Raw genomic sequence first — 115,343 nt, 5'->3', positions numbered from 1 at the left:
GAGACCTGAGATTCGCCCGGGGCCGGTTCGCGCTCATGGGTACGGTCGTGGTGCTGATCACGCTGCTCGTGGGGCTGCTGTCCGGTCTGACGGCGGGGCTGGCCAGGGAGAACACCTCGGCAGTCACGGGGCTGGACACCGACCGTCTCGCCTTCGCGGCGCCGCCCGACGGTCGGGCGGTGTCGTTCACCGATTCCGTCGTCGAGGAGAGCGCCTGGCGGACCTGGGCAGCCCTGCCCGGGGTCACCGCCGCCGAACCCCTCGGGATCCGGACGCTGGACGCCGCCGCCGGCGACCGCACGGCGGCGGTCTCGGCGTTCGGTGTCCGCCCGGCCGGGGACCTCGCACCCGGGGCGGTGGCAGCGGGCCGGGTGGTGCTCTCCCGGCAGGCCGCCGACGACCTCGGCGCGGGCGCCGGTGACACCGTCCGGCTGGGCGGCGCCGACGTGACCGTGGACGCGGTCGCGGGCGACGCCTCGTACAGCCACACCCCGGTGGTGTGGACCTCGCTCCACGACTGGCAGCGCGTCAGCGGTGACGGGGAGCAGGCCACCGTGATCGCGCTGAGGACGCACGGTGCGGATCTCGCGGCCGGTGACGAGGCGGCCGGCACCCGCACCCTGACCCTGGACGAATCCCTCACCGCGATCGGCTCCTACCAGGCCGAGAACGGCTCGCTCCAGCTCATGCGGGGGTTCCTCTTCGCCATCTCCGCGCTGGTCGTCGGCGCCTTCTTCACCGTCTGGACCATCCAGCGCAGCGGCGACGTCGCCGTGCTCAAGGCACTCGGCGCCTCGACGCCGTACCTGCTGCGGGACGCCCTCGGACAGGCAGTCGTGATGCTCGCCGCCGGCACCGGGGCGGGCAGCGCGCTCGCCGCGGGCATCGGCGCGCTCGTCGGAGGAGGGGACGGGGCCGTGCCGTTCGTCCTGGACACCTCGACGGTCCTCGTGCCCGCCGCCGTCATGATCACCCTCGGCGCGCTCGGGGCCGCGCTGTCCATCCGGCGGATCACCGCCGTCGACCCCCTCACCGCACTCGGGAGCGTCCGATGACCCTCACCCTCACCGATGTCACCCTCACCTATCCGGACGGCGACACCCGGCTCACCGCCCTCGACCGGATCTCCCTGGACATTCCCGCGGGCACGCTCACCGCGGTCGTCGGACCATCGGGATCCGGCAAATCCAGCCTGCTCGCCGTCGCGGCCACGCTGGTCACCCCGGACGGCGGGCGGGTCGTCGTGGCGGGCACGGACACCGCCGGGCTCAGCCGCGCGGAGAGGGCCGCACTGCGCAGGGAGCGCGTCGGCATCGTCTTCCAGCAGCCGAACCTGCTGCCGTCGCTCACCGCGGTGGAGCAGTTGACGGTGATGACCCATCTGTCCGGCGGTTCGCCACGTGCCGGCCGGGTACGCGCGCGGGAACTCCTGGACGCCGTCGGTCTGGCCGACAAGGCCGACCGCAGGCCGCACCAGCTGTCGGGCGGTCAGCGTCAGCGGATCAACATCGCGCGGGCCCTGATGAACGAGCCCGCCGTGCTGCTCGTCGACGAACCGACCAGTGCGCTCGACCACGAGCGGGGCGCCGCGGTCCTGGACCTGCTGGCCGGCCTGACCCGCGCACGGTCGACGGCCACGGTCCTGGTCACCCACGACCGGGCGCATCTGGACCGGGTGGACGCGACGGTGACGATGGAGGACGGCCGGCTGACGGCACCGGCCCCGGTCTGACAGCTCAGCCCCTCAGGAAGCCGGACCGCTGCTCGCCAGCGCCACGGAGAGCTCCTTCGCGACCTCCTGGAGGATCGGCACGATCCGCTCGGTCGCCGTCTCCGTCACCCGGCCCGCGGGGCCGGAGATGGAGATGGCGGCCGAGGTGGGGGAGTCCGGCACCGGCACCGCGAGGCAGCGGACCCCGATCTCCTGCTCGTTGTCGTCCACCGCGTAGCCCGCCCTCCGCACCTGTTCCAGCGCGTCGAGGAAACCGTCCGGCGTGGTGATCGTCTTCTCGGTGGCCGCCGGCATGCCCGTACGGGCCAGCAGCGCGCGCACCTCGTCCGCCGGGGTGTGCGCGAGCAGCGCCTTGCCGACACCGGTGGAGTGGGGAAGCACCCGCCTGCCCACCTCGGTGAACATCCGCATCGAGTGCTTCGACGGCACCTGGGCGACATAGACGACCTCGTCGCCGTCGAGCAGTGCCATGTTCGCCGTCTCACCGGTCTCCTCGACCAGGCGCTGGAGGTACGGCCGCGCCCAGGTGCCCAGCAGCCGGGACGCGGACTCGCCGAGACGGATCAGCCGCGGGCCCAGCGCGTAACGCCGGTTGGGCTGCTGGCGGACGTAGCCGCACACCACCAGGGTGCGCATCAGCCGGTGGATGGTGGGGAGCGGGAGCCCGCTGCTCGCGGAGAGTTCGCTGAGCCCGACCTCGCCCCCGGCATCCGCCATGCGCTCCAACAGATCGAAGGCGCGCTCCAGGGACTGCACACCGCCGCTGGGACCGGCGGGCTTGGAGTCGGATGTGCTGGCGTGGGACGGCGGCACGTCAACGGTCCTTTCGAAGCGGAGGCAAGGCAGCAGCCTACCGGGCCGTTCCCGATCGGCCCACTGCTCCCGGTGCGGCGTCCTTGCCGGTCAGGACCTGTTTTGTCCAGGTGTCGGCGATCCGGCCCGTGTGCGGTCCGCAGCACGGTGACGCCGCTCCTGGCTCATTCTACGTTCCGTATGACGAAAATGAACTTTTACTTCGTGGAAACCTCCAGATGGCGCGGTCCATGGTCCACCGGTCGCCGCATGCGGGTGGGCGAGGTCTTGACGGGCCGCTTCCCCGAGTGAAGACTCCTTCAACAAATCGTTGAACTTGAGTGAGGAGCACAGGTGCCCGGTGTGGACGTGAAGCTGGTACTCCGCTCGACGCGCGTCGTCACCCCCGGGGGAACCCGCGCCGCGGCGGTGCTCGTCGCCGGCGAGGAGATCGAGGCGGTCCTGCCCTACGACGCCGAGGTGCCGGCAGGCGCCCGCGTCGAGGACCTCGGCGACGACGTCCTGATGCCTGGGCTCGTCGACACCCATGTCCACGTGAACGATCCGGGCCGCACCGAGTGGGAGGGCTTCTGGACCGCCACCCGGGCGGCCGCCGCCGGGGGCATCACCACGCTCCTCGACATGCCGCTCAACTCCCTGCCGCCGACCACCACCGTCGAGAACCTGCGCGTCAAGCAACAGGTGGCCGCCCCCAAGGCGCACATCGACACCGGCTTCTGGGGCGGTGCGATCCCGTCCAACACGAAGGACCTGCGCCCGCTGTACGAAGCCGGGGTCTTCGGCTTCAAGTGCTTCCTCTCGCCCTCCGGCGTCGAGGAGTTCCCCGAGCTCGACCAGGAGCGACTGGCCCGTTCCATGGCGGAGATCGCCGGCTTCGACGGCCTGCTGATCGTGCACGCCGAGGATCCGCACCACCTGGCCGAAGCTCCGCAGAGGAGCGGCGAGAAGTACGCCGACTTCCTGGCGTCCCGTCCCCGTGACGCCGAGAACGCCGCGATCGAAGGCCTCATCGCCCAGGCCAGGCGTCTGGACGCCCGCGTCCACGTCCTGCACCTCTCCTCCGGCGACGCGCTGCCGCGGATCGCCGCCGCGAAGCGCGAGGGCCTGCGCGTGACCGTCGAGTCGTGCCCGCACTTCCTCACCCTGACCGCCGAGGAGGTCCCGGACGGCGCGACGGAGTTCAAGTGCTGTCCGCCGATCCGCGAGGCCGTCAACCAGGACGTCCTGTGGGCGGGGCTCGCAGACGGCACGATCGACTGCGTCGTCTCCGACCACTCGCCCTGCACCACGGACCTCAAGACCCCCGACTTCGCCACCGCCTGGGGCGGCATCTCCTCGCTCCAGCTCGGCCTGCCCGCCATCTGGACCGAGGCACGCCGACGCGGCCACACCCTCGACGACGTGGCCCGCTGGATGTCCGCCGCCCCGGCCGGCCTCGCCGGACTCACCCGCAAGGGCGCCATCGAGGCCGGACGGGACGCGGACTTCGCGGTCCTCGCCCCCGACGAGACCTTCACCGTCGACCCGGCCGGGCTTTTCCACCGCAACCAGGTCACCGCCTACGCCGGGAAGACGCTGTACGGCGTCGTCAGGTCCACCTGGCTGCGCGGCACGCGGATCGCGGCGGACGGCGTACTCGCCGGACCCACCGGCCGTCTCCTCGAGAGGAACCACTGACCATGACGGCGACACCGCACTTCACCGGCGACGCGAGCCCGTACGGGGGCGGCGACCCGTACGCCGACTACCGCACCGCCGACTTCCCCTTCACCCACCTCGTCGACCTGGCCGACCGGCGCCTCGGCGCGGGGGTCGTCGCCGCCAACGACGAGTTCTTCGCCGAGCGCGAGAACCTGCTGAAGCCGGAGCCCGCGGAGTTCGACCCCGAGCGCTTCGGACACAAGGGCAAGATCATGGACGGCTGGGAGACCCGCCGCAGGCGCGGCACGAGCGCCGCCGAACCGCACCCCACCGACGAGGACCACGACTGGGCCCTCGTGCGCCTCGGCGCTCCCGGAGTGGTGCGCGGGCTGATCGTCGACACCGCGCACTTCCGCGGCAACTACCCGCAGTCGGTCTCCGTCGAGGCGACCTCCCTGCCCGGCTCCCCGTCCCCCGAGGAGCTCCTCGCGCCCGGCGTGGAGTGGACAACCCTCGTCCCCCGCACCGCCGTCGGCGGGCACGCGGCCAACGGCTTCGCCGTCGACGCGGGCAGGCGCTTCACCCATCTGCGGGTCAACCAGCACCCCGACGGCGGCATCGCCCGGCTGCGCGTCCACGGCGAGGTGGCACCCGACCCCGCGTGGCTGGCCGCCCTCGGTACGTTCGACCTGGCGGCCCTGGAGAACGGCGGCGAGGTCGAGGACGCCTCCGACCGCTTCTACTCGCCGGCCACCCACACCATCGCGCCCGGCAGGTCCCGCAAGATGGACGACGGCTGGGAGACCCGCCGCCGGCGCGACAAGGGCAACGACTGGATCCGCTACCGCCTGGCGGACCGGTCGGAGATCCGGGCCGTCGAGATCGACACCGCCTACCTCAAGGGCAACGCGGCGGGCTGGGCGGCGATTTCGGTCCGTGACGGGGAAGGCGGCGAGTGGGCGGACCTTCTGCCCCGGACCCGTCTCCAGCCCGACACGAACCACCGGTTCGTCCTGCCGGCACCCGTGCGGGGCACGCACGTCAGGATCGACATCTTCCCGGACGGCGGGATCTCCCGGCTGCGCCTCTTCGGCTCACTGACCGAGGAAGGGGCGGCGCGGCTGGCCGCCCGCCACGAGTCGCTCGGCGGGTAGGCCCCCCGCACCGACGGCCGGTACGCGGGCGGGTGTGCCGGTTCCGGTCCGGCCTGCGGTGATATGCGACCCTGGTCGGGACGTCGTCGCCCCGACCAGGAGTCGCCATGATCTTCATCGCCGTCAAGTTCACCGTGCGCAGCGCCGAGCGGGACAACTGGCTCCCCGCCGTCGAGGAGTTCACGCTCGCCACCCGTCAGGAGCCGGGCAACCTCTTCTTCGACTGGTCCTACAGCGTCGAGAACCCCGACCAGTTCGTCCTGCTGGAGGCGTTCGCCTCGCAGGAGGCGGGCGTGGCGCACGTGAACTCCGAGCACTTCAAGGCCGCGATCGACACCATGTCGGAACTCGTCAGCGAGGTTCCGGAGATCATCAACGTCGAGGTGCCCGGGGACGACTGGTCCCGGATGTCGGAGGTCACCCCGCGCAACCGGTGACGCCCGCGGCTCCGGCCGGTGACGGTCGCCGCCCGCGCGCCGGGTGACGGTCGCGGCCGGCCCGCGACCGGTGGCCCTCAGCCGTCAGAACTCCTCGTGCGTCTCGGGGTCCCCGCCGAAGCGGTGTGGCGGCCGGGCCCCGATCCGGTCCAGCTCCTGCTGCGTCAGTTCGAAGCCGAACAGGTCGAGGTTCTCCCGCTGCCGCCCGGGATCGGCGGACTTCGGGATCGGCACCGCTCCCAGCTGTGTGTGCCACCGCAGTACGACCTGGCCCGGCGTCACACCGTGTGCCTCGGCCGCCGCGATCACCTCGGGGGCCTCCAGGACCTGACGTCCCCTGGCCAGCGGACTCCAGCTCTCCGTGACGATGCCCTTGGCGGTGTGCACCGCCCGCAGGTCCTCCTGGGGGAGCAGCGGATGCATCTCGATCTGGTTCACCACGGGCAGCACCCCCGTCTCCCGCTCCAGCCGGTCCAGATGCTCCGCCGTGAAGTTGGAGACGCCGATGGCGCGTACGAGGCCGTCCTCGCGGAGCTTGATCATGGCCTTCCAGGTGTCGACGTACTTGTCCACCCGGGGCAGCGGCCAGTGGATGAGGTACAGGTCGACGTACTCCAGCCCCAGACTGCCCCGCGACACCTCGAAGGAGGCCAGCGTCTCCTCGTAGCCGTGGTGGCGGCCCGGCACCTTGGTCGTGACGAAGAGCTCCTGCCGCGGCACCCCGGACCGGGCGATCCCGCGGCCGGTGCCGGTCTCGTTCCCGTAGTTCAGCGCGGTGTCCACGAGCCGGTAGCCGAGCCGCAGCGCGCCCGCGACGGCCTCCTCCGCCGCGTCGTCGTCCAGCGGCCAGGTACCGAGGCCCACCGCGGGGATGGTGCTGCCGTCGTGCAGGTTGCGGACCGGGGGCGGTGTCTGGCTCATGGTCTCCCATTTCGTTCGCGTACGGTCCCCGCCAGCGTAGGACGGGCCGGCAGGCACGGCGGGGCGACGCGGCCCGGGCCCCCGGGCGGACGGCTCGGCCGTTCGCGCCGCCCGGCCCGGGACCGGCGGCGGATCCCGCCGGGCGAACCGATGAGTTCCGCCCGAAGCTGGGGTCTGGACAGGTGGAAGCGCACGGAATGCCGGGACCCGTCACCCACGGCGGCGCGGCGGAAGGAGCAGGACCATGGCGAAGCTGACCCTCACCACGTTCGTGTCGCTGGACGGGGTGATGCAGGCGCCCGGGGGCCCCGACGAGGACACCACCGGCGGCTTCGAGTACGGCGGCTGGATGGTGCCCTTCGCGGACGACGGCATGGGTGCCTTCATCAACGAGGTCTTCGACCGCTCGGGTGCCTACCTCCTCGGACGGCGTACGTATGACATCTTCGCGTCCTACTGGCCCCGGGTCACCGACCCGCAGGACCCGATCGCCGCCCGGCTCAACACCCTGCCCAAGCACGTCGTCTCCCGCACGCTGACCGATCCGGCGTGGGAGAACACCACGGTCGTCTCGGGTGACGTGCCGGCCGAGGTCGCACGGCTGAAGGAGCGGACGGCGGAGGGCGAACTGCAGATCCACGGCAGCGGCACGCTGGCGCAGTCCCTCCTGGCGCACGACCTGATCGACGAGGTCAACCTGGTCGTCCACCCCGTCTACCTGGGCAGGGGCAGGCGCCTCTTCGCGGACGGCGGGCAGCCGACGGCCTTCGAGCTGACCGGCGCCCGGACCACCGGGAGCGGCATCGCGATCCACACCTACCGGCCCGCGGGACGTGCGCGGTTCGGGACCTTCGAGCAGGACGTGTGAGACCTGGGCCGCGGCTCTCCCTCAGGGAGCCGCCGGTACCAGGGACGGATCGGTCGCGGCGGCGTGCAGCCGCCCCAGGATCGCCCGCGCCGCCTTGGTGTAGCCGGGGTTGTTGTTGTGCAGCACGGACTCCGCGTTGGCCAGCTCCATGAAGGCGATGAGCTCGAAGGCCAGCTGCGAGACGTCGGTGTCCGCGGCGAGTTGGCCCCGCACCCTGGCCTCCTCGACGGTCTCCTCCACGAAGGTGACCCAGCCCGTCTGCGTGGAGGCCAGCGCGTCGTGCACCTTGCCCTCCCTGGAGTCGAACTCGGCGATGGTCGCGTAGAAGAAGCAGCCTCCGCTGAACACCCGGCGCCGGGAGTAGGAGAGCCAGCTCTCGCACATCCGCCAGACGCGGCCCAGGCCGGGCGGGGCCGCCCTCGTCGGTGTCAGCACGTGCTCGACGAAGACGGTCACGGCGGCGCGCACGGTGGCGAGCTGCAGCTCCTCCTTCGAGCCGAACAGGGCGAACACGCCGCTCTTGCTCAACTTCAGCTCCGTGGCCAGCCGGCCGAGCGACAGCCCCTCCAGTCCTTCGGTCGAGGCGACGTGGACCGCGCGCCCCAGGACCAGTTGCCTGGTCTGGTTCCCCCGCTCGACCCGTCCGTCCAGCCGCGCTCCACCCATGTGCCAACTCCGTGTGTCCGAGCGTCCCAAGACCGACATTCTAGGAGGAGACGGCCCGGTCGCAGGACCGCTTCCACCCGGTACGACCCCTGCGAACACGTGGCCGAGTCGCCCTCCGGACGCGGGTTCCCGCAGGGCTCGGCCGTTCGGTACGGTGAGCGCTTCCCGTGTGAGCCGGCGAGGTCTCCACACCGTTCCCGCTGTGGAGAACCAGGAGCACCCAGGTGTCCTCTGCCGTCCTGCCCGCCCTCGCCCCGCCCCGCCGGGCGTGGGTCACCGACCTGCCCCTCCTGCTCGTCGCCGCCGTGTGGGGCGCCAGCTACCTCGCGGCCAAGGGCATCACCACCACGCACACCGTGATCGCCGTCCTCGTGCTCCGCTTCGCGATCGTGCTGCCCGCCCTGGCCGTCGCCGCGTGGCGCGGACTACGCGGACTGAGCGGCGCACAGTGGCGGGGCGCGGGCCTGCTGGGGCTCGTACTCAGCGGGATCTTCCTGCTCGAGACGTACGGTGTCGTGCACACGTCGGCGACCAACGCCGGGCTGATCATCAGCCTCACGATGATCTTCACCCCGCTGGCCGAGGCCGTGGTGACCCGGGTCCGGCCGCCCGCCGCGTTCGTCGCGGCGGCGGGACTCTCGGTCGCCGGTGTGGTGCTGCTGACCCAGGGCGGCGGCTTCACCAGCCCGTCGGCGGGCGATCTGCTGATGCTGCTCGCCGCCCTCGCCCGCACGCTCCACGTCCTGCTGATGGCGCGCGTCAAGGCGGTCCAGGACGCCGACTCGCTGTCCCTGACCACGGTGCAGCTCGGCAGCGCGGTCGCGGTCTTCGCCGTACTGGCGGCGGTCCCCGGTACCGGGGCGGCGCCCTGGACGGTGGCGGCGGACTTCGGCGCTGCCGAATGGGCGGGGCTGCTCTTCCTCGCCGTCTTCTGCACCCTGTTCGCGTTCTTCGTGCAGATGTGGTCGGTACGCCGCACCTCGCCGTCCCGGGTCAGCCTGCTGCTGGGCACGGAGCCTCTCTGGGCCGCGGCCGTCGGCATCACGATCGGCGGCGAACACCTCGGCGTCCCGGGGGTGCTGGGCGCGGTACTGGTGCTGGCGGGCACCGCGTGGGGACGCCGCCGGGCGGACGTCACGTCCTGATCGAGTCCCCCGCGATCATCACGGCCGCGCCCGTCACGACGACGTGGCCTCGGCCGTCGGACGGGCGGCTCCAACGCGGAGATCGCAGCGCGACTCCACCTGGGCGTGGGCACCGTGAAGACGCACGTCTCCCGGTTCCTCGCCAGGCTCGATCTCAACAACCGTGTGCAGATAACCCTGTTGGTGCACGACGCGGGTCTCCTCCATGAGGACGAGGACGGGACGGGAGACGGCCGCCTAGGCTGAACCGGTCAGGCCGGAGGAGGGGGCGGGACGATGTCAGTGGTCGATCTGCGCGGGGCACGGGACTTCAGCGCGAATCCGTATCCGTTCTACGCGAAGCTGCGCGCCGAAGGGCCGGTGCACCCGGTCCGTACCGACGGCTTCGAGCGGATCTGGATGATCGTCGGCTACGAGGAGGCCCGCGCGGCCCTCGCCGACCAGCGGTTCAGCAAGGACTGGCGGACGACGGACCTCTGGTCCGCGTCGGACAACCCCATCAACGCCAACATGCTGGAGATGGACGCCCCGCACCACACGCGGCTGCGCAAACTCGTCGCGCGTGAGTTCACCGCCCGGCGGATCTCGGCGCTCCGCCCGCGCGTCGAGCAGATCACCGAGAACCTGCTCGACGCGATGGTGCCCGCCGGGAGCGCCGACCTCGTCGACGCGTTCGCCTTCCCGCTGCCGATGACCGTGATCTGCGAACTCCTCGGCGTACCCGACATCGACCGGGACGCCTTCCGCCGGCTGTCCAACGCCGTCGTCACGCCGGTCTCCGCGGAGAAGGAGGGCGAGGCGGTCCAGGCGATGGGCGCCTACCTCGACGAGCTGGTCGAGGACAAACGCTGCTCCCCGGGCGACGACCTCATGAGCGCCCTGATCCAGGCACGCGACGAGGAGGGCGACCGCCTCTCGCCGGACGAACTCATCGGCATGGCCTTCCTGCTCCTGGTGGCGGGACACGAGACCACCGTGAACCTGATCTCCAACGGCGTACGCGCACTGCTCGACCATCCGGAGCAGCTGGCCCTGCTCCGTGCCCGGCCGGAGCTCATCGACGGCGCGGTCGAGGAGATGCTCCGCTACGACGGCCCCGTCGGGACGGCGACCTTCCGGTTCGCCCGTGAACCCGTGGCGATCGGCTCGGTCGTCATTCCGCAGGGCGAGACGGTGCTGGTCGCCCTGGGCTCCGGGGGCCGGGACGCCGACCGCTACCCGGACCCGGACACCTTCGACATCCGGCGCGAGGCCCAGGGGCACCTGGCCTTCGGGCACGGCATCCACTTCTGCCTGGGCGCTCCACTGGCCCGGATGGAGGGCCGCATCGCGATCCGCGCGCTGCTGGAGCGCTGCCCCGGACTCGTGCGGGACCCGGAAGGCGGGGAGCCGGACTGGCTGCCGGGGCTGCTGCTCCGGGGGGTCCGTCGTCTGCCGGTGCGCTGGTGATGTGTGATGACGTCCATGACTGAACTCTCCTTCGACACGGCACAGCAGGTCCTCGACAGTCAGCCGTTCAGCCGGCTCGTCGGCGCGAGGATCACCGAGTTCGTGGACGGCGCGGCCGTCCTCGAGGTCGACGTGCGCGAGGAACTCACCCAGCAGAACGGGTTCCTGCACGGCGGTGTGCTGTCCTACGCGGCCGACAACGCGCTCACCTTCGCCGCCGGGACGACGCTCGGATCCGCCGTCCTGACCGGCGGCTTCTCGATCCAGTACGTCCGCCCGGCGAGCGGCAGCACCCTGATCGCCCGCGCCGAGGTGGTCCACACCGGCCGCAGGCAGGCCGTCGTGCGCTGCGATCTGTTCACCGCGGACGACGAGGGGGCCGAGACGCTGTGCGCGGTGGCGCAGGGGACGGTGCTCTCCGCCCGCCCGGCCTGACCTGAAGGGAACTCCCTTGACCACTGAAGCCCTGCTCGACCTCGGCGCACTCGGCGACGACTTCATCCGCGACCCGTATCCGGTCTACGCGCGCTTACGGGCCCTCGGCCCGGTCCACCGGGTCCGCATCCCGGAGGGCGCGGATGCCTGGCTCGTCGTCGGGTACGAGGCGGGGCGTGCGCTCCTCGCCGACCAGCGGCTCTCCAAGGAGTGGCGCAGGGCGTCTCCGTCGCTGGGCGTCAGCAAGGTGTCCGCGGGGACGTCCATGCTGAGCTCCGACGCCCCGGCCCACACCCGGCTGCGCAGGCTCGTGGCCCGGGAGTTCACCCCACGCCGTATGGAACGGCTCGCCCCGCGCGTCCAGGAGATGACGGACGGGCTCCTCGACTCCATGACCGACGGGCCGGTCCGGAGCGCCGACCTGGTCAAGGCGCTGTCGTTCCCTCTGCCCATGGCCGTCATCTGCGAACTGCTGGGTGTGCCCTCCCTGGACCGGCAGGCATTCCGTGAATGGTCCAACACCGCCGTGTCGTCCCTGGACGCCGGAGCGCGCGGCCGGGCCACCGCCGCCATGACCGCGTACCTGGGCGGGCTGCTCGCGGAGAAGCGCGCGGCCCCCGGGGACGACCTGATGAGCGCGCTGATCCACACGTCGGACGACGACGGCGACCAGCTCTCGGCCGACGAACTCATGGGCATGGCCTGGCTGCTGCTCGTCGCAGGCCACGAGACCACGGTCAACCTCATCTCCAACGGAGTGCTGAGCCTGCTCACACACCAGGACCAACTGGCTGCCCTGCGGGCCGACTTCGGTCTCCTCGACAACGCGGTCGAGGAAATGCTCCGTTACGAGGGGCCCGTGGAGACACCGACGTACCGCTTCACCACGGAGCCTCTCGACGTCTCCGGCACGGTGATCCCGGGAGGTGGCGAACTCGTCCTGATCGCGATGGCCGACTGCGACCGCGACCCCGCCCGGTACCCGGACCCCGGGCGCTTCGACATCACCCGGGACGCCCGCGGACATGTGGCCTTCGGGCACGGCATCCACTACTGCCTCGGCGCGCCACTGGCCCGCATCGAGGCCCGGGTCGCCGTCCGCTCGCTGCTGGAGCGCTGCCCGGGGCTGCGGCTCGACACGGACCCGGCGCGGCTGACCTGGCGTACCGGCATGCTCATCCGGGGGCCGGTGAGCCTGCCGGTGGCCTGGTAGCGGGCTCAGGCCTCGGCGATCTCCGTCATCCGTACGGGACGGCGCCGCGCGCGCGACAGCTCGCACGCCTCGGCGACGCGCAACGCGTGCAGCGCCTCCCGGCCGTCGCACGGGTTCTCCGACTCGCCCCGCACGACGCCGAGGAACGCGTCGAGTTCGGCCGCGTAGGCCGGGGCGAACCGCTCGAGGAAGCCCGGCCAGGGCTTCGATGGCGCGGGCGGGCCCTGCGGTTCGGCGGACGTGAGCGGCGTACGGTCGTCGAGGCCGACGGCGATCTGGTCCCGCTCGCCCGCCAGTTCCATGCGTACGTCGTACCCGGCCCCGTTGCACCGGGTGGCGGTGGCCGTGGCGAGCGTGCCGTCGTCCAGGGTCAGCAGGGCCGCCGCCGTGTCCACGTCGCCGGCCTCCCGGAACATCGCGGGGCCCGCGTCCGATCCCGTGGCGTACACCTCCGTCACCTCACGGCCCGTCACCCAGCGCAGGATGTCGAAGTCGTGCACCAGGCAGTCCCGGAACAGACCGCCGGAGAGCGGCAGATACGCCGCGGGCGGGGGAGCGGGGTCGGACGTCGCCGCCCGCACGGTGTGCAGCCGGCCCAGGGCACCGCTGCGCACAGCGGTGCGCGCCGCGGCGTACCCCGCGTCGAAGCGGCGCATGAAACCGATCTGCAGCACACTGCCGGCCCGCTCGACGTCACGCAGCGCCCCCAGTGTCCCCGCCAGGTCCAGCGCGACCGGCTTCTCGCAGAAGGCGGGCAGACCGGCCCGTGCCGCGCGACCGATGAGGTCCGCGTGCGCCGAGGTGGCCGAGGCGATCACCACGGCGTCGACCCCCGCGCCGAACAGCTCCCCGGTGGAGCCGACGGCGGTGGCTCCGGTCCGCGCCGCGACCTGACCCGCGCGGACGGAGTCCGGATCCGTCACCACCAGGGAGGCGACGGCGGGATGGCGTGCGAGGACGCCCGCGTGGAAGGAACCGATCCGGCCCGTGCCGATGAGTCCGATGCGCATGGACCCAACGTGCCGCCCACCGGGCGCACTGTCAACTATATGTCCTGACAAATAGAAGGGTGCGCCCCGACGGCGCGGGGTACGCTCCCTGCCGTGCCCAAACCCGCCGCCGACTCCGCCGCCCTCGGGCTGGGCGTGGACCGCACCAGTCCCGTCCCGCTCTACCACCAGCTGGCCCAGCAGCTGGAGGCGGCCATCGACCAGGGGCGCCTCGCGCCGGGCAGCCTCCTCGGCAACGAACTGGAGCTCGCCGCGCGGCTCGGACTGTCCCGGCCCACCGTCCGCCAGGCCATCCAGTCGCTCGTCGACAAGGGCCTCATGGTGCGCCGGCGCGGCGTCGGCACCCAGGTGGTGCACAGCCGCATCAAGCGCCCGCTCGAACTGAGCAGCCTCTACGACGACCTGGAGACGGCCGGCCGGAGCCCGGCGACCCGGGTCCTGCGCAACACGGTCGAGCCCGCGACGCCCGAGGTCGCCGCCGCGCTCGGGGTCGAGGAGGGCGTCGACGTCCACCTCGTCGAGCGGGTGCGGTACGCGCACGGCGAGCCCGTGGCCCTCCTGCGCAACCACCTTCCGCCGCGACTGCTCGACCTCGGCACCGAGCGGCTGGAGTCGACCGGCCTGTACCGGATGATGCGCGCCTCGGGGATCACCCTGCACAGTGCCCGGCAGACCGTGGGGGCCCGCGCAGCCACCGCCGAGGAGGGCGAACTGCTCGCGGAGCCCGCCGGGGCGCCGCTGCTCACGATGGAACGCACCACCTTCGACGACGGCGGCCGGGCGGTCGAACTCGGCTCCCACGTCTACCGGGCCTCGCGGTACGCCTTCGAGTTCCAGCTGCTGGCCCGGCCCTGAAGTCCCGCCCCCGCACCCTCCGGTCGGTATGTTCGGACAAGAGCATTGACGCGGTCATGCTAGGTCGCTAGAACGGCGGGAGGGCGCCGCCCGCGCCCCTGCCGGGCCGTGCCGGTCCGGGCTCGGGGATACTTGGCCCGCCGGGCGGCGAGTCCTCTCCTCTCCCGGCACCACCAGGCAGCACAGCGAGCAGCACTAGAAGGGCACGGCGTCGTGGCAAGGGTTCGGACAGGGGTACGCGCGATGGGCGCCGTGCTGGCAGCGGTACTGGCGGCTTCCCTCGCGGGATGCAGCAGCACGGGCGGCAAGCGGGCGGAGGAACGCGCCGCCCAGCAGGCCGCCGAGGGCCGGTCCGCGGTGAACACGCCCCGCTGGACGTTCGCCATGGTCACCCACTCAGGTGATGGCGACACCTTCTGGGACATCGTCCAGAAGGGGGCCAAGCAGGCGGCCCGGAAGGACAACATCAACTTCCTGTACTCGCACAACGACGAGGGCCAGCAGCAGGCCGAACTCGTCCAGACCGCGATCGACAAGAAGGTCGACGGCCTGATCGTCTCGCTGGCCAAGCCCGACTCGATGAAGACCGTCGTGGCCAAGGCCGTCAAGGCGGGCATCCCCGTCATCACCGTGAACTCCGGCTCCGCCGAGTCCAAGGCCTTCGGCGCCCTCACCCACATCGGCCAGGACGAGTCCATCGCGGGCGAGGCCGTCGGCGACGAGCTGAACACGCGCAAGCGCGAGAAGGTGCTCTGCGTCCTGCACGAGCAGGGCAACGTCGGCCACGAGCAGCGCTGCGCCGGGGCGAAGAAGACCTTCGACGGAACCATGCAGAACCTCTACGTCGACGGCACCAACATGCCCGACGTCCAGGCGTCCATCGAGGCCAAGCTCGACTCGGACAAGAGCATCGACGCGGTCGTCACCCTCGGCGCGCCCTTCGCCGCCGCCGCCGTCAAGGCGAAGAAGACCGCGGGGAGCAAGGCCGAGATCGACACCTTCGACCTCAACGCGAGCGTCGCCACCGGACTGCAGGACAAGACCCTCGGCTTCGCGGTCGACCAGCAGCCCTACCTCCAGGGCTACGAGGCCGTCGACCTGCTCTGGCTCTACCGCTACAACCGGAACGTGCTCGGCGGCGGCCTGCCCGTCCTGACCGGACCCCAGGTCATCACCCGCGACGACGCCGACGCGCTGGCGGAGTACACCGACCGGGGGACCCGATGACCGCGACCGGGCAACCGGCGGCACCGCACACCGACGAACGCCTGCTGCGCACCTCCCCGCTGCGCAAGCTGCTCGGCCGGCCCGAGCTCGGCTCGGTCGTCGGTGCCGTGGCCGTCTTCCTCTTCTTCGCGATCGTCGCGGACAGCTTCCTCCAGGCCTCGAGCCTCGGCACGGTGCTCTACGCCGCCTCCACCATCGGGATCATGGCGGCCCCGGTGGCGCTCCTGATGATCGGCGGGGAGTTCGACCTCTCCGCCGGTGTGATGGTGACCAGCTCCGCGCTGATCTCCTCGATGTTCAGCTACCAGATGACCGCCAACGTCTGGGTGGGCGTCTTCGTGTCGCTGCTGGTCACCCTCGGCTTCGGCGCGTTCAACGGCTTCATGTTGACCCGCACCAAGCTCCCGAGCTTCATCATCACGCTCGGCACGTTCCTGATGCTGACCGGGCTGAACCTCGGCTTCACCAAGCTGATCAGCGGCACCGTGTCGACCAAGACCATCGGGAACATGGAGGGCTTCGAGTCCGCCCGCAAGGTCTTCGCGTCCCACCTCACCATCGGCGACGTCGAACTGAAGGTCACCATCCTGTGGTGGGCCGCGCTCGTCGCGATCGCCACCTGGATCCTGATCCGCACCCGTTTCGGCAACTGGATCTTCGCCGTCGGCGGGGAGGCGGACGCGGCGCGCGCCGTCGGCGTCCCGGTGATCCGCACACGGATCGGGCTCTACCTCGGTGTGGCCTTCGCCGCCTGGGTCTCCGGCCAGCACCTGCTGTTCTCCTACGACGTGGTGCAGTCCGGCGAGGGCGTCGGCAACGAGCTGATCTACATCATCGCGGCCGTCATCGGCGGCTGTCTGATCACCGGCGGCTACGGCTCCGCGATCGGGTCCGCCGTCGGCGCGATCATCTTCGGCATGACCAGCAAGGGCATCGTGTACGCGGAGTGGAACCCCGACTGGTTCAAGTTCTTCCTGGGAGCGATGCTGCTCCTGGCCACCCTGCTCAACGCATGGGTACGCAAGCGCGCGGAGGCGACGAAATGACGGCCACCCAGGCCCCGGCCACCCGGGAACCGGCCGGCGCGGCGCTCGTCGAGCTCGACGACGTCAGCAAGTACTACGGCAACATCAAGGCCCTGGAGAACGTCTCGCTGGAGGTCCACGCGGGGGAGATCTCCTGTGTCCTGGGCGACAACGGCGCGGGAAAGTCCACCCTGATCAAAATCATCGCGGGGCTGCACCGGCACGACGCCGGTACGTTCCGGATCGAGGGCGAGGAGACCACGCTCGCCAACCCCCGCGACGCCCTGGACCGTGGCATCGCGACCGTCTACCAGGACCTCGCGGTCGTCCCGCTCATGCCGGTCTGGCGCAACTTCTTCCTCGGCTCCGAGCCCACGAAGGGCGCGGGCCCGTTCAAGCGGCTCGACGTGCGGCGGATGCGTGAGACGACCCGCGCGGAGCTGCTGCGGATGGGCATCGACCTGCGTGACGTCGACCAGCCGATCGGCACCCTGTCGGGTGGTGAGCGCCAGTGCGTGGCCATCGCCCGGGCGGTGTACTTCGGTGCCAAGGTGCTCGTCCTCGACGAGCCGACCGCGGCGCTCGGCGTCAAGCAGTCCGGGGTCGTGCTGAAGTACGTCGCGGCGGCCAGGGACGCGGGACTCGGCGTGGTACTCATCACGCACAACCCCCACCACGCCTATCTCGTCGGTGACCGGTTCGTGCTGCTCAAGCGTGGCGCGATGTCCGGGAGCCACACGAAGGACGACGTCACACTGGACGAACTGACCCGGCAGATGGCCGGTGGGAGCGAGCTCGAAGAGCTCAGCCACGAGCTGGAGCGAGCCCCGTCACCCGACCACCTCGGCGGCCGTCCGGCCGGTGACGACACCCCGTAGACGACGTTCCGCACCCCCTCGCCCCCACCCGGAGACCGGTCCCGGGGGCGCGGGAATGGCAGAATCGTGGGCGGCGGACGCCGTCCGCCGCCGGACGGACCACCGACCGGCCCCCCGACCTGCGCAGGGACGATGAGCACGTACCGCGACTTCACACACCGCGGCTCCGCCCGCGCCACCGTCCTGCGGACCGTCGGCACCAGGGAGCGGCGCTCACACCTCACGGCGCCCAGGGTCCCCACCGTCGGCATCGACATCGGGGGCACCAAGGTGATGGCCGGCGTGGTGGACGCCGACGGCAACATCCTGGAGACCCTGCGCACCGAGACGCCGGACAAGTCGAAGAGCCCGAAGGTCGTCGAGGACACCATCGTCGAGCTGGTCCTGGACCTCTCCGACCGGCACGACGTGCACGCCGTCGGCATCGGCGCGGCGGGCTGGGTGGACGCGGACCGCTCCAAGGTGCTGTTCGCCCCGCACCTGGCCTGGCGCGACGAGCCCCTCCGCGACGCCATCGCGTCCCGGCTGGTGGTCCCGGTCATGGTCGACAACGACGCCAACACAGCCGCCTGGGCGGAGTGGCGCTTCGGAGCCGGCCGTGGCGAGGACCACCTGGTCATGATCACGCTGGGCACCGGCATCGGCGGCGCGATCCTGGAGGACGGGCACGTCAAGCGCGGCAAGTACGGCGTCGCGGGTGAGTTCGGCCACATGCAGGTGGTGCCCGGCGGACACCGCTGCCCGTGCGGCAACCGAGGCTGCTGGGAGCAGTACAGCTCGGGCAACGCCCTCGTGCGCGAGGCCAGGGAACTGGCCGCGGCGGACTCCCCGGTGGCCCACGGCATCATCGAGCGGGTCAAGGGCAACATCCCCGAGATCACCGGGCCGCTCATCACCGAGCTGGCCCGCGAGGGCGACGCCATGTGCGTCGAGCTCCTCCAGGACATCGGACAGTGGCTGGGCGTCGGCATCGCCAATCTCGCGGCGGCGCTGGACCCGTCCTGCTTCGTCATCGGCGGCGGTGTCAGCGCGGCCGACGACCTGCTGATCGGCCCCGCCAGGGACGCCTTCAAGCGGCACCTCACGGGCCGCGGCTACCGCCCCGAGGCCAGGATCGCGAAGGCGCAGCTCGGCCCCGAGGCGGGTATGGTCGGCGCCGCCGACCTCGCCCGTCTGGTCGCCCGGAGGTTCCGGCGGACCAACCGCCGCAGGGTCGAGCGCTACGAGCGGTACGCGCAGTTCTACGACCAGGCCGCCACCACCATCCGGAACACGCGCGGAACCCGTAGCGCCGACTGATCCGGGTGCCGCACGCCGCGACACCCGGCCACCCGCTCCGTACCGCAGCTCTCGAGGGATCACCGACCATGACCGCAGCCGAGCACCACATCGTGCCGCGCCAGCCTCCTTCGTCCGGCTCCGCCGGATCCTCCGGGTCTTCCGGCTCGTCCGGCTCTTCGGGTTCCCCGGCTCCCTCAGGCTCCGGGGACGGCGACGGGACGCCTCCGCAGGACCGGCGCAGGGTGGTGCGGCGCCGCCTCATCACGCTGACCATCATCGTCCTGCTGATCGGCATCCCGGCCGGCTACCTGGTCATCTCGGCCGGGCAGAGCCGCCGCTCGGGCAAGGACAAGGAGGCCGAGGCCTCCGCCCGGGGACTGCGCGAGGACTGGCCGTCCGGCATGCAGCGCCGCATCTTCGAGCTGCCCGTGCCGGGAAACGCGGTCGGGGTCCAGTACTACGAGACGAACAACTGGAAGGCCAGCCGGATGTACGTGAAGTTCCGTACGACATCCGCCGGGCTCGACCGTTTCCTGAGCGGTGTCGGCACCGGCCGCGCCGCGCTGGAGACGGGCAAGGTGACGATCGGCGAACGGGACGTCAAGATCACCGGATGGCTCTTCGGGCCGGGCGTCGACTGGTCGGGGACGGTCCACAAGAACAAGGATCCGCGCCCCACCCAGAGCATCACCGTCAACATGACCGATCCTGCCGCGCCGGTCGTCTACGTGGTCTCCGCGTCGACCCCCTGACCGGGAGCGGGCGGGTGGCTGATTACCCTGGAGCGAGTGAGTGAAGTGAGCGACACGACCCCGCAGCCCGTCCGGCCCCCGCACACGGCCAACCCCGAGCCCCTGCAGGGCGAGGTGATCCGGCAGCTGCCCCCGGAGCCCCAGCCCGTGCCGGGGCAGCCGTACGCGCAGGCACCCGGCCCGGCGGCCGGCCCGCCGCCGCAGGCGGTGCCCCGGCTCCCGCAGGAGGGGTCCGCCCAGCTCTCGCAGCCCTTCTCCGCGCCTCAGGCGCAGGCGCCGGGCCCGCGGTACGCGCAGCCGCAGGTCCCGCAGCCGGTGCCGCAGGCCGGGCAGCAGGTCCCAGGGCCGCAGTACTCCCAGCCGATGTCCCCGGCGCACGCGCGGCAGGCCCCGGGCCCGCAGTACACCCAGCCGCCGGTGTCGCAGGCCGAGCAGCCGGCACCCGGCCCCCGGTACACGCAGCCGCAGGTCCCGCACCAGCCCCAGGATTCCGGCGGACCGGCCCCGCAGGGGCCCGCGCAGGCGGGTCCCGGGCGGCAGGGTGCGCAGGCCCCGCAGCCCGGGCGGCTGCTCCAGTACCGCTTCGACGGGCCGGAGGACGCCCCGGTCCTGGTGATCGGCCCTTCCCTCGGCACCACCTGGCACATGTGGGACCGCCAGATACCCGAGCTGTCCCAGCACTGGCGCATCTTCCGCTACGACCTGCCCGGGCACGGCGGAGCCCCCGCGTACCCCGCGGCGGCGGTCACCGACCTCGCCGACCGCCTCCTCGCCACGCTGGACAGCGTCGGTGTCCAGCGCTTCGGTTACGCGGGCTGCTCCATCGGCGGTGCCGTCGGAGCGGACCTCGCGCTCCGCCACCCCCACCGGGTGGCCGCGCTGGCGCTCGTCGCCGCGTCGCCGCGCTTCGGGACCGCCGACGAATTCCGTCAGCGCGGGGTGATCGTCCGCAGCAACGGCCTCGAGCCGATCGCCCGGACCTCCCCGGAGCGCTGGTTCACCCCCGGATTCGCCGCCGCCCAGCCCGCCATCGTCGAGTGGGCCGTCCAGATGGTCCGCACCACCGACCCCGGCTGCTACATCGCCTCCTGCGAGGCCCTGGCCGCCTTCGACATCCGTACGGAACTCCCGCGCATCGGGGTCCCGACGCTCGTCCTGGTCGGCGCGGAGGACAAGGTCACCGGACCCGCCGAGGCCCGGACCCTGGTCGCGGGCATCCCGGACGCCCGGCTCGCTCTCGTCCCGAGCGCCTCCCACCTGGCGCCGGTCGAACAGCCGGCCGCCGTCACCGACCTGCTGCTCATGCACTTCTCGACCGCCTGGCAGGACACCCAGGCGTCGATCCCGGTTCCGCCGTCCCCCGGCTTCTCCGCCCCGTTCGCCCCGGTCGTCCCCGTCGCGGAGATCTCCGCCGCGGCCGACCTGCCGGACGTCTCCCCGACAGGACGCAACGACCGGTACGACCAGGGGATGAAGGTCCGCCGTGAGGTGCTGGGCGACGCCCATGTGGACGGCGCGACAGCCGCCTCCGACGGCTTCACCGACGACTTCCAGGAGCTCCTCACCCGCTACGCCTGGGGTGAGATCTGGAGCCGGGAGGGCCTCGACCGCAAGGCCCGCAGCTGCGTCGCGCTCACCGCGGTCGTCGCGTCCGGACACCTGGGCGGCCTCGCCCAGCACGTCAGGGCGGCCCTGCGCAACGGACTGACACCCGTCGAGATCAAGGAGGTGCTGCTCCAGACCGCCGTCTACTGCGGCATCCCGGCGGCAGGTGCGGCGTTCGAGATCGCGCAGTCCGTGATCCAGGAGGAAACCACCCCGCCGGCGTAGCAGGATGGTGGTATGAACGCCTCGTCTCTCACCCTCGTCAAGAAGACCCACTCCTGCGTCCGCCTGGAGCGGAACGGGCAGTCGCTCGTCATCGATCCCGGCGGATTCACCGAGGACGACGCCGCGGTCGGTGCCGACGCGATCCTGGTGACGCACGAACACCCCGACCACTTCAACGAGGCGCGCCTGCGCGCCGCGCTGGAGTCGAACCCCGCCGCGCAGGTGTGGACCCTGCGCAGCGTGGCCGAGCAGGTGTCCGCCGCCTTCCCGGGGCGGGTGCACACGGTCGGCCACGGTGACACGTTCACCGCCGCCGGACTCGACGTGCAGGTCCACGGCGAACTGCACGCGGTGATCCACCCGGACATCCCGCGGGTCACCAACATCGGGTTCCTCGTGGACGGTTCGGTCTTCCACCCGGGCGACGCCCTGACGGTGCCCGACCACCCGGTGGACACGCTGATGCTCCCGGTCATGGCCCCCTGGAACAAGATCTCCGAGGTCATCGACTACGTGCGCGAGGTGAAGCCGCGCCGTGCGATCGACATCCACGACGCCCTGCTCACCGACCTCGCACGACCGGTCTACGACATGCAGATCGGTGCCCTGGGCGGGGCGGACCACAGCCGGCTGACCCCGGGTGAGGCGACCCGCCTCTGACCCCGCTGTCAGTGGGAGCGGCTAGGTTTGCTGCATGCGCATCGCCACCTGGAACGTCAATTCGATCACCGCCCGGCTGCCGAGGCTCCTGGCCTGGCTGGAGAGCAGCGGCACCGACGTGCTGTGCATCCAGGAGACCAAGTGCACGCTGGAGCAGTTCCCCGCGGAAGCGCTGCGGGAGGCGGGTTACGAGTCCGCGGTCAACGCCACAGGCCGGTGGAACGGCGTCGCGGTGCTCTCCCGCGTCGGCCTCGCGGACGTCGTGACGGGCCTCCCCGGCGGCCCCGGGTACGAGGGGGTGCAGGAGCCGAGGGCGATCTCGGCGACCTGCGGCGGCGCCCGTGTCTGGTCCGTCTACGTCCCCAACGGCCGCGAGGTCGCCCACGAGCACTACGCCTACAAGCTGCGCTGGCTCGAGGCGCTGCGGGAGGCCGTCGCCGCGGACGCGGCGGGGGCGCTGCCGTTCGCCGTCCTCGGCGACTACAACATCGCGCCCACCGACGAGGACGTCTGGGACCCGGCCGTCTTCGAGGGGGCCACGCACGTCACCCCGGCCGAGCGGGACGCGCTCACGGCGCTGCGCGGGACGGGCCTCTCCGACGTGGTGCCGCGCCCGCTCAAGTACGACCGCCCCTACTCCTACTGGGACTACCGCCAGCTCGCCTTCCCGAAGAACAGGGGCATGCGGATCGACCTCGTCTACGGCAACGCCCCCTTCGCGGCGGCGGTCAAGGACAGTTACGTCGACCGCGAGGAGCGCAAGGGCAAGGGAGCCTCCGACCACGCCCCGGTGGTCGTGGACCTCGAGGTCTGAGGGCCGGACCGGCCCGGCGCGACGTCGACCCTGGGTCGGCGGGAACACATGGCTGAGGACAGCGGCGCATCGCCCGCCGGGCGTCCGACGACGGCGGCCGCGGCGGTGCGCAGCCGTCCCGGAACGCCCGGGCCCGCACGCCGCCGATCCCGCCCGCGCCGGAGCGGTGTCCGCGCTCAGTGCACGGAGAAGCCGCCGTCGACGAAGACCGACTGCCCCGTCACGTAACCGGAGGCCGCACTCGCGAGGAACACCGCCGCGCCCGCGAAGTCCTCGGCCAGGCCGTTGCGGCCCACCATGGTGCGGGCCGCCAGGGCCGCCACCCGCTCCGGGTCCGACGACAGCTGCTCGTTGAGAGGCGTCATCACGAAACCGGGGACCAGCGTGTTGCAGGTGACGCCGTGCGGCGACCACGCCTCGGCCTGTGAACGGGCCAGCGACTCCAGGGCTCCCTTGGAGACTCCGTACGCACCGCTCCGCACGAACGCCCGGTGTGCCTGCTGCGAGGTGATGTGGATGATCCGGCCGTAGCCGCGCTCCGCCATGCCAGGTCCGAACCGCCGGCCCAGCAGATAGGGCGCCTTGAGGTTCACCGTCATCGTGGTGTCCCAGACGTCCTCGTCGAGCTCGTCCATCGGCGGCCGCAGGTTGATCCCCGCGCAGTTGACGAGGATGTCGGGCTCGCCGAACGCCGCCGCGGACTCCTCGCCGGCCGCACGCACGCCCTCCGGGGTCGCCAGATCGGCGCTCACCCAGGCGGCACTGCAGCCTTCGGCGTCGAGTTCGCCGACGGTCCGCGCCAGTTCCGCCTCCCTGCGTGCCACGACCACCACGCTCGCACCCGCGTGTGCGAGCGCTCCGGTGACGGCCCGGCCGATACCGGAGCTGCCGCCGGTCACCACGGCGACCCGCCCCTCCAGGGAGAAGAGTTCGGAGAGATAGTTCTGCGGCGTCATGTCCTCACCCTACGTACATGGCCGGATCGTGTACGGGGTGGGTCCCGGATCCGGAACAGACGCGTGCCCTGCGATGCGCGACGCCTCCGGGATGGGATCCTGGTGGTATGAACATCCCTTTCCTGGACAACTGGCGTAAGCGCCAGGGCGGTACGCGGGAGGTGGCTCTCGCGGCCGCCGTCAGGACCGATCCGGACGGTGTGGCGGAACTGTTCGCGGAGTGTGAGCTGCTGCGCGCCCGGGCCGGGCAGTGCGGCCTCGAACTCGACGACACACCGGGCTCGTTGTCGGCGCTCGACCAACTGCCGCCCATCTGGCGCGACGACCCGGAGGAGCTGCCCTGGGTGGGCAACGACGCGGGTCTCTACCTCGGCACCGTCCTGGTGCGGACGGTCCCCGGCGCCGTCTGGGACATCCTGGCCGGCGGGAAGCCGGTGGTGCGGCTGGCGTCGGGGCGTGAGATCGACGTCGTGGCCGCCGGTCTGGACTGGGCGATGTCCGGCAGTCCCGAGCTCTCCGAGATGTACGCGGAGTCCGCCGAGAGCGGCCCCGAGGCCAAAACGCGATAAACAGCCTTATGCGGGGCCGGTGCGTGTCGGCCCCGAACCGGATGTCCGCCCCGGATAGTTTGCGCTGACCTCGACAAGCGATAAGTGGGTAGGGCAGCGTATGGCCGTCGATCCGTTGATCGAGCTGCGGGACGTCAACAAGTACTTCGGGAAGTTGCACGTACTGCAGGACATCAATCTCACCGTCGGCCGCGGGGAGGTGGTGGTGGTCATCGGCCCCTCCGGATCGGGTAAATCAACGCTCTGCCGGACCATCAACCGGCTCGAGACGATCGAATCCGGCCACATCGCCATCGACGGGAAGCCGCTCCCCGAAGAGGGGAAGGGGCTCGCGGAGCTCCGGGCCGAAGTGGGCATGGTCTTCCAGTCGTTCAACCTCTTCGCCCACAAGACCGTGCTGGCCAACGTCTCCCTCGCCCAGCTGAAGGTCCGCAAGCGCAAGAAGGACGAGGCCGACCAGCGCTCCCGGGAACTCCTGGAGCGGGTCGGGCTCGCCTCGCAGGCCGACAAGTTCCCCGCCCAGCTCTCCGGCGGCCAGCAGCAGCGCGTCGCCATCGCCCGCGCCCTCGCCATGGACCCCAAGGCCCTCCTCTTCGACGAGCCCACCTCGGCGCTCGACCCGGAGATGATCAACGAAGTCCTCGAGGTCATGCAGCAGCTCGCCCGTGAGGGCATGACCATGGTGGTCGTCACGCACGAGATGGGCTTCGCCCGGTCCGCCGCCAACCGCGTGGTCTTCATGTCCGACGGGCGCGTCATCGAGGACCGCACCCCGGAGGACTTCTTCACCAACCCGGAGAGCGACCGCGCCAAGGACTTCCTGTCCAAGATCCTCAAGCACTGACAGGGGGCACCGTGTTGCGTACGAGGAACATCGCGGCCGTACTGGTCTGCCTCCTGATCACCGCGCTGGCCGTCGGCTGCGGCAGGGAGGGCAGCCCTCCGGTCAAGGGGCCGAAAGCCGACGAACTGCCCCAGTACAAGGTCGACACCGGTTTCGAGCTGCCGCAGTCGAAGACGTGGAAGAAGGCCAGGAAGCGCGGCTATCTCGTCGTGGGTGCCAAGGAGGACCAGCCGTACCTCGGCGAGAAGGACCCGGCCACCGGTGTCTACTCCGGCTTCGACATCGAGATCGCCCGCATGATGGCGGCCTCGCTCGGCTTCGAGCCGGACACGATCCGCTTCCGGACCATCGCCTCCGCCAACCGTGAGACGGCGCTCCAGAACGGACAGATCGACTACTACGTCGGCACCTACACGATCAACGACATGCGCAAGAAGCTCGTCGGCTTCGCCGGCCCGTACTACCTGGCGGGCCAGGGACTGCTGGTGCGCACCGACGAGAACGACATCCACGGCCCGCAGGACCTGGCGGGCAGGACGGTCTGCTCGGCCGCCGGTTCCACGCCGTACCAGCGCATCGCCGCCGACTACCCCGAGGCGGACCTGGTCGCCTACGACACCTACTCGATCTGCGTCGACAACCTGCTGACCTTCCAGGTGGACGCCGTCACCACCGACGACGCCATCCTGCTCGGCTTCGCGGCCAAGGCCCCGGACGAGATGAAAGTGGTCGGCAAGCCCTTCTCCGAGGAGCCGTACGGCATCGGTGTCCCGCGCGGCGACAACGCGCTGCGCCTCGCGCTCGACGACGCACTGGAGGCGAACGAGAAGAACGGCAACTGGAAGAAGGCGTTCGAAGCGACCCTGGGCCTGTCCGGGGTGCCGGCGCCGACACCGCCGCCCATCGACCGCTACCCGGCGAACTGAGGGGCGGGCCACCACCATGGACGTACTGACAGAGAACTGGTCGCTCTACGGCAAGGGCTTCCTCGGCACCGTCGAACTCACCGTCTACGCCTCGATCCTGGCGCTCGTGCTCGGGTTCGTCATGGCGTCGTTCCGGGTCGCACCCGTCGGCGCGCTCCGGGTGATCGGCACCGCGTGGGTGACGGTGCTCCGCAACACCCCGCTGACGCTGCTGTTCTTCGCCGTGCTGCTCGGCCTGCCGCGCTTCGGTCTGGTCCTGCCCTTCCAGGTCTTCGCGGTCCTCGCCCTCGGCTGCTACACCTCGGCCTTCATCTGCGAGGCCCTGCGTTCCGGCATCAACACCGTGCCCACGGGGCAGGGCGAAGCCGCCCGCAGCCTCGGGATGTCCTTCGGGCAGACGCTGGGCAACGTGGTGCTGCCGCAGGCCTTCCGTTCGGTCATCCCGCCGGTGGGCTCGACGCTCATCGCGCTCGCCAAGAACTCGGCCATCGCCGGAGCCTTCAGCGTCACCGAGCTCCTCGGCACCTACAAGACCCTCAACGAACTCGGCTACAGCATCATCTGGACCTTCGTCTGGATCGCCGTCGGATATCTGATCATCACCCTCGCCATCAGTGCGCTCTTCAACGTGTTGGAGAAGCGCTGGGGAGTCGCCCGATGACCCACGCCACCGCCTCGGCGACCGCGCTCTACGACATCCCGGGGCCCGTCACCCGTAAGAGACACTTCCTCTACGGAATCATCTCGACCGCCGTGATCCTCGGCCTCTTCGCCTGGATCCTCTATCTGCTGTTCGACACCGACCAGTTCACCAGCGCGAAGTGGAATCCCTTCACGTACAAGGGCATCCAGGAACTGCTGCTCCGCGGCCTGGGCAACACGCTCAAGGCCTTCGCCTACGCGGCGGTGCTCTCGCTCGCGCTCGGGGCGGTACTCGCCGTCGGGCGGCTGTCCGCCCACAAGCCGGTGCGATGGATCTCGACCCTCCTGGTCGAGTTCTTCAGAGCGATGCCCGTCCTGGTGATGATCTTCTTCATCTTCGTCGCCCTCAAGGTCCAGCCGCTGCCCGCACTGGTGGCCGGACTGACCCTCTACAACGGTTCCGTGCTCGCGGAGGTGTTCCGTACCGGGATCAACTCCGTCGAGCGAGGACAGGGGGAGGCGGCGTACGCGCTCGGCATGCGCAAGACCCAGGTCACCACCCATGTCCTCGCCCCGCAGGCCGTCCGGGCGATGCTGCCCACCATCATCAGCCAGCTGGTCGTGGCGCTCAAGGACACCTCGCTGGGCTATCTGATCACCTACGAGGAGTTCCTCCACGCGGGCAAGCTGATCGCGTCGAACCTCGACTACGATCTGCCGTTCATCCCCGTGGTGATGGTGATCTCGCCCATCTACATCGGCATGTGTATGTTGCTCTCCTGGTTCGCCACCTGGGTGGCGAGGCGCGAGCGGCGCAATCCCAAGACGGAGGGGACGGGCGTCGCGGCGGCCGAACCGGGAACGCTCCTGCCGGGCCGCCCCCGCTAGCCGTCGGAGGACCCGCCCGGCAGCAGCCGGTGATCACTCCCCGCACCGCGGAACCGGGACATGCCCGGCCCCGCGTCCGGCGAGGAGAAGGTCAGCTGCGCGCCGGCCGGGTCGCCGCGGACGCGACGAGGACCGGCGAAGGGAACGGAGCGACGTCTGGAGGCCGCCACGCCGTGGGCGCGGAGCCAGGCTCCCCGCCCACGGGGGACGGTTGTCCCGCTTCCGGTCCGTGGAGAAGTGAGGGGGCGGTCGCGGAGCGGTCCGCCGGAGCCGAGCGGCCCCGTACCGTCCGAAGGGACGGTACGGGGCCGCTCTTCCTGTGCCACGGGACACGACGGCGGGCGGGCCCGTGTGCCGCAGTCGCCGGTCCGGGACGGCGACCGTAGGATTCCTCCCGCGGTAGCGGCGCCCGTCCGTTGCCGTCGGGGGAGTGTTGTTGACATGCGCTATGCCGACGGGCCCGGAACACGTCGTGAGGTCAGGATCTCCGCGAGCCCCGAGCGTGTCTGGAGGGTGCTGACCGACGTCGAGGCGATGACCGGGTGGAGTCCCGAGCTGATGGAGGTGGAATGGCGCGACGGTGCCACCGCACCGGCGACGGGAGCCCGTTACGTCGGGCACAACCAGCACCCCCTGAACGGCCGTTGGCGGACGGTCGCCCACTTCACCGAGTTCGATCCCGACCGGACCCTCACCTGGTGCGTCCTCGACGTCGACGGCCGCTACGGCGCACCGACCGAGGACCCTGAGCACCGGATGGCGACCTGGTCCTTCACTCTCGCCCCGGACGCCGACGGCGTCGTGCTGCGGCAGTCGGTCACGATCGGTCCCGGTCCCAGCGGAGTGACCGCCCACATCGAGCGCACGCCGGAGAGGGAGGAGGCGATCATCGCCTTCCGCGTCGGGGAGCTGGGCAAGGGCATGGACGAGACCCTCCAGGGCATCAAGGACTCGGCGGAGCAGCGGGACTGAGGGCGCCGCTCCCCGCACCGGGCCGCGGTGCCTCAGCCGGCGGCGCGGTGGGACGTGCGGGGCGCGGTGGGCAGCGGTGCCTGCGCCGCCCGTGTCACATCGCCGACCAACTCGACCACATCCGGGCCGTAGGCCTGGGAGTTGACCACCTTCAGGAGCAGTACGAACGAGCTGCCCCGGTGCTTGCGCCGCAGCTTCTCGTGGTTGCGGATCAGGTAACGCGAGGCGGCCTGGTTGGTGATGGCGCGCTGGCCGCAGAGCAGGAAGACCGGACGCGCGTCCGGGCCGCCCGTCAGCCGTGCCAGCAGTACGTGTTCGGACGTCCCCGGTTCCAGCCGGTAGCGCTCCGAGCCGACCTGGAAGGCCGCCCGGTCGGGGCCCGGCTCGGGCCCGGTGTCGATCTTCACCCCGGGCAGCAGCGACTGCAGGTGCGCGGCCATGCGGCGGTTGGACCCCGGCCCGCCGACGCAGAACTCCGTCCGTTCACCGAAGCCCTGGTGGGCCGTGTCGTGGGAGACGATCTGCGCGTGGGCGGAGCAGTCCTTGATGAGCGCCGAGAGTTCGAGCAGGGCGAAGACGTCGTGGCGGTGGACCGCGCCGTCGCCGCCGGCGTCGCGGTTGACGACGAGCAGGCACTCGGAGTTCCCCGGCATCCCGAAGAACGCCTGCTTGCGGCGGAGTCTGCGTCGCCAGAGGTACGTCCGGGCGAGCCACCCGAGGGCGGCGCTGATTCCGGCGGCTATGAGACCGAGCACGATGTTGCGTACGTCGTCATTCATGAGCGGGCATGGTAGCGGTCCGTTCGAACGGGCGGCCGAGGCGGTCCTGGCGGCGGGGGTGCGAATCAGAGACTCCCTAGGGGTTCGTAGGGGCTGCGGCCCGAGAAGGCGCGTTCGTAGGCTGCCGAGCGAATCCCGTCATCCGACGCCCCGAAAGCAGGCGAGACACCATGACGTCGGTCCTCATCACCGGCTGCAGCAGCGGTATCGGTCTGGAGACCGCGCTCGCGTTCGCCCGCAGGGGGGACCGCGTCCACGCCTGCGTACGCGATCCCGCCACCGCCGGTGAACTGCTCGGCCGCGCGCGGGCGGAGAACCTCACCCTGGACGTGCCCCGGCTCGATGTCACCGACGACGCCTCCGTCGCCGCCGCCGTCGCAGGGGTGCTCGAACGGCACGGTTCCATCGACGTGCTGGTCAACAACGCCGGTATCGACCGCACCGGGACCGTCGAGACCATGCCGCAGGACGAGGCGCGCGCGGTGCTGGAGACCAACCTCTGGGGGCCGCTGCGCACCGTGCGCGCGGTGCTGCCCACCATGCGCGCCCGCGGCAGCGGCGTCGTCGTCAACGTCTCCTCCCTGGCCGGCCGTACGTTCGCCGTGCCGCACGGCGGCTTCTACGCCGCCAGCAAGGCCGCCCTGGGCACGCTCAGCGAGGCACTGTCCGCGGAGGTGCGACCCTTCGGGATCCGCGTGGTATGCCTCGAACCCGGCAGCTTCGCCTCCCGCATCAACCGTGACAGCCCCGTGGACGCCGCCCCCTCGCAACTGTCCGCGGCCGACCCGTACACCGCGGACCGGGCGTGGACCGCGCGGTTCCTCGCCCGGGTCCAGGAGGGCGCCGGCGACTGCGGCGAGGTGGCCGAGGCGGTGCTCGCCGCCGTCGACGACCCCGGGACACCCCTGCACACGCCGGTCGGCAAGGACGCGGAGACGGCGCTGGAGTATCTGGGCACCGCCTCCTACGAGCAGTGGCTGCCGCTCTTCCTGCAGCAGGCCCAGTCCCTCGTCGGCCCCCGGCCCGGAGCGGGCACGGAGTGAGGCGTCCCGCGCCGGTGCGGTGAGAACCACCCGGCCCGGGGGCCCGGCCCGCCTGCGGGCGGTTCAGCAGGGTCCGCCGGGGGTGTGCGTGCCCCAGATCTCGCGCAAGGCGTCGCAGACCTCGCCCACGGTCGCCCCGGCGGACAGGGCGTCCTTCATCGGGTACAGCACGTTGTCGTCCCCGGCCGCAGCCTTCTGCACGCCGGCGAGGCGGCGGTCCACGCGGTCCTGGTCCCGCCAGGCGCGGAGTTTGGCGAGGCGTTCGGCCTGCCTGACCTCGACGGAGGGAGCGACGCGGGGAGGTTCGGGAGACTCCGCCGCGTCGGGCACGCCGGGCCGGAGGCGGTCCACTGCGACGGCGGTCCGCACGCCGGAGCCGGTCTCCCGGGCGACGCGGCGTGCGTGGGCGTCTATCTCGCCTGCCTGGTAGCCGTGTTCGATGGCCGCGACGGCCCCGCCGAGGTCCTCGACCCTCCGCATCAGTTCGACCGTCGCCGCCTCGATGTCGTCGGTCGTCCCCCCGGCGGCGCGGCACCCGGAGGAGGCCGCCGCGGTCCCGTCCGTCTCGTACGCCAGGGCCCGCGGCGCCAGGGACCCGGGGTTCCCCGCCCCGAACTCCTCCCGCATCACCCGGGCCCAGATCCGCCGTGCGGCACGGAGTCCGGCGGCCCCCCGGTGTGCCGTACGGGTCGTGAAGGAGAAGGAGAGCCGCGGGGCGAATTCGTCGACGTCCACGCCTGCCGCGACCGCCGCGCGCACGTACTGGATGCCGTCGGCCAGGGTGAACGCGATCTCCTGTGCGGGCGACGCGCCCGCCTCGGCCATGCGGTGGCCGGAGACCGCGAGCGTGTCCCACCGCGGGATCTCGGCCCTGCAGTAGGTGAAGACGTCCGCGGTCAGCCGCAGGGAAGGCTTCGGCGGGAAGATGCACGTCCCGCGCGCGATGTACTCCTGCAGCACGTCGTTCCGGCTCCCGCCCGTCAGCAGACCGGCGCCGACCCCCTGCTCCTCGGCGACCAGTTGGTAGAGCAGGAGCAGCAGGGAGGCGGGGGCGTCGACCGTCATCGACGTGGAGACCTCGGCCAGCGGGATACCGCCGAGGAGGACGCGCATGTCGTCGATGGAGTCGACGGCCACGCCGGTCCTGCCGACCTCGCCGGAGGCGACGGGGGCGTCCGAGTCGCGTCCCACCCGGGTGGGCAGGTCGAAGGCCACCGACAGGTCCGTCGTGCCGTTCGCGATCAGCTGCTTGTACCGGCTGTTGGCCTCCCGCGCGGTGCCGGAACCGGCGTACGGACGCGTCGGCCACGGCCGGCCCGGCCGGGCGCCGGGTGCGTGGACAGGCTCGACGGGCGGGCCCGATCCGGCGGAACGAGGTCGGTTCGTCACCACGGCTTCACGTCCTCGGTCGTCGTCGTCGTGCGCACCGTGGTGCCGGCCGTCGTCGCGCACGGCACCACGGCGTCGAGGCGGGCTGCGGATCAGCCGGTGACGCGGATGGACTGCGACGGGCACAGGTCCGCCGCACGGTGGACGTCCTCCAGCAGTTCCGCCCCCGGCTTCTCCTGGAGGACGACGACGAGACCGTCGTCGTCCTGGTCGAAGACCTCGGGGCTCTGCATCGCGCACTGGCCGGAGCCCACACACCGGTCGCGGTCCGTGGTGACACGCATGGCAGTCATTCCGATCGGATCGGCCGTCACCAGGTGACGGGCAGCTCGTAGACGCCGTAGACCATGGCGTCGTCCTTGTACCGCAGTTCCTCCGCGGGCACGGCCAGCCGGAGGCCCGGAACGCGGCGCAGCAGGGTGCTGTACACGATCTCCAGCTCCGCGCGGGCCAGGTTCGCGCCCATGCACTGGTGGATCCCGTACCCGAAGGCGAGATGACTGCGCGCCTCCTTGCGGTGGAAGTCGAGGGTGCCCGGGTCGGCGAAGACCGTCTCGTCGTGGTCGGCGGCGTTGTTGAGCGCGAGGATGCCCTCACCGGCGCGGATGGTGACGCCGCCCACCTCGATGTCCTCGACCGCGACGCGGGCGGTGCCCGAGTCCGAGATGGAGAAGACCCGGAGCAGTTCCTCGATCGCGTTCGGCAGCAACGTGTCGTCGGACCGGAGTTCGGCCATGTGCTCCGGGTGCTCCAGCAGCGCCAGCACCCCGAGCGCGATCATGTTGGCCGTCGTCTCGTGGCCGCCCACCAGCATCATCCGGGCCATGGTCACCACGTCGACGTGGTCGGCGGCCTGCTCGGTGCGGTTCTTCTCCAGGAACCGGCTGATCAGGTCGTCGCCCGGCTCGGTCTCCTTGAGGGTGACCAGTTTGTCGAGGTACATGTCCAGGGCCTGCACCGCCGCCCCGTACTCCTCGGGGGTCAGGTCGTGGTTCATGAGGGCCGCCGACCACTCCTCGAACTGGGCGTGGTCGCCGTAGGGGACCCCGAGCAGTTCACAGATGGTCAGCGACGGCACCGGCAGGGCGAGGGCCTGGACCAGGTCCACCGGGCCGCCCGCCGCCAGCATGGCGTCGATGCGCTCGTCGACGATCTCCTGGATGCGCGGGCGCATCTCCTTCGTCCGCCGCGCCGTGAACTCCGGTATGAGCATCCGGCGTTGAGCCGTGTGGTCCGGCGGGTCCATGGACAGCATCATCAGCCGGACATGGGCCAGCATCTCCTCGGAGATGTGGAACTGGTGCGGGTAGCCGGGACGCTTCAGATTGGAGCTCACACGCGGGTCGCCGAGCACCTGCTTGACGTGCTCGTGCCGGGTGACCAGCCAGGTCGGCTTGCCGTTGACCTTGAGCGAGGCGCGCGACACGGGCTCGTCCGCGCGCAGCCCGGCGTACTCGCCCGGCTCGCTGAACGGGCAGGTGCGTCGCATCGGGAACTGCGGATACGGCGACGCCGTCCCGTCGGCCGGTTCTGCGGACTGGGTCATGGCTGCCTCTCGAACGGAACGGTGGGGAAGGGGTTGCTCATCGAGGTGTCCGGCGTCACCAGGTGACGGGCAGCTCGTACAGGCCCCAGACGATGGCGTCGTCCTTGAAGCGCAGCTCGTCGGCCGGCGTGGCCAGGCGCAGCGTCGGCACCCGGCGCAGCAGCGTGGAGTAGACGACGTCGAGTTCCATCCGGGCCAGGTTCTGGCCGACGCACTGGTGGACGCCGTATCCGAAGGCCACGTGGCTGCGGGCCTCGCGTCGCACGTCGAGCCGGTCCGCGTCGGGGAAGACCTGCTCGTCGTGGTTGGCGGCGTTGTTCAGCGGCAGGATGCCGTCGCCGGCGCGGATGGTGACGTCCCCCAGCTCGATGTCCTCCATGGCCACGCGCGCCGTGCCGGCGTCCGAGATGGAGAACAGACGCAGCAGCTCCTCCACCGCGCGCGGCATCAGCCCGGGATCCTCGCGCACGGCGGCGAGCTGGTCCGGGTGCTCCAGCAGGGCCAGGACGCCCAGCGCGATCATGTTCGCGGTGGTCTCGTGGCCGGTGACCAGCATCAGCTTGGACATGCTGGCGATGTCCGAGTGCTCCACCGCGGGGGTCTCCCGGTTGAACGCGATCAGCCGGCTGATCATGTCGTCGCCGGGCTCGCTCTCCTTCGCGGTGACCAGCCCGTCGACGTACCGGTCGAGCTCGTAGTGGGCCATGCCCCGGTCCTCGTCGCTGACCTCGTGGTTCATGATGGCCCACGCCCACTGCTCGAACCGGGCGTGGTCCTCGTAGGGGACGCCGAGCAGTTCGCAGATCACCAGGGACGGCACCGGCAGCGCGAGGGCCGTGACGAGGTCCACCGGGCTGTCGCAGCCCTTGGCCAGCATGTCGTCGATCTGCTCGTCCACGAGCTGCTGCACCCGGGCGCGCAGCTCGCGCATGCGGCGCACGCTGAACTCCGGTGCGAGCATGCGGCGTTGCACCGTGTGGTCCGGCGGGTCCATGGACAGGAAGGTGAGAGGGACCGACTGGAGGATCTCGTCCGGCACCGGCACCTGGAGCGGGTAGCCCGGGAGCTTCAGGTTGGCGCTCACCCGCGCGTCGCCGAGCAGCTTCTTGTACAGGTCGTGGCGGGTGACCAGCCAGGTCGGCTTGCCGTTGACCTTCAGCTTCGCCCGGGAGACCGGTTCGTTCTCGCGCAGCTCGGTGTAGGCGGCCGGCGGACTGAAGGGGCAGGCCCGGCGCATCGGGAACTCCGGCAGGGTGCCCTCGTCGGCCGCTTCGGCAGGTGCAGTCATGGTGTCCTCTTCGCACGGGAGGGAGCGGGCCGCGCCGTCCGCCCGGGGGAGGGCGCCGGGCTCGGCGCCGGCGCGGGATCCGCCGGCCGTTTCCCGCACGCTAAGGAGCGGCGCCCGGGGCGGCCCACCCCTACGCGCCCCTAGTGACGGGGGCCCCTCAGGGGTGCGGCCGTGGCGCCCGTCACTCCCCGTACCACTAGGGGCGGTTAGGGGTCCGTCGAACGTCTGGGCGACGGTTAGCGTCGGCTGCGGACCACGGCGGAAGCACGGTTCGCCCCGCATCTCACGCTCCGCGGTCCCGGCCGGATCTCCTGACCGGACGGCCGTCGCACTCCGCAGCCGACTAGAGGTGATCAGCGTGTCCCCGAAACCCAGTGCGCAGGGTCTCGCACCCGGCGTCAAGGGCACCGTCCCCTTCGGGGAGTACCGGACCTGGTACCGGGTGACCGGGGAACTCGGGGCGGGACGCCCCGCGGTCGTCGTCGTGCACGGCGGCCCCGGCAGCACCCACGACTACCTGCTGTCGCTCGCCCGCCTCGCCGAGGACGGCTGGCCCGTCGTCCACTACGACCAGCTGGGCAACGGCGGCTCCACCCGTCTCCCCGACAGCGCACCGGACTTCTGGACGGTCGACCTGTTCCTCGACGAACTCGGCAACCTCGTACGGGAGCTGGGCATCGCCGACGACTACATCCTGTTCGGCCAGTCCTGGGGCGGTCCGCTGTGTGCGCGGCACGCCATGGGCCGGCCCCCCGGCCTGCGCGGTCTGGTCGTGGCCAACGCGCCCGCCTCCTACCCCATCTGGCTCCAGGAGATGGCGCGGCTGCGGGCCGCGCTGCCGCCGGACGTGCGGGAGACCCTGGTGCGCCACGAGGCGGCCGGCACGTACGAGTCCGAGGAGTACCTGGCCGCGATGCGCGTCTTCTACGACCGCCACGTGTGCCGCCTCACCCCGTGGCCCCGCGACTTCCTCTCCTCCTTCATGGAGATCTACAACGACCCGACGGTCTACTACGCGATGAACGGCCCGACCGAGTTCCACGTGATCGGCTCCCTGAAGGACTGGTCGATCGTCGACGAACTGGACACCATCCGGACGCCCACGCTGATCCTGAGCGGGCGCCACGACGAAGCCACCCCGGCTGTCGTCCAGCCCTACGTGGACCGTGTCCCCGGGGCCCGCCAGGAGATCTTCGAGGAGTCCAGCCACCTGCCGCACCTGGAGGAACCCGACCGGTTCTTCGAGGTGCTGACCGACTTCCTCGCCGGCCTGTGACACGCCGCGCCACGACGCCGGCCCCGGCGTCGCAGACCACTGTGAGAGGAGGCGGGGACACCGCCATGGCGTACGACACCGCTCTCGTGTTCCCCGGCATGGGGCCCGTCCCCTTCGCCGACGTGGGCCGCTTCATGGTGGCCGACCCCGTGGCCCGGGAGCTGGTCGCCGTCGCCGACGACGCCCTCGGCTACTCGCTGGTGGACGCCTTCCGCCGCTCCGAGGGCGACTACTCGGAGGCCGCCCAGGTCGCCTTCTTCGTGAACTGCCTGGCCAGCGCGTACTGGGCGGCCGAGCACCTGGACGTCACCCCTGACATCGTGGCCGGCCCCAGTTTCGGGGAGAAGGCGGCCCTCGCCTACACCGGCGCCCTCGAACTGCCCGACGCGGTCCGGCTCACCGCCGAGATCGCGCGGTGCCTCGAGTCGTACTTCGCCGAACACCACAAGGACATCGTCACCCTGTCCTTCGTCCGTGCCCCGAGCGAGGAACTGGACCCGATCCTCGCCGAACTGGACGAGGCGGGGGAGTGGCACGAGATCTCCTGCCACATCGACGACGGCTTCTGGATGGTCTCCCTGGCCGAACACCGCGTGGAGTGGATGCGGGAGCGGCTGCGCTCCATCGGCAGCCTGCCCCTCTACACCATGCGTCCACCCATGCACGCGTCGGTGTTCGCGCCGCTGCGCGCCAAGGCGGAACGCGAGGTCGTCTCGCGCTACACCTTCGCCGACCCCTCCCTGCCGGTCGTCGCCGACCAGGACGGCAGGGTGCTGCACACCGGCGCGGAACTGCGCACCATGCTGCTCGACGGCTTCGACCACCCCATGAACTGGCCGAGCGTCACCACGGCGCTGCGGGACGCCGGAGTCCGGCGCGTGTGCGTCGCCGGACCCGACAGCCTCTTCGGCCGGGTGCCCCGCACCACCCGCACCTTCGAGGTCGTGGCCGCGCACCCACGCCTGGCGATGACCCCCCGGCGCCGTACACACGCCGCCTGAACCGTCCGATCCGCCCTATCCGCAGGAGGCACGCCCATGTGGGACGACCAGTTCGAACAGATACTCCGCACCTTCCTGCCGTTCCTGCCCCCGCAGGAGCCGCTGACCACCGACGACGAGCTGAAGGACCTCGGCCTGGACTCGCTGGGCATGGTCCAGCTGCTCGGCACGCTGGAGGACGCGTACCAGGTGCGCTTCCGTGACAGCGCGCTGACGATGGGCACCTTCCGCAGCGCTGGCGCGCTGTGGGAGACCGTCGAGGGCATGCTCCAGCGCACCACGAGCTGACGGGACGGACCCCTTGGACGCCACCATGGACGGGGCCCTGTCCGGACGGTTCCTGCGCGGGCTGGCCCTGGCGCCCGACCGGCCCGCGCTGCGGGCCGACGGCGCCGCCCTCACCTACCGCGAGCTGCACGAGCGGGCCCTCCTGCTCGCCGGCTCCCTGCTGTCCGGTCTCCCCGACCAGCCGCCCGTTGTGGGCGTACTGGCCGGCAAGGGGCCGTCGGCGTACCCGAGTCTGCTGGCCGGCCTCTACAGCGGGGTCACCGTCGTCCCCCTGCAGCCGGCCTTCCCCGCCGCCCGCACCCGGCAGATGATCGAGGCCGCCGGGGTGGGCGCCCTGCTCGCCGACGACGACGCCCTGCCCGCGCTGACCGCGCTGCACGAGGCGGGCGTCACCCTGCCCACCCTGTTCGCCCCCGGCGGGCAGCCGATGCCGGCGCTCGCCGTCGACCCCGGCAGTGTGCTGAAGGCACCGATGCCCGCCCGCCCGGACGACACCGCCTACGTGCTGTTCACCTCCGGCTCCACCGGACGGCCCAAGGGGGTGCCGGTCACCCACGCCAACACCGCGCACTACTTCTCCCTGCTCGACGAGCGGTACGACTTCGGCCCCGACGACGTCTTCTCGCAGACCTTCGACCTCAACTTCGACTGCGCGATGTTCGACCTGTTCTGCGCCTGGGGGGCCGGAGCCACCGTCGTACCCGTCCCCGCGCGGGAGTACGCGCGCCTGCCCGAGTTCGTGGCCGAGCAGGGGCTGACCGTGTGGTTCTCCACCCCCAGCGCGATCTCCCTGGTGCGGCGCACCGGCGGCCTCGCCCCCGGTGCGCTGTCCTCCCTGCGCAGGAGCTTCTTCGCGGGGGAGGCGCTCAGCTGCCGGGACGCCGAGGACTGGGCCGCCGCGGCCTCCGGCACGGTGCTGGAGAACATCTACGGACCGACCGAACTGACCATCACCGTCACCGCGCACCGCTGGCGGCCGGGCCACCGGCACCTGCACGGGATGGTGCCGATCGGGGACGTGCACGCGGGCCACGCGGTACTGCTGCTGGACGCGGCCGGCTCGCCCAGCACCACCGGCGAGGGCGAACTGTGCATCGCCGGGCCCCAGCTGACCCCCGGCTACCTCGACCCGGCCGACGACACCGGACGCTTCCTGGAACACGACGGCCTGCGCTACTACCGCACCGGCGACCGGGTCCGCGGCACCGAGGGCGACGGCCTGCTCTACCTGGGCCGCCAGGACGCCCAGGTGCAGGTGCACGGCATCCGGACGGAACTCGCCGAGGTCGACGCCGCGGTACGCACCTGCCCGGGCGTCGAGGACGCGGTGACCGTGGCGGTGCCCGTGGACGGCACGGTCGAACTCGCCGTCTTCCACACCGGTGAACCGGTGACGCCCGCCCGGCTCGCCCGCCACCTGCGGGAACTGCTGCCGGCCGCGGTCGTTCCCCGGGCCTACCACCACCTGGACGCACTTCCGCTCAACCCCAACCGCAAGACCGACCGCAGGAAGCTCACCTCCCGCGCCGCCACCCTGCGACAGCAGCCCGCGGGAGCCGGAGCCGGGACCAGGACCGAAGGACGGCAGGAGTCGCAGTGAACGGTCAACCGACAGCGCAGGCCCGCACCGACGCCCGGATACACGACCTGCTCGACGAGGCCACCGCCGGGCACCCCGACGCGGCGGCGGTCACCGACGCCACCGGACGATGGACCTACCGGGAGCTCACCGCCTGGAGTCACGCCGTCGACGCGTGGCTCCAGGCCCAGGGCGTAGGCCACGGCGACCGCGTCCTGGTCCAACTGGCCAGCACCCGCGAGCTCGTCGCCCTGCTCTACGGCACCGCCCGCCGCGGCGCCGTCCTCGTCCCCGTCAACACCGGCATGAAGGACTACCACCTCGGAGCCGTCGTCGAGAACTCCGAGCCGTCCCTGGTGATCGTCGACGGCACCGCCGTGTCCCGCGTCTCCACGCTCGCCGGTCCGGTCACCGTCCTCGGCCTGGACGAGGTCTGGCAGGCGGTCACCGACCTGCGCGACAAGGAGGCCAGGGGCGACGGCGCCCCCGTCCACAGCGACGACCTCGCCGTCCTCGTCTACACCTCCGGCTCCACGGCGGCCCCCAAGGCCGTCGTCTGCCCGCACGGGCGGATGGTCTTCGCCACCGAGGCCATCAACCTCGAACTCGGCTACCGCCCCGACGACGTGGTCTTCTGCCGCTTCCCGATCTCCTGGGACTACGGCCTGTACAAGGTGCTGCTCACCGCCGCCGGCCGCAGTGAGATCGTGCTCGCCGACGGCGAGTCCGACCTGGTGCTGCTGCGCCGCATCCGGGAGACCGGGGCCACCGTCGTGCCCATCGTGCCCTCCCTGGCCACCATGATCTGCGCGCTGGCCGAACGTGAACCGCGGCAGGACTCCACCGTCCGCATGTTCACCAACACCGGGGCCGCGCTGCCGAAGCCCACGGCCGACGGGCTCCGCACGGCCTTCCCCGGATCCGAGGTGGTCGTCCAGTTCGGCCAGACCGAGTGCAAGCGCGTATCCGTCCTGCCGCCCGACCAGCAGGACGCCCGGCCCGAGTCCGTCGGCCGGCCGCTGCCCGGCACCCGTGCCTTCACCGTCGACGACGACGGCAACACGCTGCCGCCCTGGCAGACCGGGGAGATCGTCGTCGAGGGTCCCCACGTCATGCCCGGCTACTGGCGTGCCCCCGAGCAGACCGCCCGCGCCTTCCGGCCGGCGCCCGACGGCGGACTGCGGCTGCACACCGGCGACTTCGGACACGTCGACGAGGACGGCTACCTCTACTACGAGGGCCGCCGGGACGACATGTTCAAGCACAAGGGCGTCCGCATGAGCACCACCGAGATCGAGGCCGCGGCCACGGACGTGCCCGGTGTCCGCGCCGCCGCGGTCCTGCCGCCGGCCCCCGGCCGTGATCTCGCCGTCTTCGCCGAGGGCGGCATCGACCCGCACGTGCTCCTGCGTGAACTGTCCCTGCGACTGGAGCCCGCCAAGGTGCCCGGCGTCAGCCGTGTCGTCGACGAACTGCCGCTGACCGCGCACGGCAAGCACGACCGCAAGCAGCTCCTCAGCCTTCTGGAAGGAACCACGCCGTGACCGGCACCACCGACCTCGCCCGGCGCTTCGGCACCCCCTCCTACGTCTACGACCTGGACCGGGTCGCCGCCGCGCGGGACGACCTGTTCGCCGCGCTGCCCGACGAGGTCGCCGTGTACTACGCGGCCAAGGCGAACCCGCACCCCGAGATCCTGCGTGAGATGCGGGCCGGCGGTCCCCGCGTCTGCCGCGCGGAGATCAGCTCCGTCGGGGAACTCGACGCCGTCCTGCGGGCCGGCTTCGAGGGGACCGAGATCCTCTACACCGGGCCGGGCAAGACCACCGAGGAGCTCGCCGAAGCCATGACCCGGGGGGTGCGGACGTTCTCCGTGGAGTCGCCCGGCGACCTGCGTCACGTCGGCGACACGGCCGTGCGGCTCGGCATCACCGCCGACTGCCTGATCCGGGTCAACAACCCCACCGGTGCCGCCGCCACCAGCATCCGCATGACCGGGGTGCCCTCACAGTTCGGGTTCGACGGCGAGGACCTGCCCGGCCTCGCCGCGGAACTGCGCGACGTACCCGGCACCAGCCTGGCCGGACTGCACTTCTTCCCCCTGAGCAACGCCAAGGACGAGGCGAGCCTCATCGCCGAGTTCCGGCACACCATCGCCACCGCCGCCGCACTCCAGCGGGAGCTGGGAGTCGACTTCCGCATGGTCGACCTCGGTGGCGGCTTCGCCGCGCCGTACGCGGTCCAGGGGCGGCGGCCGGTCTACGACGGACTGCGCGAGGCCCTGGCCACGTCCCTCGACGAGCACTTCCCCGGCTGGCGCGAGGGTGCCCCGCGCATCGCCTGCGAGTCGGGACGCTATCTGGTCGCCGACAGCGGGAACCTGCTCACGAGCGTGGTCAACGTCAAGGACAGCCGGGGCACCCGCTACGTCGTCCTCGACGCCGGCATCAACACCTTCGGCGGGATGTCCGGCCTCGGCCGCATCCTGCCGGTCTCCATCGAGCCGCACGAGTCCGTCGGCGCCGACGGCGTCCCGGCCCAGCTCGCCGGACCGCTGTGCACCCCCGGCGATCTGCTCGGCCGCCAGGTCCCGCTGGCCGACCCGGCCCCCGGCGACCTGCTGACCGTGCCCAACGCCGGCTCCTACGGGCCCACCGCCAGCCTCCTGATGTTCCTCGGCAGGCCCGCCCCCACGGAGATCGTCGTCCGCGGCGACGACCTCGTCTCCGTGTCCCGCATCGAGCACACCCGAACCTACGAACACGGACAGGCCCTGTGATGAGCAATCCACTCACCCCCACCCCCGGCGACCAGCCCGTCCTCGTGGCGGGCGGCATCTCCGACTCGCACACCTGGAACCTGGTCTACCTCCAGCTCCTCGTCGAGGAGCACGGCCACCGCGTGGTCAACCTCGGCCCCTGCGTCCCCGAGGACCTGCTGATCGGCGAGGCCCTCGTGCACGATCCCGCGCTGATCGTGATCAGCAGCGTCAACGGGCACGGCTACCACGACGGCATGCGCACCGTCACCCGGCTGCGCGAGCACCCCGGCCTCGGCGGTGTGCCCGTCGTCATCGGCGGCAAGCTCGGCATCGCCGGGCCCTGCGGCGACGAGGAGGCGGCCGCACTGCGCGCGGCCGGCTACGACGCGGTGTTCGAGGAGTCGGCCGACGGCATCGCGGCCTTCCGCCGGATGCTCGACGCGCTGCCCCAGCGGGCCCTGGTGTGACCGGTGCCGGATTCGGCGCGTTCGTGCGCCGGGCCCACGACGCCGGCCGGCTGGTGGTGCAGCCCCGGATGGGAATGAGCAGCCCGCAGCGCATGCGCGCCGGGCTGCTCGCCACCCGGGACGCCGACGCGACGACCGTCGGCACCCTCACCCTGGACAGCTACACCCGGGTCGGCGACCTGGAGTCGGCACAACTCGCCGTACTCGAAGGGGTCGACCTCAACGGGTACCCGCTCGTGAGTCATGAGACGGCCACCACCCACCGGGTCCTGGACGGTATCCACGGACCGGGGTTCCCGGTACAGGTACGGCACGGCTCGGCGGCGCCCCAGCACATCTTCCGGGCACTGACGGCCGTGGGCCTCGACGCCTCGGAGGGCGGGCCGGTCTCCTACTGCCTCCCCTACGGCAGGGTCCCGTTGCGCGACTCCGTCGCCCACTGGACGGAGTCCTGCGAACACTTCGCCGCGCTCCGCCGGACCGGCGCCGAACCGCACCTGGAGACGTTCGGTGGATGCGTACTCGGCCAGCTCTGCCCGCCCGGCCTGCTCGTCGCGGTCAGCGTGCTCGAGGCGCTGTTCTTCCGCCGGCACGGAATCCGCAGCATTTCGGTCAGTTACGCGCAGCAGACGAATCGGCGTCAGGACTCCGAAGCGGTCGCGGCGTTGCGCAGCCTGTGCACACGGTTCCTCTCGGACACCGAATGGCACGTGGTCGTCTACGCCTACATGGGACTGTTCCCGGAAACCGAGCACGGTGCCCGTCGACTGCTCGCGCAGGCCGCCGAACTGGCCGTCGGGAGCGGCTCCGAGCGCCTCATCGTGAAGACCGTCGCGGAATCCCGGCGCATTCCGACGGTGGCGGAGAACGTGTCCGCGCTGGAGCACGCCGCCGCGGTCGCCGCACGCACCGCCAGGGACCCCTTGGAGGGAACCGGGACGGAGACGTACGCCGAGGCGTACGCCCTGGTCGAAGCGGTGCTGAACCTGGACGACGACCTCGGTGCCGCGCTGCTCAAGGCCTTCGCCGAGGGCCGGCTCGACGTGCCCTACTGCCTGCATCCCGACAATGCCGGACTGAGCCGGAGCTATATCGCCGAGGACGGCCGGCTCCGCTGGTCCGACGTGGGAAAGATGCCGCTGTCCGGTGTCGTCGACGCCCACCCGGCCCACACCGTCACCTCCGCGGAGCTGCTCGCCTCCCTGTCCTACGTCCGGCGCTCGTACGACGACCCCAACACCCGCCCATAAGCCGGGAATTGACCCGGTCACCCCCTAGGGGTGCCTAAGGGTGTGGGCCTCAAGGGGTCGTCATTACCGTGAGAAAAAAGGTGGAGAACGGTGTCGGTCGAAGGTGGAGATGCGTGGATGAACGGGCCCGGATCCGAATCAGCCCTGGCGCGACTGCTCGCCGGGGCGGCACCGACGCAGCACCGCAGACTGGTGACGGATCTGGTGCGCACCGCCGTGACCGAGGCCGTCGAGGCCGCCCGGCCGGGCACCTCGCCCGTCCTGGACCCGTCCCTGCCGCTGGCCGAACAGGGGCTCGACTCGCTCGCGGCGGTGGACCTGCACCGGAGGCTGACCGAGCGGACCGGCCTCGACCTGCCGGTCGGTCTCGCCTACGACTGCCCCACCGTGCGCGACCTGGCCGACCGGCTCCTGGCCGGGGACCGGGCAGCGGACGACGCCCCGCCGGAGCCGGCCGGTGACGGCCTCGCCGACGAACCCGTGGCGATCGTCGGCATCGGCTGCCGCTTCCCCGGGGGCATCGAGACCCCGGCCGACCTCTGGCGCCTGCTGACCGACGGCGGCGAGGTGCTCTCCGACTTCCCCCAGGACCGGGGCTGGGACCTGAAGCAGCTCTTCGACGAGGACCCGGACGTCCCCGGCAGCTCCTACGCCCGCACCGGCGGGTTCCTCGACACGGCCACCGAGTTCGACGCCGAGTTCTTCGGCATCAGCCCCCGCGAGTCGATGGCCATGGACCCGCAGCAACGACTGGTCCTGGAGACCTCCTGGCTGGCCCTGGAGGACGCCGGCATCGACCCCACCACCCTGCGCCGCACCGCGGCCGGCATGTTCTTCGGGGCCGAGGTGCAGGAGTACGGTCCGCGCCTGCACGACGCGCCGGACGGACTCGACGCCCATCTGCTGGCCGGCAACGCCTCCAGCGTCATCTCCGGCCGCGTCGCCTACGTGCTGGGCACCGAGGGGCCGGCCGTCACCGTCGACACCGCCTGCTCCGCCTCCCTGGTCGCCGTCCACCTGGCCTGCCGCTCGCTGCTGCAGGGCGAGTCGTCGCTGGCGCTGGCCGGCGGGGTCGCGGTGATGGGCGGGCCAGGTGTCTTCACGGCGTTCAGCAGGCAGCGCGGCCTGTCCGCGGACGGCCGCTGCAAGGCCTTCGCCGCCGCCGCGGACGGCACGGGCTTCGCCGAGGGAGTCGGTGTCCTCGTCCTGGAACGGCTCTCCGACGCCCGCCGCAACGGCCACCAGGTGCTCGCCGTCGTACGCTCCTCCGCCGTCAACCAGGACGGTGCCTCCAACGGGCTCACCGCCCCCAACGGCAGCGCGCAGCAACGGCTGATCCGCCGGGCGCTGGCCGTCGCCGGACTCGGACCCGCCGACGTCGACGTGGTGGAGGCGCACGGTACGGGCACCCGCCTGGGCGACCCGATCGAGGCGACCGCACTCCTGGCCACCTACGGGCAGGGCCGCCCGGACGGAGCCCCCCTGCTGCTCGGTTCGGTCAAGTCCAACCTGGGGCACACCCAGGCCGCCGCCGGCGTGGCCGGCGTGATCAAGACCGTCCTCGCCATGCGGCACGGCCAGGTCCCGGCGACCCTGCACGTCGACGCTCCCACTCCGCACGCCGCCTGGGCGTCCGGCAGCGTCGAACTGGTCACCGAGCAGAGGCCCTGGCCGACGACCGGCCGTCCCCGCCGGGCGGGGGTCTCCTCCTTCGGCGTCAGCGGCACCAACGCACACGTCATCCTGGAGCAGCCGGACCCCGAGGGCCGCGCCGAGGACCCTGCCGGCGCCCCGGCTCCGGACCGCACCCCCGCGCGCGATGCCGGTGACGCCCTCGACGGCGTCCAGGTCCCGTTCGTCCTCCCGCTGTCCGCACGTGGCGAGTCCGCCCTGCGGGCCCGCGCCGCCGACCTGCTGCCACTGGCCGACACCACGGAACTCGCGGACCTCGCCCCCGCCTTGGCCACCACCCGTGCCGCCCTGCCCGACCGGGCCGTCCTCGTCGCCGCCGACCGCGCCGAGCTGCGTGCGGCGCTCACCGGCCTGGCCACGGGCAGCACCCCCGCCGTCGCACGGGCGGGCGGCGAACTCGCCTTCCTGTTCACCGGGCAGGGCAGCCAGCGCCCCGGCATGGGCCGTGAACTCGCCGCCGCCCACCCCGCGTTCGCCGACGCCCTCGACGACGTGTGCGCCTACTTCGACCTCCAGCTCCCCAGGCCCCTCAAGAGCGTGCTGTTCGCCCGGCCGGACACACCGGAGGCGGAGCTGCTGCACCGCACCGAGTACGCGCAGCCGGCCCTGTTCGCCGTCGAAGTCGCCCTCCACCGCCTTCTGGAGAGCTGGGGGATGCGACCGGACCACCTCGCCGGGCACTCCGTGGGCGAGATCGCCGCCGCGCACGTGGCCGGGGTCCTCACCCTCCAGGACGCCACCATCCTGGTCGCGGCGCGCGGCCGGCTCATGCAGCAACTGCCCGAGGGCGGTGCCATGGTCGCGGTCCGCGCCGGCGAGAGCGACGTCGCGCCGCTGCTCACCGAGCGCACCGGCATCGCGGCCGTGAACGGCCCCGCCTCCGTCGTCGTCTCCGGAGACCTCGACGACGTGGAGCGCATCGCCGGTGAACTCGCGGCCCTCGGGCACGACACCAAGCGCCTGCGCGTCAGCCACGCCTTCCACTCGCCGCTGATGGAACCCATGCTGGACGAGTTCCGCCGGGTCGCACAGGTGCTGGACTACGCCGAACCCACCGTCCCGGTCGTGTCGACCGTGACCGGCGCCCCGGTCGGCCGCGAACTGTGCGACCCCGAGTACTGGGTGGAACACGTCCGCGCCCGGGTCCGCTTCCACGACGCCGTGCGGTGGCTCGCCGACGCAGGCGTCCGGACGTTCCTGGAGGTAGGACCCGACGCGGTGCTGACCGCCATGGGGCCCGACTGCACGGACGCGCCCGGCGCGGCGTTCCTGCCGGTGCTGCGGCGCGAGCGGCCCGAGGCCCGTGAGGCCGCCACCGCGTTCGCCGCGGCCCACGCCCGCGGCGTCCCCGTCGACTGGGCACGGCACCACGCCGGCCGGGACGCCCGCCGCGTCGCGCTGCCCGGCTACCCCTTCCAGCGGCGCCGCTTCTGGCTGGAGCCCGGCACCCCCGCCGACGCGGCCGGACTGGGGCAGACCCCGGCAGGGCACCCGCTGCTCGCGGCCGTGGTCGCGGTCGGAGCGGAGGGCGTGGTCCTGACCGGACGCCTCTCCACCCGCACCCACCCCTGGCTCGCCGACCACGTGATCGCCGGCCGCGTGCTGATGCCCGGCACCGCCTTCGTCGAACTCGCCCTGCGGGCGGGCGACCACGTCGGCGCCACCGAGCTGGAGGAACTCACCCTCGGCGCGCCGCTGGTGCTCGCCACGGACGAACACGTCGCCGTCCAGGTGGCGGTCGGGGAGCCCGACGACTCCGGACGCCGCACCGTCACCGTCCACTCGCGCGCCGACGAGGACGCGCCCTGGACCCGGCACGCGGCCGGCCTGCTCACCGACGCGGCCGCGCCGGCCGCCGCCACCGAGCAGGGCGCGTGGCCGCCACCGGACGCCGAACCCCTGGACACCACGGAGGTCTACGCGGACCTCGCCGACCAGGGATACGCCTACGGCCCCGTCTTCCAGGGCCTGCGCGCCGCCTGGCGGCACGGCGAGGACGTCCTCGCCGAGGTCGCCCTGCCCGGGGACGCCACCGCCGACGCCGCGCGCTTCGGCCTCCACCCCGCGCTGCTGGACGCCGCGCTGCACGCCGCCGACCTCGACGCCCCGCCGCGCGGCGAGGTGCTCCTGCCGTTCGCCTGGACCGGCGTCCGGCTGCACGCCACCGGCGCCCCGGCCCTGCGCGTACGCATCACCCGGGGCGACGGCGACACCATAGGCCTGCACCTCTCCGACACCACGGGCGCCCCCGTGGCCGACGTCGAGGCCATGACGTCCCTGCCCGTACCCGACGACGACGTCCTGTACGCCGTGCAGTGGTCGTCGCACCCCCGGCCGACGACCACCGAGCCCCTGCGCACCGCCGTCCTCGACGGCGCCCCCCACCCGGCGGACCCGTCGCACACAGGTCCCGCCGAGGACGCGCTCGCCCGTGCCGTGGACGCGCTGCTCGACGCCCCGGCCGTGGACGCCGTCGTGCACCGCCCGGCCGGCCCGGCGGGCGCCGACGCCGCCGAGGCGCGCGCCCACGTCCTGGGCACCCTGCGCCTGCTGCGGACATGGCAGTCCGACGAACGGGCGTCCGGGACCCGCCTGGTCGTCGTCACCGCGCCCGACAGCCCGGCCCACGCCGCGGTACGCGGTCTCGTCCGCTCGGCCCAGGCCGAGAACCCGGGCCGTTACGTCCTCGTCGAGCACGACGGGCTGCCCTCCGAGGCCGAGCTGCGCCAGGTGCTCGCCACGGGTGAGCCCGAACTCTCGCTGTCCGGTGGCCGGTTCGCCGTGCCCAGGCTGGCCGCCGAGCAGTCCGTCGCACCCCGCCAGGACGCCGACTGGGGCACCGTCCTGATCACCGGCGGCACCGGAGGGCTCGGTGCCCTGGTGGCCCGCCATCTCGTCACCCGGCACGGCGTCACCCGCCTCGTCCTGGCCGGCCGCCGGGGGCACGCCCCCGGACTGCACGCCGAACTGACCGCGCTCGGCGCCGAGGTGACCGTCGCCGCCTGCGACGTCGGCGACCGGGAGGCCGTGCGCGACCTGCTGGCCCGGCACCCGGTCGACTCCGTCGTCCACGCCGCCGGCACCGTGCGCGACGGCATCGTCGAGAGCCTCACCGACGACATGATCGACGAGGTGTTCCACGCCAAGGCCGCCGGCGCCTGGCACCTGCACGAGCTCACCCTCGACCGGGACCTGTCCCACTTCGTGCTGTTCTCCTCGCTCGCCGCCGTCCTCGACGGACCGGGACAGGGCAACTACGCCGCCGCCAACGCCTACCTGGACGCCCTCGCCACCCACCGCGCGGCGCACGGACTGCCCGCCACGGCACTCGCCTGGAGCCTCTGGGCCACCGGCACAGGCATGGGCGCCGCACTGGACACCGCCGCCCTGGAGCGCGTGGCCGCGTACGGGGTCCCCGGGCTGTCCGCCGACCACTCACTGCGGCTGTTCGACGCCGCGATCCGTTCCGGCAGCCCCCACCTCGTCCCCGTGGAGATCGACGCCGCCGCCGTACGCCGCCGCCCCGACGGCCCGCCGGCGCTGCTGAGCGGCCTCGTCCGCCCCGTCACCCGCCGCGCCGCCGCCCGGACGGCGCCCCACCAGGAGCGGGGGATGGCGGACCTGCCCGCAGCGGACCGGGAACGCGCCCTGCTGGACCTGGTCCGCACCGAGGTCGCCGCGGTCCTGCGGCACGACTCCCCGTCCGCCATCGACCCCGGGCGGGCCTTCACCGAGCTGGGATTCGACTCCCTGGCCGCCGTCGAACTCCGCAACCGGCTCAACACCGTCACCGGACTGCGGCTGCCGGCCACCCTGGTCTTCGACCACCCCACCTCGCGCGCCCTCGCCGACCACGTCCGGGACGCCCTCTACGGCACCTCGCGGCCCTCCGGCGAGCCCGCCCCCGGGCCGCGCCCCGCCGACAGCGACGACCCCGTCGTCATCGTCGGCATGGGCTGCCGCTACCCCGGCGGTGTCCGCTCCCCGGAGGACCTGTGGCGCCTCGTCGCCGACGGCGTCGACACGGTCGGCGACTTCCCCGCCGACCGCGGCTGGGACACGGACACCCTGTACGACCCCGAGCCCGGCACCCCCGGCCGCACGTACACCCGGGAAGGCGCCTTCCTGTACGACGCGGCCGACTTCGACCCCGGCTTCTTCGGTATCGGCCCGCGCGAGGCCACCGCCATGGACCCGCAGCAGCGCCTGCTCCTCGAGGTCTCCTGGGAGGCCCTGGAGCGCTCCGCGATCGACCCGGCGGCACTGCGCGGTTCCCGCACCGGTGTGTTCGCGGGTGTCATGTACCACGACTACGGCACCTGGCTGACGGACGTACCCGACGACCTCGCCGCCTACCTCGGCAACGGCAGCCTGGGCAGTGTCGTCTCCGGCCGGGTCGCCTACGCCCTGGGCCTGGAGGGCCCGGCCGTCACCGTCGACACCGCCTGCTCCTCCTCCCTGGTCACCCTGCACCTGGCCGCGCAGGCCCTGCGGCAGGGCGAGTGCGACCTCGCCCTGGTCGGCGGCGTCACCGTCATGTCGACCCCCGACACCTTCGTCGACTTCGCCCGGCAGCGCGGCCTGGCCGCCGACGGCCGCTGCAAGTCGTTCGCCGCGGCGGCCGACGGCACCGGCTGGGGCGAGGGCGTCGGCATGCTCGTCGTCGAACGACTCTCCGACGCCCGGCGCAACGGCCACCGGGTGCTGGCCACGGTGCGCGGCTCCGCCGTCAACTCCGACGGCGCCTCCAACGGCCTGACCGCTCCGAACGGCCCCTCCCAGCAGCGGGTGATCCGCGCCGCCCTGAGCGCCGCCGGGCTCACCACCGCCGATGTCGACGCCGTCGAGGCGCACGGTACCGGCACCACGCTCGGCGACCCGATCGAGGCGCAGGCCCTGCTCGCCACCTACGGTCAGGACCGGCCGGACGACGAGCCGCTGTGGCTCGGATCCGTCAAGTCCAACATGGGGCACACCCAGGCCGCCGCCGGAGTGGCCGGCATCATCAAGATGGTCATGGCGATGCGGCACGGCACCCTGCCGCGCACCCTCCACGTCGACGCACCCTCGCCCCAGGTGGACTGGACGGCGGGCGCGGTGCGGCTCCTCACCGACGAGCGGCCCTGGCGCACCCCGGACCGGCCGCGCCGCGCCGGTGTCTCCTCCTTCGGGATCAGCGGCACCAACGCCCACGTCATCCTGGAGGAGTTCACCACCGAGGAGCCGGAGACCACGGAGCCCGACCCGGCCACCGCGCCGCCCGTGCTCGTCCTCCCGGTCTCCGCGCGCTCGCCCGAGGCACTGCGCGGCCAGGCCGCCCGGCTGCGGGACCTGACCGGCACCGCGCCCGCCGACCTCGGCCTGGCCCTCGCCACCACCCGCACCACCCACCCGCACCGCGCCGTGGTCCTGGCCACCGACGAGCCGAGGACCGCCGAAGCACTGGACGCCCTGGCCCGGGGACACGAGGCGCCCGGCCTGCTCGTCACCGGAGCCGCCACCGACGGCACCCTCGCCCATCTGTTCTCCGGGCAGGGAGCCCAGCGGCCCGGCATGGGCCGCGACTGGTACGACACCTACCCGGTCTACGCCGAGCACTTCGACCGCGTCGCCGAACTCTTCGCCAAGCACCTGGAGCGCCCGCTCGCCGAGGTCGTCCTCGGCGACCACCCCGACGTACTGGAGCAGACCGCCTACACCCAGGCCGCCCTGTTCACCACCCAGGTCGCGCTCCACCGCCTGCTGGAGTCGTTCGGGGTGCGGCCCGCGTGGCTGGCCGGACACTCCGTCGGAGAGTTCGCCGCCGCGCACGTCGCGGGGGTCTGGTCACTGCAGGACGCCGTGACCGCCGTCGCGGCACGCGGCCGGCTGATGCAGGCGCTGCCCGGGGGCGGCGCGATGATCTCCGTACAGGCCTCGGAGGCGGAGGTGGCGCCGCTGCTGGACGAACGGTGCGGCATCGCCGCCGTCAACGGCCCGCGCGCCGTGGTGGTCTCCGGGGAGGAGGACGCCGTCACCGCCGTCGCCGCGCACTTCGCGACCACCCGGCGGCTGCGTGTCTCGCACGCCTTCCACTCCCCTCGCATGGAGCCCATGCTGGAGGAGTTCCGCCAGGTCATGGCGGCCATCCCGGCCGCGGAACCGGTCCTGCCGATCGTGTCGACCCTCACCGGCGTCCAGGCGACGGCCGCCGAACTCGGCTCCGCCGACTACTGGGTGCGGCACGTACGGCAGACCGTGCGCTTCGCCGACGCGATCAAGACGCTGGCCGCGCAGGGTGTCGACACCTTCCTCGAACTGGGCGCCGCGCCCGTCCTGACGGCCCTGGGCCCGGACTGCCTCCCCGACGCCGAGGGGACCGCGTTCGTGCCCACGGCCCGCAAGGACACCGCCCAGGTGCCGGGCCTGCTCGCAGCGCTGGCGACCGTGCACACCCGGGGCACGGACGTCGACTGGCGCGTCCTGTACGACGGTTACGCGGGCCGCCGCACCGAACTGCCCACCTACGCGTTCGAACACCGCCACTACTGGCTGCCGACGAACACGGCCAGGGGCGACGCCGCCGGACACGGACTCGCCGCCGCCGACCACCCGTTCGTCAGCGCGCGGCTCGACCTGCCCGGTGACGGCGGACTGCTGCTCACCGGACGGATCTCCACCGCCACCCACCCGGTGCTCACCCAGCACGCCGTGCTCGGCTCGGTGCTGGTACCGGGCGCCGCCCTGGTCGATCTCGCCCTGCACGCCGGCCGGCTGACCGGCCGGCCCGTCCTGGAGGAACTCACCCTCCAGGCTCCGCTGGCGCTGTCCGGGGACGGCGCCGTACACCTCCAGGTCGCCGCGCGGCCCGACGGCTCCGTGGAGATCCACTCGCGGCCCGGGAACGCGTCCGAGGACGAGCCTTGGACGCGGCACGCGACCGGCACCCTCACCGCCACCGGCGCCCTCACCGGCACGGAAGCGGCACCGGACGGTGTCTGGCCGCCACCGGGCGCCGTCCCGCTCGACACCGACGGCCTCTACCCGCGCCTGCACGGCGAGGGCTACGACTACGGGCCCGTCTTCCGCGGCGTACGTGCCGCCTGGCGGCTCGGCGACACCGTGCTGGCCGAGCTGGAACTGCCCGCCGACGCACGGCAGGACGCCGCCCGGCACACCCTGCACCCCGCGCTGCTGGACTCCGCGCTGCACACGACGTCCCTCACCGAGGACGGCCCCGGCGACGACACACCCGCCGGCACCATCGCCCTCCCCTTCGCCTGGACCGGCGTCACCGCGCACGGCCGGGGGGCGCTCACCGCACGCGTCAGCGTCACCCGGGGCGAGGAAGGCACCCGGCTCGAACTGACGGACACCGAGGGCAGGCCGCTGGCCACCGTCGAGTCCTACGTCACCCGCCCCGTCACCGCCGACCGGCTCACCGGACGCGCGCGTTCCCTCTACGTGACCGTGGGCGAACCGCTGCCGGACTCCGCCGGGCGCCCCGAACGCCGCACCTGGGCCGTGCTCGGTCCCGACGACGCAGGTCTCGGCGCCCCCGCCCACCCCGAACTGGCCGCGATCGACGGCCCCGTACCCGATGTCGTCGTCCTCCCGGTACACGCCCCGCACCACGACGTGGAGCAGGTGCCGGATGCGGTGCGCACCACGCTGGACACGACGCTCGCGACCGTCCAGGAGTGGCTGGGCGACGAGCGATGGGCCGGCTCGACGCTGCTGGTCCTCACCGCCGGCACCCTCGCCGACGCCGCCGTGCACGGACTCGTGCGCGCCGCCCAGGCCGAGGACCCGGACCGCGTCGTCCTCGTCGGCCGGACCGGGCCCGACAGCTCCGTACCCGACCGCGCCGCGCTGGCCGCCGTCCTCGACTCCGGTGAACCGGAGGTGCTGTGGCGGGACGGCCGGGCCCACGCACCGCGTCTGACGCGCGCCGCGGAACCGGACGCCCCGCGAACCGTCCGCCCCTGGGGCACCGTCCTCGTCACCGGCGGCACCGGAGGACTCGGCGCCCTGGTGGCCCGCCACCTCGTCACCCGGCACGGCGTCACCAGCCTGGTCCTCGCCGGCCGACGGGGGCCGGACGCCCCCGGCGCCGCCGGACTGGCCCGGGAACTCGCGGCCCTGGGCGCCCGCACCGACGTCGTCGCCTGTGACGTCGCCGACCGTGCCGCACTCGCCGCACTGCTGGCCGCCCACCCCGTCGACAGCGTCGTGCACACCGCCGGCGTACTCGACGACGGACTGGTCCCCTCGCTCACCCCCGAGCGCCTGGACACCGTGCTCCGGCCGAAGGCGGACGCCGCCTGGCACCTGCACGAACTCACCCTCGACCGGGACCTGTCCCACTTCGTGCTGTTCTCCTCGGCCGCCGGCACCATCGACGCCGCCGGCCAGGGCAACTACGCCGCCGCCAACGTCTTCCTCGACGCCCTGGCCGCGCACCGCGCCGGCCTGAACCTCCCCGCCACCTCGCTCGCCTGGGGCCTCTGGGCCGGCAGCGGCATGGGAGCCGGCCTCGAACGGGACGACGTACAGCGCATCGAACGGTCCGGCATCGGCGCGCTCGACCCGGCGGAAGGGCTGGAACTGTTCGACGCGGCCCTGGAGTCCCGGCTCCCCGCCCTGGTGCCGGTCCGGCTGGACACCGCCGCGCTGCGCCGCCGCGGTGACGACGTACCCCCCGTGCTGCGCACCCTGGCGGGTGTCACCGCCCGTGCGGCGCAGGACGAACGGACCCGCACCCTCGGCGAGCGCCTGGCCGGGCTGCCGGAGGCCGACCACGGGCACACGGTGCTCGAAGCGGTCCGCACCGAGGTCGCGGCCGTCCTCGGCCATGACGGGCCCGGGGCCGTCGACCCGCGGCGCGCCTTCACCGAGCTGGGCTTCGACTCGCTCGCCGCCGTCGAACTGCGCAACCGCCTCAACGCCGTCAGCGGACTGCGCCTGCCCTCCACCCTCATCTTCGACTACGCCACCCCGACCGCCCTCGCGGACCACCTGCTCGGCCGGTTCGCCCCGGACACCGGCCCGGAGCCCGCCGACGCACGGGCCGACGACGAGGTGCGGGACCTCATCGCCCGCATCCCGGTCGAGAGGCTCCGCGAGTCGGGACTGCTCGACGGGCTGCTGAGACTCTCCGGGCCCGCACCGGCGGTCGCCGCCACCGAGCAGCCCATGGACATCAAGTCGATGGGCGTGGCCGACCTGGTGCGGGCCGCCCTGAACCGCAGCACCCCTCAGTGAACCTCCCCGGTGCCGGACGACGCGCCGCGTCCGGCACCGGCGAACCGCCTCCGGCGCGCCACCACCGCACCTCCCCCTCCACCGCATCATCAGCGCCGCCGAGTCAGCAGGGAGCGACACCGACCGTGGACACATCTGTCGAGCAGATCGTCGAGGCGCTGCGCGAGGCCATGCTCGAGAACGAGCGGCTGCGCCAGGCCAACGACCGGATCTCCGAAGCCGCGCACGAGCCCGTCGCCGTCGTCGCCATGAGCTGCCGCTACCCCGGCGGCGTCAGCACGCCGGAACAGCTGTGGCAGCTGGTCGACGCCGGGGTGGACGCCGTGGGCGACTTCCCCGCGGACCGGGACTGGGACGTCGACGCCATCTACGACCCCGACCCCGACGCGCCGGGCCGCACCCATGTGCGCGAGGGCGGATTCCTCCACGACGCGCCGCGGTTCGACCCGGGGTTCTTCGGTATCAGCCCGCGCGAGGCCGTCGCGATGGACCCGCAGCAGCGGCTGCTGCTGGAGACGGCCTGGGAGGCCTTCGAACGCGGCGGCATCGACCCGCACACCCTGCGCGGCAGCCGCACCGGCATCTACGCCGGAGTCATGTACCACGACTACGGCAGCTGGCTCACGGACGTCCCCGAGGGCGTCGAGGGTTACCTCGGCAACGGCAACCTCGGCAGTGTCGCCTCCGGCCGCGTGTCCTACACCCTCGGCCTCGAGGGTCCGGCCGTCACCATCGACACCGCGTGCTCCTCCTCGCTGGTCGCCCTCCACCTGGCCGTGCAGGCCCTGCGCACCGGCGAGTGCGGCCTCGCCCTGGCCGGCGGGGTGACCGTCATGTCCACCCCCGACACCTTCATCGACTTCTCCCGCCAGCGCGGCCTCGCCCTGGACGGACGCTGCAAGTCGTTCGCGGAGGGCGCGGACGGCACCGGCTGGGGGGAGGGCGTGGGGATGCTGCTGCTGGAGCGGCTCAGCGACGCCCGCCGCAACGGCCACAAGGTGCTCGCCGTCGTGCGGGGCACCGCCGTCAACCAGGACGGTGCCTCCAACGGCCTGACCGCCCCCAACGGCCCCTCCCAGCAGCGTGTCATCCGCGCCGCCCTCGCCGACGCCCGCCTGGAACCCCGCCAGGTCCACGCCGTCGAGGCCCACGGCACCGGCACCCCGCTCGGTGACCCGATCGAGGCCCAGGCACTCCTTGCCACCTACGGCCAGGACCGCGAGGAGCCGCTGTGGCTGGGCTCGGTGAAGTCCAACATCGGGCACACCCAGGCCGCCGCCGGAGTCGCCGGGGTCATCAAGATGGTGATGGCCATGCGCCACGGCCGGCTGCCCCGGACCCTGCACGCCGGACGGCCCACCAGCCAGGTCGACTGGGAGGCCGGCGCCGTCGAACTGCTCGCCGAGCCGCGCGAGTGGCCCGCCCCCGGGGAGCTCCGCCGCGCAGCCGTGTCCTCCTTCGGGATCAGCGGCACCAACGCCCACGTCATCGTCGAGGCCGCCCCCGACCCGGAGCCGCGCGACGCGGAGCCGGTCTGGGACCGCCCGTTGCCCCTGGTGCTGTCCGCCCGTGACGAGCCGGGACTGGCCGCGCAGGCCCGCCGCCTCCTGGACCACGTGGAGACCGGCACCGATCCCGTGCCCGACGTGGCGCACACCCTGGCCACCACCCGCGCCGCCCTGGACCGGCGGGCCGTCGTCGTCGGCGCCGACCAGGCCGCCGTGACCGCCGGCCTCACCGCCCTGGCCGAGAGCGACCCGGCGTCCGGCGTGGTGCGCGGCGCACCGGCGGGGGAGTCCCGCATCGCGTTCGTCTTCCCCGGACAGGGCTCCCAGTGGGCGGGCATGGCAGCCGACCTGCTGGACGCCTCCGAGGTGTTCGCCGCCACCATGGCCGACTGCGCCGAGGCCCTCGCGCCCTTCACCGACTGGGACCTCCTCGCGACCGTGCGCGAACGCCGCCCGCTGGAACGCGTGGACGTCGTGCAGCCCGCCCTGTGGGCGATCATGGTGTCGCTGGCCGAGGTGTGGCGCGCGCACGGTGTGCGTCCCGCCGCCGTCATAGGCCACTCCCAGGGAGAGATAGCCGCCGCCTGCGTGGCCGGCGCCCTCAGCCTCTCCGACGGGGCCCGCGTCGTGGCCCTGCGCAGCCGGGCGATCGCCGAGGCGCTCTCCGGCCGGGGCGGCATGATGTCGGTGGCCCTGCCCGAGGCCCGGGCACGTGAACTCGTCGCCGCCCACGACGGGCGGGTCTCCGTGGCCGCGGTCAACGGCGCGTCCTCCGTGGTGCTCTCCGGGGACGCCGACGCCCTCGACGCCCTGCGCGAGACGATCGTCGCCGACGGCGGACGCGCCAAGCGGCTGCCGGTGGACTACGCGTCGCACTGCGCCCACGTCGAGTCGATCCGCGAACGGCTCCTCACCGACCTCGCGGACGTGCGGCCGCGCCCCGCCGACGTGCCCTTCTACTCCACCGTCACCAACGGCGTGCTGGACACCACCACGCTGGACGCCGGCTACTGGTACACCAACCTGCGACAGGGCGTCCTGTTCGAGCCGACCACCCGGACCCTGCTGGCCGCCGGCTACGGGGTGTTCGTCGAGTGCAGCCCGCATCCGGTCCTGCTCAACAGCATCGAGGAGACCGCCGACGCCGCCGACGCGACCGTCACCGGCCTCGGCTCGCTGCGCCGCGACGACGGAGGCGCGGAACGGCTGCTCACCTCGCTGGGCGAGGCGTTCGTGGCCGGCGTCCCGGTCGACTGGTCGCCGGTGTTCGCCGGGATGCCGGTGCGGACCGCCGACCTGCCCACCTACGCCTTCCAGCGCGAGCGCTACTGGCTCGGCCGGTCCGCGGCCGCCGGCGACGTCACCGCCGCGGGCCTGCGGAGCGCAGGCCACCCGCTGCTGGGCGCGGCCGTCCCGGTCGCCGGCGGAGGCACCCTGTTCACCGGCCGGCTCTCGCTGTCCACCACGCCCTGGCTGGCCGACCACGCGGTCTCCGGCACCACCCTGCTGCCCGGCACCGCGCTGGTGGAACTGGCGCTGAGCGCCGGCCACGACCTCGGCTGCGGACACGTCACCGAACTCACCCTGCAGGCACCCCTGCTGCTGCCCGAGCGGGGCGCCGTCCAGCTCCAGCTGCACGTGGCCGCCGCCGACGGCCAGGGGCACCGCGCGGTGACCGTCCACTCCCGCCCCGAGAGCGCGGACGAGGCCGCCTGGACCCTGAACGCCTCGGGCCTCCTCGCCCCGCAGTCCGCGCCGCCCGCCTTCGACCTCGCGGCCTGGCCGCCGCCCGGAGCCGAACCGGTCCCGGTGGACGACGCGTACGCGGAGCTGGCGGCCCTCGGCTACGACTACGGGCCGGCCTTCCAGGGCCTGCGCGCCGCCTGGCGGCGCGGCGACGAGACGTACGCCGACGTGGAACTGCCCACCGACGCGGGCGGCTTCGGCCTGCACCCGGCCCTGTTCGACGCCGCCCTGCACGCCGACGGGCTCGGAGCGCAGGGGCAGGAGTCGGCCCGGCTGCCCTTCGCCTGGACCGGTGTGTCGCTGTACGCCGCCGGGGCCACCGCCCTGCGGGTCCGGCTCCGCGGCGGCGACACCCTCTCCCTGGAGCTGGCCGACCCGACCGGTGCCCCGGTCGCCGCCGTCCAGGCCCTGGTCTCCCGACCGGTCGACGGCGGGGCGCTGGCCTCCCCGGTCCGCGCCGACGACCTGTACCGCCTGGACTGGCCCGTGGTGCCCGTACCGGCTGCCGCGACCCCCGCCCACGCCGTGCTGGACGAGGGCGGCACGGCAGCGCTCGCACCGCTGCCCGACTGGGTGGTCCTGCCGGTGGCCGGCGGCGACGACCCCGCCGCCTCGGTCCGCGAGGCGACCGGACGGGTCCTGAGCGCCCTGCACGACTGGCTGGCGGACGACCGCACGGCCACCGCCCGGCTGCTGGTCCTCACCGCGGGCGCGGTCACCACCGGCGAGGAGGGCCCCGTCGATCTGGCGGGCGCCGCCGTGTGGGGCCTCGTCCGCGCCGCCCAGGGCGAACACCCCGACCGCATCGTCCTCGTGGACACCGCCCCCGGGACTGCGGACGGCGACGAGGACCGGATCGCCGCCGCCGTACGCGCCGCGGCCGCGAGCGGCGAACCGCAACTGGCCCTGCGTGGGGACACCGTCCGGGTACCCCGGCTGGCCCGTGCCGTCGTACGGGGGAGCGCCGCCACGCTCGACCCCGACGGCACCGTACTCGTCACCGGAGGCACCGGCGTGCTCGGCGCCGTGGTCGCCCGGCACCTGGCCACCGCACACGGCGTGCGCCGCCTGGTCCTGGCCGGGCGCAGCGGCACATCGGCGGACGACTTCGCCGACCTCGCCGAGTCGGGCGTCCAGGTCGTCGTCGCCCGCTGCGACGCCGCCGAACGCGAGCAACTGGCCGCGCTGTTGGCCGAAGTGCCCGCCGCGCACCCCCTGACCGCCGTGGTGCACCTCGCGGGGGTCCTCGACGACGGGCTGGTCACCGACCAGACCCCCGAGCGCCTGGACGCCGTACTGCGCCCCAAGGCGGACGCCGCCTGGAACCTTCACGAGCTCACCCGGGACGTGGACCTGGCGGCGTTCGTGCTGTTCTCCTCGGCCGCCGGCACCGTCGACGGAGCCGGACAGTCCGGATACGCCGCCGCCAACGCGTTCCTCGACGCCCTCGCCGCGCACCGGGGCTCCCTGGGACTGCCGGCGCTCTCCCTGGCCTGGGGCTTCTGGGAGCAGCGCACCGGCATGACCGCCCACCTCACCGACGCCGACGTCGAGCGCATGACGCGCGCGGGGGTCCGGCCCCTGCCCACCGAGGAGGGACTGAGGCTGCTCGACACCGCGCTCGCCTCCGACGAGCGGCTGCTGCTGCCCATCGGCCTGGACCTGCGGGCCCTGCGCGGTGCCGACGGTGTACCCGCCCTGCTGCGCGGTCTCGTGCCCGCCCCCGCCCGCCGGGCCGCCGCCGCCCGGGCCGCCGGGACCTCGCTCGCCGACCGGCTGGCCGCCCTGGGCACCGCCGAACGGGACGCGGAGCTGATGGAGCTGATCCGCACCCAGGTGGCCGCCGTCCTCGGCCACGGCAGCGACATGGTGCTCGACCCGCGCCGATCCTTCCGCGAGGCGGGGTTCGACTCGTTGACCGCGGTCGAGCTGCGCAACCGTCTGGGCGGTGCCGCCGGCCTGCGGCTGCCCGCCACCCTCGTCTTCGACCACCCCGACGCCGACGCCCTGGTGCGGTACCTCCGCACGGAGCTCCTCGGCGTCGACGCCGGGGACGCCCCCGGAGCGGTGGCACCGGAGACGGCACTCCCTGCGGACGAGCCCGTGGCCATCGTCGGCATGGCCTGCCGCTACCCGGGCGGTGTCACCACCCCCGAGGAGTTCTGGCGGATGCTGGCCGACGGCGCGGACGGCATCGGCGACTTCCCGGACGACCGGGGCTGGGACCTGGACACCCTGTACGACCCGGAGCCCGGCAAACCCGGCCACTGCAGCACCCGCTCGGGCGGATTCCTCTACGACGCCGCCGAGTTCGACCACGACTTCTTCGGTATCGGTCCCCGCGAGGCCCTCGCCATGGACCCGCAGCAGCGGCTGCTCCTGGAGACCTCCTGGGAGGCCCTGGAACGCTCCGGGATCGACCCGCACAGCGTGCGCGGCAGCCGTACCGGGGTGTTCGCCGGTGTCATGTACCACGACTACGGCAGCCGGCTGCGCGACGTCCCCGAGGCCGTCCGCGACTACCTCGGCAACGGGAGCCTCGCCAGCGTCGTCTCGGGCCGGGTCGCCTACGCCCTCGGTCTGGAGGGCCCGGCCCTCACCGTGGACACCGCGTGCTCCTCGTCGCTGGTGGCGCTCCACCTGGCCGCGCAGGCACTGCGGCGGGGCGAGTGCACCCTGGCGATGGCCGGCGGCGTCTCCGTGATGTCGACCGTCGACACGTTCGTCGACTTCAGCAGGCAGCGCAACCTCGCCGCGGACGGCCGGGTCAAGTCCTTCGCCGACGCCGCGGACGGCACGGCCCTGTCCGAGGGCGCCGGTGTGCTGGTGCTGGAGCGGTTGTCGGATGCGCGGCGGTCGGGGCATCGGGTGTTGGCTGTGGTGCGGGGGAGTGCGGTGAATCAGGATGGTGCGTCGAACGGGTTGACGGCGCCGAACGGTCCTTCTCAGCAGCGGGTGTTGCGTCAGGCGTTGGTGTCGGCGGGTGTGTCGGCGGTTGATGTGGATGTGGTGGAGGCGCACGGTACGGGGACGGAGTTGGGTGATCCGATCGAGGCTCAGGCGTTGTTGGCGACGTATGGGCAGGGTCGGTCTGAGGAGCGTCCGTTGTGGTTGGGGTCGGTGAAGTCGAACATCGGGCATACGCAGGCGGCTGCGGGTGTGGCGGGTGTGATGAAGATGGTGTTGGCGTTGGGGGAGGGGGTGTTGCCTCGGACGTTGTATGCGGGTGAGCCGTCGCGGAAGGTGGAGTGGGGTGCGGGGCGGGTCCGGTTGCTGGATGAGGAGCGGGAGTGGGTGCGGGGTGAGCGGGTCCGTCGTGCGGGGGTGTCGTCGTTCGGTATCAGCGGGACCAATGCGCACGTGATCCTGGAGGAGGCACCCGACGACGACACCTCCCCCCGGTCCGACGCGGAGATCCCGGCTCCTCTGATGCCCGTCGTCGTCTCAGGGGCCACTCCCGAGGCATTGGCCGCCCAGGCCGGGCGGCTGCGTGCGGTCGCCGACGAGCGGATCACCGATCTCGTCCACTCGCTGACCACGGGCCGCGCCGGCCTCACCCACCGGGGCGCGGTCGTCGCCCGCGACAGGGACGAACTGCTGGCCGGACTGACCGCGCTGGCCGACGGTGCGACCACCGACCACGTCGTGCGCGGGCGGCCCGTCGCCGGCCGCACCGCCTTCCTGTTCACCGGGCAGGGCGCCCAGCGGACCGGCATGGGCCGCGGACTGTACGCCGCCCACCCCGCCTTCCGGCGGGCCCTCGACGAGGTCTGCGAGGCCCTGGACGCCCACCTGGACCGGCCGCTGCGGGAGGTCATGTGGGCCGAACCCGGCAGTGCCGACGCCGAGTCGCTCGACCACACGCTCTACACCCAGAGCGCCCTGTTCGCGGTGGAGACGGCCCTGTACCGCCTGCTGGAGTCCTACGGCATCCGCCCGGACCGCCTGGCCGGCCACTCCATCGGCGAACTGACCGCCGCTCACGTCGCCGGGGTCTGGGACCTCGCGGACGCCGCGCGGCTGGTCACCGCCCGTGGCCGGCTCATGCAGGCCCTGCCCGCCGGTGGCGCCATGCTCGCCGTGGACGCGACCGAGGACGAGGTGCTGCCGCACCTCGGCCCCGACGTGTCCCTGGCCGCCGTCAACGGCCCGCGCGCGGTCGTGGTCTCCGGCACGCGGGAGGCGGTGGACGCGGTCGCCGCCGCCTTCGCCGACCGCCGTACCAAGCGGCTGCGGGTCAGCCACGCCTTCCACTCGCCCCTGATGGACCCGATGCTGGCCGAGTTCGAGAAGGCCGCCCGCGAACTGCGCTACGCCGCGCCCGCGATCCCCGTCGTCACCGGCACGCACGCCACCGAGGAGGACCTGTGCTCGCCCGAGTACTGGGTGCGCCACGTGCGTGAGGCGGTCCGCTTCGGGGACGCGGTCCGCGCCCTGGAGGACGACGGGGTCCGCACCTTCCTCGAGCTCGGACCCGACGCCGTCCTGTCGGCCATGGGCCCGCACGCCCTCGCCGACCCGGAGCGATCGGCGTTCGTACCGGCCCTGCGCCGGGAGCGCGTCGAGGAGGTGACGCTCGCCGCGCTCGTCGCCACCGCACACGTCCGCGGACTGACCGTCGACTGGCAGCAGGTGCACGCGGGCACCGACGCCCGGCGCGTCGACCTGCCGACGTACGCCTTCCAGCGGCAGCGGCTCTGGCTGGACGACGGGCCCGGGGCGGCCACCGACGCAGGCGGGCTCGGCCAGTCGCCCGCGGGGCACCCGATGCTCGGCGCCGCCCTCACCCTGGCCGCCGCCGACACCGTCGCGCTGACCGGCCGCCTCTCCCTGGCGACCCACCCCTGGCTGGCCGACCACGCCGTCGCGGGAGTCGTCCTGGTGCCCGGCAGCGCCTTCGTGGAACTCGCCCTCCAGGCCGGTGACCGCGCAGGCTGCCCGCACGTGGAGGAGATCACCCTGGAACGCCCGCTGGTCCTTCCGCCGCGGGGTTCCGTGCACCTCCAGGTGACCGCCGCGGCCCCCGACGCCGACGGGCGCAGGCAACTGGCCGTGCACGCCAGGCCCGAGGGCACCGGAGGTGACTGGACCCGGCACGCCACCGGCGTACTCGCCCCGCGGACCGCGCCCGAACCGGCCCCCCTCGACGTCTGGCCCCCCGAGGGTGCCGTCCCCGTCGAGGTGAGCGGCCTCTACGACCACCTCGCCGAGCAGGGGTACGGCTACGGACCGCTGTTCCGCTGCCTGCGCGCCGCCTGGCGGCTCGGCGACGAGGTGTGCGCCGAACTGGTCCTGCCCGACGCCGACGCGGCCGACGGCTTCGGACTGCACCCGGCGCTCCTCGACTCGGCGCTGCACGCCATCGACCTGCTGGACGGCCAGGACCCGACCGTCATGACCCTGCCCTTCGCGTGGGAGGGAGTCACCCTCCACGCCACCGGCGCCACGACCCTGCGGCTGCGGCTCACCCCGCACGGCACCGACCACATGACCCTCGGCCTGTACGACGCCTCGGGCGCACCGGTCGCCGAGGCGGCGTCGCTGCGCATCCGCCAGGTGACGGCCGAGCAGCTGAACGCGGCCGCGCCCGCCCCGGGCGACCTGTTCGCCCTGCGCTGGACCCCGGCGCAGGTGACCGCCGACGGAGCGGCGGCCCAGCCCCGCACCCTGACCGTGACCCTGGACGACACCGCGGACGGCGACCTGCCGTCCCGGGCCCGCGGGACCGCCGTGCGCACCCTTGCCGCGCTCCAGGAACACCTGGCCGAACCGGCGGACGGCACCCCCCTGGTCGTCGTCACCCGTTCCGCGGTCGCCGTCGCCACCGACGGTGCACCGGACCCGGCGCAGGCCGTCGTCTGGGGCATGGTGCGCTCCGCCGCCGTCGAGCACCCCGGCCGGTTCGTACTGGCCGACACCGACGGCGACGACGCGTCCGCCGCCGCCCTCCCGGCCGCCGTCGCGACCGGCGCGCCCGAACTCGCCCTGCGGGCCGGCACGGTGTACACGCCGGAGCTGACCCGGGCCGACGGGCCCGGGCCCGTGCCCGCCGTCCCGCTGAACCCGGACGGCACCGTCCTCATCACCGGCGGCACCGGCAGCCTCGGCCGGCTACTCGCCCGGCACCTGGCCGAACACCACGGCGTCCGGCACCTGCTGCTGGCCGGCCGGGGCGGCCGGACACCGGACGCGGAAGGGTGGGAGGAACCCGTCGCCCCCGGCGCGCGGATCACCGTCGCCGCCTGCGACACCACCGACCGCGCCGCGCTGGCCGAACTGCTGGCCTCCGTTCCCGAAGCCCATCCGCTGACGGCCGTCGTGCACGCCGCCGGTGTCCTGGACGACGGTCTGCTCACCGACCTCACCGCCCCGCGCACGGAGACGGTGATGCGGCCCAAGACCGACGGTGCCTGGCACCTGCACGAACTCACCCGCGACCTGGACCTGGCCGCCTTCGTCCTCTTCTCCTCCGCCGCCGGCACCCTGGGAGCGGCGGGACAGGCCAACTACGCGGCGGGCAACGCCTTCCTCGACGCACTCGCCGCCCGGCGGCGTGCGGAGGGGCTGCCCGCCCTGTCACTCGGCTGGGGGCTGTGGGACACCGGCGACGGCATGGCGGCCGGCCTCGGCGAGGCCGAGATGCGCAGGCTGGCCCGCGACGGCATCCTGCCCCTGCCCGCCGACCGGGCGCTGTCCCTGTTCGACCGCGCCCTGACCACCGACGGTCCGTCGCTGCTGCCGATCCGCGTCCAGGTCACCGACGACGCCCCGGCCCTGGTCCGGGCCCTGGACCCGGCGTCGGCGCCGGCCCGCCGGGCCGTCCGGGCGGTGGAGGCCGCCCCGGAGGAGGCGGAGCCGTTGGCACGGCGGCTGGCCGCGCTCGGCGCCGCGGACGGCAGGCGGCTGCTGGTCGACACGGTGTGCGGCCACGTGGCCGATGTCCTCGGACACGGGTCCGGCGCTGCCGTCGACCCCGAACGCCCCCTGGGCGACCTCGGCGTGGACTCGCTCGCCGCTCTGGAGCTGCGCAACCGCCTCGGCGCCGAGACCGGGCTGCGGCTGTCCAGCACGCTCACCTTCGACTACCCGACGTCCGAGGCGCTCGCCCAGCACCTCTTCGAGGAACTGGGCGGGGCCGGGACCGACGAGGAACTCGTCGACGTCGAGGCCGAGGTGGTGCGCCTGGAGACACTGCTGGGCGCCGCGCTCGGCTCCGACGGGCTCGACGACGAACAGCGTGCCCGGGTGGCCGCGCGGCTCAGGGCCCTCACCGCCCGCTGGGACGGCTCGGCGCAGTTGCCGGACGCCGGAAAGGCCGGCGACACCGGGGATAAGGGGCTGGAGGCGGCCACGGCCGACGAGCTCTTCGGCATCCTCGACGGCGAACTCGGCAGCTTCGGCTGAGTCCTCGAACGCCCGGACGGGTGGGCCCGGGGCGCGTGTACCGCGCCCCGGGCCCACCCGTCCTCGTACCCGCCGGTGAGCGGGCGCCCCGGTGTGCGGCGTGGCAGCCGGCGCGACGCGCGGGCCCTGGACGGGGCGTGCGGCCTTCGGCGCCGGCACGTCCGTGCCTTTTCCGTCCCCGCGCTGTGCCTGCCGGATTTTCTGCCGGATCCCGTGCCCGGATCCGCGCGCGTACCCGGGCACGGCCGTGACGGTGCCCGTGCCGCCGGCCGGGCGTGGCCCGGCCGGCGAAAAGGCCCCCTCCCGAGCCCGTGGGGACTCGTGAAGGGGGCCGTGCGGTACGGGGAGATGCCGGGTCCCACCGTCCTGGGGACCCGGCGGATCCGGGCGGATCCGGGTTGGAGCCTGAGGGTCAGCCCGCCGAGGAGTGGGTGGCCGCCCAGCGGTCGGACAGTTTGGGGATGCGGTGCTCCAGCATCTTCGGCGGGAGTTCGGACCGGCTGGCCACGTGCAACTTGCGGTAGACCCTGGTGAGATGCTGTTCCACCGTGCTGATCGTGACATGCAGCCGGCCACTGATCTCGCGGTTGGTGTACCCGAGCGCGGCCAGGCCCGCGACCCGGCACTCCGCGTCGCTCAGGATGGCCGAGCCCTCCGTCTCGGACCCCTCGGACTGGCCGGGATCCTCCAGCAGATGAGCGTCGACCGGTGAGTCGACGCTGCACGCCTCCGCCTCACGGGCCGCCTGGCGGGCGACCAGCCGGGCACGGGCGTACTCGCCCAGTTCGTAGTGCGCCGCGGACAGGTCGGCGTACGCCTGGGACAGGGTGTGCTGGTCACCGCACAGCTTGAGCAGGTCGATCGCCTCACGCAGCAGCGAGGCACGGCGGTGCGGCTTGCTCGTGGCGGCCAGCATCCGCAACGCCATCGCCCGCGCGCGGGAGCTGTGACCGCCGGGCAGCCGAAGCTGCTCCTCGGCGCACTCCCGCGCGGTGCGTGCCTTCCCGATCCGCAGATTGGCCAGGGCGAGGTCGGACCGCCAGGGGATGCCCTTCTGCAGGCTGGAGTTCCCCTGCCGCATCAGGCCGCTGCACGTCTCGAAGTCGTTCAGCGCGGCGAACGGCCGGTCGGTGAGGAGGGAGTGGTGTCCCCGGGCCCGCAGGTACTGGATGCCGAAGACCGTGCGGAACATGGGCTCGGGGACTTCCCGCTTGAGCACCCGCTCGGCCTCGCCGTAGGCCCCCATGGCCGTGTGGGCGAAGATCGCCGTCGACAGCGGGAGTCCGGCGAGGACCCCCCAGCTCCCGTCGTGGAGGCTGCTCAGGGCTCTGTCGGCCCCCTCGGCGGCGGTCGTCATGTCACCGCGGAGCAGCGCTATCTCGGCCCGAACGCTGCCGAGCAGCGCCTGCCACGTGGTCGCCCGGCGTTCGACCGCGGACTCCAGCAGCGCGTCGCAGGCTTCGGCGGCGACCGCGGGCCGGTCGGCATGGGCGATCGCGAGGAGCGCCATCGCCACCAACTCGAGGTTGAGGTGGTCGAGTTTCCGGCCCTGCAGGGCCTGGGCGACGGCTGCGGCGGAGTCGTCCGTGGCGACGCCGCCGACCAGAACCGCCACCTGTGCGGCGAGTCCGCCGTTGCGGTCGGCGGGAGCCAGCCGGCGCGCGTCGGCACCGGCACCGCGGGGGCTCCTGGCGGGCAGCGCGACGCCGTAGAACCACTGCCGTACGAACTCGACCTCGACGAGTATCTGCGCGTCACCGGGGGTGTGCGCGGGCACCAGCGTGGCCACGGTCTCCGCGGCCAGTTCGGTGTCACCCTGCCAGAGCATGTGCCGCAGGACCGTGGCGGTGTCGCGCATGCTCAGCGCACCGTCCAGCGCGGGCCGGCGCAGCGGCTCCAGATGGGCCGACGCGGCCGCGGGGTTGACGCGCCACTCCGCCCGGGCGAGGGCGGCCGAGAGGGCGTTGCGCTCCTGCGGGTCGGTGCAGTCGCGCAGCATCAGGTTCAGGTAACTGCTGCACGACTCCACGTCGTCCGCGGCCAACGCCTGTTCGGCGGCCGCGCGCAGTACGCCCGGCCCCCACGGTCGCGGGACCCGGTCGGCGGCGCGCAGGTGCCGGGCCATGTCGCCGACCGGTGCGCCGCACCGGTACAGCAGGTCGGCTATGCGCTCGTGCAGCGTGCCACGCGCGGTGGCGTCCATGTCCTCGAGCACCGCCGTCGCCGCGGCCGGCAGCCGGAAGACGTGACCGTCGAGCAGCCCCACGGAGTTGAGGGCCTCCACGGCCTGCTCGACACCGGCGGGCGTGGTGTCGGCCAGCTCCCCCACGACGCCCGCGGAAGCCGGTGCGCCCAGGGCGGCGAGGGCCCGGATCACCCGGATGTGGCGTGGTTCGCCGCGGTGCACGAGCGAAAGCACCGCCTGGCGGTAGGCGGTGCTGGCGACGGGCCGGTCCAGATCGCGGCCGAAGCGGGTGCTGTCGTCCAGCAGGGCGTGCACCAGCAGGGGGTTGCCGGCTGTGGCCCGGTGGAAGGCGCGGCCCACCCCGTCGGGCCGGGCGGCCGCCGACTGGGCGGCGATCAGCTCGCCGACGCCTCTCTCGGACAGGGGGCCGAGACGGGCCCGGCGGTGCGGCCGGCGGATCAGCTCGGCGTGGGAGGCCGAACGTCCGGTGCCGGGATGGCCGGACGTGGCGCACACCACGAGGACGGGCCGGAAGCGGCTCCTGTCGAGCAGATGGACGACGGCGCCCAGCGAGGCCTCGTCCATCAGATCGGCGTCGTCCACGGCCACCACCAGGGGGCGGTCGCCGTCCGCGAGCCGCAGCAGCGCCCTCGTCGCTCCCGCATCCGGATCACCGAATTCCATTTCGGCTCGGCGCTCGGAATGCCGGAAGAAGGGGTCCGTATGCCCGCCCGCCGGTCGAGCGGGGTCCGCAACGGGCTCCACCTCGCCGTTGCGCAGCAATTGCCGTAACAGGCTCATCGGCCGGTCGCGCTCGGCCGGGTGTGCCGTGCCCTGGAGTATGCGTGCGCCCGATCGGCCCGGAGCGGCCAGGAATTCGTGCAGAAACTGGGTCTTCCCGGAACCGGGGCCACCTGTGACTATCACCAGGCGTCCGGATCTTCGAGTGCTTTCGGTGAACGCTTCGTTAAGTATGTGTAATTCTTTGGAGCGGTCGAAAAGGCGCAAGGTGTTCCCCCTGTGTCCAGTAACGCCCGTGGATTCGCGCCCGTCTGGGGTGAAGTGCTGTTGCATGGGATCGGTCCGAGTCCCCGTTTCACCTGCATTTTTTCTGTTCGAGAGCGGTTGTCGCAGTACTGAGGAGGTGGCTCTCGATGTCGCGGTACAGCTTCCTGCGGCAGCCCCTGGTGCGAGTGCAGCAAGAATGAATGCCGGTCATTTGTGGCGCGATTCGATCGGTTCGGCAAGTCTTTCCGGAGGGAGGAAAATCAGCCACTCGATCAAACAAACAGCGAGGTTATAGGGCGTTGTCAACGTTGTCAACCAGGCCCTTCCGGAAGTTACTTCTCACTCAGGATGCCGCTCGGAGGCGGCTTTCCCCGGTCAGTTGATTTACCGGGAAGTAAAGAAAAGAAGCGGGCCGCCGCACGCGCGACCCGGGCACGTTCCCGTTCGGCGCTGCCCGTTCGGGCACTCCGGCCGACCGCCCGCGGGCGGGCTCGCGCCCCCTGGGGGCCGTAGGGGTATCAGACGCCACCGCCCCCTACCTAGCCTCCGTCAACGGAGGGGGAAGCGGACCGGGATCCCGTCCGGAGACAGTCCGCAGGACCGAGGCCCACTTTCGATCCCGATCGGATGGCGCGCTGGTGAACAACGAAGAGCAGCTGCTCGACTACCTCAGGCGGACGACCGCGGACCTGCGGGAGGCACGACGCCGGCTGCGCGAGAACGAACAACGCGCACACGGACCGGTGGCCATCGTCGGCATCGGCTGCCGCTACCCGGGCGGTGTCACCTCGCCCGAGGCCCTGTGGGACCTGGTGGCGACGGGGACCGACGCCGTGTCGGAGTTCCCGGGCGACCGCGGCTGGGACGTGGACGCCCTGTACGACCCCGACCCGGACCGGCCCGGCACGACCTACGCACGCACCGGTGGCTTCCTGTACGACGCCCCCGACTTCGACTACGACTTCTTCGGCATCAGCCCCCGTGAGGCCCTCGCCATGGACCCGCAGCAACGCCTGCTGCTGGAGACCTCCTTCGAGGCGTTCGAGCGGGCGGGCATCGTCCCGGCCTCCCTGCGCGGGAGCCGCACGGGCGTGTTCGCCGGCGTGATGTACAACGACTACGCCACCCGGCTCGACACCGTCCCCGACGACCTCGACGGCTACCTCGCCAACGGCAGTGCCGCGAGCATCGCCTCCGGGCGCATCGCCTACACCTTCGGCCTGGAGGGCCCGGTCGTCACCGTCGACACCGCCTGCTCGTCCTCACTGGTCGCCCTGCACTGGGCGGTGCGCGCGCTGCAGGCCGGCGAGTGCTCCCTCGCACTGGCGGGCGGGGTCACCGTGATGTCCACCCCGGAGACGTTCGTCGACTTCAGCAGACAGCGCGGCCTCGCCCCCGACGGCCGCTGCAAGGCCTTCTCCACCGCCGCCGACGGCACCGGCTGGGGCGAGGGCGCCGGCATGCTGCTCGTGGAACGCCTGGCCGACGCACGGCGCAACGGCCACCCGGTGCTCGCCGTGGTGCGTGGCAGCGCCGTCAACTCCGACGGCGCCAGCAGCCGGCTGACCGCACCCAACGGCCCCTCCCAGCAACGGGTCATACGCCAGGCGCTGGCCGGCGCCGGCCTCACCGCCGCCGACGTCGACGTCGTGGAGGCACACGGCACCGGCACCTCGCTCGGCGACCCGATCGAAGCACAGGCCCTGCTGGCGACGTACGGCCGCGAACACCCCGCCGACCGGCCGCTGCTGCTGGGCTCCGTCAAGTCCAACCTCGGCCACACGCAGGCCGCCGCCGGCGTCGCCGGGGTCGTCAAGATGGTCATGGCCATGCAGCACGGCGAGGTGCCGCCCACCCTGCACGTCGACACCCCCACGGACCAGGTCGACTGGGACGCCGGAGCGGTCGAACTCGCCCTGGACCGGAGCCCCTGGCCCGACACCGGCCGTCCGCGCCGCGCGGCCGTCTCCTCCTTCGGCATCAGCGGCACCAACGCCCACGTGGTGCTGGAACAGGCCCCCCTCGAAGAGGAACCGGAGGCCGCCCCCGGCGCCGTCGCGGCACCGGCCGTCGCGGTCGCAGGCCCCCGTGCCGCCACACCCGTGCCCTGGATCGTCACCGGCCGCAGCCCCGAGGCCCTCGCCGGCCAGATCGCCCGCCTGCGCGAGCACCTCACCGGACGCGGCGACACCGCTCCGGCGGACATCGCGCTCTCCCTGGCCACCACCCGCACCCACTTCGAGCACCGCGCCGTCGCCGTCGGCATGGACACCGACGCGCTGCTGGACGCCCTGGGCACCGCGACCCCGCTCACCCCGGTCGGCGGCAGGACGGCCTTCCTCTTCACCGGACAGGGCGCCCAGCGGCCCGGCATGGGCCGCGAACTGCACCGCGCCCACCCGGTCTACGCCGAGGCGTTCGACGCGGTGTGCGACCTCGCCGACCCCCACCTGGAGCGCCCGCTCGGCGAGGTGATCGACGGCGACCCCGAACTGCTGACCCGTACCGACTACGCGCAGATCGCGATCTTCGCCACCGAGGTGGCCCTGTACCGGCTGCTGGAGTCGTGGGGCGTGGTGCCGGACTACCTGGCCGGCCACTCCGTCGGCGAGCTGGCCGCCGCCCACGTCGCCGGAGTGCTCTCCCTGCCGGACGCGGTGTCCCTCGTCCTCGCCCGGGGCGGCCTGATGGCGGCGCTCCCGGCCGGCGGTGCGATGGCCGCGCTGCGGGCGACCGAGGAGGAGGTCACCCCTCACCTGGACGAGCACGTCGGCCTCGCCGCCGTCAACGGTCCCCGCTCCGTGGTGGTGTCGGGGACGGAGGAGGCCGTCGACGCACTCGCCGCCCGCTTCGAACGCGGCAAGCGGCTCAAGGTCTCCCACGCCTTCCACTCGCCGCTGATGGACCCGATGCTGGAAGCCTTCGCCGAGGCGGCCTCGCGGTGCGAGTACCACGAGCCCCGGATCCCGGTGGTCTCCACCCTCACCGGCGTCCTCGCCGGTCCCGGCGAGCTCACCACCCCCGGCCACTGGGTGGACCACGTCCGCCGCCCCGTCCGGTTCGCCCCCGCCCTCGACACTCTGCACGACCTGGGCGTACGGGCGTTCCTCGAGGTCGGCCCGGACGCGGCTCTCACCGCACTGGCCGCCGAATGCCTGCCCCCGGACAGCGTGTGCCTGCCCGTCATGCGCCGTGACGGCGACGAGCCGCACGACCTCGTCACCTCCGTGGCCCGGCTGCACGCCGCCGGCGGAACCGTGGACTGGGAGGCGTTCCACGCCCCGCACCACGCCCGGAGCACCGGCCTGCCCACCTACGCCTTCCGGCGGACCCGCCTGTGGCTCGAGGCCGCCGCGGGCGGCACCGGCGACGCCGACGGGCTCGGACAGCAGACCACCGGCCATCCGCTGCTCACCGCCGCCACCGAACTGCCCGACACCCAGGGCGCGGTCCTCACGGGACGGCTGTCGCTGTCCTCCCACCCCTGGCTCGGCGACCACGCCGTCCACGGCACCGTCCTGCTGCCCGGCACCGCCTTCGTCGAGATGGCCCTGCGGGCCGCGGCGCAGACCGGCTGCGACACCGTGGGTGAACTCACCCTGCACGCCCCCCTCACCCTGCCGGAAAAAGGCTCCGTGGCCGTACAGGTCGCCGTCGACGCGGAACGTGACGGACGCCGTGAACTGACCGTCTGGTCACGCCGCAGCGACACCCCCGACACCCCGTGGACCCGCAACGCCGGTGGCGTCCTGACCGTCGCGCCCTCCGACGGCGTACCGCCCGCCGACCCCGCCGCCTGGCCGCCCGCCGGTGCGGAACCCGTGGACCTGGAAGGGCTCTACGACCGGCTGGCCCGCACCGGATACGGCTACGGTGAGGTCTTCCAGGGCCTGCGCGCCATGTGGCGCCGGGGCGAGGAGCTGTACGCCGAAGCCGCCCTGCCCGACGGAGCACGCACCACCGCCGGAGCCTTCGGCCTCCACCCGGCCCTGCTGGACGCCGCCCTGCACGTGAACCTGCTGGACCTGCCCGGCGGACAGGCCGTGCTGCCGTTCGCCTGGAGCGGCGTCACCCTGCACCGGGCCGGCACCGACCGCCTGCGCCTGCGCCTGTCCCCGGAGGGCAACGACACCGTACGCGTCGACCTGGCCGACGGGGACGGCGCACCCGTCGCCACCGTGCGCGGCCTCGTGGCCCGCCCCGTCACGGCCGAGCAGCTCACCGCCGACGCCGACGACCCCCTGTACCGGATCGACCTCGTCCCGGTCCCCGGCGCGGCCCGGACGGACCTGTCCGACCTGGCCGTGTGCGGTGCCGAAGCGGGCCTCGACGCACCCCGGTACCGCGACCTCGCCGCACTGGCGGACGCGGGCGACGTGCCCGGCACGGTCGTCCTGGCCGTACCCGCCGACCCCGCCACCGGCGCCGACCTGCCGGAGCGGGCACGCGACCTGGTGGGCACCACCCTGGACACCCTGCGGCTATGGCTCGACGACGAACGCCTCACGGGCCGCCGGCTCGCCGTACTGCTGCGGGGCGACCACCTCGCGCACGCCCCGCTGTTCGGCCTGGTGCGCGCGGCGGCGGCCGAGAACCCCGGCCGGTTCCTGCTGATCGGCACCGACGCCGGCACCGCACCGGACACCGCCCTCGCCACGGCGCTGGCGTCCGACGAACCGGAGACCGTGGTGCGCGACGGCGAGGTACGCGTGCCGCGCCTGGCACGCGCCAAGCCCGGCGGCCCCCACGTCTGGGACCCGGACGGCACGGTCCTCGTCACCGGCGGCACCGGAGGCCTGGGCGCCCTGATCGCCCGTCACCTGGTCACCGAACACGGCGTGCGACGCCTGCTGCTGGTAGGCCGGAGGGGCCCGGACGCCCCCGGCGCGGCCGGCCTCCGGGACGAACTCGCCACGCTCGGCGCCGAGGTCACCCTCGCCCGGTGCGACGTCGCGGACCGCGCCGACCTCGCCGCGCTTCTGGGCCGGCACCCGGTACGCGCCGTGGTGCACGCCGCCGGCGTCGTCGACAACGGCGTCCTGGCCACCCTCGACGCGGACCGGGTCGAACGGGTCCTGCGGCCCAAGGTCGACGCCGCCTGGCACCTGCACGACCTGACCCGGGAGTCGGACCTGTCCGCGTTCGTCCTGCTGTCCTCCACCGCGGGCCTGCTCGTCGGCGGCGGCCAGGCCAACTACGCGGCCGCCAACACCTTCCTCGACGGCCTCGCCGCCCACCGCCGCTCCCTCGGTCTGCCCGCCGTCTCCCTGGCCTACGGCCTGTGGGCATCGGACGGCGGCATGAGCGCCGGCATGGACGCGGCCGACCTGGAGCGGCTGAGCCGTCTCGGCCTGCCGCCCCTGGCGCCCGCCCAGGGACTGCGCATGTTCGACGCCGCCCTCGGCGCCGAGGACGCCCTCGTGGTCCCCGTCCGCCTGGACGGGGCCGCCGTACGGGCCCGGCCCGACGGTGTGCCCGCGCTGCTGCGCGGACTCGTCCGCCCCGCGGCCCGCAAGGCGGGCGCCGGGGCCGCCGACGGCCCCTCGTCGGCCACCTGGCGCGAACGGCTCGCCGCCCTGCCCGAAACCGAACGCGACCGTGCCCTGCTCGATCTGGTCCGCACCCACGTGGCCGGCGTGCTCGGGCACCCCTCACCGCAGTCGGTGGACCCCGGACGCGCCTTCCAGGAGATGGGCTTCGACTCGCTCGCCGCCGTCGAACTGCGCAACCTCCTCGCGGGCGCCACCGGTCTCAGCCTCCCGGCGACGCTGGTCTTCGACCAGCCCTCGCCCCGCACCCTCGCCGCCCACCTCAAGACCGAACTGGTCCCGGGACCGGCCGACCTCGCCCGGACCGCCCTGGCCGACGTGGACCGCCTCGAGGCCGTACTGCTCGGCCTGCCCGACGAGGACGGCAGCCACACCCGCGTCACCGCACGCCTCGAAGCCCTCCTCCGCGGCTGGCAGGACGCCCGCGGCGGCGACGCCGCGCCCGCGCCGGCGCAGGACTTCAAAGAGGCCAGCGACGCGGAACTCTTCGCGACGATCGACAACGAACTGGGAGCCCTGTGATGGAAGACCCGGCAACGGCCGACAAGCTCCGCGACTACCTGAAGCGGGCCACGACCGAGCTGGAGCGCAGTCGGCGCCGCGTGAGGGAACTGGAGGAGCAGGACCACGAGCCCGTCGCCATCATCGGTATGGGCTGCCGCTACCCCGGCGGGATACGCACCCCCGAGGACCTGTGGCGCATCGTCGACGAAGGCGTCGACGTCGTCTCCGACTTCCCCACCGACCGCGGCTGGGACGTGGACGCGCTCTACGACCCCGAGCCCGGGTCCCCCGGCAAGACCTACGTGCGCCACGGCGGGTTCCTGCACGACGTCGCCGAGTGCGACCCCGCCTTCTTCGGCATCAGCCCCAAGGACGCGCCCGGCACGGACCCCCAGCAGCGCATGCTGCTGGAGGTCACCTGGGAGGCCTTCGAACGTGCCGGCATCGACCCCACGGCCGTGAAGGGCACGCAGACCGGTGTCTTCGTCGGCCTGATGCACCACGACTACCTCGGCGGCACCATCTCCGGCAGCATCGTCTCCGGCCGGATCGCCTACACCCTCGGACTCGAGGGCCCGGCGGTCACCATGGACACCGCCTGCTCCTCCTCCCTGGTCGCCCTCCACTCGGCGATCCAGTCGCTGCGCAAGGGGGAGTGCTCCCTCGCCCTGGCGGGCGGGGCCGCCCTCATGGCCAGCCCCGAGATGTTCGTCGAGTTCAGCGAGCGCCGCGCCCTCTCGCCCGACGGCCGCTGCCACTCCTTCTCCGACGACGCCGCCGGCGCCGCCTGGGCCGAGGGCGCGGGCATGCTCCTCGTCGAGCGGCTGTCCGACGCCCGCCGCAACGGGCACAAGGTGCTCGCCGTCGTGCGCGGCAGCGCCGTCAACCAGGACGGTGCCTCCAACGGCCTGACCGCGCCCAGCGGACCGGCCCAGGTCCGTGTCATCCAGCAGGCCCTCGCCGACGCCCAGCTGGCCCCCCACCACATCGACGCGGTGGAGGCCCACGGCACCGGCACCACGCTCGGTGACCCCATCGAGGCCCAGGCCGTCATCGCCGCCTACGGGCAGGACCGCCCCGAGGGCCTGCCGCTGTGGCTGGGCTCCATCAAGTCCAACATGGGCCACGCCCAGGCCGCCGCCGGAGTCGGCGCCGTCATCAAGATGGTCATGGCGATGCGCCACGGCACCCTCCCCAGGACCCTGCACGTCGGCACGCCCACCACCGCCGTCGACTGGAGCGCGGGCGACGTCGAGCTGCTCACCGAGCCCCGCCCCTGGGGCGGCGACGGCCGGCCGCGCCGCGCCGGCATCTCGTCCTTCGGCATCTCGGGCACCAACGCGCACACCGTCCTGGAGGAGGCCCCGGCGACCGAGGACGACGGGAGCGCCCCGCACCGCACCGGGCTGCCCGTCGTGCCGTGGCTGCTCTCCGGCAAGGGCGCCGACGCCGTGCAGCGGCAGGCGGAACGGCTGCTGGCCGCCGCCGGCGACCTCGACCCCTACGACGTCGGCCACTCCCTGGCCACCACCCGCTCCCTGTTCACCCACCGCGCCGCCGTCACCGGACGCGACCGTGACGAACTGCTGGCCGCCCTGCGCGAGGTCGCCGACGGCACCCGGGCGCCCGTCGTGGCACCCGAACCCGGCCGCCTCGCCGTGCTGTTCTCCGGACAGGGCTCGCAGCGTCCCGGCATGGGCCGCACCCTGCACGCCGCCTTCCCGGTGTTCGCCGCGGCCTTCGACGAGATCTGCGCCGCCTTCGACGAGCACCTGGACCGGCCGCTGCGCGACGTCATGTTCGACGAGGACGCCGACGGCGCCGACGCACCGCTGCACCGCACCGTGTACACCCAGGCGGCGCTGTTCACCTTCGAGACCGCCCTCCACCGGCTGCTGGAGCACTGGGGCGTCCGCCCCGACCTGCTCGCCGGACACTCCATCGGCGAGATCGTCGCCGCCCACGTCGCCGGAGTGCTCGACCTGAAGGACGCGGTCACCCTGGTCGCCGCCCGGGGCCGCCTCATGCAGGACCTTCCGGCCGGCGGCGCGATGGTGTCCCTGCGCGCCACCGAGGCCGAGGTCCTCGCGCTCCTCACCGACGGCGTCGACATCGCCGCCGTCAACGGCGCACGCTCCGTCGTGGTCTCCGGTGACGAGGCGGCCGTCCTCGCCGTCGCGGCCCAGGCCGAGAAGAGCACCCGGCTGAAGGTGTCGCACGCCTTCCACTCGCACCGCATGGACCCCATGCTGGAGCCCTTCCGCGAGGTACTGGCCGGCCTCACCTTCCACGAGCCCGCGCTCCCGGTCGTCTCCAACGTCACCGGCCGGATCGCCGACGACCTGACCGACCCCGACTACTGGGTACGGCACGTCCGCGAGGCCGTCCGCTTCCACGACGGTGCCACCACGCTCGCCGCCGAGGGTGCCACCCGTTTCCTCGAGATCGGCCCGGACTCGGTGCTCAGCACCATGGCGCAGGACGTGGTCCCCGACGCCATCGGCACCCAGCGGCGCGACCGTGCCGAGGACACCGCCCTCGTCGACGCCCTCTGCCGACTCCACCTCACCGGCACCGGCCCCGACTGGCGGACGGTCTTCACCGGCGGCCGCACCGTCGACCTGCCCACCTACCCGTTCCGCAGGGACCGGCACTGGGAGGACGCCCCCATCCTGCAGGCCGAACGCCAGGCCGCCTCCGGCGGCGACGCGGGCGACCCGTTCTGGGACCTGGTGCGCGAGCAGGACGTGAGTGCCGTCGCCGCCACCCTCGGTCTCGACGACGAGTGTTCCGTCGCCGCCGTCGTACCCGCCCTCGCGACCTGGCACGGCCGGCGACAGGCGCACGCCGCTGCGGACGGGCTCCGCCACCGCGTCACCTGGGAACCGCTGGCGCCTCCCGCCACCCCGGCGCTCGGCGGGACCTGGCTGGCCGTCGTCCCCGCGTCCACCGCCGACGACCCGTGGACCCGCGCGGTGACGGAGGGCCTGGCAGGCAACGGGCTGCACGTCGACGTCCTCACCGTGCCGGACACCGCCGACCGCGCCGCACTGGCCGACGCGCTCACCGGCCGGACCCCGGCCGACGGCATCCTGTACCTGCCCGCCCCGGCGACGCGGCCGGCCGCCCTCGCCGCACTCGTCCAGGCCCTCGGGGACACCGGCGCCGACGCCCCGCTGTGGTGCGCCACCCGGGACGCCGTCGCCCACGGAGCCGGCGCCACCGTCACCGGCTTCGCCCAGGCCGCACTGTGGGGCCTCGGCCGGGTCGCCGCCCTCGAGCACCCCGACCGGTGGGGCGGTCTCGTCGACCTGCCCGCGGAGGCCGGTCCGCGGACCGTGGCCCGTCTGGCCGCGCTGCTCGGCGACGCCGGCGGCGAGGACCAGGTCGTGATCCGTGAGTCCGGTGCCCACGGACGCCGGCTGGAGCACGCCCCCGCACGCGCGGGCGCCCCCTGGAAGCCGTCCGGTACCGTGCTGGTCACCGGCGCCACCGGCGCGGTCGGTGCCGTCGTCGCCCGCCGGCTCGCCGCCGAGGGCGCCGAACACCTGCTGCTCACCTCCCGCCGTGGCCCCGACGCCCCCGGCGCCGACGACCTGGTTCGTGAACTCACCGCCACCGGTACCGGTGTCACCCTGACCGCCTGCGACGTGAGCGACCGGTCCGCACTGGCCGGCCTGCTGGACTCCGTACCGGCACAGCACCCCCTGACGGCCGTCGTGCACCTGGCCGGCGCCCTCGACGACGGCGTCCTGGACTCCCTGGACGCCGACCGGTTCGCCCGCGTCCTCGGACCCAAGGCGGACGCGGCCCTCCACCTGCACGAACTGACCGCCGGGCTCGACCTGTCGGCGTTCGTGCTGTTCTCCTCCCTGACCGCCACCGTCGGCGGCGCCGGCCAGGCCAACTACGCCGCCGCCAACGCCTACCTGGACGCCCTGGCCGAGCACCGCCACGCGGCGGGACTGCCCGCCACCTCCGTGGCCTGGGGCCCGTGGGGCGGCGACGGCATGGCGGCGCACGGCGCGGTACGCGCCTCGGCCCGGGCGATGGGCATGTCCCTGCTCGACCCGGACACCGCCCTCACCGCGCTGCGCCGCGCCCTGGACGGCGGTGACACCACCGTCACCGTCGCCGACGTCGACTGGTCGGTGTTCGCCCCCGCGTTCACCTCGACCCGTCCCAGCCCGCTGCTGTCCGCACTGCCCGAGGCCCGCCGCACCACGAGCGGCCCGGACGGCGCGAACGCGGCCGACGGCTTCGCCGAGAAGCTCGCGGGACTCACCGGAGGGGAACGCGAGCGGGCCCTGTACGACCTGGTCTGCGGCCAGGCCGCCGCCGTCCTCGGATACGGCGACGCCGGCGCCGTCGAACCGACCACGGCGTTCCGCGACCTCGGCTTCGACTCGCTCACCTCGGTCGACCTGCGCAACCGGATCAGTGGCGCCGCCGGAGTGCCGCTGCCGGCCACGCTCATCTTCGACTACGCCACACCCGCCGCCCTCGCCAAGTACCTGGGCACCGAACTCGCCGGCGCGGACACCTCCGTGGACGCCGTGGTCGCCGAGCTCGAACGGGTCGCCGCCCGGCTCGGCGACCTCACCGCCGAGGACCTGGAGCAGAGCAGGGTCACCACCCGGCTGCAGACCCTGCTCAAGGACCTGGACAAGACCCTCGGCCAGGACGCGGCAGCCGTCACCGGCCGTCTCGAAGAGGCCTCCGCCGACGACGTGTTCGCGTTCATCGACAAAGAACTCGGCTCGGCGTGACCCGGCACTCCCACGACACGACGGCCCACCCGCAGCCCACCTCTTCGCACAGGAGTGGCGACACCCGATGACCAACGACGAAAAGCTGCTCTCCTACCTCAAGCGGGTCTCCGCCGATCTGCACCAGACCCGTCAGCGGCTGCGCGAGGTGGAGACCCAGGACCGGGAACCCATCGCCATCGTCGGAATGAGCTGCCGCTTCCCCGGAGGGGTCACCACCCCCGAGGAGTTCTGGCGGCTGGTCCACGAGGGCACCGACGCCATCGGGGACTTCCCCGGGGACCGCGGCTGGGACGTCGACGCGCTGTACGACCCGGACCCGGACGCCACGGGGAAGACGTACTCGACGCGGGGCGGCTTCCTGCGCGACGCCGCGGGGTTCGAGCCGGACTTCTTCGGCATCAGCCCGCGGGAGGCCGTCACGATGGACCCCCAGCAGCGCCTGCTGCTGGAGGTGTCGTGGGAGGCGCTGGAACGCGCCCGTATCGCTCCCGACTCGGTGCACGGCGCCCGGGTCGGGGTGTTCGCAGGCACCAACGGCCAGGACTATCGTGACCTGCTGGCGCGGATGCCGCAGGACTCCGAGGCGGCGCTCGGCACCGGCGCCCTGGCCGCCGTGATCTCCGGCCGGATCTCCTACACGCTCGGGCTGGAGGGCCCGGCCGTCACCATCGACACCGCCTGCTCGTCGGCGCTCGTGGCGGTGCACCTGGCCGTACAGGCCCTGCGCGGCAAGGAGTGCACCCTCGCCCTGGCGGGCGGCGCCACGGTCATGTCCACCCCCAACTCCTTCGTCGCCTTCAGCCGTCAGCGGGGTCTCGCCCCGGACGGCCGCTGCAAGTCCTTCGCGGACTCGGCCGACGGCACCGGCTGGGGCGAGGGCGCGGGAATGCTGCTCCTGGAGCGGCTGAGCGACGCCCGTCGCAACGGCCACGAGGTCCTCGCCGTCATCCGGGGCTCGGCCGTCAACCAGGACGGTGCCTCCAACGGCCTGACCGCCCCCAACGGCCCCTCGCAGCAGCGGGTCGTGCGCGCCGCGCTGGCCGGCGCGCGGCTCACCCCGGCCGACGTCGACCTGGTGGAGGCGCACGGCACCGGCACCACGCTCGGCGACCCCATCGAGGCGCAGGCCCTGCTCGCCACCTACGGGCAGGACCGGCCCGAGGACGCACCGCTGTGGCTGGGCTCGGTGAAGTCCAACATCGGCCACACCCAGGCCGCCGCGGGCGTCGCCGGAATCATCAAGGTCGTCATGGCGATGCGGCACGGCGTGCTGCCGCGGAGCCTGCACGCCGAGGAGCCCTCCGACAAGGTCGACTGGAGCCAGGGCAACGTCCGCCTGCTCACCGCCAACCGCCCCTGGACCGACCCCGGACGCCCGCGGCGGGCCGCGGTCTCCTCCTTCGGCGCCAGCGGCACCAACGCCCACACCATCCTGGAAGAGGCCCCCGCAGAAGAACCCTCCGAGGAGCCCGCCGCCGAACCCGCGCCGCGCACCGCGCCGCCCCTGGTGCCGTGGGTGCTCTCCGGCCGCAGCGAGCGGGCCCTGCGCGAGCAGGCGGCCCTCCTGGCCGCCGCCGTCGCCGAGGCCCACCCCGTGGACGTGGCGCACTCGCTGGCCGTCACCCGCACCGCCCACCCGTACCGTGCCGTGGTCCTCGGCGCCGACCGGGAGACGCTGCTCGACGCCGTGACCCGTCTCGCGGAGGGCGGCCGTGCCACCGCGCTCGGCCGCGTCCGCAAGGGCCAGACCGCCTTCCTGTTCACCGGCCAGGGCTCCCAGCGGCCCGGCATGGGCCGCGAACTGCACGCCCACTTCCCGGTCTTCGCCCGCGCGTTCGACGAGATCTGCGAGCTGACCGGCGACGCCGAACTGCGCGAGCTGGTCCTCGGTGACGACCCCGAGCCGCTGAACCGCACGGCCCGCACCCAGATCGCGCTGTTCGCCTTCGAGGTCGCCCTGTACCGGCTGGTGGAGTCGTGGGGCCTCACGCCCGACCACCTCGCGGGTCACTCCGTCGGCGAGATCGCCGCCGCCCACGTCGCGGGCGTACTGGACCTGGCGGACGCCGTCACGCTGGTCGTCGCGCGCGGCCGGCTCATGCAGGCCCTCCCCGAGGGCGGCGCCATGATCGCCCTGCGCGCCACCGAGGAGGCCGTACGCCCCCTGCTCACCGCCCGGGTCGGCCTCGCCGCCGTCAACGGGCCGGACTCCGTCGTGATCTCGGGCGACGCCGACGAGGCCGAGGCGGTCGCCGCGCACTTCGAGAAGAGCCGCCGGCTGAAGGTGTCGCACGCCTTCCACTCGCCGCTGATGGAACCCATGCTGGACGGGTTCCGGTCCGTGGTGTCGTCCCTGACCTTCCACCGGGCGACCGTCCCGGTGGTCTCCAACGTCACCGGCCGGCTCGCCACCCAGGACATCGGCACCCCCGACTACTGGGTACGGCACGTGCGCGAGGCCGTCCGGTTCCACGACGGGATCCGCACCCTCGCCGCAGAGGGCGTCACCCGCTTCCTGGAGATCGGCCCCGACGCCGTACTGACCGCCATGGCCCGCGAGTGCCTGGCCGCCGACGACGAGACCGCGGGCGACGCCGTCCTGGCCGCCGCCACCCGCCGCGGCCGGGACGAGACCGAGACCCTGCTCACCGCCCTCGCCCAGCTGCACACCGGTGGCGCAGGACCGCGCTGGGAGGAGCTGTTCACCGGGGCCCGCACCGTCGACCTGCCCACCACCGCCTTCCAGCGCGAGCGGTTCTGGCCCGAGACGGCCGCCACGGCCGGCGACGTCGGCTCCGTGGGACTGGACTCCGCCGACCACCCGCTGCTCGGCGCCGCCACCGTGCTCGCCGACTCCGACGGCGCCGTCCTGACCGGCAGGCTGTCCGTGCGGACCCACCCCTGGCTCGCCGACCACGTCGTCGGCGGTTCCGTCGTCGTCCCCGGCACCGCGATGGTGGAGCTCGCCGTCCGCGCCGGCGACCAGGTCGGCTGCGGCCGGCTGGAGGAACTGGCCCTGGAGGTCCCTCTGGTACTGCCGCCCGCGGACGGCGTCCGCGTCCAGGTCGCCGTGGGCACCCCCGACCCGGCCGGCGCCCGCACGGTCCAGATCTACGCGCGCGCCGAGAACCCGGCCGCCGACGAACCCTGGACCCTGCACGCCTCCGGTCTGCTCGCCGACGGCACCCCGCCCCCCGGCACCCGGCTGGACGTCTGGCCGCCGCAGGACGCCGAGGAGCTCGACCTCACCGGCCTGTACGAGCGGCACGCGGCCGCCGGACTGGACTACGGGCCCGCCTTCCGCGCCCTGACCGCCGCCTGGCGCGACGGTGACACGGTCTACGCCGAGGTACGCCTTCCGGAGCGGCCGGCGGCGGACGCCCCCCGCTTCGGCCTCCACCCCGCCGCCTTCGACGCCGCCCTGCACTCCCTCGGCCTGCTCGGCGACGGCACCGGCGACGACACCGCCCGGCTGCCCTTCATGTTCGCGGGCGTCACCCTGCACGCCGTCGGCGCCTCGGTCCTGCGGGCCCGCATGACCCCCGCCGGCGACCACACCTTCGCCGTCGACCTGGCCGACGCCTCCGGAGCCCCCGTCGCCACCGTCGACTCCCTGGCCTCCCGTCCGCTGACGCGGCTGCGCGGCGAGCAGGACACCGCGGCCGACGCCCTGTTCGCCCTCGACTGGCAGCCGCTGCCGCTCGACCCCGACGCTCCCGACGCCGACCACCGCCTGCTGGAGATCCCGGCCGGGTCGGACGCGGGGACGGTACGCGCCGCGCTGCACACCGCGCTCGCCGCCCTCCAGGACGACGACGCCCGGCCGCTGGTCCTCGTCACCCGGGGCAGCGTCTCCACCGCCGGTGAGGACGTGCCCGACCTGGCCGGCGCGGCGGTGTGGGGCCTCGCGCGCTCCGCGCAGTCGGAGAACCCCGGCCGGTGCGTCCTGCTCGACCTCGAACCGGGCGCCGACCCGGCCACCCTGCTGCCCGCGGTCCTCGCCACCGGCGAACCGCAGGTCGCCGTCCGCTCCGGCACCGCCCGTGCGGCCCGGCTGGTGCGCGCCGAGCCGCTCGACGGCGCGGCGGCTCCGGCCCTCGACCCCGAGGGCACCGTGCTGCTGACCGGCGCCACCGGCGGACTCGGGCCCGTACTCGCCCGGCACCTGGTCACCGCCCACGGCGTACGCCACCTCGCGCTGGTCAGCCGCGGCGGACGGGCCGACGACCTGGTCGCCGAACTCGCCGCGCTCGGCGCGAGCGCCTCCGTGCACGCCTGCGACGTCGCCGACCGCGACGCCCTGGCCACCCTCCTCGACGGCCTCGGCCAGGACCGTCCGCTCACCGCGGTCGTCCATGCCGCGGGTGTCCTCGACGACGGCGTGGTGGCCTCCCTGACGCCCGAGCGCCTCGACGCCGTCCTCGCCCCCAAGGCACTCGGCGCCCTCCACCTGCACGAACTGACCCGCGATCACGACCTGTCGGCGTTCGTGCTGTTCTCCTCCGTCGCAGGCACCGTCGGCGCCCCCGGACAGGGCAACTACGCGGCCGCCAACGCCTGCCTCGACGCGCTCGCCGCCCACCGCCGCGCGAACGGTTCGCCCGCCCTCTCCCTGGCCTGGGGGCCCTGGGCCCCGACCGGCGGCATGACCGGCGCCCTGGACGAGGCCGACCTCGCCCGCATGTCCCGCGGCGGCATGATCCCGCTGTCCGCCGACGAGGGCACCGCCCTGTTCGACCGGGCCCTGGGCACCGGCCGCCCCGCGGTGGCCCCCGTACGGCTGAACCTGTCCGCGCTGCGCGCCCAGGGCGGCGAACTCGCCCCCGTCCTGCGTGCCCTGGCCGGACGCCCGGTGCGCCGGGAGGCCGCCACCGGGGACACCGGGTCCGGCTTCGCCGAACGCATGGCCTCCCTCGGCGAGGCGGAGCGGTCCGAGGCCCTGCTGCACACGGTCCGCGCCCATGTGGCCGCCGTACTCGGACACGCCGGACCGGACACCGTGGAGACCGACCGGGCCTTCAAGGACCTCGGCTTCGACTCGCTCGCCGCGATCGAACTGCGCAACTCCCTGTCTGCCGAGACGGGGCAGCGACTGCCCGCCACCCTCGTCTTCGACCACCCCTCGCCCGAGGCGCTCGCCAACCACCTCGGCACCCTGGTCGCCGGGGCCGCCGGCTCCGTGCGCCGCACCCGGCGCACCGGACGGGCCCGCGTCGACGAGCCGCTGGCGATCGTCGGCATGGCCTGCCGCTACCCGGGCGACGTCCGCACACCGCAGGACCTGTGGCGGCTGGTCGCCGACGGCATCGACGCCATCGCGCCGTTCCCGGTCAACCGCGGCTGGGACGTCGACCGTGTCGTCGACCCCACCCGGCAGCGCCCCGACACCTCCTACGTCGGCGAGGGCGGATTCCTCCACGAGGCAGGGGAGTTCGACGCGGCGTTCTTCGGCATCAGCCCCAAGGAGGCGCTCGTCACCGACCCCCAGCAGCGGCTGCTGCTGGAGGCCTCCTGGGAGGCGCTGGAGCACGCCGGCATCGACCCGCACTCCCTCAAGGGCAGCCCGACCGGTGTGTTCGCGGGCGTGCAGTACCACGACTACTTCGGCAGCTTCGGCTCCGGCAGCATCATCTCCGGCCGGGTCGCCTACACCCTCGGCCTGGAGGGCCCCTCGCTGTCGGTCGACACCGCCTGCTCCTCGTCGCTGGTGGCGCTGCACCTGGCCGGGCAGTCGCTGCGCCAGGGGGAGTCCTCCCTCGCCCTGGTCGGCGGCGTCGCCGTCATGGCCACCCCGGAGACCTTCATCGAGTTCAGCCGGCAGGGCGCCCTCGCCCCCGACGCCCGCACCCGCGCGTTCGCCGACGCGGCCGCCGGAACCGTGTGGGGCGAGGGTGTCGGCGTCCTGGTGGTGGAACGCCTCTCGGACGCCCGCCGCAACGGCCACCCGGTCCTCGCCGTCGTCCGCGGGACCGCCGTCAACCAGGACGGTGCCTCCAACGGTCTGACCGCGCCCAACGGTCCCTCCCAGGAACGCGTCATCCTCCAGGCCCTGGAGAACGCCCGCCTCACCACCGCCGACGTCGACGTGGTCGAGGCCCACGGCACCGGAACGACCCTCGGCGACCCGATCGAGGCGCAGGCCCTGCTGGCCACCTACGGCCAGGACCGGCCCGAGGACCGGCCGCTGTGGCTGGGGTCGGTCAAGTCCAACATCGGGCACACCCAGGCCGCGGCCGGCGTCGCCGGTGTGATCAAGATGGTCATGGCGATGCGGCACGGCAGCCTGCCCAGGACCCTGCACGTCGACGAGCCGTCCGGCAAGGTCGACTGGGAGGCGGGGCAGGTGCGCCTGCTGACCGAGGAGCGGGCCTGGCCCGAGGCCGGCCGGCCTCGCCGGGCCGGTGTGTCCTCCTTCGGGATCAGCGGTACCAACGCCCACGTCATCCTCGAACAGGCCCCGTCGGCACCGGAGTCCGCAGCGGAGCCGGGCGACGACGCCGCCACGGGACCCGCCGTCCCGTGGCTGCTCACGGCGAAGTCGCCGGCCGCGCTCGCCGGACAGGCCGCCGCCCTGCTCGGCCACCTCGACGCCCACCCCGACCTGGACCCCCGCGACGTCGGCTGGTCGCTGGCGACCGGCCGCGCCCACTTCGCCCACCGGGCCGCCGTCACCGGCACCGACCCCGCCGCACTGCGAGGGGCGCTCGCCGCACTGGCCGACGGCGGCACCGCCCGCAACCTCGCCGTGGGCACCGCCGCCGGACGGGCCCGGCCCGTCTTCGTCTTCCCGGGCCAGGGCTCGCAGTGGTCCGGCATGGCCACCGAACTCCTCGACGGATCACCGGTGTTCGCGGCCGGCATGGCCGAGTGCGCCGCCGCCCTGGAGCCCTGGACCGACTGGGACTTCGCCACCGAACTGCGCGGCGGACTCGACCGGGTCGACGTCGTCCAGCCCCTGCTGTGGGCGGTGATGGTGTCCCTGGCGCACACCTGGAGCAGCTACGGCGTCACCCCGGCCGCTGTCATCGGCCACTCCCAGGGCGAGATCGCCGCAGCCTGCGCGGTCGGCGCGCTCTCCCTGGCGGACGGCGCCCGCGTGGTCGCCCTGCGCTCCCGGGCCATCGCCGAGCTGCTCTCCGGCTCCGGCGGCATGATGTCCGTGGGTGAGGGAGCCGAAGCGGTCCGCGACCGGCTCACGGCCTGGGACGGCCGGCTGTCGGTCGCCGCGGTCAACGGCACCGCCTCCACCGTCGTCTCCGGGGACTCCGACGCCCTCGACGAACTCCTCGAGCGGCTGCGCGCCGAGAAGGTCCGCGCCAAACGGCTGCCCGTGGACTACGCCTCCCACAGCGCCCACGTGGAGTCCCTGCGCGAACGTCTCGCCGAGGACCTCGCGGGCATCGAACCGCGCAGCACCGACGTGCCCTTCCACTCCACCGTCACCGGCGCCCCGATCGACACCGCCGAGCTCGGCGCCGAGTACTGGTACACCAACCTCCGCAGCACCGTGCTGTTCGAGCAGGCCGTACGCGGCGCAGTCGCGGGCGGCCACACCCTGTTCGTCGAGTCCAGCCCCCACCCGGTGCTCACCGTCGGCATCCAGGAGACGGACGACGCGGTCGCCGCCGTCGGCTCGCTGCGCCGCGACGAGGGCGGCCGGGACCGGCTGCTCGCCGGCCTGGGCGAGGCCTTCACCCACGGCGCGGCTGTCGACTGGGCCGCGGTCGCCGAGGGCCGTCGCACCCGCCAGGTCCCCCTGCCCGCGTACGCCTTCCAGCGCGAGTGGTACTGGCTCGACAGCACCACCACCGGCGCCGACGTCACCGCCGCCGGCCTCGCGGCCACCGACCACCCCCTGCTCGGCGCCGCCATGGCACGGGCCGGCAGCGAGGAGGCCGTCCTCACCGGCCGGCTCTCGGCGGGTACGCACCCCTGGCTGAACGACCACCGCGTCGGGGACCGGCTGCTGTTCCCCGGCACCGGACACCTCGAACTCGCCCTGCGCGCCGGCGACCAGGTCGGCTGCGGAGACCTGGCCGAACTCACCCTCCACGCCCCGCTGGTCCTGCCCGACCACGGCGCCGTCCAGCTCCAGGCCGTCGTCGGCCCGCCCGACGGCGGGACCCGCCCGCTGACCCTCTGGTCCCGCCCCGAGAGCACCGACGAGGAACTTCCCTGGACGCGGCACGCCGACGGCCTGCTCGCTCCGACCGGCACCCTCCCGGCCGTCGTCGAACCCCTCACCTCCTGGCCGCCGCGTGACGCCGAACCGGTGCCCCTCGACGGCCTGTACGAAGAACTCGCCGCCCTCGGACTCGGCTACGGCCCGCTGTTCCAGGGGCTGCGCGCCGCCTGGCGCACCGAGGACGCCGTGTACGCCGAGGTCGCCACCGAGGCACCCGTCGACGGCTTCGGGCTGCACCCGGCCCTCTCCGACGCCGTCCTGCACACCGTCGGCCTCACCGACGCCGCGGGCGACCAGGCGCTGCTGCCCTTCGTCTGGTCCGGGGTAAGGCTGCACGCCACCGGGGCCACCGCGCTGCGCGTGAAGGTCCGCGCCACGGGCGAGGGCACCGTCGCCCTGACCCTGGCCGACCCGGCCGGCGCCCCCGTCGCCACGGTCGACTCCCTCACGCTGCGCCCGCTGCGCAACGACGTGGTGGAAGCGGCCGCCCGGTCCGCCCGGTCCGGCGCGCTGCACCGCGTCGACTGGGTCCCCGCACCGGCCCCGGCGGGGACCGAGCCGTGGGACGGGGAGGTGCTGCGCGCCCCGGCCGGCGTCGGGGCCGCCGAGACGCGCGCCGCCGTCGCCACCGTCCTCGACGGGCTGCGGGACCGGCTCGCCGGCGAACAGGTCGGCGACAGCACCGTCGTCGTCGTCACCGGCACCGACCCGGCCGGCGCCGCGGTCGGCGGGCTGGTCCGCTCGGCCCAGTCCGAGAACCCCGGCCGCGTCGTCCTGGTCGAGAGCGACACGGACCCCGGCCCCGACCGCCTCGCCGAAGCCGTCGGCAGCGGCGAACCGCACCTGGCGCTGCGCGACGGCACCTGGCACGTGCCGCGCCTGGCCCGTGTCCCGGGTACGGACGCCGAAGCCGCCGCCCCGGACGCCGCGACCACCACCGGTTCCGACGCCGGTCTCGGCTACGGCACCGTCCTGCTGACCGGCGCGACCGGCGCGCTCGGCGGGATCATCGCCCGCCACCTGGCCGGCGACCGCGGCGTGCGCCACCTCCTGCTGCTCAGCCGGAGCGGTGCCGACGCCGGCCTGATCACCGAACTGACCGAGCTGGGTGCCGAGGTCACCAGCGCCGCCTGCGACGCCGGCGACCGCGACGCCCTCGCCGCGGTGCTGGCCGGGATCCCCGCCGACCGGCCGCTGACCGCCGTGATCCACGCGGCCGGCGTGCTCGCCGACGGCGTGCTCGACTCCCTCACCCCCGAACGCGTCGACACGGTCTTCCGCCCCAAGGTCGACGCCGCCTGGAACCTGCACGAACTCACCGCGGACCTCGGCCTGTCGGCGTTCGTGCTCTTCTCCTCCTCCGCCGCCACGCTCGGCTCCCCCGGCCAGGGCAACTACGCCGCCGCCAACGCCTACCTCGACGCCCTCGCCACCCACCGGCACTCCCTCGGCCTGCCCGCGCACTCCCTGGCCTGGGGCCTGTGGGCCCAGGCCAGCGGCATGACCGGCACGCTCGACGAGACCGACCGGGCACGCATCGCCCGCGGCGGTGTCGCCCCGCTGCCCACCGACGAGGGACTCGCCCTGTTCGACACCGCCCTGCGCGGCACCGACCCCGTCGTCATCCCGGTCCGGCTGGACACCGCGGCGCTGCGCGGCCAGGCGGACGCCCTCGCCCCGCTCTTCCGCGGCCTGGTACCCGTACGCCGCGCCACCGCCGGACACGCGGCGGCGGGCGGTGCCGACTCGCTGCGCGACCGGCTCGCCGGGCTGCTGGAGCCGGAGCGAGAGCCGTTCCTCACCGAACTCGTGCAGAGCCGGGTCGCCACCATCCTCGGATACCGCTCCGCCCAGGACGTCAGCCGGACACTGCCCTTCAGGGAGCTGGGCTTCGACTCGCTGGCCGCGGTCGAACTGCGCAACGGACTCGCCGCCACGACCGGACTGCGGCTGCCCGCCACCCTGGTCTTCGACCACCCCACCCCCGCCGAACTCGCCCGGTACCTGCTGGGTGAGCTGACCGGTGCCCTCGACCGGGCCGCGCCCGCCACCGCCGTACGGGCCGCCGCCGACGAACCCATCGCCATCGTCGGCATGGGCTGCCGCTTCCCCGGCGACATCTCCTCCCCGGAGGAGCTGTGGCGCCTCGTGGCCGAAGGCCGCGACGCCGTGGGGGAGTTCCCCGCCGACCGCGGCTGGGACGTCGAGACCCTCCACGACCCCACCCTTGACAGGCCGGGAACCAGCTACACCCGGCACGGCGCCTTCCTGTACGACGCGGCCGACTTCGACCCGGCCTTCTTCGGCATGGACGAGGAGGAGGCCCTCGTCACCGACCCCCAGCAGCGACTGCTGCTGGAGACCTCCTGGGAGGCCCTGGAGCGGGCCTCCATCGACCCGGCCACCCTGCGCGGCTCCGACACCGGCGTCTTCGCGGGCGTCATGTACCACGACTACTTCGGCAGCTTCGGCTCCGGCAGCGTCGTCTCCGGCCGGGTCGCCTACACCCTGGGCCTCGAGGGCCCGACCCTGTCCGTCGACACCGCCTGCTCCTCCTCGCTGGTGGCCCTGCACCTGGCCGCCCAGGCCTTGCGCCAGGGCGACTGCTCCCTCGCCCTGGCCGGGGGAGTGACCGTCATGGCCACCCCCGGCACGTTCGTGGAGTTCAGCCGGCACCGCGGCCTCTCCAGCGACGGCCGCTGCCGCCCCTTCGCCGACGCCGCCGACGGAACGGGCTTCGGCGAGGGAGCCGGTGTGCTGCTGCTGGAGCGGCTCAGCGACGCCCGCCGCAACGGCAGGACGATCCTCGCCGTGCTCCGCGGCACCGCCGTCAACCAGGACGGCGCCTCCAACGGCATCACCGCCCCCAACGGCCCCGCCCAGCAGCGCGTCATCCGCCGCGCCCTGGAGGCGGCGGGTGTCGGAGCGGCCGACGTCGACGTGGTCGAGGCCCACGGCACCGGCACCACCCTCGGCGACCCCATCGAGGCGCAGGCGCTGATCGCCACCTACGGCGCGGAGCACACCGAGGAACACCCCCTGTGGCTCGGCTCCGTCAAGTCCAACCTGGGCCACACCCAGGCCGCCGCCGGTGTCGCCGGAGTCATCAAGATGGTCCAGGCGATCCACCACGAGACCCTGCCGGCCAGCCTCGGAATCGACACGCCCTCCCGGCACGTCGAGTGGGAGGGCGGCAACGTCCGCCCCCTGACCGAGTCCCTGCCGTGGCCGGACCCCGGCCGCCCCCGCCGCGCGGGCATCTCCTCCTTCGGTATCTCCGGCACCAACGCCCACGTCATCGTGGAGGCGCCGCCCGCCGCACCGCCCGCCGCACCGCCCGCCGCCACACCGCCCGCCGGACCCGCGGTGGACGCCGTGCCGTGGCTCCTGTCCGGCGGCACCCCGCAGGCACTGCGGGCCCAGGCCGGCCGACTGCTGGACCACCTGTCCGGCCGCCCGGACGCCGACCCGCGGCAGATCGCCGGCGCCCTCGCCCACGCCCGTGCCGCACTCGGCCACCGCGCCGCCGTCGTCGGGCACACCCGCGAGGAACTGACCGCCGGGCTGCGGGCGCTGGCCGAGGGCCGCACACCCCCCGCCGGCACCGCCGGCCCGGCCACCGACGGCAAGCTGGCCCTGCTCTTCTCCGGCCAGGGCTCCCAACTGCCCGGCATGGGAGCCCGGCTCGGCGCCGTGTTCCCCGCCTTCGCCACCGCCTTCGACGAGGTCCGTGCCCACCTCGACCCGCTGCTGGACCGGCCGCTCGGCGACGTCCTCGACTCCGCCGGATCGCTGGAGCGCACCGAGTTCACCCAGCCCGCACTGTTCGCCTTCGAAGTGGCCCTGTTCCGGCTGCTGGAGTCGTTCGGCGTCAGGCCGGACCTGCTCGCCGGCCACTCCGTCGGCGAGATCGCCGCCGCGCACGTGGCGGGCGTCCTCGGCCTCCAGGACGCGTGCCGGCTCGTCGCCGCCCGGGGCCGGCTGATGCAGGCGCTCCCCGACGGCGGCGTCATGATCGCCGTCCGCGCGACGGAGGACGAGGTCACACCGCTCCTCGGGGACGGGGTCGGCCTCGCCGCAGTCAACGGCCCCACGTCCGTGGTGGTCTCCGGCCCCGCCGGACCGGCCCGCGCGCTCGCCGCCCGCTTCGACCGGAGCAAGGAACTGGCCGTCAGCCACGCCTTCCACTCGGCCCTGATGGAACCGATGCTCGAGGAGTTCCGCGAGGTCGCCGAGCAGCTGTCGTACGGGCCGCTGCGCCTTCCGCTGGTGTCCACCCTCACCGGCGCCCCCGCGGCCGCCGACGAACTGTCCACCCCCGACTACTGGGTACGGCACGCCCGCGAGGCGGTCCGCTTCGCCGACGCCGTGTCCGCACTGCACGACGCGGGGGCCCGGCACTTCGCCGAGGTCGGACCCGGCAGCGCGCTCACCGCCGCCGCGGGGGACTGCCTGCCCGAGGACACGGCCGCCGTCGTCGCCCTCCAGCGCAAGGACCGGGAGGAGACCGAGGCCCTGGTCGCGGGACTCGCCGCGCTGCACGTGCACGGCGTCGCCGTCGACTGGACGGACCTGCTGCCCCACCGCGACGGCTCGGACCTGCCCACCTACGCCTTCCAGCGCGACCGCTACTGGATGACCGGCGACCCGGGGCAGCCCGGGCCCGCCGCAGGCCACCCGCTGCTGGGCGCCGCCGTCGAACGCGCCGACGCCGACGCGGCCCTGCACACCGGCCGGCTCTCGCTCTCCGCCCAGCCGTGGCTGGCCGACCACCGCGTCGGCGGTGTACCCCTGCTGCCGGGCACGGCGTTCGTCGAGATGGCCCTCGCCGCGGGGGCCCGGCTGGGCTGCCCCGTGGTGGAGGAACTGACCGTCTCCGAACCGCTGGTGCTGCCCGAGCACGGCAGCGTCCGCCTCCAGGCCACCGCCGGCGAACCGGACGCCACGGGCGCCCGCGACTTCACCGTGTACGCGGCGGCCGACGACGACCCGTGGACCACCCACGCCACCGGCGTACTGCGCCCCGCGGACCCGGTACCCGCCCACGACCTGACGACCTGGCCCCCGGCCGGCGCCGAACCCGTCGACCTGGACGGCGTATACGAACGGCTCTCCGCACTGGGAGCCGACTACGGGCCCCGCTTCCAGGGACTGCGCGCCGCCTGGCGCCTCGGCGACGAGGTGTACGCCGAGGTCGCCGTCCACACGGACGGCGCCCCCTTCGGCGTGCACCCGGCGCTGCTCGACTCCGCGCTGCACGCCGTCGGACTGCGCTCCGGGGCCCCGGAGCGGATGGCGCTGCCGTTCGCCTGGAACGGCGTCGAACTGCACGCCGCGGGCGCCACCGCCCTGCGTGTGCGGATCGCGCCGCTGGACTCCGGCGCCGTACGCATCGACGCCGCCGACGCCGGCGGCCGTCCCGTCGCCCGGGTCGCGTCGCTCGCACTGCGGGAGGTCGACCCCGCGCGGATCGCCGCGGCGGCCGACGGCGGGCACGAGGCCCTGTTCGCCCTCGACTGGGTGCCCGTCGCCGTGCCTACCGCTCCGCAGGCCGGGCGGTGGGCCGTACTCGGCACCGGCCACGAGGAGCTGGCCGACGCGCTCGGCGGGGAGATCGCCGAGGTCACGACCGTCACCGGACTGCCCGAGGCGGCCGCCGGGGCCCCCGACACCCTGGTCGTCCCGCACACCGGAGGGCAGGGCCCCGAAGCGATCCGCGCCGGCGCCCGGCGGATCCTCGCCGTGGTCCAGGACTGGCTGGCCGACGAGCGGTTCGCCGGCACCGGTCTGGTCGTCACCACCCGGGGCGCCGTCGGCCCCGATCCCGCGGCGATCACCGACCCCGGTGCCGCCGCCGCGTGGGGTCTGATCCGCTCGGCCCAGTCGGAACACCCCGACCGGATCGTCCTGGCCGACCTCGACGACACCGAAGCCTCCCACCGCCTGCTGGCCTCCGCCGTCGCCTCCGGTGAACCCCAACTGATGCTGCGCGACGGCACGGTGAGCGCACCGCGACTCGTCCGCGCCCCACGCCGTGACGGGCACACCGCCGCCGACTGGACGGGCACCGTACTGATCACCGGCGGCACCGGCGCCCTCGGCCGGGAGGTGGCCCGCCACCTGGTCACCGAGCACGGCGCCACGAGGCTCGTCCTGCTCAGCCGCGGCGGTGCGGAGGCCCCCGGCGCCGGGGAACTGCGGGAAGAACTGACCGCCCTCGGTGCCCAGGTCACCCTCGTCGCCTGCGACGCCTCCGACCGTGCCGCCCTCGCCCGCGTCCTGGACGACCACCCCGTCACGGCGGTGGTGCACACCGCCGGTGTCCTCGCCGACGCCGTCCTCACCTCCCTCACACCCGAGCGACTGGACACGGTGCTGCGGCCCAAACTGGACGCCGCCTGGCACCTGCACGAACTCACCGAGGACCGTCCGCTCACCGCGTTCGTGCTCTTCTCGTCCGCCGCCGGCCTGTTCGGCAGCCCGGGGCAGGCCGCCTACGCCGCGGGCAACGCCTCCCTCGACGCCCTCGCCGCGCACCGCACCGGCCTGGGACTGAACGCCGTCTCGCTCGCCTGGGGCGCCTGGGCGGGCAGCGGGGGCATGGCAGACCGCCTGGACGACGCCGACGCGCGCCGCATGGCCTCCGGGGGCGTGCTCGCGCTCGACACGGCGACCGGCCTGGGCCTGTTCGACACCGCGGTGGGACACGGGGAACCTGTCCTGCTGCCCGCCCGCCTGGACCTCGCCACCCCGCGGGACGCCGGCCGCGTCGCCCCGCTGCTGCGGGGCCTGGTGCGCGCGCCCCGCCGCAGCGGTGCCACCGCGTCCGTGGCCTCGGCGGCACTCCGCCGCGACCTCGCCGCCCGCACGCCCGAGGAGCGGGCCGCACGGCTGCTCGACCTGGTGCGGGACGAGGCGCGGCAGGTGCTCGGGACCGAGGAGTTCGAGGCGGAGCTGCCCTTCAAGGACCTCGGCTTCGACTCACTGACCGCCGTCGAGTTCCGCAACCGGCTCAACGAGGCGACCGGACTGCGCCTGTCCGCCACGCTGGTCTTCGACCACCCGAGCCCGGCCGCCCTCACCGACCACCTCGTCGCGGAGCTGGCGCCGTCCGCCGCCGACGGCCCGCGTGAGGAGGACACCCTCCGTGCCGCCCTGGCCGCCCTCCCGGTGGCCAGGCTCCGTGAAGCGGGACTGCTGGACAGCCTGCTCGAACTCGCCGGCCTGCGACCCGAGCGGGAGCAGTCCGCGAACGACGCGCCCGGCCGCCCCGCGATCGACGCCATGGACGCGGAGAGTCTGATCACCCTGGCGCTCGACGACCTCGTCGGCGACGACGACGCCCTGTGAGAAGGAAGAGAACCATGGCCGAGTCCGAGAAGCCCGACACCAGGATGGTCGAGGCGCTGCGCGCCTCGCTCAAGGAGATCGAGCGGCTGCGGGAACGCAACCGGGCGCAGACCGCCGCCGCCCGCGAACCGATCGCGATCGTGGGCATGGCGTGCCGCTACCCCGGCGGAGTCCGTTCGCCCGAGGACCTGTGGCGCCTCCTCGCGGAGGGCCGCGACGGCGTCGGCGCGTTCCCCGACGACCGCGGCTGGGACCCGGACCTGCACGACCCGGAACCGGGCACCCCGGGCCGCTCCTCCACGGGCGAGGGCGGATTCCTCTACGACGCCGGGGACTTCGACGCCGCCTTCTTCGGCATCTCCCCGCACGAGGCACTGGTGATGGACCCCCAGCAGCGGCTCCTGCTGGAAGGCTCCTGGGAGGCACTGGAGCACGCCGGCATCGATCCGTCGTCACTGCGCGGCAGCCCCACCGGGGTGTTCGCGGGCCTCATGTACCACGACTACTTCGGCAGCTTCGGCTCCGGCAGCGTCGTCTCGGGCCGGGTCGCCTACACCCTCGGCCTGGAAGGCCCCGCCCTCACCGTCGACACCGCGTGCTCCTCCTCCCTGGTCACGCTCCACCTGGCCGCCCAGGCCCTGCGCCAGGGCGAGTGCACCCTCGCCCTGGCCGGCGGAGTGACGGTCATGGCCTCACCGGGCACCTACGTCGAGTTCAGCCGGCAGGGCGCACTCTCCCCGGACGGCCGGTGCCGTTCCTTCTCCGACGACGCGAACGGCACCGGATTCTCCGAAGGCCTCGGTGTGCTGGTGCTGGAGCGGTTGTCGGATGCGCGGCGGTCGGGGCATCGGGTGTTGGCTGTGGTGCGGGGGAGTGCGGTGAATCAGGATGGTGCGTCGAACGGGTTGACGGCGCCGAACGGTCCTTCTCAGCAGCGGGTGTTGCGTCAGGCGTTGGTGTCGGCGGGTGTGTCGGCGGTTGATGTGGATGTGGTGGAGGCGCACGGTACGGGGACGGAGTTGGGTGATCCGATCGAGGCTCAGGCGTTGTTGGCGACGTATGGGCAGGGTCGGTCTGAGGAGCGTCCGTTGTGGTTGGGGTCGGTGAAGTCGAACATCGGGCATACGCAGGCGGCTGCGGGTGTGGCGGGTGTGATGAAGATGGTGTTGGCGTTGGGGGAGGGGGTGTTGCCTCGGACGTTGTATGCGGGTGAGCCGTCGCGGAAGGTGGAGTGGGGTGCGGGGCGGGTCCGGTTGCTGGATGAGGAGCGGGAGTGGGTGCGGGGTGAGCGGGTCCGTCGTGCGGGGGTGTCGTCGTTCGGGATCAGCGGGACCAACGCGCACGTGATCCTGGAGGAGGCACCCGACGACGACACCTCCCCCCACCCGGAGCCCGAACCCCACGCACCGGCCGTCATGCTGCCCCTGTCCGCCCGTTCCGCGCACGCCCTCCCCGCACAGGCCGAGCGGCTGCGCGACTTCCTCGACGCACGCCCCGGACTGCCGGTGTCCGCTGTCGCGAGGGCCCTGGGAACCCGGCGCGCGGCCTTCGGCCACCGGGCCGTCGTCGTCGGTGGCGACCGTGAGCAGGTCAGGGCCGGGCTGGACGCCCTCGCCACCGGAGACCCGTCGGCCACCGCCGTCACCGGCCGGGCCCGCACCGGTGGCCGCACCGCGTTCCTGTTCACCGGCCAGGGCGCCCAGCGTCCGGGCATGGGGCTCGAACTCCGTTCCCAGTACCCGGTGTTCGCCGAGACGTTCGACGCGATCGACGCCCGTCTCGGCCTGGACCTGGCGGGCGTACTGAGCGGCGACGACCTCGAGGCGGTGCACCGCACGCAGTACGCCCAGACCGCCCTGTTCGCCTACGAGGTGGCCCTCTTCAGGCTGCTCGAGTCCTGGGGTGTCCGGCCCGACGTGGTGACCGGGCACTCCGTCGGCGAGATCGCCGCCGCGCATGTGGCGGGAGTGCTGGACCTGGCCGACGCCTGCGCCCTGGTCGCCGCACGCGGCCGGCTCATGCAGGCCCTGCCCGAGGGCGGTGCGATGGTCGCCGTGCGGGCCGGTGAGGACGAGGTCCGCCATCTGCTGGACGAACGGGTGGGCCTGGCGGCGGTCAACGGACCGTCGGCGGTCGTCCTGTCCGGGGAGCGCGACGCGGTCCTCTCCGCCGCCGCGACGTTCGCGAAGACCAAGCGGCTCAGCGTCTCGCACGCCTTCCACTCCCCGTTGATGGACGCCATGCTCGACGACTTCCACGCGGTCGTCGGGCGGCTCACCTTCCACGAACCCCGCGTCGACGTGGTCTCGGCGCTCACCGGACTGCCCGCCACCGGCGAGCAGCTGCGCGACCCGCGGCACTGGGTACGGCACGTGCGGGGCACCGTCCGCTTCTCCGACGCCGTCGCCGCCCTCGCGGGGTCGGGTGTCAGCCGATACGTCGAGGTGGGCCCCGACGCCGTCCTGACCGGACTCGTCCGGGACTGCCTCGGCGAGGGCGACGCCACCTTCGTGGCCCTCGGCCGGCGCCACGGCGCCGAACCGGCGGCCCTGCTGTCCGGGCTCGCCCGGCTGCACACGGACGGCCTGCCCCTGGACTGGGCGGCGATCTTCCCCGGGACGGCCCGCGCCGAGCTGCCCACGTACGCCTTCCGGCACGAACGGTACTGGCTGAACGCCGACGTCCCCCTGACCATGGACGGGCCCACCGCCCGGCCGGCCGCCGGCCCGGCCGGTTCCGCCGCCCCCGCCGCGGTCCCCGAGGCCCAGGGCCTGCGGGAACGGCTGGCGGCGGTCCCGGAGGTCGAGCAGGAGGCCCTGCTCACCCACCTGGTGCGCGCGCAGACCGCCGCGATCCTCGGACACGCGGGACCGGATGCCGTCGAAGCCGACGACGCCTTCCTGGAGATCGGCATGGACTCCGTCTCCGCCGCCGAACTGCGCGGAGCCCTCGTCAGCACCCTGGGCGTCACCGTCGCCGCCGGAGTCGTCTTCGACCACCGCACGCCCGCCGCGCTCGCCGCGCACCTGCGTGGACACCTCGCCCGGGGCGGCGCCGAACCGGCGGACGACGACATCGAATCGGTCAGCGGGCTGGTGCGGCGCGCGGCGGCCGACGGCAACTGGGAACGGGCCATGACACTGCTGCACAGCGCGGCGGACATCCTGCCGGGCTTCTCCTCGGCGGCCGAGTTCGGCGAGGTGCGCGACCCCGTGCGCCTGGCCACGGGGGAGGAAGGGCCCCGCCTGCTCTGCCTGCCCTCCCCGATGGCGCTGGGCGGCGCCCACCAGTACGCCCGCTTCGCCCGGCACTTCCACGGCCGGCGCGACGTCCTCGTCCCTGACGTCCCCGGCTTCGTCCCCGGGGAGCCGCTGCCGCGCTCCGTCGAGGCGGTCGTGGAGGTCGTGGTCGAAGGCGTCCGGCGGGCCTGCGCCGACGGACGGCCCTACGTGCTCCTCGGGTACTCCTCGGGCGGGCAGTTCGCCCACGCGGCGGCCGAGGCGATGGAGAAGGCCGGCAGGCCGGCCTCCGGTGTGGTCCTGCTGGACACCTATCTGCTCGCCGACGACGGCACCGAACAGCTCAGGCGCGAGATGTTCAACGGCATGCTGGACCGCGAATCGTCCGTGGGCGGCTTCGGCACCGCGCGCCTCGCGGCGATGAGCCGCTACAGCGGCCTGATCTCCGACTGCCTGCCCGGCCCGCTGACCGCTCCGGTGCTGTTCGTACGGCCCGAGGAACCCTTCGCGCCCGGTCTCGACGGCTGGCAGGCGGTCTGGGAGGGCGCGCACGAACTCGCCGAGGTACCCGGCACGCACTTCACGGTGATGGAGGACCGGGCCGAATCCACGGCCGGAGCGGTGGAGAAGTGGCTGTCCGGCATCGCGACGGCCTGATGCCGGGGAGCACCGCGGGGGTCCGGCGACCGGGTGGCACGCACCGGCCGCCGGACCCCCGCGGCGGGACGCGGCGGCCGGGGGGCCGCCGCTCCGCGGATCCGTCACTCACCCGCCTCACGGAAATGCGACATCCAGGCCTGAATATCGCACCGAATGGTGTCCGGATGCACACCCAGTCGCACTGCGACGTCCTGCGTGGCGAGTTCCGTCTGCCAATCACTGCGCTGCAGGGCGAGCCACATCGTCGTACCGCGAGGACCGCACCTGTGGCGTTTTCCGGTGAGCGGCACGAACAGTTCCAGGTACCCGTCGGGCCGCACGCTGGCGATCAGCCCGTGGTCACGCCCCATGCCGCACCGGCCTCGCGGGTGCGGTGCCGTCATACCTCTCGGCCCTGGGGAAGCCGGCTGTCCTGGACACAGAGAATCCAATCACTCGAGGGTTTTCGGATGCTTCGACGTTACCCGTTCATTCACATTGTGACACTGGCAGTGACCGCACTTTTACAGTGGGGTAAACGATTCGGACAGAGCGGCGACAGCTGTACTGTCCTGCGGGTATTTCTGCCCCCTTGACAGGGGTTCGTTATTCCTTCCGGGGAAATGGCGTTCCGGCCCCGGTCGGTCGGGGGAGACCGCGCAGTGTCTCCGCAGGGCCGGTACCTCCTGCGGAAACCGCTGGAGGCGCCACCAGGATCACCGGCATCGCGAAGCCTGACGTCCCTCTTCACAACGCCTCGACGTGAAGTCGGAAAAAGCTCCATGGCATGGAACTGCTGCACGACTCCACATACATGAGTACGGAGGTAGAGAAACCTCTACCTCGAATCGGCGGTATAAGGCCAATGTGCGGAGGCCCTGCCGCTCCTAATCTGATCCACAGACACCGCGTGGGAAGCGCGTCATTTCATTGGGGAGCACGATGCACACATCACACGACCTCCGTCGGACGGAGGCGGTACGACTGGACACCGTGTCGAAGATCTATGGACGGGCTGACAGCCAGGTGGCCGCGCTCCGGGAACTCTCCATGAGCTTCGCCGACGCCACCTTCACCGCGGTGATGGGACCGTCCGGTTCCGGCAAGAGCACCTTCCTGCACTGCGCCGCGGGCCTGGTCAGGCCGACGTCCGGAAGCGTGACCGTCGGGGGCACCGACCTCGCCGGCCTCGACGACACCCAGCTGACCATGCTCCGCCGCGACCGGATCGGCTTCATCTTCCAGTCGTTCAACCTGCTGCCGGCCCTGACGGTGATGCAGAACATCACCCTGCCGCTGCAGCTCGCCGGAAAGCGGCCCGACAAGAACCTGATCCGCACCGTCGTCCAGCGCGTCGGCCTGGCCGACCGCCTCGGCCACCTGCCGTCCGAGCTGTCCGGCGGCCAGCAGCAGCGCGTCGCCATCGCGCGCGCCCTGGTCACCCAGCCCGCCGTGGTCTTCGCCGACGAGCCCACCGGAGCGCTGGACACCCGTACCGCGGCGGCCGTCCTCTCCCTGCTGCGCGAATCCGTCGACAACGCCCGCCAGACCCTGGTCATGGTCACCCACGACCCGGTGGCAGCCTCGTACGCCGACCGGGTCGTCTTCCTCGCCGACGGCGCCCTCGCCGGCGAACTGCACCGGCCGACGGCCGACGCCGTCGCGGCGCGGATGACACGGCTCGGCGCCTGGGAGGACGAGAACCGCCAGCAGGCCGCACCGATGACGACCGGAGGGCTGTACTGATGTGGCGGCTCGCCCTGCGCACCCTGAAGTTCCGGCGGACCAGTTTCGTCGCGACCTTCCTCGCCATGTTCCTCGGTGCCGCGATCGTCATCGGCTGCGGCGGCCTGATGGAGACCGGCGTCCGGATGGCCGCCGACCCGCTGCGCCTGAACGGCGCCCCGGTCGTGGTCACCGGCGAACAGTCCTACGACGGCGCCGCCCTGACCGAGCGGCACCGCATCGACCCGTCGCTGGTCGGTGAGGTGGCCCGCACCGAGGGCGTCCGCGAGGCCGTCGGCGACGTGTCCTTCCCCGCCACCGTCCTCAAGGACGGCAAGGCGCTGACCGGCGAGGACACCTCGTACGGCCACGGCTGGGCCGGTGCCCGGCTCACCCCCTATACCCTCGCCGCCGGCGCCTCCCCCGTCGCCGGCGGCGAGGTCGTACTCGACTCCGGGCTCGCCGAGCGCGCCGGTGCCCGCCCGGGCTCCGTCGTCGAGATCGCCGTGGGTGGCGACACCCGGCGGTTCACGGTCAGCGGTGTCGCCCGCCAGCGGGGTGACGGCAACCCCGACGCCGCGCTGTTCTTCAGCGACGAGCAGGCCCGCACCCTGGCCGGCGGCCGGATCGACTCGATCGGCGTGCTGCCGGAGAACGGCGCGGACACCGCGGCGGTCGCCGGCGCGGTGCGGTCCGTCGTCGGCGACCGGGCCGAGGTGCTCACCGGCGAGCGGCGCGGCCTGGCGGAGCTGCCCGGCACGCTCGCCAGCCAGCGCACCGTCGTGATCCTGGCGGCCATCTTCGGCTCGTCCGTGGTGCTGATCGTGATGTTCGGCGTCGCCTCCACCCTCGGGCTGTCGCTCCAGCAGCGCACCCGGGAGATGGCCCTGCTGCGGGCCGTGGGCTCCACCCCGCAGCAACTGCGCCGGATGATCCTCATCGAGACCGCGGTGCTCTCCGTGGCCTCGGTGCTGCTCGCCCTGTACCCGGGATACCTGCTCGGCCGGCTGCTCTTCGGCGTGCTCACCTCCAGCGGCGTCGTCTCGTCGGCGGTCGTGTACCACGCCGGCTGGGTACCGATGGCCGTCGGCGCCGTCGTCACCGTGCTCGCCGCCGCCGGGGCCACCCGCTTCGCGGGCCGCCGCGCCGCCCGCACCGAACCGGTCGCCGCCCTGGCCGAATCCGCCGTCGGCACCCGCTGGTTCAGCGTGCCCCGGCTGCTGATCGCGCTGTTCTTCCTCGCCAACGGCATCGGCCTCGCCGTCGCCACCGCCACGGTGATGGAGGACGGACCCACCCTCGCCAGCACCGCCGGACCCGCCTCCGTGCTGTTCTGCATCGGCCTGGCGCTGCTCGCCCCCGGCATCACCAAGGCGATGGTCGCCCTGCTGCACCTGCCGGTGCGCGCCTTCTCCGGCATCCCCGGCATGCTCGCCCTGCGCAACGCGACCACGGCGAACGTCCGTATGGCGGGCGCCGTCGCGCCCATCGTCCTGCTCATCGGCATCGCCACGGGCACCCTCTACATGCAGGCCACCGAGGACCACGTCTCCCAGAGCTCCTACGACCGGAACGTCCTGGCCGACTACGTCCTCGACTCCACCACGGGCGGATTCGCGCCCGCCGTCGTCGAGCGGGTCCGGTCGACGCACGGTGTGGCCGCCGCCTCGGAGTTCGTCACCAGCCGCGGCTTCGTCGACGCCCCCGACGGGCGTGCCGACACCGAACTGCGGGGCGTGTCCGCCGAAGGCGTGCGGCAGAGCCTCGACCTGCGGCCCGTCGCCGGATCCCTGTCCGGCCTGCGCGGGGACACGGTCGCCCTCTCCGACAAGAAGGCCGAGGAGTACGGCGTGGGCGTCGGGGACCGGCTGCCGTTGCGCCTCGGCGACGGCACCGCCGTACGCCCCACCGTCGTCGCCCTCTACGCCGACAACCCCAAGCAGCAGTACGTGACCCTGCCCGCGGCGACCCTGGCCCCGCACACGAGTGACGGGCTTCCGCACCAGATCCTGGTCCGCTCCGAACAGGGCGGCACCGCCGGACTCCGCGAGGCACTGGCCGGGCTGGCCGCGGGTGTGCCCGGCACGGAACTGGACGACGGCGACTCGCTGGCCGGCCGGAACAACCAGATCCAGCAGATCCTGGTGGCCGCGAACTATACGATCGTCGCCATGATCGTCGGATACGCCGCCATCACCGTCGTCAACACCCTCGTGGCGGTGACCCGCAAGCGCCGGGCCGAGTTCGGCCTCCAGCAACTGACGGGGGCGACGCGCCGTCAGGTGCTCGGCATGCTGACCGTCGAGGGCGTCCTCATCGGAATCATCGCCACCGTCCTCGGAACGATCGCCGCGGCGACCACCATCGTTCCGTACAGCATGGTCAAGTCCGACTCCTATCTGCCCTCCGGATCCCCCGGGATCTACCTCGCCATCGTCGGAGGGTCCCTGGTGCTGGTCTTCGGCGCCACGCTCCTGCCCTCGTGGCGCGGAATGCGCACGCCCGCCGTCGACACGGTGAAGGCCGCGTGAGCCGTATCAGGACCGGACCGTCCCCGGCACCCCCGTCCGGGGACGGTCCTTCCCTCGTCCGCCCCCGCGAATGGGACGATGGGCGCATGCGACTGAGCCGGGCCGTACAGGACACACTGGTCGGCGCGCTGATCGCCGCCGGAGCCCTGGCCTCGGTCGTGCTCTTCCTCACGACCACGTACTTCACCGTCCTGTGCCTCATCGGGATCGGCTTCCTCGCTCTGCCCCACCTGACCACCGCGGTGCGCTGGGTCTGCGACCTGAGCCGGCGTGCCGCCGCCCGCTCCGGAGTCCCGGTGGAACGGCCCTACCGGCCGGAACCGGAGGAGATCGAGCGGGACATCGTCGGCTGGGTGCGCCGCTGCAAGTGGATCCTGGCCGACCCGGCGAGCTGGCGCGACCTGCTGTGGCTGCTCCTCAACAGCGTCGTAGGCCTGCTGCTCGGCAGTGCCCCCGCCGCGCTGCTCTACTACGCGGGGGAGGGGCTGCTGCTCGCCTGCGGGCTGTGGCGGCCCGTCGCCTCCGACGGCGTGGGCCGCTGGTACGCGTTCATCACCGTCGACAGCTGGCCCGCCGCCCTCGCGGCGGCCCTGGCGGCGCTCGCGGTGTTCGCCGGCTGGCTCCACCTCAGCCCCTGGATTCTGAAGGGGTACGCCTACTTCGTCCTGTTCCTGCTGGGCCCGACCCAGCGCGCCCGCCTGGCCTCCCGGGTGCGCCACCTGTCGGAGACGCGCTCCGGCGCGCTCGACATCCAGGCCGCCGAACTGCGCCGCATCGAACGCGATCTGCACGACGGCGCCCAGGCCCGGCTGGTCAGCCTCGGCCTCACCCTCGGCGCCGTCGACCGGCAGCTGGACCGGAACACCGAGGAGGCCCGCCGGCTCCTGCACGACGCGCGCAGCTCCTCCGTGCAGGCCCTGCGTGAGCTGCGCGGCCTGGTCCGGGGCATCCACCCCCCGGTGCTCGCCGAACGCGGACTCGCCGACGCGGTCAGGGCCTTGGGCCTGGCCAGTCCACTGCCCGTCACCGTCACGGCGGTCCTGCCGGGGAAACTGCCCGATCCCGTGGAGTCCGCCCTCTACTTCTCGGTGTCGGAACTGCTCACCAACGCGCTCAAGCACGCCGACGCCCGACAGGTCGAGGTGGATCTCCACTACGCGGACGGCACCCTGCACGGACAGGTCACGGACGACGGCCGAGGGGGCGCCGAGATGTCGGCCGGGAGCGGTCTGGAGGGCATCAGGCGGCGGCTGGCATCCTTTGACGGCGTCCTGGAGATCGACAGTCCCCCGGGCGGCCCGACCGTCATGAAAATGGAGTTGCCGTGCGCGTTGTCCTCGCCGAAGACCTCTTCCTCCTGAGGCAGGGAATCATCCAACTGCTCGAGGCCTACGACTGCGAGGTGGTCGCCGCCGTCGACAACGGGACGGACCTGAGACATGCCATCGCCGAACACCGTCCCGACGTCGCCGTGGTGGACGTCCGCTTACCCCCGACGTTCACCACCGAGGGCCTGCAGGCGGCCCTGCTCGCCCGCCGTGAGCAGCCAGGCCTGCCGATCCTCGTCCTGTCCCAGCACGTCGAGCAGATGTACGCCCGCGAACTGCTGGCCGACGGCACGGGCGGCATCGGCTATCTGCTCAAGGACAGCGTCCTCGACGACCGTCAGTTCATCGACGCCGTCCGCCGCGTCGCCGCGGGCGGCATGGCCATGGACCCCACCGTCGTGGCCCAGCTGATGACGTCCCACTCCCGCGACGAACCGCTGTCCGCGCTCACCGCGCGGGAGCGCGTCGTGCTGGAACTCATGGCGGAGGGGTGCTCCAACACCGCCATCGCCCAGCGGCTGACCGTCACCGAGGGTGCTGCGGCCAAGCACATCTCGAACATCTTCTCCAAGCTGATGCTCCCCCCGTCGAGTGACAACAACCGCCGTGTCCTGGCGGTGCTCGCCTACCTCAACGCGTGAGTCCCGCCCGCCGCCCCCGGCCCTGGGGGCGGTAGGGGTGTGGCCCGCGCCCCCGGCCGGTGAGACTTCTCGGGCACGCCCGGCGCGGCCCGTCCGCGCCGCCGCCACGAAGGGAACCCGCACCCCATGACCACGTCGGCCGAGCTCAACAGCCTGTGGATACGCCGCTACCACCCCCGTCCGGACGCGGCGGTCAGGGTGGTGTGCCTGCCGCACGCGGGTGGCTCGGCGACCTTCTACCAGCCCGTGTCGGCGGGTCTGCCCGCCGACACGGACGTGCTCGCCGTGCAGTACCCGGGGCGGCAGGACCGGCGGGCCGAGCCCTGCGTCGCCACCATCACCGAACTGGCCGACCAGGTGACCTCCGTGCTCCTGGAGTGGACGGACCGTCCACTGGTCCTGTTCGGGCACAGCATGGGCGCGACCCTCGGCTTCGAGGTCGCGCGCCGGCTCGAGCGCGACCACGGCGTCGTGCCGCACGCCCTGTTCGCCTCCGCGCGCCGGGCCCCCTCCGCGCCCCGCACGGAGAGCGTGCACCTGCGGGACGACGACGGAATCATCGAGGAGATGAGGCTGCTGAGCGGTACGGACTCGGCCGTTCTCGAGGATCCGGAACTGATCCGCATGGCCCTGCCGGCGATCCGATCCGACTACCGGGCCGCCGAGACCTACGTCTACGAGCCGGGTCCCGCGCTGCGATGCCCCGTGTGGAGCCTCGTGGGCGACAACGACCCCAAGGTGACCGTCGAGGAGGCACAGGCCTGGTCGAGGCACACCGAGCGCGCCTTCGAGTTCCGTGTCTTCCGGGGCGGCCACTTCTACCTGGCCGCGCACCAGCAGGAGATCATGCGACTGATCGCCGAGCGGGCGGCCGTACCGGCGGGCACCGGCTGACCGGTCCGTCCGCACATGTGGCCGAGGCGGTCCTGACGGTACGGGCGGTGCGGCGTTACCCTGCGCGGACGATCCTTCACAGGAGGTACGGATGCGTCGTTCCGTCGGCCGGAATGTGTCGTTCTCAGTCGTGATCGCCGTCATCGGCTCGCTCGGTGCCGCGGCCCCGGCGGCCTCGGCACCACCCGTGCCGCCTCCCAAGTCCCCGGTGGCGGTGGGATACGGGGGAGCCGTCTCGAGTGTCGACGCGGACGCGTCGGCCGCCGGCATCGAGGTACTCCGCAAGGGAGGCAACGCCGTCGACGCGGCCGTCGCCACCGCCGCCGCGCTCGGTGTCACCGAGCCCTACTCCGCGGGCATCGGAGGCGGCGGGTACTTCGTCCACTACGACGCCAGGACCGGCAGCGTGGGGACCATCGACGGCCGCGAGACCGCGCCCCGGAGTGCGGACCCGTCGCTCTTCCTGGAGAACGGGCAGCCGATCCCCTTCAACGACGCCGTCACCAGCGGTCTCGGCGTCGGCACCCCCGGCACACCCGCCACCTGGGAGAAGGCGCTCGACGCCTGGGGCAGCAAACCGCTCGGGCGGCTGCTCGAACCGGCGGAGCGGCTGGCCCGCGACGGATTCGTCGTGGACGACACCTTCCGCTCGCAGACCGCGTCGAACCGGGCGCGGTTCGCCGACTTCCCCGCGTCCGCCGAACTCTTCCTGCCGGGCGGCCAGTTGCCGGTGACCGGATCGGTGTTCAGGAATCCAGACCTCGCCCGCACCTACCGCACGCTCGGCCGTGAGGGCGTCGACGAGCTGTACCGGGGCGAGCTGGCCCGGGACATCGTGTCGACCGTGCGGAAGCCCCCTGTCGACCCGGCGGCGACGCGTGTGGTGCGTCCGGGGGATCTGACGACCGGGGACCTGAAGGCGTACCGCGCGCTGCGCCAGGCCCCGACGAGGACCGCCTACCGCGGCCTCGACGTGTACGGCATCGGGCCGTCCTCGTCCGGGGGCACGAGCGTCGGCGAGGCCCTCAACATCCTCGAGTCGACGGACCTTTCGAAGGCGACCGAGACGCAGTACCTGCACCGCCTCATCGAGGCGAGCCGGATCGCGTTCGCCGACCGGGGCCGGTGGGTCGGCGACCCCGCGTTCGAGGACGTGCCGACGCGGGCGCTGCTCAGCCAGCGGTTCGCGGACTCGCGCGAGTGCCTCATCAAGGACGACGCGGTACTCACCAGCCCGCTCGCTCCGGGTGACCCGCGCCACCCCGCCCGCTGCGCCGGCGGGGGAGAGGCCGCCCCGACGACGTTCGAGGGGGAGAACACGACGCACCTGACGACCGCCGACAAGTGGGGCAACGTCGTCGCGTACACCCTGACGATCGAGTCGACGGGCGGCAGCGGAATCACGGTTCCGGGGCGGGGGTTCCTGCTCAACAACGAGCTGACCGACTTCTCGTTCGCGCCGGCGAATCCGGCGGTCCACGACCCGAACCTGCCCGGCCCGGCCAAGCGCCCGCGTTCCTCGATCTCGCCGACCGTCGTGCTGGAACACGGAAAGCCGGTACTGGCCCTCGGGTCGCCGGGCGGTGCCACGATCATCACCACGGTCCTGCAGTCCATGACGGGCCACCTGGACAGGGGGCTGCCACTCGTCGAGGCGATCGCCGCCCCGCGCGCGAGTCAGCGCAACTCGGCCACGACCGAGATCGAGCCGGGGCTGTGGGACAGCCCGGTGCGCGGGGAGTTGGAGGCCCTCGGGCACGTGTTCAAGGCGAACCCGGAGATCGGGGCCGCCACGGGCATCCAGCGCCTCCCCGGAGGACGCTGGCTGGCGGCAGCCGAAAAGGTGCGGCGCGGTGGCGGGTCGGCCATGGTGGTATCGCCGAGCGGCCGTTCCTGACCGGTCGGCGCGAGCAGAGGCCTCGGGGCCGGAAGGGCGTGGTTCATCGCGCCCTTCCGGCCCCGAGGCCTTGACACGGCCGGTCGCCCGCTGCCGGGTCGCGTCTGCAAGGAGGAGCCCGCCAGGGTTCTTCGTGTCCAGTGAAAGGGCGACTACGACGGTGCGTACGCGCATGCTCTTCCTCTCCGCGCTCTCCGGCGCCGCTCTCCTCGCGGCGGCACTCCCCGCCACCGCGGTCGCGGACGGCGAAAGCCCGGTCGGGGCGGCCGAACTGCTGGCCAAGGTGAGGAACTGCAGCCGGATTTCCCAGGGGAAGTACCGGACCGATCAGAGTGCGGCCGCCACGGTCCCGGTCTGCGGGACCGACGAGGCCGTGTTCTGGGAGGCCGACATGGACATCGACTGCGACGGTCAGGTCACCACCGTCTGCAACACGAGGACCGACCCCTCGTTCCAGCCCCGGACGGCCTTCCAGGGATCGGACGGCAAGTACCTGGACTCCTCCGAGGTGCCCTACGTCGTCGTCCCCGGCCCCGGACCGCTCTGGAACTACACCACGTCGGGGATCAAGGGGGGCGGTGTCGCCGCCGTCATCCACGACGGCAAGGTCCGCTACGCCGTCGTCGGGGACACCGGGCCCACCGGAATCATCGGCGAGGGCTCGTACGCCCTGGCCCGGTCGCTCGGCATCGATCCGGACCCGAAGACCGGCGGAACGGCCTCCGGCGTCACCTACATCCTCTTCAGGAACTCCAGGGCCGCACCGATCGAGAGCCCTGCCGCCGCCGTCAGCGCCGGTGAGGCGCTCGCCCGCAAGTTCGCCGGCGGAGTCTGAGGGCACCCCGTCAAAGGGGCGTCGGGGGCCGTCGCCCGTGCCGGCCCCCGCGTGTCCTGCCGACGGCCGGGTCACCCGCCCGGCCGATCCGGCGGGCGCCCCGGCCGGTCCCGGCTCCGCGGCCCGGACCGGGGCGGCTGCCGCTCACGGCGTAACCCGAGTAGGGTCGCGACCGTGACTCTCCAGGACTTCGCCCGCAGCGAGTACGTCAGCCTCACCACGTACCGGAAGGACGGCACGCCGGTGGCCACGCCCGTCTGGGCGGCGGCGGACGGCGACGTCCTCTACGTCTGGACCCGCTCGGACTCGTGGAAGGTCAAGCGGCTGCGCAACGACAGCCGCGTACGCGTCACCGTCTGCGACGCCCGCGGCCGGATCGCCGAGGGCGCCCCGAGCGCCGAGGGCACGGCCAGGCTGCTCCACGGGGACGCGATGGCGGGGGTACGCAAGGTGCTCACCCGCAAGTACAGCTGGAAGTTCTGGCTCGTGGACGTACCCGCCACACTCGTACGGCTCGGCAAGCGGCCCCACACGGGGATCGCAGTCACCTTCTGACGGGGGCGCGCGCCGGTAGCGGCCGCGCCCCGCCCGCCCCACGCCGGAAAAGCGCGCGTATCCCTCCCGTAACACGCCTGCGGTCGAATGCCCGCGGACTGGAGTGCTCCAGTCCCGGGCGACCGATGAGGCGACGGTGACAGTGCATCAGCACACGGTGGAAGTAAGGGCGTTCGCACAGTACCTACGAGACCTGGCTGCCCTGCTCGATCCCGGTCAGGGATGGTACGGGGTCTTCTGCGCACGGGACCCCGCGGGTATGCGTGCCTGCTTCGACGGCTCCGAGGTGCCGCCCTGGGACGTGGTCGAGTCGCTGCTCCAGGACCTCGCGGCGGTGCGCGGTGCCACGTACGCGGCGAGGGAATCCGTACGGGCCGCCGCCCTGTGTTCCGCGTCGGCCGCGGCGCACGACAGCCGGCCGGGCGGCCGTCAGGCCCTCGCCGACCGGCTGGGCGTGATGCTCCGGGAGCAGTCGTACGCCGCCCGGCGGTTGCGGGATGCCGACGCGGACGGGGCAGCCGCTCCGGCGGTGGGTCCGGACGCCCTGGCCTGGGCGCGGGACGACCACACCCGTGCCACTGCGCGATGTGCGGAGCTCCGCGCCCGGCTCGCGGCGGTGGACGGGGCCCTGCCCGGAGCGGCGGGCGCCGGCCCGCGCGAGGAGTCCGCGCCGACCGGGCCCGCGCGCACCGAACCCGCGCCCACCGAGCCCGCGCGCCCAGCCTCCGAGCCCACCGTGCCGGAGCCCACCGTGCCTGCGCCCGGCGCGTCCGAGCCCCGGCGCAGGAAACCCCGGGGGGCGCGCTTCGCGGGTCTGGAGATGGAGGACGAGACGCAGGCGGGCCTCTTCCCCGCGGCCGGACCGGGCCGGCCTGCTCCCTCGGCGGGCGTCACCGCTCCGCGCGGAGCCCGGTTCCATGGTGCTCCGGCCGACGTGATCGCTTCCCCGGCCCCCCGTGCGCAGGAGTACGACCCCGCCGCACGCCGGGCCTCCGAGGACACCGTCGCCCTGCTCGAGCGGCTGCGCGCGGAGGGCCGGAGCGGCGAGGCGCACGCGGTGCTCTGCGAAGCGGCCGCGTGGCCCGCGGAGCGGCTGCCGGTCCTGGCCGTCGCCCTGCACGGGGCGGGCCTGGACGCCGACTGGGCGACCCTGCTGTGGGAGGTGTCCTCCCTTCCTCCCGTCGAACTCGCCGACGCGGCGGCTGCGTTGGCTGCCGCAGGCCACGCGGACGACTGCGGGCAACTGCTGCGGCAAGGAGTGGCACGGCCCGCCGCCGAGGTCGCCGACGCCGTCGTCGCCCTCGACCGTGCGGGCCGGGAACCGGAGGCGCGGGCGCTGCTGGGCGCGTTCGTGCGCGCACGGACCCCGCAGGACGCGGCGCGCGTCGCCGAGGGCGGCCCCCGCCACCTCGTTCCCCGTCTGCTGGCCGCCGCGCGCGAGGTGTCGGCGGCGCGGGAGTGGGATGTGGTCCACGCGCTGCGGATGGCGGGCATCGCGGCGCCGTAGGCCGACCCGCCCCGCGGGCCGCCCGGGGGGGTGTCGACCGCTCGGGTGTGAAACATGATCGACTCCGCCGGTTCACGGCGATGGTCTTGCCCCGTTGTGTGACGGGGCTTACGTTCTCCTCCTATGCACCGTGTCTACGGGCGTAGAGGCTCTCTGACGCCGCGTCGAAGGAGCAGCTCATGTCCCACGTCGTACGCGCCGCACTCGTCCAGGCGACCTGGACCGGCGACACCGAATCCATGATCGCCAAACATGAGGAACACGCTCGCGAGGCGGCCCGGCAGGGCGCGCGGATCATCGGATTCCAGGAGGTGTTCAACGCCCCCTACTTCTGCCAGGTCCAGGAGCCCGAGCACTACCGCTGGGCCGAACCCGTCCCGGACGGGCCGACGGTCCGGCGCATGAGGGACCTGGCCCGCGAGACGGGCATGGTCGTCGTCGTGCCGGTCTTCGAACTCGAGCAGTCCGGCTTCTACTACAACACCGCTGCGGTGATCGACGCCGACGGCTCGTACCTCGGCAAGTACCGCAAGCACCACATCCCGCAGGTCAAGGGCTTCTGGGAGAAGTACTACTTCAAGCCGGGGAACGCCGGCTGGCCGGTCTTCGACACCGCCGTCGGCAAGGTCGGCGTCTACATCTGCTACGACCGCCACTTCCCCGAAGGCTGGCGTCAACTAGGGCTTAACGGAGCCCAGTTGGTGTACAACCCGTCCGCCACCTCCCGGGGGCTCTCCAGTTACCTGTGGCAGCTGGAACAGCCCGCCTCCGCCGTCGCCAACGAGTACTTCGTCGCCGCGATCAACCGCGTCGGACAGGAGGAGTACGGCGACAACGACTTCTACGGCACGAGCTACTTCGTCGACCCGCGGGGGCAGTTCGTCGGTGACGTCGCCAGCGACAAGGAGGAGGAACTCCTCGTCCGTGACCTCGACTTCGGGCTGATCGAGGAGGTCCGTCAGCAATGGGCGTTCTACCGGGACCGCAGGCCGGACGCGTACGAAGGGCTGGTGGAGCCGTGACGGGACTGTACGAGCGGCACCTGGCCGTCAGCCCCGAGTGGCTGGCGCTCTACTACCGGCACCCCCTCGAACTCACCCATGGTGAGGGACGCCACGTCTGGGACGCGGACGGCAACCGGTACCTCGACTTCTTCGGCGGCATCCTCACCACGATGACCGCGCACGCCCTGCCCGAGGTGACCAAGGCCGTCTCGGAACAGGCCGGCCGCCTCATCCACTCCTCGACGCTCTACCTCAACCGCCCCATGGTCGAGCTCGCGGAGCGGGTCGCCGCCCTCTCCGGCATCCCCGACGCCCGCGTCTTCTTCACCACTTCGGGCACGGAGGCCAACGACGCGGCCCTGCTGCTGGCCACCGCCCACCGCTCGTCCAACCAGATCCTGGCCATGCGCAACAGCTACCACGGCAGGTCGTTCTCGGCCGTGTCCGTCACCGGCAACAGGTCCTGGTCCACCACCAGCCTGTCACCCCTGCAGACGCTGTACGTCCATGGCGGAGTCCGCACCCGGGGACCGTACGCCGAGCTGAGCGACGAACGGTTCATCAAGGCCTGTGTGGCCGATCTGGAGGACCTGCTCGGGCACACCAGGGGAGTCGCGGCGCTGATCGCCGAACCCGTCCAGGGGGTAGGCGGGTTCACCGCACCGCCCGACGGGCTGTACGCGGCGTTCCGCGAGGTCCTGGACCGGCACGGCATCCTGTGGATCTCCGACGAGGTGCAGACGGGCTGGGGGCGTACGGGCGACCACTTCTGGGGCTGGCAGGCCCATGCCTCGAGCGGGCCGCCGGACATCCTCACCTTCGCCAAGGGCATCGGCAACGGCATGTCCATCGGCGGAGTCGTCGCCCGCGCGGACGTCATGAACTGCCTCGACGCCAACTCCATCTCGACGTTCGGGGGTTCACCGGTCACCATGGCGGCCGGGCTCGCCAACCTCTCCTACCTGCTGGAGCACGACCTCCAGGGCAACGCCCGGCGGGTCGGCGGCCTGCTCATCGAGAGGCTGCGGGCCGTCGGCGCCGGCTCGCCGGCGGTACGGGAGGTACGTGGCCGGGGGCTCATGATCGGCATCGAGCTGGTGAAGCCCGGCACCGACGAGGCCGATCCGGAGGCCGCGGCCGCCGTGCTCGAAGCGGCCCGCGCCGGCGGGCTGCTGATCGGCAAGGGCGGCGGCCACAACACCAGCGTGCTGCGGATCGCGCCACCGCTGTCGCTGACCGTCACCGAGGCCGAGGAGGGCGCGGAGATCCTGGGCGAGGCGCTGCACGCGGCAACCTGACAGCAGGTGCCCCGCGGCAGGGCCCCTGCCGCGGGGCGGCCCGCGTCCCCGTACGTCACCACGCACCCGGCCCACGTGCACGGGCCGGCTCTGTCACCGCGAGGAGGGACCCATGAGCCGCACCGTCATCCACGGCGGCCTCGTCGTCACCGCGTCCGACGAGATCCACGCCGACGTTCTCATCGAGGGCGGACGCATCGCAGCCCTCGCCGCCCACGGCACCGACGCCGCGGCGAGCTGGAGTGCCGAACGCAGGATCGACGCCACGGGGATGTACGTCGTCCCGGGGGGTGTCGACGCGCACACGCACATGGAGATGCCCTTCGGCGGGACCTACGCCGCCGACACCTTCGAGACGGGCACCCGGGCCGCGGCATGGGGTGGTACCACCACGATCGTCGACTTCGCCATCCAGACCATGGGGCGTTCCCTGCGGGAGGGGCTCGACACCTGGCACGCGAAGGCGGACGGCAACTGCGCCGTCGACTACGCCTTCCACATGATCCTCTCGGACGTGAACGAGTCCTCGCTCAAGGAGATGGACCGCCTCGTCGCCGAAGGGATCACCTCGTTCAAACTCTTCATGGCCTACCCGGGCGTCTTCTACAGCGACGACGGCCGGATCCTCCGCGCGATGCAACGGGCCTCCGGCAACGGCGGCCTGATCATGATGCATGCCGAGAACGGCATCGCCATCGACGTCCTGGTCGAGCAGGCCCTCGCCGGGGGGCGTACCGACCCCCGCCACCACGGCGACGTCCGCAAGGTGGCGCTGGAGGCGGAGGCCACGCACCGCGCGATCCAGCTCGCCCGGGTCGCCGGAGCGCCGCTGTACGTCGTCCACGTCTCCGCCGACGAGGCCGTCGCCGAGATCGCGTCCGCCCGCCACAAAGGGCTCCCGGTCTTCGGCGAGACCTGCCCGCAGTACCTCTTCCTCTCCACGGACAATCTGGCCGAGCCCGGCTTCGAGGGCGCGAAGTACGTCTGCTCGACCCCGCTGCGGCCCCGGGAGCACCAGGAGGCGCTCTGGCGCGGTCTGCGGAACAACGAGCTCCAGGTCGTCTCGACCGACCACTGCCCCTTCTGCTTCTCGGGCCAGAAGGAGATGGGCAGGGACGACTTCTCGAAGATCCCCAACGGCATGCCGGGCGTGGAGAACCGGATGGACCTCCTCCACCAGGCCGTCGTGGACGGTCACATCTCGCGCCGGCGCTGGATCGAGATCGCCTGCGCGTCCCCGGCCAGGATGTTCGGGCTCTACCCCAAGAAGGGCACCATCGCACCGGGTGCCGACGCGGACGTCGTCGTCTACGACCCCGGGGCGGAGCAGACCATCTCCGCCGGGACGCACCACATGAACGTCGACTACTCCGCCTACGAGGGCAAGCGCGTGACGGGGCAGGTCAAGACGGTGCTGTCGCGGGGCGAACCGGTCATCGAGGACCGCGCGTTCGTGGGTCACGCGGGCCACGGGACCTACCTGCCGCGGGGGACCTGCCAGTACCTGTGACATCCGGCTGAGCCGTGCCGCCGTCCTCCTCGGAGACGGCACGGCGTCGCGGAGACGGACCGGACGGGTGAGTCACCGGGTGGGGAGCGGGTCTCCCTACTCCTTCACGAAGGCCAGGAGGTCGGGATTGATGACGTCCGGATGTGTCGAGAGCATCCCGTGGGGATAGCCCTCGTAGCTCTTGAGCCTGCCGTTCGGCAGGAGCTTCGCGGACAGCGGGCCGGCGTCCTCGTAGGGAACGATCTGGTCGTCGGTGCCGTGGGCGACCAGGACCGGCACCTCGATCCTCTTGAGGTCCTCGGTGAAGTCGGTCTCCGAGAAGGCCTTGATGCACTCGTAGTGGGCGTTGGCCGCGCCCCGCATTCCCTGCCTCCACCAGTTGTCGATCAGTCCCTGCGACACCTGGGCACCGGGGCGGTTGAACCCGTAGAACGGGCCCGACGGCAGGTCGATGTAGAACTGGGCGCGATTGGCCGCCAGGGAGGCGCGGAGCCCGTCGAACACCTCGATCGGCAGCCCGCCCGGATTCGACGCGGACTTCACCATGACCGGTGGCACGGCGCTGACGAGGACCGCCTTCGCCACCCGGCCCGGCTCGGCCCGTGCGACGTAGCGGGCGACCTCGCCGCCGCCGGTGGAATGGCCGATGTGCACGGCCTGCCGCAGGTCGAGCGCCTCGGCCAGTACGGACACGTCCGCGGCGTAGGTGTCCATGTCGTGCCCGGCCGCGCTCTGGGTGGAGCGCCCGTGGCCGCGCCGGTCGTGGGCGATCACGCGATAGCCCTGAGCGAGGAAGAACAGCATCTGGCTGTCCCAGTCGTCCGCGCTGAGCGGCCATCCGTGGTGGAACACGATCGGCCGGGCGTCACGAGGGCCCCAGTCCTTGTAGTAGATCTCCGTGCCGTCAACCGTGGCGACCGTGCCCATGGCTGATCCTTCCGCTTGAAGTGCTCGTGCGCCGAGTGTGCGGGTACGGGCCGGCCCCACCGGGCGGGAGGATGCCACCACCGAGGAGGCCGATACCGTGACCAAACGCCACAAACGATACCTTCGATGGTCGAATCGCTCATTCCGTGACGACCTCGGGACCTGGTCGCCGGACGGGAGACCCACGGCCGGGCGCTGGGCGTGCCACCCGCGACGCGCCCGCACGACGGCCGGCGTACGGGACCCTGCGCGGCCCGATGTGGAAAGCTCTGTCGCGGCACGTCGCTCACGGACGCGCCCGCAGAGCCGCCCCGGCGTGCCCCCCCGGACCACTGAGGACCGCTGCCCGGAGGACTTCCGGGCGTGCCGGTCCCGGCATCCGCAGACCCGCGTTCCC

The 115,343-nt window shown here is 73.3% G+C and carries 65 protein-coding genes and 1 pseudogene (1 of these 66 only partly in view); 53 read left to right on the top strand and 13 right to left on the bottom strand.

The genetic code is table 11. The features are described 5' to 3' along the window. Together LWJ43_RS05530 and LWJ43_RS05525 are read left to right on the top strand one after the other, a co-directional pair. A protein-coding gene (locus tag LWJ43_RS05530) for an ABC transporter permease (protein WP_277331160.1) crosses the window boundary here: on the top strand, positions 1–1,055 show its 3' portion. It extends 16 nt beyond the left edge of the window; the window shows 1,055 of its 1,071 coding nt (coding positions 17–1,071); its start codon lies beyond the left edge, outside the window; its stop codon occupies positions 1,053–1,055. Then, the gene (locus tag LWJ43_RS05525) at positions 1,052–1,732 is read left to right on the top strand and encodes an ABC transporter ATP-binding protein (RefSeq protein WP_277331159.1); all 681 of its coding nucleotides are present in this window, start codon (positions 1,052–1,054) and stop codon (positions 1,730–1,732) included. The genes LWJ43_RS05530 and LWJ43_RS05525 overlap by 4 nt, the downstream gene beginning before the upstream one ends. Before the next feature lie 12 nt (positions 1,733–1,744). Here the strand turns inward: LWJ43_RS05525 and LWJ43_RS05520 are convergent, their stop codons facing one another. Next, positions 1,745–2,545: an IclR family transcriptional regulator gene (locus tag LWJ43_RS05520; RefSeq protein WP_277331158.1), complete on the bottom strand. Its 801-nt coding sequence runs from the start codon at positions 2,543–2,545 to the stop codon at positions 1,745–1,747. Positions 2,546–2,878: 333 nt separating this feature from the next. Here LWJ43_RS05520 and allB point away from each other — a divergent pair, with 333 nt between their 5' ends. The 3 genes from allB to LWJ43_RS05505 all read left to right on the top strand — a co-directional run bounded on the left by allB (position 2,879) and on the right by LWJ43_RS05505 (position 5,777). Beyond that, positions 2,879–4,222 carry an allantoinase AllB gene (gene allB / locus LWJ43_RS05515; protein ID WP_277331157.1) on the top strand — a complete coding sequence of 448 codons (1,344 nt, stop codon included), beginning with the start codon at positions 2,879–2,881 and terminating at the stop codon, positions 4,220–4,222. A 2-nt stretch (positions 4,223–4,224) separates the two neighbouring features. Next, positions 4,225–5,340 (top strand): allantoicase, encoded by a 1,116-nt coding sequence (alc, locus tag LWJ43_RS05510; RefSeq protein ID WP_277331156.1) that lies wholly within the window; start codon positions 4,225–4,227, stop codon positions 5,338–5,340. A gap of 107 nt (positions 5,341–5,447) precedes the next feature. Continuing rightward, complete coding sequence (locus tag LWJ43_RS05505; protein ID WP_014153155.1) at positions 5,448–5,777, top strand: putative quinol monooxygenase; 330 nt, start codon at positions 5,448–5,450, stop codon at positions 5,775–5,777. 84 nt (positions 5,778–5,861) lie between these two features. On the opposite strand, the gene LWJ43_RS05500 is transcribed toward LWJ43_RS05505, so the two are convergent. Then, a complete protein-coding gene (locus tag LWJ43_RS05500; RefSeq protein ID WP_277331155.1) occupies positions 5,862–6,698 on the bottom strand; it encodes an aldo/keto reductase in 837 nt (278 codons plus the stop codon). Between the two features lie 244 nt (positions 6,699–6,942). On the opposite strand from LWJ43_RS05500, the gene LWJ43_RS05495 reads away from it, so the two are divergent. Continuing rightward, positions 6,943–7,566, top strand: a complete 624-nt coding sequence (locus LWJ43_RS05495) for a dihydrofolate reductase family protein (protein WP_277331154.1) — start codon at positions 6,943–6,945, stop codon at positions 7,564–7,566. Positions 7,567–7,587: 21 nt separating this feature from the next. Here the strand turns inward: LWJ43_RS05495 and LWJ43_RS05490 are convergent, their stop codons facing one another. Then, entirely contained in the window at positions 7,588–8,232 is a 645-nt protein-coding gene (locus LWJ43_RS05490; RefSeq protein ID WP_277331153.1) for a TetR/AcrR family transcriptional regulator, read from the bottom strand. A 224-nt stretch (positions 8,233–8,456) separates the two neighbouring features. On the opposite strand from LWJ43_RS05490, the gene LWJ43_RS05485 reads away from it, so the two are divergent. The 5 genes and pseudogenes from LWJ43_RS05485 to LWJ43_RS05465 all read left to right on the top strand — a co-directional run bounded on the left by LWJ43_RS05485 (position 8,457) and on the right by LWJ43_RS05465 (position 12,474). After that, entirely contained in the window at positions 8,457–9,377 is a 921-nt protein-coding gene (locus LWJ43_RS05485; protein WP_277331152.1) for a DMT family transporter, read from the top strand. Then, a pseudogene (locus LWJ43_RS05480) lies at positions 9,367–9,623 on the top strand (response regulator transcription factor); the annotation flags it as partial. The gene LWJ43_RS05485 and the pseudogene LWJ43_RS05480, both read left to right, overlap by 11 nt. A gap of 30 nt (positions 9,624–9,653) precedes the next feature. Then, on the top strand, positions 9,654–10,826 hold the full coding sequence (locus LWJ43_RS05475; protein ID WP_277331151.1) for a cytochrome P450 family protein: 1,173 nt from the start codon (positions 9,654–9,656) through the stop codon (positions 10,824–10,826). A gap of 15 nt (positions 10,827–10,841) precedes the next feature. Continuing rightward, the gene (locus LWJ43_RS05470) at positions 10,842–11,261 is read left to right on the top strand and encodes a PaaI family thioesterase (protein WP_277331150.1); all 420 of its coding nucleotides are present in this window, start codon (positions 10,842–10,844) and stop codon (positions 11,259–11,261) included. 16 nt (positions 11,262–11,277) lie between these two features. After that, positions 11,278–12,474 carry a cytochrome P450 family protein gene (locus LWJ43_RS05465; protein WP_277331149.1) on the top strand — a complete coding sequence of 399 codons (1,197 nt, stop codon included), beginning with the start codon at positions 11,278–11,280 and terminating at the stop codon, positions 12,472–12,474. Positions 12,475–12,479: 5 nt separating this feature from the next. Here the strand turns inward: LWJ43_RS05465 and LWJ43_RS05460 are convergent, their stop codons facing one another. Further along, positions 12,480–13,484, bottom strand: coding sequence for a Gfo/Idh/MocA family protein (locus LWJ43_RS05460; RefSeq protein WP_277331148.1), 1,005 nt, complete (start codon positions 13,482–13,484; stop codon positions 12,480–12,482). 93 nt (positions 13,485–13,577) lie between these two features. Between LWJ43_RS05460 and LWJ43_RS05455 the strand changes: the two genes are divergently transcribed. From LWJ43_RS05455 to LWJ43_RS05415, 9 genes are all read left to right on the top strand, one after another. Next, positions 13,578–14,339, top strand: a complete 762-nt coding sequence (locus tag LWJ43_RS05455; RefSeq protein WP_277331147.1) for a GntR family transcriptional regulator — start codon at positions 13,578–13,580, stop codon at positions 14,337–14,339. A 213-nt stretch (positions 14,340–14,552) separates the two neighbouring features. Further along, the gene (locus tag LWJ43_RS05450) at positions 14,553–15,566 is read left to right on the top strand and encodes a sugar ABC transporter substrate-binding protein (RefSeq protein ID WP_462100865.1); all 1,014 of its coding nucleotides are present in this window, start codon (positions 14,553–14,555) and stop codon (positions 15,564–15,566) included. Next, a complete protein-coding gene (locus LWJ43_RS05445) occupies positions 15,563–16,612 on the top strand; it encodes an ABC transporter permease (protein WP_277331145.1) in 1,050 nt (349 codons plus the stop codon). Before LWJ43_RS05450 ends, LWJ43_RS05445 begins: the two co-directional genes overlap by 4 nt. Further along, entirely contained in the window at positions 16,609–17,469 is an 861-nt protein-coding gene (locus LWJ43_RS05440; protein WP_277331144.1) for an ATP-binding cassette domain-containing protein, read from the top strand. The genes LWJ43_RS05445 and LWJ43_RS05440 overlap by 4 nt, the downstream gene beginning before the upstream one ends. Before the next feature lie 132 nt (positions 17,470–17,601). Next, entirely contained in the window at positions 17,602–18,768 is a 1,167-nt protein-coding gene (locus LWJ43_RS05435) for an ROK family glucokinase (RefSeq protein WP_277331143.1), read from the top strand. A gap of 68 nt (positions 18,769–18,836) precedes the next feature. Continuing rightward, positions 18,837–19,502 (top strand): hypothetical protein, encoded by a 666-nt coding sequence (locus tag LWJ43_RS05430; protein WP_277331142.1) that lies wholly within the window; start codon positions 18,837–18,839, stop codon positions 19,500–19,502. A 363-nt stretch (positions 19,503–19,865) separates the two neighbouring features. After that, positions 19,866–21,332 carry a bifunctional 3-oxoadipate enol-lactonase/4-carboxymuconolactone decarboxylase PcaDC gene (gene pcaDC / locus LWJ43_RS05425; RefSeq protein WP_277335818.1) on the top strand — a complete coding sequence of 489 codons (1,467 nt, stop codon included), beginning with the start codon at positions 19,866–19,868 and terminating at the stop codon, positions 21,330–21,332. 12 nt (positions 21,333–21,344) lie between these two features. After that, positions 21,345–21,992, top strand: a complete 648-nt coding sequence (locus tag LWJ43_RS05420; RefSeq protein ID WP_277331141.1) for an MBL fold metallo-hydrolase — start codon at positions 21,345–21,347, stop codon at positions 21,990–21,992. Between the two features lie 34 nt (positions 21,993–22,026). Continuing rightward, positions 22,027–22,806: an exodeoxyribonuclease III gene (locus LWJ43_RS05415; RefSeq protein ID WP_277331140.1), complete on the top strand. Its 780-nt coding sequence runs from the start codon at positions 22,027–22,029 to the stop codon at positions 22,804–22,806. Positions 22,807–22,982: 176 nt separating this feature from the next. Here the strand turns inward: LWJ43_RS05415 and LWJ43_RS05410 are convergent, their stop codons facing one another. Next, positions 22,983–23,762 (bottom strand): SDR family NAD(P)-dependent oxidoreductase, encoded by a 780-nt coding sequence (locus tag LWJ43_RS05410; RefSeq protein WP_277331139.1) that lies wholly within the window; start codon positions 23,760–23,762, stop codon positions 22,983–22,985. A 107-nt stretch (positions 23,763–23,869) separates the two neighbouring features. On the opposite strand from LWJ43_RS05410, the gene LWJ43_RS05405 reads away from it, so the two are divergent. The 6 genes from LWJ43_RS05405 (at position 23,870) to LWJ43_RS05380 (ending at position 28,603) form a co-directional block, all read left to right on the top strand. Next, entirely contained in the window at positions 23,870–24,331 is a 462-nt protein-coding gene (locus LWJ43_RS05405) for a DUF6278 family protein (protein ID WP_277331138.1), read from the top strand. Positions 24,332–24,431: 100 nt separating this feature from the next. Continuing rightward, positions 24,432–25,175: an amino acid ABC transporter ATP-binding protein gene (locus LWJ43_RS05400; RefSeq protein ID WP_277331137.1), complete on the top strand. Its 744-nt coding sequence runs from the start codon at positions 24,432–24,434 to the stop codon at positions 25,173–25,175. A gap of 11 nt (positions 25,176–25,186) precedes the next feature. Further along, a complete protein-coding gene (locus tag LWJ43_RS05395) occupies positions 25,187–26,101 on the top strand; it encodes a glutamate ABC transporter substrate-binding protein (RefSeq protein ID WP_277331136.1) in 915 nt (304 codons plus the stop codon). A 16-nt stretch (positions 26,102–26,117) separates the two neighbouring features. Then, positions 26,118–26,762: an amino acid ABC transporter permease gene (locus LWJ43_RS05390; protein WP_277331135.1), complete on the top strand. Its 645-nt coding sequence runs from the start codon at positions 26,118–26,120 to the stop codon at positions 26,760–26,762. Beyond that, complete coding sequence (locus LWJ43_RS05385) at positions 26,759–27,631, top strand: amino acid ABC transporter permease (protein WP_277331134.1); 873 nt, start codon at positions 26,759–26,761, stop codon at positions 27,629–27,631. Before LWJ43_RS05390 ends, LWJ43_RS05385 begins: the two co-directional genes overlap by 4 nt. 441 nt (positions 27,632–28,072) lie before the next feature. Next, on the top strand, positions 28,073–28,603 hold the full coding sequence (locus LWJ43_RS05380; RefSeq protein WP_277331133.1) for an SRPBCC family protein: 531 nt from the start codon (positions 28,073–28,075) through the stop codon (positions 28,601–28,603). 32 nt (positions 28,604–28,635) lie between these two features. On the opposite strand, the gene LWJ43_RS05375 is transcribed toward LWJ43_RS05380, so the two are convergent. Further along, on the bottom strand, positions 28,636–29,382 hold the full coding sequence (locus LWJ43_RS05375; protein WP_277331132.1) for a hypothetical protein: 747 nt from the start codon (positions 29,380–29,382) through the stop codon (positions 28,636–28,638). A 170-nt stretch (positions 29,383–29,552) separates the two neighbouring features. Here LWJ43_RS05375 and LWJ43_RS05370 point away from each other — a divergent pair, with 170 nt between their 5' ends. Beyond that, the gene (locus tag LWJ43_RS05370; RefSeq protein WP_277331131.1) at positions 29,553–30,425 is read left to right on the top strand and encodes an SDR family oxidoreductase; all 873 of its coding nucleotides are present in this window, start codon (positions 29,553–29,555) and stop codon (positions 30,423–30,425) included. Between the two features lie 63 nt (positions 30,426–30,488). On the opposite strand, the gene LWJ43_RS05365 is transcribed toward LWJ43_RS05370, so the two are convergent. The 4 genes from LWJ43_RS05365 to LWJ43_RS05350 form a co-directional block, all read right to left on the bottom strand. Beyond that, positions 30,489–31,817, bottom strand: coding sequence for a methylmalonyl-CoA mutase family protein (locus tag LWJ43_RS05365; protein WP_277331130.1), 1,329 nt, complete (start codon positions 31,815–31,817; stop codon positions 30,489–30,491). A gap of 89 nt (positions 31,818–31,906) precedes the next feature. Beyond that, positions 31,907–32,098: a ferredoxin gene (locus LWJ43_RS05360; RefSeq protein WP_277335817.1), complete on the bottom strand. Its 192-nt coding sequence runs from the start codon at positions 32,096–32,098 to the stop codon at positions 31,907–31,909. A gap of 26 nt (positions 32,099–32,124) precedes the next feature. Next, a complete protein-coding gene (locus LWJ43_RS05355) occupies positions 32,125–33,360 on the bottom strand; it encodes a cytochrome P450 (protein WP_277331129.1) in 1,236 nt (411 codons plus the stop codon). A 55-nt stretch (positions 33,361–33,415) separates the two neighbouring features. Then, positions 33,416–34,648 (bottom strand): cytochrome P450, encoded by a 1,233-nt coding sequence (locus LWJ43_RS05350; protein WP_277331128.1) that lies wholly within the window; start codon positions 34,646–34,648, stop codon positions 33,416–33,418. A gap of 358 nt (positions 34,649–35,006) precedes the next feature. Between LWJ43_RS05350 and LWJ43_RS05345 the strand changes: the two genes are divergently transcribed. The 10 genes from LWJ43_RS05345 to LWJ43_RS05300 all read left to right on the top strand — a co-directional run bounded on the left by LWJ43_RS05345 (position 35,007) and on the right by LWJ43_RS05300 (position 64,863). Next, complete coding sequence (locus LWJ43_RS05345) at positions 35,007–35,924, top strand: proline iminopeptidase-family hydrolase (protein WP_277331127.1); 918 nt, start codon at positions 35,007–35,009, stop codon at positions 35,922–35,924. A 65-nt stretch (positions 35,925–35,989) separates the two neighbouring features. Continuing rightward, positions 35,990–36,925, top strand: a complete 936-nt coding sequence (locus LWJ43_RS05340) for an ACP S-malonyltransferase (RefSeq protein WP_277331126.1) — start codon at positions 35,990–35,992, stop codon at positions 36,923–36,925. 36 nt (positions 36,926–36,961) lie between these two features. Then, positions 36,962–37,213, top strand: a complete 252-nt coding sequence (locus LWJ43_RS05335) for a phosphopantetheine-binding protein (protein WP_277331125.1) — start codon at positions 36,962–36,964, stop codon at positions 37,211–37,213. Positions 37,214–37,238: 25 nt separating this feature from the next. Further along, positions 37,239–38,813 (top strand): AMP-binding protein, encoded by a 1,575-nt coding sequence (locus LWJ43_RS05330; RefSeq protein ID WP_277335816.1) that lies wholly within the window; start codon positions 37,239–37,241, stop codon positions 38,811–38,813. Continuing rightward, complete coding sequence (locus LWJ43_RS05325; RefSeq protein WP_277331124.1) at positions 38,810–40,336, top strand: AMP-binding protein; 1,527 nt, start codon at positions 38,810–38,812, stop codon at positions 40,334–40,336. The genes LWJ43_RS05330 and LWJ43_RS05325 overlap by 4 nt, the downstream gene beginning before the upstream one ends. After that, positions 40,333–41,571 (top strand): type III PLP-dependent enzyme domain-containing protein, encoded by a 1,239-nt coding sequence (locus LWJ43_RS05320; RefSeq protein WP_277331123.1) that lies wholly within the window; start codon positions 40,333–40,335, stop codon positions 41,569–41,571. Before LWJ43_RS05325 ends, LWJ43_RS05320 begins: the two co-directional genes overlap by 4 nt. Further along, a complete protein-coding gene (locus tag LWJ43_RS05315; RefSeq protein ID WP_277331122.1) occupies positions 41,571–42,020 on the top strand; it encodes a cobalamin B12-binding domain-containing protein in 450 nt (149 codons plus the stop codon). Before LWJ43_RS05320 ends, LWJ43_RS05315 begins: the two co-directional genes overlap by 1 nt. Beyond that, positions 42,017–43,270 carry a methylaspartate mutase gene (locus LWJ43_RS05310; protein WP_277331121.1) on the top strand — a complete coding sequence of 418 codons (1,254 nt, stop codon included), beginning with the start codon at positions 42,017–42,019 and terminating at the stop codon, positions 43,268–43,270. The genes LWJ43_RS05315 and LWJ43_RS05310 overlap by 4 nt, the downstream gene beginning before the upstream one ends. 117 nt (positions 43,271–43,387) lie before the next feature. Then, positions 43,388–54,205 carry a type I polyketide synthase gene (locus LWJ43_RS05305; RefSeq protein WP_277331120.1) on the top strand — a complete coding sequence of 3,606 codons (10,818 nt, stop codon included), beginning with the start codon at positions 43,388–43,390 and terminating at the stop codon, positions 54,203–54,205. A 125-nt stretch (positions 54,206–54,330) separates the two neighbouring features. Next, on the top strand, positions 54,331–64,863 hold the full coding sequence (locus tag LWJ43_RS05300) for a type I polyketide synthase (RefSeq protein WP_277331119.1): 10,533 nt from the start codon (positions 54,331–54,333) through the stop codon (positions 64,861–64,863). A 412-nt stretch (positions 64,864–65,275) separates the two neighbouring features. Here LWJ43_RS05300 and LWJ43_RS05295 read toward each other — a convergent pair whose 3' ends face one another. Then, complete coding sequence (locus LWJ43_RS05295) at positions 65,276–68,056, bottom strand: helix-turn-helix transcriptional regulator (RefSeq protein WP_277331118.1); 2,781 nt, start codon at positions 68,054–68,056, stop codon at positions 65,276–65,278. Positions 68,057–68,694: 638 nt separating this feature from the next. Here LWJ43_RS05295 and LWJ43_RS05290 point away from each other — a divergent pair. From LWJ43_RS05290 to LWJ43_RS05275, 4 genes are all read left to right on the top strand, one after another. Continuing rightward, a complete protein-coding gene (locus LWJ43_RS05290) occupies positions 68,695–74,127 on the top strand; it encodes a type I polyketide synthase (RefSeq protein WP_277331117.1) in 5,433 nt (1,810 codons plus the stop codon). Then, positions 74,127–78,878 carry a type I polyketide synthase gene (locus LWJ43_RS05285; protein WP_277331116.1) on the top strand — a complete coding sequence of 1,584 codons (4,752 nt, stop codon included), beginning with the start codon at positions 74,127–74,129 and terminating at the stop codon, positions 78,876–78,878. The genes LWJ43_RS05290 and LWJ43_RS05285 overlap by 1 nt, the downstream gene beginning before the upstream one ends. 67 nt (positions 78,879–78,945) lie before the next feature. Then, entirely contained in the window at positions 78,946–94,416 is a 15,471-nt protein-coding gene (locus tag LWJ43_RS05280; RefSeq protein WP_277331115.1) for a type I polyketide synthase, read from the top strand. 14 nt (positions 94,417–94,430) lie between these two features. Then, entirely contained in the window at positions 94,431–98,312 is a 3,882-nt protein-coding gene (locus tag LWJ43_RS05275) for a type I polyketide synthase (protein WP_277331114.1), read from the top strand. Between the two features lie 104 nt (positions 98,313–98,416). Here the strand turns inward: LWJ43_RS05275 and LWJ43_RS05270 are convergent, their stop codons facing one another. Further along, the gene (locus LWJ43_RS05270) at positions 98,417–98,665 is read right to left on the bottom strand and encodes a hypothetical protein (RefSeq protein ID WP_277331113.1); all 249 of its coding nucleotides are present in this window, start codon (positions 98,663–98,665) and stop codon (positions 98,417–98,419) included. A 571-nt stretch (positions 98,666–99,236) separates the two neighbouring features. Between LWJ43_RS05270 and LWJ43_RS05265 the strand changes: the two genes are divergently transcribed. From LWJ43_RS05265 to hydA, 12 genes are all read left to right on the top strand, one after another. Continuing rightward, complete coding sequence (locus LWJ43_RS05265) at positions 99,237–100,040, top strand: ABC transporter ATP-binding protein (RefSeq protein WP_277331112.1); 804 nt, start codon at positions 99,237–99,239, stop codon at positions 100,038–100,040. Continuing rightward, positions 100,040–102,550: an FtsX-like permease family protein gene (locus LWJ43_RS05260; RefSeq protein ID WP_277331111.1), complete on the top strand. Its 2,511-nt coding sequence runs from the start codon at positions 100,040–100,042 to the stop codon at positions 102,548–102,550. Before LWJ43_RS05265 ends, LWJ43_RS05260 begins: the two co-directional genes overlap by 1 nt. A gap of 86 nt (positions 102,551–102,636) precedes the next feature. Then, a complete protein-coding gene (locus LWJ43_RS05255) occupies positions 102,637–103,911 on the top strand; it encodes a sensor histidine kinase (protein ID WP_277331110.1) in 1,275 nt (424 codons plus the stop codon). Continuing rightward, the gene (locus LWJ43_RS05250; protein WP_277331109.1) at positions 103,875–104,519 is read left to right on the top strand and encodes a response regulator transcription factor; all 645 of its coding nucleotides are present in this window, start codon (positions 103,875–103,877) and stop codon (positions 104,517–104,519) included. The genes LWJ43_RS05255 and LWJ43_RS05250 overlap by 37 nt, the downstream gene beginning before the upstream one ends. 126 nt (positions 104,520–104,645) lie before the next feature. Next, a complete protein-coding gene (locus tag LWJ43_RS05245; RefSeq protein ID WP_277331108.1) occupies positions 104,646–105,413 on the top strand; it encodes a thioesterase II family protein in 768 nt (255 codons plus the stop codon). Between the two features lie 91 nt (positions 105,414–105,504). Then, positions 105,505–107,310 carry a gamma-glutamyltransferase gene (gene ggt, locus LWJ43_RS05240; RefSeq protein ID WP_277331107.1) on the top strand — a complete coding sequence of 602 codons (1,806 nt, stop codon included), beginning with the start codon at positions 105,505–105,507 and terminating at the stop codon, positions 107,308–107,310. 160 nt (positions 107,311–107,470) lie between these two features. Beyond that, the gene (locus LWJ43_RS05235; RefSeq protein ID WP_462100864.1) at positions 107,471–108,145 is read left to right on the top strand and encodes a glycoside hydrolase family 75 protein; all 675 of its coding nucleotides are present in this window, start codon (positions 107,471–107,473) and stop codon (positions 108,143–108,145) included. A 174-nt stretch (positions 108,146–108,319) separates the two neighbouring features. After that, positions 108,320–108,700 carry a PPOX class F420-dependent oxidoreductase gene (locus tag LWJ43_RS05230; protein ID WP_277331106.1) on the top strand — a complete coding sequence of 127 codons (381 nt, stop codon included), beginning with the start codon at positions 108,320–108,322 and terminating at the stop codon, positions 108,698–108,700. A 136-nt stretch (positions 108,701–108,836) separates the two neighbouring features. Beyond that, positions 108,837–110,207 carry a hypothetical protein gene (locus LWJ43_RS05225; RefSeq protein ID WP_277331105.1) on the top strand — a complete coding sequence of 457 codons (1,371 nt, stop codon included), beginning with the start codon at positions 108,837–108,839 and terminating at the stop codon, positions 110,205–110,207. A gap of 179 nt (positions 110,208–110,386) precedes the next feature. After that, the gene (locus LWJ43_RS05220) at positions 110,387–111,229 is read left to right on the top strand and encodes a nitrilase-related carbon-nitrogen hydrolase (RefSeq protein ID WP_277331104.1); all 843 of its coding nucleotides are present in this window, start codon (positions 110,387–110,389) and stop codon (positions 111,227–111,229) included. Next, positions 111,226–112,509, top strand: coding sequence for an aspartate aminotransferase family protein (locus LWJ43_RS05215; RefSeq protein ID WP_277331103.1), 1,284 nt, complete (start codon positions 111,226–111,228; stop codon positions 112,507–112,509). The genes LWJ43_RS05220 and LWJ43_RS05215 overlap by 4 nt, the downstream gene beginning before the upstream one ends. A gap of 112 nt (positions 112,510–112,621) precedes the next feature. Next, positions 112,622–114,019: a dihydropyrimidinase gene (gene hydA / locus LWJ43_RS05210; RefSeq protein WP_277331102.1), complete on the top strand. Its 1,398-nt coding sequence runs from the start codon at positions 112,622–112,624 to the stop codon at positions 114,017–114,019. Positions 114,020–114,115: 96 nt separating this feature from the next. Here the strand turns inward: hydA and LWJ43_RS05205 are convergent, their stop codons facing one another. Continuing rightward, positions 114,116–114,946 carry an alpha/beta fold hydrolase gene (locus LWJ43_RS05205; protein WP_277331101.1) on the bottom strand — a complete coding sequence of 277 codons (831 nt, stop codon included), beginning with the start codon at positions 114,944–114,946 and terminating at the stop codon, positions 114,116–114,118. Positions 114,947–115,343: the final 397 nt, after the last annotated feature.

Source organism: Streptomyces sp. JH34, assembly GCF_029428875.1.
Taxonomy (GTDB): domain Bacteria; phylum Actinomycetota; class Actinomycetes; order Streptomycetales; family Streptomycetaceae; genus Streptomyces.
This window is presented reverse-complemented; position numbering and strand designations above follow the sequence as displayed.

What these genes read in the sequence shown, in the direction of transcription:
- LWJ43_RS05525 (WP_277331159.1), top strand. Translation starts at nt 1,052, where the DNA reads ATGACCCTCACCCTCACCGATGTCACCCTCACCTATCCGGACGGCGAC.
- alc (WP_277331156.1), top strand. Translation starts at nt 4,225, where the DNA reads ATGACGGCGACACCGCACTTCACCGGCGACGCGAGCCCGTACGGGGGC.
- LWJ43_RS05505 (WP_014153155.1), top strand. Translation starts at nt 5,448, where the DNA reads ATGATCTTCATCGCCGTCAAGTTCACCGTGCGCAGCGCCGAGCGGGAC.
- LWJ43_RS05500 (WP_277331155.1), bottom strand. Translation starts at nt 6,698, where the DNA reads ATGAGCCAGACACCGCCCCCGGTCCGCAACCTGCACGACGGCAGCACC.
- LWJ43_RS05495 (WP_277331154.1), top strand. Translation starts at nt 6,943, where the DNA reads ATGGCGAAGCTGACCCTCACCACGTTCGTGTCGCTGGACGGGGTGATG.
- LWJ43_RS05490 (WP_277331153.1), bottom strand. Translation starts at nt 8,232, where the DNA reads ATGGGTGGAGCGCGGCTGGACGGACGGGTCGAGCGGGGGAACCAGACC.
- LWJ43_RS05475 (WP_277331151.1), top strand. Translation starts at nt 9,654, where the DNA reads ATGTCAGTGGTCGATCTGCGCGGGGCACGGGACTTCAGCGCGAATCCG.
- LWJ43_RS05470 (WP_277331150.1), top strand. Translation starts at nt 10,842, where the DNA reads ATGACTGAACTCTCCTTCGACACGGCACAGCAGGTCCTCGACAGTCAG.
- LWJ43_RS05460 (WP_277331148.1), bottom strand. Translation starts at nt 13,484, where the DNA reads ATGCGCATCGGACTCATCGGCACGGGCCGGATCGGTTCCTTCCACGCG.
- LWJ43_RS05445 (WP_277331145.1), top strand. Translation starts at nt 15,563, where the DNA reads ATGACCGCGACCGGGCAACCGGCGGCACCGCACACCGACGAACGCCTG.
- LWJ43_RS05440 (WP_277331144.1), top strand. Translation starts at nt 16,609, where the DNA reads ATGACGGCCACCCAGGCCCCGGCCACCCGGGAACCGGCCGGCGCGGCG.
- LWJ43_RS05435 (WP_277331143.1), top strand. Translation starts at nt 17,602, where the DNA reads ATGAGCACGTACCGCGACTTCACACACCGCGGCTCCGCCCGCGCCACC.
- LWJ43_RS05430 (WP_277331142.1), top strand. Translation starts at nt 18,837, where the DNA reads ATGACCGCAGCCGAGCACCACATCGTGCCGCGCCAGCCTCCTTCGTCC.
- pcaDC (WP_277335818.1), top strand. Translation starts at nt 19,866, where the DNA reads ATGTCCCCGGCGCACGCGCGGCAGGCCCCGGGCCCGCAGTACACCCAG.
- LWJ43_RS05420 (WP_277331141.1), top strand. Translation starts at nt 21,345, where the DNA reads ATGAACGCCTCGTCTCTCACCCTCGTCAAGAAGACCCACTCCTGCGTC.
- LWJ43_RS05415 (WP_277331140.1), top strand. Translation starts at nt 22,027, where the DNA reads ATGCGCATCGCCACCTGGAACGTCAATTCGATCACCGCCCGGCTGCCG.
- LWJ43_RS05410 (WP_277331139.1), bottom strand. Translation starts at nt 23,762, where the DNA reads ATGACGCCGCAGAACTATCTCTCCGAACTCTTCTCCCTGGAGGGGCGG.
- LWJ43_RS05405 (WP_277331138.1), top strand. Translation starts at nt 23,870, where the DNA reads ATGAACATCCCTTTCCTGGACAACTGGCGTAAGCGCCAGGGCGGTACG.
- LWJ43_RS05400 (WP_277331137.1), top strand. Translation starts at nt 24,432, where the DNA reads ATGGCCGTCGATCCGTTGATCGAGCTGCGGGACGTCAACAAGTACTTC.
- LWJ43_RS05390 (WP_277331135.1), top strand. Translation starts at nt 26,118, where the DNA reads ATGGACGTACTGACAGAGAACTGGTCGCTCTACGGCAAGGGCTTCCTC.
- LWJ43_RS05385 (WP_277331134.1), top strand. Translation starts at nt 26,759, where the DNA reads ATGACCCACGCCACCGCCTCGGCGACCGCGCTCTACGACATCCCGGGG.
- LWJ43_RS05380 (WP_277331133.1), top strand. Translation starts at nt 28,073, where the DNA reads ATGCGCTATGCCGACGGGCCCGGAACACGTCGTGAGGTCAGGATCTCC.
- LWJ43_RS05375 (WP_277331132.1), bottom strand. Translation starts at nt 29,382, where the DNA reads ATGAATGACGACGTACGCAACATCGTGCTCGGTCTCATAGCCGCCGGA.
- LWJ43_RS05370 (WP_277331131.1), top strand. Translation starts at nt 29,553, where the DNA reads ATGACGTCGGTCCTCATCACCGGCTGCAGCAGCGGTATCGGTCTGGAG.
- LWJ43_RS05360 (WP_277335817.1), bottom strand. Translation starts at nt 32,098, where the DNA reads ATGCGTGTCACCACGGACCGCGACCGGTGTGTGGGCTCCGGCCAGTGC.
- LWJ43_RS05355 (WP_277331129.1), bottom strand. Translation starts at nt 33,360, where the DNA reads ATGACCCAGTCCGCAGAACCGGCCGACGGGACGGCGTCGCCGTATCCG.
- LWJ43_RS05350 (WP_277331128.1), bottom strand. Translation starts at nt 34,648, where the DNA reads ATGACTGCACCTGCCGAAGCGGCCGACGAGGGCACCCTGCCGGAGTTC.
- LWJ43_RS05340 (WP_277331126.1), top strand. Translation starts at nt 35,990, where the DNA reads ATGGCGTACGACACCGCTCTCGTGTTCCCCGGCATGGGGCCCGTCCCC.
- LWJ43_RS05335 (WP_277331125.1), top strand. Translation starts at nt 36,962, where the DNA reads ATGTGGGACGACCAGTTCGAACAGATACTCCGCACCTTCCTGCCGTTC.
- LWJ43_RS05330 (WP_277335816.1), top strand. Translation starts at nt 37,239, where the DNA reads ATGGACGGGGCCCTGTCCGGACGGTTCCTGCGCGGGCTGGCCCTGGCG.
- LWJ43_RS05315 (WP_277331122.1), top strand. Translation starts at nt 41,571, where the DNA reads ATGAGCAATCCACTCACCCCCACCCCCGGCGACCAGCCCGTCCTCGTG.
- LWJ43_RS05305 (WP_277331120.1), top strand. Translation starts at nt 43,388, where the DNA reads ATGAACGGGCCCGGATCCGAATCAGCCCTGGCGCGACTGCTCGCCGGG.
- LWJ43_RS05285 (WP_277331116.1), top strand. Translation starts at nt 74,127, where the DNA reads ATGGAAGACCCGGCAACGGCCGACAAGCTCCGCGACTACCTGAAGCGG.
- LWJ43_RS05280 (WP_277331115.1), top strand. Translation starts at nt 78,946, where the DNA reads ATGACCAACGACGAAAAGCTGCTCTCCTACCTCAAGCGGGTCTCCGCC.
- LWJ43_RS05275 (WP_277331114.1), top strand. Translation starts at nt 94,431, where the DNA reads ATGGCCGAGTCCGAGAAGCCCGACACCAGGATGGTCGAGGCGCTGCGC.
- LWJ43_RS05270 (WP_277331113.1), bottom strand. Translation starts at nt 98,665, where the DNA reads ATGGGGCGTGACCACGGGCTGATCGCCAGCGTGCGGCCCGACGGGTAC.
- LWJ43_RS05265 (WP_277331112.1), top strand. Translation starts at nt 99,237, where the DNA reads ATGCACACATCACACGACCTCCGTCGGACGGAGGCGGTACGACTGGAC.
- LWJ43_RS05260 (WP_277331111.1), top strand. Translation starts at nt 100,040, where the DNA reads ATGTGGCGGCTCGCCCTGCGCACCCTGAAGTTCCGGCGGACCAGTTTC.
- LWJ43_RS05255 (WP_277331110.1), top strand. Translation starts at nt 102,637, where the DNA reads ATGCGACTGAGCCGGGCCGTACAGGACACACTGGTCGGCGCGCTGATC.
- LWJ43_RS05245 (WP_277331108.1), top strand. Translation starts at nt 104,646, where the DNA reads ATGACCACGTCGGCCGAGCTCAACAGCCTGTGGATACGCCGCTACCAC.
- ggt (WP_277331107.1), top strand. Translation starts at nt 105,505, where the DNA reads ATGCGTCGTTCCGTCGGCCGGAATGTGTCGTTCTCAGTCGTGATCGCC.
- LWJ43_RS05220 (WP_277331104.1), top strand. Translation starts at nt 110,387, where the DNA reads ATGTCCCACGTCGTACGCGCCGCACTCGTCCAGGCGACCTGGACCGGC.
- hydA (WP_277331102.1), top strand. Translation starts at nt 112,622, where the DNA reads ATGAGCCGCACCGTCATCCACGGCGGCCTCGTCGTCACCGCGTCCGAC.
- LWJ43_RS05205 (WP_277331101.1), bottom strand. Translation starts at nt 114,946, where the DNA reads ATGGGCACGGTCGCCACGGTTGACGGCACGGAGATCTACTACAAGGAC.